Source organism: Novosphingobium barchaimii LL02, assembly GCF_001046635.1.
GTDB classification, from domain to species: domain Bacteria; phylum Pseudomonadota; class Alphaproteobacteria; order Sphingomonadales; family Sphingomonadaceae; genus Novosphingobium; species Novosphingobium barchaimii.
Genome location: NZ_KQ130457.1, coordinates 5,641 through 120,983 on the forward strand (window position 1 = coordinate 5,641; position 115,343 = coordinate 120,983).

Sequence of the window (115,343 nt, forward strand, 5' to 3'; positions counted from 1 at the left end):
TCCTGCCTGATGCCGCTGGGCAGGCCCTTCGATGGTTTTGTCGAGCAGACCAAGCGCGTGTCGCCAACCTGCCTCATCGCCTTCGACCGCAACCGCTATTCCGTTCCGGCATCCTTCGCGAACCGGCCGGTCAGCCTCCGGGTCTATCCGGATCGCCTGGTCATTGCTGCCGAAGGCCAGATCGTGTGCGAACATGCCCGGCTCATCGACCGCTCCCATCACAAGCCGGGACGCACAATCTATGACTGGCGGCATTATCTGGCGGTGGTCCAACGCAAGCCCGGCGCTTTGCGTAATGGTGCCCCCTTCCTCGAGATGCCCGAAGCCTTCCGGCAATTACAGGGCCATCTCCTTAAGCGCCCAGGTGGCGACAGGGAGATGGTCGAGATCCTGTCTCTCGTTCTGCATCACGACGAGCAGGCCGTCTTGCATGCAGTCGAGTTGGCTCTGGAAGCAGGCGTCGCCACCAAGACCCACGTTCTCAACGTGCTGCATCGCCTTATTGACGGCAAGGCGCCGCCGGCAGCGCCGATTGATGCGCCTCAGGCCTTGCGCCTGACGCAGGAGCCCAGGGCCAATGTCGATCGCTACGATACACTCAGGGAGATTCGCCATGCGTCATGACCCTGCCAGCGCCGCGGTCGTTGTCATGCTGCGCGGCCTCAAGATGTTTGGCATGGCCCAGGCCGCCGGCGACCTGATCGAACAGGGCGCGCCGGCCTTCGACGCTTCCGTGCCAATGCTGTCGCAGCTGCTGAAGGCCGAGATGGCCGAGCGGGAGGTCAGGTCCATATCTTATCAGATCAAGGCGGCCCGCTTCCCAGCTTACAAAGACCTGGCAGGCTACGACTTTGCCGCCAGCGAGATCAACGAGCCACTCGTGCGCCAACTCCACCAGGGCGACTTCATGGAAAACGCCGACAACGTCGTGTTGATTGGCGGACCCGGTACCGGCAAAAGCCATATCGCCACTGCCCTGGGCGTCCAGGCCGTCGAGCATCACCGCAAGAAGGTCCGCTTCTTCTCCACGGTCGATCTGGTCAACGCGCTTGAGCAGGAGAAGACGGCGAACCGTTCCGGCCAACTGGCCGAACGTTTGCTGCGTCTCGACCTCCTCATCCTCGATGAGCTGGGCTATCTGCCCTTCAGCCCATCAGGAGGGGCCATGCTCTTCCATCTACTCAGCAAGCTGTACGAGCGCACCAGCGTCGTCATTACTACCAACCTGAGCTTCAGCGAATGGTCCGGCGTGTTCGGCGACGCCAAGATGACCACCGCGTTACTCGATCGCCTCACCCATCACTGCCACATCCTGGAAACCGGGAACGACAGCTTCCGCTTCCGCGCCAGCACCGCTGCGCCCAAGGCCAGAAAGGAGAAGCCAGCATCTTGAACCTGCCCGTCAACGGCAGCACATAACTAATACCCACCCGGGTCAATTCTCGACGGTAATCCCGGGTCACATCTCAGTGGCAATCAACAGCCGGGGTGACGTTGCAGATCGTGAGGGACTGGGTGCTGCGGTTCAACGAAGCCGGCCCCGAAGGGCTGGCAACACGCAAGGCGCCGGGCCCGGCCTCAATCCTGAACGACGAGCAGCGAGCCCGTCTGGCGCAGCAGGTTGAGGCTGGACCGATCCCTGCGGCTCATGGTGTGGTGCGCGGGCGGCTTGTCGTGGATCTGGGACGAGTTCGGCTTGTCGGTCACGCGCTTCACGTTGGGGCGGGAGTTGCGGGCGATGGGCTATCGCAAGCTCACCGCTCGGCCCCGCCATCATGGCCAGAAGTCCGATGATATCGCCGATTTTAAAAAACATTCGCAGCCCGCCTGGCGAAAATCAGAAGGGCCTTTCCCAGAGGCACGCCGATAGAGCTTTGGTGGCAAGACGAGGCTCGGATCGGCCAGCAGACCAAGTTCACGCGTTGATGGGCAAGGCGGGAAACCCGGCGATCTGCGCCCAAGGACCAGCGCCGGGCTTCCGCCTGGATCTTTGGCGCGATCTGTCCTGCCGAGGGCAAGGGTGCCGGCATCGTCATGCCCCGTTGCAACAGCGAGGCCATGAGCATGCATCTCGAAGAGATCGCTTTTCACGTTGCGCCGGGAGCTCATGCCGTTCTGCTGCTCGATCAAGCCGGATGGCATGGCTCAGCGGAACTGGTCGTGCCCGACAACATCATCCTGTTGCTGCTCCCGCCCAGATGTCCCGAGTTGAATCCCGTCGAAAACGTCTGGCAGTTTATGCGTGACAACTGGCTGTCGAACCGCATCTTCTCATCCTACGACGACATCATCGATCACTGCTGCTTCGCCTGGAACAAGCTCGTCGATCTGCCTTGGCGCATCATGTCCATCGGTCTGCGCCAATGGGCGCATGGGTTCTGATCAATGCACAGTGGTATTAATCCACCGGACAGGGCGTTGGCGGTCGTTCGAGGCCGTCGAATACGCCAGGCTGGAATGGGACGATTGGTTTAACAACCGGCGGCTCTTGGAGCCCATCGGGAACATCCCGCCGGTCGAATCCGAGCAACGATATTACGATATGCTGGACGATATCCCAGTGGCAGCTTAATTTAACTAAAATGGCCTCCGGCAGTCCCGGGGCGGTTCAGATCCCGCGACGACGACGAACGACCCTGTCGCTAGATGACTACCGGCAAACTCGGGCGCGATGCCCGGGCCGCGTATGTCGTTGGACGAATATTTGTGCGGTAGTAGATCGGCCCGCAGACAGATCGCGAAGCCATCCGCGCTAAATTAGCGAAGATGTACCACCGACATCGCTTCGCGGCGCCAGTCGTCGCATTGTAACGCCAGTTCCTCCTCCACCGCAGACCAGTCGAACGCAGCAACCTTCGCGGCTTCTGAACCCGGGTCTTCATAGGCATCTGGAGAAGGGCAGGGCCCAGCGTTGAACACCACACAGGTCATGTCAGGGTAGCCACGCGGCGCGGTAAAAAAGCGCAAGGTCTCGAGACGGCGGCCAAGGTCACGCGGTTTCTCGCGGTAGATCGGATGCTCAGGTTCGGGGCAGCGTTCGCGCACCGATAGCACTACGTCTGCATAAGTGATGCTGCCCTTGCGGCGTACCACGTCCATCAAAACCGGATAGATTGCTCGTGCTAGGGTCTCGTCATCACGGGTGACGCGGCGTTGGCGCGGGATGGGTCCAAGGGGCAAAGTCGGCTCCGTTTAGTTTAATTACTGCCCGAACAGCTTGAGCATGAGCGCTGGCTGTTGATTGGCGATGGAGAGCCCCTGAAGCGCAAGCTGTTCGCGAATGCGCAGGGCTTCTGACTTGGCTGCTTCAGCGGATAGATCCGCATCCACAAGATTACCTAGTGCCTGGGTCGTCACGTCGCCCTGTTTCGATCCATTTTCCTGACGCATGTCCAGCCCGCGCGAATGAGCGCCGAAATAGGTCAGCGCGGCAAGTACCTTGCGGCTTGCTTCGTGAACCTTGGCCACAATGCCTTCCGGATTTTCCCAATCGAGCGGATCGAGATCCAGCGTACGCGCCGTGAGATCGCGCGACATGATCCTCTCGCTGCCGCCGCGGGTATCGGTGATGAAGTCATAGGCAACATTGGAGAAGGCTACCCGGTGCAAGCCATTGACCGACTTTGCGGTGTCTGCGGCAAAAGGCGAACCGATTTCGCGCATCGATACAGCGCCGATCGCCCAGGCACTGGCGGTATCGTGCTGCGCCCCATTGACGGTGATGGACAGGGGGCCCTTGACGGGGTCATAATCAAAACTCAACAAGTTGAGGCCGCTCCTTGGCAGGCCTTCCCCGACCGGTGCGCCCTGCGAAACAGCGGGCTGTCCAGTGGCTGCCAGGCGGACCCCGTCCTGCCAAATCTCCATAGTATCTGGCAATTCGTAAGCATCGAAGCTCAAGTCGATGCGAGCGGCTTGGCCGCCCGGATCGAGACTGAACTGCGCGCGCACGCCTTCCGGCAACGCGCTCTCGCCCAGCGGATCGTGCCGGGCAAAAGCCACCTCTTCCGGATCGGCGCTGTCCACCGGCGGATCGAACGGCGCATGGGTCTCGTAGACTATGGCGCTAGTCCAATGCTCGCTGGGCTTTGGAATGGCTTGCGCCGGATCTTGCAACTGCAGGCCTTCGATCGCGAGCCCTTTGTTGCCCTGAGGCACTCGGATCTGGATATCACGGCCGTTTGCGGGATCATAGTCGAAGCTAAGGATGAACGGTCCGTCCTGAGAAAGAGCAGGAGCTACCGCATTGCCGTCTGCGGCGTAGGCCTGGCCAGAGGCCGCAACGCGGACGCCATTCTGCCATATCTCCACTTCGCCGCTGCCGCTCGATCCCTCGAACAACGTCGAACCGGTGTCGATGAGCAGGTTAACCCGGCCGGGCGTATCTCCTGCCGCCACCGAATAGGAGCGCGCCGCATTATCGGTGACCGGCAAGTACCCTGGGTCATTCGCGCTGTATGAACCAATGAGATCGTTAAAGGTCTGCGGTGTGAGCGGCGAGGCCGGCAGCGACAGCCGGCGGGTGCCGTTCAGGATCGTCTCCAGGGTATCGGGCGGCATTGCCCCTGCCTGTTGGCTTGACCTCAGACTCGCCAGCAGTGGCCCCGGATTGACGCTGGAGGCGGGCAGACTGTAGCGCGTTTGCGTCACGGTCTCTGTGAAAGCCTTGCCCTTGAGGAGATTGGTGCCGGAAAACGCGGAGGAATCGACGATGCCGCCGATCTGCTCGATAAGCGCCTGCATGTCCTTGCGGATAGCTCGCGTTGACGCCCGATCGTTCGCGGCATCCTGCAGCATCAGGGATTTTTCCTGAAGACGGTTCACTAGGTCGCTGATGGTTTCGGCGCCGGAAATGGCGATGTCGGTGGTTGACTTCCAACGATCCAGCGTGTCCCCGACGGACTGCTGCATGAGGATATGGCCGCGTAGGTTCTGGGCTCTGATGTACTTCGCGCTGTCGTCCTTGGTACTCGCAACCTCGAGACCAGTGGCGATACGCTTCTGCCGTGTCGCCATGTCCGATCGAACGGAGCTCAGAACCTGAAGGGCGGCGGCTGCGCGTACGTTGGTGGGGATCGATGACATCTGAACCGCTGCTCCTCACTTTGCGCTTCATCTGCCCGCGATGGACCGGCGAAGGTCCGAAGACTTCCGCCGGTCAGTCAGCCCTACCCGTCAGGAACGGGCAAAGGCCTTCGGGTCGCGGGCAGAACATGTCTTTCGCCGGCTCGTCGGTCGATCCGGGAAATTCCCGGTATTTGCAGTTTCCTGTCAGGTTTCTTCACCCCGGCTCAAGGCGACGAGTTGGGCCAGGCCATTGGTCTTGGTTTTGGCAACGATGGCAGCGCGGTGATCTTCCACGGTGCGGGCTGAGATGGCGAGGTGTTCGGCAATCTCCTTGTTCGAATGGCCGCGAACGAGCAGATTGAACACTTCGCGTTCGCGGCGGGTGAACGATGCGGTGGCAGCCGCGATGCGCCGTTCCCGTTTCGACCATGCGAGCCCTTCTGAGACCGCGGCGATCAGGCGCGGCTCGTCGATGGGCTTTTCCAGGTAATCCAGCCCGCCGTGACGCCTCACCGCGTCGACGGCGTGCGCGGTGGTCGGCCATGCCGTCATGAACACAAGCGCCACTGCCGGATCGCGAACGCGTAGCACATCGGCGAAGGCGAAGCCGTCCATCTCTCCCATCTGGATGTCGCTGATCACGCAACCCAAAGCGCGGTCAGGCAGCATCGCGAGTATATCCTGGGGCGCGACGAAAGCGCGGGCGGCCACGCCGTTGCGCGTCAACAGCCGCGCGACAGTCGCGGCGAGATCGGCGTCATCGTCAAGCACTGCGACGAGGAGGTCAGACATGCAATCGATCATATGGTGGCTCCGGCCAGCAAGGGCAGGGTTAGGGCAAAGCGTATGCAGGCTGTCTCATCCTCGCGAACGAGCGTGCCGCCGTGCGCCTCGATGATGGTTCTGGCGATGACAAGCCCGACGCCCATGCCTGCGCTTGCGGATGCGACGGTGACGGGATTGGCGACCTCGATGCGCGCTTCGCCGCGCACAGCGTAGGCACGTACGGATACTGTTTCGCCGGGGCTGGCTGCGAACGCGTTACGCAGCAGGTTGACCAAGGCCTGTGTCAGTTCGATTTCCTGCGCCTGGACCACAAGGTCCGGGGCTACGGCTGCGCATTCCAGTCGGCCGCTGCTTCCCCGCACTTCGGCGGCAACGATTTGGCAGGCAGTTTGCATCAGCATCGCGACCGGAAGCGGCGAGGGCTCGTCCACATCCCTTCCACCAAAGCGGCGCAGGCGGCGGACCAGGTCGGACAATGCACGAGCCTTGCGGTCCACCAGCGCCGCGCTGTCAGCTATCTCGGGGTCAAGGTCCTGCGTGACGCTGCGTAAGTGTCCCGCCTCAATGGCGAGGGTGGACAGCGGCTGGCTGATCTCGTGGATGACGGCGACGGACATGGCGCGCAGCGTTTTGAGGCGCTCGGCCTGGAACAGCAGCCGGTTACGTTTGTCGATCGCGGCTCGGGAAGTTTTTTGCGCGTCGGAAAAGCTGCCAGCAAGCCAGGTCACGAGAACCACGGCCGCAATGCCCAGATGCAGTTCGAGGCGGGCTGCGTCATCGAGCGGGCCAGCGGAGTAAGGCAGGAAAACGAGGACTTGCGCCAGGATTGCGAGCCAAGCAGCAATGCGTCCATGGCGCAGGCCGATCCATGCTCCCGCCAGCAGTCCGGGCGCGGGCTGGGCGCCCAGCCCAGCCCGCCACAGCGCTATCGTCAGCAACAGGCAGCCACCGATGACTGTCGCATCCTCCAGGACTGGTCGCAGCGGCGGCATCGCGATGCGCATCCGGCGCGGCGCACCGGCCACTGCGGCGAGCCAGAGTAGCAACGGCGCCAAAACGAGGATGCCCAGCAGGTCACCGACCGCAAGCCCGGTCAGCGAGATCGCTATGTCCACGCCAATGCGATAGCGCCCGGCGTCAGAGGGAAGGAGGGCTTCGAACGGTACGACCATGAGGGCGTTGAGCGCCGGCGCCGCGACGGCGGCGAGGCCCAAGGTCATGGGGGGAAGCGCCAGCGTATCGGTGTGCTCGCGTGCGATATGGCGCACGGCGGCGATAGCGATCCCATATGTTATGCCGGGGCGCATGATGCCGGTCATAGCCTGGAGCGTATCCGGCGCTCCCAGATGGATGACACCTGTCGCAATGTCGGCGCAGAGTTCAGCGACTATGAGCCAAGGCGTTATACGGGGCCCGCAATTCCACAGCATGGCAAAGCGCAGGCCCGCCGGAGGATACCATAGGGAAAAGAACCCGGCCCCGCCCCACGGGCTGGCGGTCCAGTGCAGAAAAGCGAAGGAGAAGGCATAAGCGACGAGGAGCGGCACTTCGCGCTTCTTCGGCGCAGCGCCGGGCAGGAGCGAGCCAGTTCGGGGCGGAGTAGCGCGTGATATCATCGCAATGGCATGTGGCAAATGTTGCGCCATCGCGAAACCCGGAGGTTCTACGGCCGCGTATATAAAGAGGTGACCCAGCTCAGCGGCTCCTTCGCCCGGTCATTTGTTCATGAATGACATGCTGCGGCTCCCCTGTCGCATGGAGTTGAACCGCTGAACGCCGCGCTATCTCGGCCGGATCTAGCGACGGCTGTGCTTCAGAGATGCATGCCTTGATGGATGTTTCGTTCCCATTCAAGGCGATGAACGAAGGGCCGGAACCGGGCACCTGGTTTTGGCTCGGAAACGTCCATTTTCAGGGCGGACCGTGCCCGCAAATGCAAGGCTGACTTGGCTGGACGATCTCGACTGGGTGGTCGCTGGTAGCGAGAGCGGGAAGGGCGCTCGGCCTATGCTCGACCTATGCATCCGGACTGGGCGTGGAACCTTCGTGACCAGCGCGCAGAGACCGCTGTGCCGTACTTTTTCAAGCAGTGGAAGACATGGAAGCCGTTCGTGAGCGATGGTGCTGCCAAGCTCTATATCGACGCGAGTGGGCGTTATTCGGGCGAGAATCTCTATGACTTTCCCGACGGGCAGCAGCTTGCGGCTACCGGAAAAATCAGCCGGGCGGATGCTCTACGAAATAGAGCGCAACAGGATGCCGGAGGTACGATGGTGAACCCGGCAGTTGAAAGCCATACGGAAGGAAGCCGGCTTCATGCAAGCAAAGCTGGCCTAGGCGATCGACGTCATTCGCGAGTGCCTACTAATGTTGGAGAGGGGTCTCGCCCATATCCAGCGACGTACCGAACTCGCAATCCGCTACGTGATCCAGCAGCGCTAATCCGACTGAGCTTTCGCGAAAGGCATTTCTTCAGCTGGACCCAGCTTCTCTGCGCCGGAAAATATGCCATCCAGACGCTGGCATACCTCTTTTCTGAAGTCCGCTCGCAGCATGGGCCGCGGTGCCGTCAGGGCGATCTCGTCGGCGATTGAGTCCTTGATCCTGCCGACTGCCTCCTCGCCGATTACGCCGGCGGCTTGCAATTCCTTGCAGAGTTGCACGAGTCCTGTCGCTGTTGCCTGAGCGCGCAGGCCCACGTTCTTTAGATCATGGTGCAGCTTTTGCTGTTCTGCTCCGACCGTCATCTTGCTCTCCTTTCATTGCTGATAGAAGGCTAACGCATGAGGCGCGGGTATTGTTACCCTATTTCCTTTCTCTTTGGGCCATTTGCTTAGCGATTTTGCCCTCTCGGTTGAAGGGAAAAGGCTCGGTGCGGAGAGAAAGCGAATCATGGAAACCATCAAGCATTTGCGCCACGAAACCGAAGATGACGCGGCCGAGGCTATAAGGAGACCAGGGCAAAACGGGGGCTATGCGGCAGATTTCATATCGGGATACCAACGCTGGAAGCAACGCCGCAAATCGCCATTGAGGGTCTGGGTTCGGGTCTGGAGAAGCAGGTGGGCACCGACCTTGGTCCAACGCATTTGCTGCTTCTTGACCATGCGGCGTGACAGGACCTTATTGACAGCCGATCCCGTGAAACCGGAAGAGATGCGCTCACCGTTGCCCACTTGTCGCCATAATTGGTGATGAAATCGGCATTCCTACGGATATAGACGCTGAATTCGCCAAGTGCCTTCTCGAGCTTGGCGGTGGCTTCCTTATTGTCGGCGAGTTCAAGATCCCAGGTGAGCAGGTCGGCCGCTTCCGCACCGTCGACATGATTGCCATGCCATAACAGCCATTTGATCCGAGCCAGGTCGCGGTCGATGCGATCGGCGAGATCGGTTGTATCAATGCTGACAATCGATTTGGCCATCTGCCGCATGACGGTGATCCGCATGGTGATATGGAACCAATCGAGCCAGTGCTCAGCCTCGCCATGCAGGTGCAGCTGAAGATTGCGCACGGTATCGCCGCCATCGGAAACAAAGTGAATGCTCTGCCCTCTGGCAAGGCCTTGTGCATCAAGCACAGCGCCCAACCGTCGTCGTGGTCTTGTCTCGAGCGATTGAACCATGGCGAAGCATTTGGCATCGCCTTTGTCGGGAACGCTTTTGCCGACCATCACCTCGAACCAGCCCGCCTTGCGGTTGCTGCCCTCGCGTGCATGGACATAGCCCCCGTCCAAGCCGACCGTCATAGGCGCGCGCGGCCGGTCCTTGCCGTCTGGCATAGATGACTGGGTGTTGATCATGCCAATCTCGTCACCAAGGTCGGCTTCGAGGCAATTCGCCACCCGATGCAGTTGTCGCCGGACCGACCGCGGCGATAATCGATGCTCAAGCGGCAGAATATCCGCGAGCAGATCGCATGTCAGGCCATAGGACATGAGCGAGGCCCATTTGGTCTGGAGATAGACCAGCTCAGGCGTTCACCGTTCGGGAAACAGGGCGGCGATCGGGCTGAAACTGGATCGCTTCGCGCACGCACATCGGCAGTGGTAAAGGCGCTGCGATAGGTCGTCATCGACGATGAAACGGGGCAACAGATCCTGGAGATCGAGCTGCGTGGGAAGGGCGGGGTAAGCAGGTGGACAAGGCCCGGGCCAATGTGACTGCGGCCGAAAAGGCGACGCTGACACTTGCTACTCGCCAGGCCAATCAGAAGATCCCGCGTGAGGCGCTGGTGCTGGGCTGGCGGGCGAGTGGACCCCCGCTCTGGCAGGCACTGAGAACTGTGCAGCAAAGGATGGCCCGCGCGGATTGGGGGAGACGGGCAGGGCGGAAGTTGCCGCCGCACTGGCCGTTGCAGCTGCGGCGCGTATTTGTCGAAGCGCCAGGCGGTGTTCGGTGCCACAGTCCCGGAAGCGCGCGCGCGAGCACGCTGGCGGCAACGCGAGCGCAGCGGAGTGCCGCTAGCTGGCCCGTTCGCAGGCGCCGATCCGCGAGGGTGACTACGCGGCGATCATCCGCGAACGCCCGGACCCGGTGGTGGCGATGCGCCAGTGCGAGGACAAGGCAGGTTCCGCCTGCGAGATCGTCTGGCACGGCTGCTTCTGAGCCTGAGCGGGGCTGCCATTACGCCTGGGCATCTTCGATGCGCGCGCTTTGGCCCAGTTCGAGCCCCAGCCTTCTACCGCGCTCGAAGATGGTGAGGAACAGTTGCATGTTCCTGGCCTCGACATCCGTCCTGACCTCGAGTTGGGGGGCAGACTTTGCCCTGTCCCAGAAACGCTCGGTAACCGGCCCGTCCTTGCAGATATCCAGCGCCAGGCCGTGAAGTGCGCCATGCAGGTTGCTGGTCGAAGGGGCCGCATTGTCTGCACCTTGCTCCTGCATCATTGCAAGCCAGCCGATGTATTCGGACTGGAGGTCGGAGGCGGTTTCGAAGTGCAGCACGGCGGGCAAATCCTCGCGGCGATCCGAGAGGCGCTGCATCAGGCCGTCGAGAAGCCCGACGCCGAAGCCCGTCATGTCGAACTGCGATGGAGGGGCGCGGCCAATCAGGCCATCGTTCACCGCGCAGTTCATCGCAGTATGATCGGTAAAGCCAGAGTAGCCTGTCGGCGCGCCGGGGTAATATGGCAGGTCCCTGCGGGCATGCACGTCCAGTTCGAGTAGGCCGGACTGCTTGGGCGCGGCTGGCGCTTCCGCACCGTGCCCGCCAGACGTACCGCGCTTCCGGCGCCGTCCACCGACCCAGGACGCGGCGGCAATGACCCAAAGGACGAGCGCGACGAGCGCCAGCGGAATTGTCAGGAAGAACAGCCAACCCATCATGAAGCCGGTGTAGAGTAGGTTGCTGATGTCTGTGCCCAAGACGATGCATTGCTGGGCTGATGCCTCATTGACCCGGCACCCCAGCGCTGCGGTGGTTGCCGCACTGGCAAGGGCCGCCAGGATCGGGCCAAAGCCGATGACCGTCAGTACTGATGCGGCTGTGACGAGTATGCGAACACGGCGTCGTAGCCTGTCTTCTGCCAAGAGGGGTTTTTCAAGCATGAAGGCATCGTTGCGCGATAATTAATCGCTGTCAAATTATTTATTGAACATTGGGTATTTAATAATGGGCCGGCGGCGCTCAACTGGACCTTCAGCCGCACCAGGCGCGCGTAATGCGGTTGCTTGCCGGATCCGTTTCGATCGTCACGCGGTTGGGCTGATGATCCTCGGTCACGGCTTCGCCCGGTTTGGTTTGACGGATAACCTGGGCGCCCGTGGCGATCCGCGCCGCACCGTCAGAGATGGGCGTCGTGCCGACAAGATATTTGGTTGCATTGTCGCTGCAAAGAGTTTGCAGGGGATGAGCGATCGGCAGGAAATATTCGCTGCAGTCGGCGGGCACTGCAAGATAGCGGGCAGGGCGCTGCGTTTCGTACCGGCCGGTCAGCGCTTCGTAGCGGATTGGTCGCTGTATGCTGCAGATGGTGTCGGGCCTTTCGTCCATCTGAGCTGTATTCTGCGGCTCTTCTGGCAGGGTGTCGTCGTCCATCAGCATGGCCGGGCGCACCGCGGCCTTGCTTTCGAAAATCAGCGTTGGCCATCCCCCCTGCTGGTCGGTGTCGAGGCGCAGGAAGCCTTCATAAGTCCGCCGCCCATCACATCGGCCGTTCAGCATCTGCTTCTGCTGCTCTGACCGGCAGAGGGGGATCACCCGTTTCGCGGCGATGGGCAGGCTGACCAGCGCATTCACCCGCGCCTGATCCGTGCCAGGGTTATCGACGCGAAACAGGTGCAGCCGGTCTTCGCTGGCAACGCCGGTGCCGTATTTCACGCTGGCCCGCACCACGACACCGATCAGATAGGCATGGTGGTTTTCGGGTGTCACCGCGTTGAAGGCAACGTACATGGGCCATGGATGGACGGTGGCGCTGGCCGGCAATGGCAAGGGGACCGGGAGGTCGCGGCTCTGATGGCCACCTTGCGTGAAGTGCAGCGCCACTTCGGCTTCTCCGTGCCGCACGGAATAGAGGATGTCAGTACCGGGAATGCCGAACACGCCTGAAGGCTGCTTGTCTGGCAGGTCTTCCCCTTCGGTCAGATAGGCAAGCAGATGTCCGGCAAGGTCTTTCTGCGCGAAGCTGTTCGGCCCCGCGCTGGCCGGACCGGACAAAGTCAGGGCCAGAGCAAAGGCGGCGCAGGACAGGGCGGATCGCAACGACAACTCTACGCCTCGGCAAAGACGGGAAATCATTACGGCTCTCCATTGAGGCAGGATGACATCCGCGCCACGATAGGTTTCCATTTCGCGGCCTGAGCCTTGGGATAAGTAAGCCGGAAGCTGGCGAAGCGGATCGTGTCGACTGTCGCCCGCTGATAGAAGATCTGGTTGCCGATCGTGCCCGACACGGCCAGCCAGCTATCTTTCGCCACTTTATAGGTGACCTTCGCGCCATCGCTCTTCAGGTATTTCACTTGCTGGGCCAGCGCCTGCGCCGTCGCCGGTTGAACGAGGCCAGCGCCAAACGCCGACAGGAATGCGCCCTTGCCTGCCATGCGGGCGGTTGCTGAAATCATGCTGAGGTCCTTTCAATTCAGGGGGTCGGGCTGCCTGTCCTACTGGTCCAGATAATCCTGCTGCAACGAGGCCAGCGCAGCGTTGCGCGCGAGATAATGGGTGATCAGGCAATCCTCCCCGGCGAGGCCTACGGCGGTCCCATAAAAGCCGGATACATTGTCGACCAGGTCACAATCAGCGCTCATGAAGGCTTCCCACGCCTTCTGCGAGGCGCTCAGCGCCCGCGCGGCCTTTGCATAATCGGTGCCATCCGGCCCCTTGATGCTCAACGTGGCTTCGATCTTCTTCAGCAGGACACCCTGCCGGGCGACAAGCGCTTCGCGATGCTCAACATAGCAGCGGGCGTCGGCCAGGGTGGTGCCGCCGCGCGCGTTGATGCACCATGTCAGCCAGCCGGCATCATATGTTGCCGGTTGCTTGGATGGCGTTGCGGCAAGCGGGGCTGGAAGGATCGACGCGGCCAGCAGCATGGCCGCTGACGATAGAGGGAGCGCGTTCATGTCGCGGGTCGCAGTGCTGGGAACGGTATCATCACGGTCATGATTGCAACCTTTCTAAATTGCTGTTCTGAAGGGGTAACGGGAAAATATACAGCGCACAATTAAAAATTGATCATTGGTCACTATTTTTCACTGAGGGCTTGACGGCCGTTATTGAACGATGATCATAAAGCCGCCGAGGGATGGAAGGAACATTGATGATCGGGATCTTGTCGAGAACGGCCATCAGGCCGAAGATAGGCGGCGCGGCGCTGGCCTTGCTGTCGGCGACTGCGGCGCAGGGTAGCGGTCGTCTGCCACCCTTGCCGATCCCGTCGCAGAAGTTTGCGGACCTTGCCGCCTGTCGCGCCTATCTGGACCAGACCTATCGCGACGATCTTGCCAAGGCCGACCCGGAACCGGTTCCGATCGACGGCGGTACGCGGCAGACCCTGATCGAAAGCGAAGGGCCTGTCGGCACAGATACCGGCCATGTCGATTATGCCATCACGGAAGGATGGCAGATCCGCCATCCCGAACCCGACAAGGGCTATGTCCAAATATCCTATTCCTATCGCACGACAACCATGGCCTGCGACGGCGGCGTCCTGACCGGCACCTATGCCCAGGGCTATAATTCGCCCAGCTATGAGCATTCCACCGCGCCCGGCAATGAACGGTCCGAAGTAAAGCCCTGAAGGGAAATTTCGATCATGAACCACCAGCGTCCTGCCTGGCCCGTCCTCATCCTCGTCCTGGCGGCTTGCGCCTGCTCGTCCGACAAGAGGGATGTATCTGCCGATCATTCCGATGCCCCTGCCGCTGAGGTTGCCAACGCTGACGCGATGCCGCAGCCCAAAGGCGAGGAAAGCCTCCCGACGTCTGACCCTGCGCCGGACCCTGCTAGCGCACCGGACGAAGTGTCGCCGGCGCCTGACCTTGCCCGCTATGTCGGCAAGAATCCCTTCGACAAGGTCGACGGCGTGGCGTTCCTGGACCACCCCACTGTGCAATCGACGGTGAAGGCTGCGGTAAATGATGCCGCCATCCGCAAGTGGGTGCTCGCCGCCGGTGCCAATCCATGGCAGCCGATCTGGCGACATGGCGATGATCTGGTCACGGCCGGATGCCAGCAACACGGGTGTGAGCAGCGTTCATGGACGATCGTCATCACCCCTGCCACGAAAAGCGCGAAGGTCTGCTTCGAAAAGGATGGCGTAAGCCGCTGGTATTCGGCCGGACGTATTGAACCTTATGACAACTCGTGCCCATTCGATGAGGCCGACCTTGGTGATTGACGCACGATGCCTGTCGCCTGCCGCTGTGTTGTCAGGCTTGCTGCTGTTGTCGGCGGTGCCTGCGGCTGGTGCGCCGCGCGTCGAAATGCTTGCCGGGACCATGCAATGCGATTTCATGGCATGGGCATCGTTTGGCGCGAAGGCGCCCGTCGCGGTTAGGGCCGAACCGGCGCCTGACGCAAAGCTGCTGGGCTATCTGCCGGTGTGGTCCCCGGCGCACGAGGAACGCCCCAATGTCGAATTCGATGTCGTCGCGGCCCGTGCCGGCTGGCTGAAGATTGATCCTGTTGCCGATCCTGTCGAATTGGATGCTGATGGTAGGCCGCTTCCATTGCGGTCTGTCCCCCAGGGGGCAGGCTGGATTGCGGCGGAGGCAGCGCAGGTCGGTATCCAATCGGCAATCGGCTATGCCGGGCCGGATGCGGACAGCGCCGTCATCGTCGATCTGGGCGATGAATGGCTGACCGACATGGGAACGCTTGAAGCGATCCGGGGATGTGCAGGGCCGTGGCTGCTGATCGAATATAAGCTCGTTCGCAGCCGTAGCGCCACAGGCGCGCTTCTCGACCTGCCTGTAAAGACGCAGAAAAAGGGAGCGGCATGGTTCCGGGGAATATGCAGCAATCAGGTCACGGCATGCGACCAGCGATCGGTGGACCAGCGGAAATGAGGCGGTCTGGCGATGCCATCCGCACTGCGCTGGGAGGATGCGCGTTGCTGGTTGCGGCGGCGCAGCCTGCCGTGGTCCAGGCGGCTGGCCAGCCCGTCATCGTCACAACGCCTGCACAGACCGGTTCTGCCGGGAACCAGCCGCCGCGCGACCCGAACCAGATAGAGGGCATCAGGATAGAGGATAACGATGCCCTCATCACCGGCCCCATCAACCAGCGGCGCGTCTATATCCCGCTGGACAAGCCGGTCATGCCCGCTGGTTTCAGGACTGCGTGGGTTGCCAAGCTGGACAGTTGCGCTGCGGCGCGGGTGGCGCTCAGCCACCCTGCGGCGACACTGCCGGCCGACACGCTGCTGATTACCGATACGCAGATGATCGCGAGAAAAACCTGGAGCATTCTGCAGGTCTACGTCCCGCTGCCGGAGAGCTTCACGATGGCCATGCTCGATTCAGGGCGGCCGCTGGTGCTGCCTGCGTCAAAATATCGCGGCGCGGGCAAAGTGCTGGTCATCTATGCCGAATCCGACGGCCACCGCGGCTACATGGAACTGACCCAACTCGACAAGGGTGCAAAACTGGACATGTCTAACAATCGCTCCCGAGAAACCGGGCTGCGATGCGACAAGTGAAGGGATGATCCCATAAAACCGATTGTGCACGCCGCCATTTCTGCGTTGCTTGTGCTGGCGTCCGCACCGGCCCATGCCGCGCTGCCACCTTATTGGCAATGAGTCAGAGAGATCGAGGGCATCATCAACCACAGGGCCGTGGCGGATGCCCTGCGGGGCAATATGATTGACCGGATCGAGACTGTGGCAGTCGATCGCCTTCGGGTAAGTGCAGGCCCCTGCCATGCCGACGTGCACCTGAAGTCGCTTCCGCGAAAGAACCCCGTGCCACGCCTTTTCAAGGTAGTCCTGACTGACCAGGGCTGCACCGCTGCGGCAACGCCGGCGCCATGAAGAGCGCCGCCAGCCGCCTCGGAGCCCAAGAGATGAAGTCATGCACGTGATCGCACTTTTTCTTGCCGCCGCCGATCTGACTGAGGCCGCCGTCTTTATCCGCCAGCAACGGGTCGCGTTGCTTCGAACGATCAAGGCGCAAAGTCCGCAAGGTGTACGGGGCGGCCGGGAAAACGGATTGACCGAGGTCTTGCTGGATTTTCGTGATGAGGGTCAGGCGAAGCTGCTCTGGATCACCCCAGTTATGGGATCGCGCAGCGCCGTGAGGGCGGTTCGAAAGAAGACGCGAGTGATCAGCCGGTGCAGGGGGCTATCGCTGGCAGGTCAGGAATAGAGTGGAATGCGGGGCCGCCGGAATGTCGCCTTATCGGGTGAGAACCCGAGCTGATCGTCATTGTCAGGCGCACCGAACAGATATTCGCGTTGCCCGAGCGGGGGGAAATGCCACCATTCCCACAACCTTGTCGCGAGGCGGTCACCCCGGGTTGCGCGAGTAGGGCGAGCAGCATAGGGGCGACCAGCAAGAGGATCGCGGCAAAACGGAAACCGAGGTTCAACCTGTTCCTCCTAACATCGATTCATCGGCGATGCTGGTCAGCTGCCAGCGGGTGCCGACCGGGCGGAACAGATAGTGGATCTGATATCCTATGTCCTGCTTGGCCAGCATGACTTCGACCACGCCGCCGACCTTGGGCGTATTGCATGGCCAGCCCGTCGCGGGGCGGCATGGCGCGTGGCGGCATGACCGGGAACGACAGCTTCGCTTTGGCGACCTTGGTGAAGGCCATGCGCGGTTTCGGTTCGGCGGCGGGATCTATTCGCCCCGATTCTTTTGCCGGGGCAGCAACGACTGGGCGCCATCGGTAGCGCGACCAATCCTGCCCACATGTCGGTCTCTCCATTCGAATGGTAGCCATTTTCTGCCCAAACCATTGATTCTGGCCAAAGGCGCACCTTTTAATTGATCGACGATCAATTAAAATTCGACGCTGTACATTTTGAGGCAGTGCGGTATGGTGAACGTCTATGGGCCGCAGATCAGATCACAGCCGAAAAGAGCTGGAACACATGCTCATCGTCGAGGGCCACAAGCATATGGCGGACGTCGGATTCGCGCGGTTTTCGGCAAGGGAAGTCGCCAAGCGGATCGGGTATTCGATCGGTACGCTGTACAATGTGTTCGGCACTTACGATCAGCTTATCATTGCCATCAACACGCGCACTTTCGTGCTATGGACGGATTACATCCGCGAGGCGCTGAGCAAGAGCGGAGACGACCGTATCCGTGCTCTGGTGGAGGGGTATTTCGGCTTCGCCCGTGGCAATCGCAATGCGTGGATGGCGATCTATGATCACCACCTGCCGCCCGACGTGACAATGCCGCCCGAGCACGATCTGCTGCGCGGGCAGCTGACCGATGTCGTAGTGGAGGAAGTACGCGCCGTGCTCTCGCCCGAATGCCAGGTGGAGGCGCCGCGCTTGGCTCGCTCGCTGGTTGCCACGGTGCACGGCCATTGCATGTTTGACATCAATGGTTCGTTCGCGCTGATGGGTGAAAAGGAACCGATGGCCATGGCGCTCGCCCGCGTGCGCGAAAGCCTGACGGCGACACGCGGAAGCTGTTGAGAGGCTGAGTGGACGGCAGAATTGATCGCCGTCCAGAATTATATTGAACACCGATCAAAATTTTGCCATCGTTGGGCTTCCGATGATTCGTCCAAGACTTCGGGAGCGTTTTCAATGCGTGCCTATGTTACCGGATCGGGGCAGTTTCTTCCCGGAGAGCCGGTCTCCAACGCCGCGATGGTGGATTATATCGGCCGTCTTTCGCCGCAGGCGGAGCGGCTCGGCAGGCTGACGCTGCGCCGCAACGGCATCCGCAGCCGGCACTATGCCATGCGTTCCGACGGCACCACCGACTGGACGCTGGCCAAGCTGGGCGCGGCGGCGCTCGACGACCTGTTCGGGCGTTCCGGGCTCGACCGGCGCGAGGTGGGATACCTCGCCACCGCGACCACGCAGAATGACCTGATGGTGCCGGGGCTCGCCAGCGGATTGCACGCCGCTTCCGGCCTGCCGCCGCTGGAAATCGCCAGTCTGCAAAGCGTTTGCGCCAGCGCCATGATGGCGCTCAAGTCCGCCGCGTTGCAGGTCTCCGCCGGAGAACACGCCGCCGCACTGGCGGTGGGGGCGGAGTTTTCCAGCCGTTATTTCCGCCCCGGGCATTATCACGGCACCGCCGCGATGAATACTGATGGCACCCTGCCGGGCGATGCCGAGTTCCTGCGCTGGACGCTGAGTGACGGCGCCGCCGGGGTGCTGGTGGAGGACAGTCCGGCCCCGCACGGGCTGTCGCTGCGGATCGACTGGATCTCGCTGCGCTCTTTCGCCGACCGCTTCGCGCCGTGCATGACCGGCGGCGGGGTGGCGGACGGGCAGGGCGGGCTGATCCCGTGGAGCCATTTTCCCACCATTGCCGAGGCCGCGCAGGCTGGTGCCTTTCAGTTGCGGCAGGATGTCGAGGCGCTGCACCGCATGCTGCCGGTTTGGCTGGGCGAGCTGATGCGGCTGGTCGACGAAGGCCGGGTCGATCCCACGGGAGTGGACCATTTCCTGTGCCACTTCTCCGCTCGCAGCCTGCGGGACGAGATGGTGGCGCAGGCTCGAAAGGCCGGGTGTCTGATCCCCGAGGAGCGCTGGTTCACCAACCTGTATGAAAAGGGCAATGTCGGCGCGGCCTCGCTGTTCCTGCTGCTCGACGATCTGCTGCGCTCCGGCCAGCTGACAGCGGGCCAGAAGGTGCTGTGCGCCGTGCCCGAGAGCGGCCAATGCGTTATGGCCTATGCGATGATGACCGTCGTGGACGGAGAAGAAGCATGACCGAGGTACTGAAAGCCACGCATCTTGAGTCTGCGCATCGCGGCCTTGCCCGCGTGTGGATCGAGTTCGAGAGCGGGCTCGCCCAGGTCCCGGTGATCGCGCGCCTGCTTTCGGGGCGGCTGCGGATCGAGGACTACCGCAGCCTGCTGTTCAACTTGCGTCAGCAGGTGGTGGATGGTGGCCGCTGGATCAGCCGCGCGGCCTCCCATCTGGAGCACGAGGAACTGCGCTCGCTGTTCATCCGCCACGCCGCAGCCGAGCACCGCGACTATAGCATGCTTGAGGACAACTATGTCGCCGCCGGGGGTAAGCGCGAGGCGATCCGGGGCGGGGTCAAGAACATCGGGTCCGAAGCGTTGTCGGCCTTCATGTTCCACGCAGCATCGCAGGCGAACCCGGTGGGAATGCTCGGCGCGATGTTCGTGATCGAGGGGCTGGGCAACCGCATGGCCGGCCCGTGGGCCGAAGCGATCCGCGCGCAACTGGCGCTGGGGGAGGATGCCGTCAGCTTCCTTGCCTATCACGGCGAGAACGACGAGGATCACCTGGCGATGTTCGACCGCGCGCTGGCGATGGTGGTCACCGATGCGGTCACCGCGACGTCCGTGGTGCGCCATGCCCGGATCGTGGCGCGGCTCTACCGCCTGCAACTGGAAGAGCTGGACAATGTCTGAAACCCAAGGGTCCGGGATTCCAGGTCTGGACGACTGGGATCGCAGCGATCCCGATCCGTGGCTGGCGCTGTGGATGGACCGTTCGCTGCCGATCGCGCCTGCCGCCAAGGCCGCGCTGATCCGCGACCAGCGTTCGCGCAGCCGCCAGTTCCTGCTGCCGATCGTGCGCCCCTTCGCGCGGTTGTGGATCGTCATCGCGCAACTGGTTCATACCGTGACGCCGCGCTGGCCACATGCGCCGCGCTTCCTGCATGCCAGCATTGCCTTCGGGATGAAGCACTTCCTCACTCCCGATGCCAACAGGCTGATCCTGAGGCATTTTCATCTGGGCGCGCAGGTCCTGCGCTTTATCTCGGACAATGCGACACCGGGCTTTCACCCGCCGCTGGAGCCGATGACCCCGCGCCGGATCGACGACGTGCGAGCGAACCTGTTCCTCAATCACGACCTCAACATCTACAACTACCTGATCGGCCTGAATGCCGAACTGGACCGGCGCGACAAGGACATCGACAAGGTCGAGCGGATCGACTTTTCCGCTATCACCGAAGATGTCGAACTGGAGGAACTGCCGCGCGGTCGTTTCAACGTGATCGACCTGCAGACCGCCATCGAGTGCTATACCCCCGCCTATGCGATGTTCCTGACCGACCGCGACTTCTGGCGGGCCACCAATTCGCTGCAGCTGGACGAGACGATCGGCCTTTACGCCGCGCGCCTGACCGGAGAGGAAAAGCATCTCGCGATGATCGTCAACGGCCACCCGCTGGTGCCGCACTCCACCCTGCGCGCGGGATTTCGGCTTATGCTGCACGGCCTGTCCACCGAACTGCTGCACGGCTTCCTGGTGCACATGAAGCGGCGGCAATCGGCTTGATTGGATGAAATGCGTTTATCCCGCTGCGATATCCGCTGCTGGGTAGTCTTCGGCGTCCGAAGGGCATTTGCCCTGTTTCATGATGCTCGGCTGGCCGGGTTCGAACCATTGCGACGACTGGAAGTCGCCATCATAGCCAAGCCCATCATAGATGCAGACTTCCGGTTTTGATCCATCAGGGGCGAGGACGACCGACCAGTTGTAGTGGTCCTCGGCATGGTTGGCGCCGCCCCAGATGAGAATGCGGCCGCCTTTGACGGATACGATCGGCACGCCAAGGTAGCCTTTCTCGAACTTGACGACAGCGCGCTCCTTGGCGTCGGGCACAGCGGCGGCGATAGCAGCCTTCACTGCAGGACTGTCGAGAAAGCGGTGTCCGTCAACCACGTCGAATGGATATTTGCCTATATAACCTGTCAGGTCGACGCGGTCGCTTCGGGTGGGCCGCGCGGTAGGAGCAGCAGTGCTGGGCGCCGCTTGCTTCTCGCTCGCTCCTGCGGCTACCTTTTTGCCGCCAACCTGTTCACCACGTGAATCCGCAGCCTGTCCGCAAGCTGCAAGCCCCACGAGTATCAGAGCCGTCAAAGCAACAACTTTCATCGTATTTCCTTCCTATCAACGTCTGCTTCCGCGACTCGCCTTGCTGCTATTTTCTGGCTGGCAAAGAAGTGGCGGCACCGGTGCGGAAATAGCTGCCTCCCAGCGAGCCATTAAGACCGCAGTTGGGGCTACTTTTTCCCTCTGCGTCCGACACATCGAGCGTTACCCCGGACCGCGTGAAATCAAGCTGCCCGGCGGGATCATCGGTTGCTTCCTTCCAATGCGATGCGCCGATGGCACGCAGTTTCCCTTCCGCTTCGCAGACCCAGCGGCCCTGCGACGGTTCAGCCGCGTTCGCGTTGAAGGACAACTGCCCGTTGGCGCCACGGGACACCGTAATTTCGCCAGCCAGATTGCGCCAGACGCCTTCGACGCCTGCAGGCGTGGACCAGCTGATCGCGTTGAGGAAGTGCAGCCGATCGAGCAGGATCTTGGCGCGATCCTCTCCGTCGGCAAATCCGGCGTTGCGCGTGGCGATGAACCACTGCTGGTCCTGCTTCAGCTTTTCCGCCGATGCCTTGTCCAGCCCTTTACGCAGCGCTCCATAGCGCATGCCGATCTGGCCATCGAGCGATGACAGGGGTTTGCTGGCACAGATCGCCTTCTCGACGCCTGATGATGCCTTGCTGCAATCGAAAGACGGACCATTCCGCTCCGGGTCGGCTGCGGATACTGGGACGCTGGTCAACGCAACGAGGCCGGCAGAGAAAACGGCGAAGGCGCCAAAATGAACGTGAGGCATGGTCAGGTAATCCCTTTTTCGCGAACAGGTCTATTGTCGATGCGTGTAGGGAGAGAGGCCGCCAAGGCTGGCATTGCTGTGCGCTATCAAAGCTTCGCACAGGCAGGTTTGATCCTTGCAGGCGTCCCGCCGGGCAATGAAAGCTGCATCGCGCGGCGTATTGTCCGGATCAAATTCGGTCTTCGTTGCATTTTCATAGGCATAGGCAAATGCCAGGTCGTCCAGGCGTGACATCGTCCAAAGCTGGTCGTCATTCCCCCCGACTTCGCCGCACAGGATGCGCTGGGCCGGGATCGTCGGCGCGTCGCAGCTTATGTCCGACAATGTGTCGCCATACGATGTTTCGAGCCGAGAGATTTGGGCCGTCACCAAAGTCATGTTCACTGGACAGGTTTGGGCGAGCGCAGTGGATGAACAGGCCATCAGGCCCATGACCGACATGAATCGGACCATCCAGCGACCATCTAGAGACGACATAATCGGAGCACCTTCATATCGTAGTCACCCGGCTTTCAGCTTTGCTGGAAGTCCTCGCAATCCGATTTAGACAGAAAATTCTACGACGATCAATTAAAAATGAACAATGCCGATTTTTATGGAATGGCCCGCCCCAACTCTCCCGACATCGGTTACAATGCCGGTGCTTGAATAGAGGAGGAACGAGCCATGACTATTGTGATGATCGGAATCGATTTAGGCAAGAACAGCTGCAGCCTTGCCGGACTGGATGAGAGCGGCGCGGTGGTTTTGCGGCGTCGGATGCAGCCGGCGACGATTGTAAGTTTTGCGGCAAAGCAACCCCATTGTACGATCGCGATGGAGGCATGCTGCGGAGCGCACTATCTCGGCCGGCTGCTGTCGTCTCAGGGCCACACGGTCAAGCTGATGGCGCCGGAGTATGTGCGCCCCTACGTGAAAGCGCAGAAAAATGACGATCGAGACGCTGAAGCGATAGCGGAAGCGGCGACGCGTCCGACGATGCGCTTTGTCGACCTCAAGACGCAGGAGCAGCTTGATATTCAATCGCTGCACCGGGTGCGCTCCCGTCTCGTGGGCGCTCGCACAAGCCTGATCAACCAGCTCCGGGCTGTGCTGCTCGAACGGGGCATGACTGCGCCTCAAGGGCGACGCAAGTTCGAACAGGCTATTGAAGGGCTGCTCAACGATCCTGAGCGTTTGCCCGAAGGACGTGTGCGGCAGCTCGTGGTCGACATGCGCGAAGAATGGTTAGGTCTGGACGCCCGGATAGGCAATCTCGACACAGAGTTTGTTGCACTTGCTCGTGCCGACGAAACTGCGCGACGACTGACCTCGATCCCGGGGATTGGCGCGCTTAACGCGACGGCGCTACTGGCCGCGGCCGGAAACGCCGAAGGCTTCGACCACGCGAGAGATTTTGGCGCCTGGCTAGGTCTGGTGCCCAGGCAGCACACCACCGGTGGCAGACCCAGGTTGCTTGGTATCAGCAAGCGTGGGAACACGTATTTGCGGACGCTATTGATCCACGGCGCGAGAGCCGCGCTGCCCACTCTGGAGAAAACCGACTCAGCATTGGGGCAATGGTTACGTGATCTGCTCGCAAGGCGACATCGCAACGCGGTCGTTGTGGCGCTGGCCAACAAAATGGCTCGGATCGTCTGGGCGCTGATCAGGCACAAGGCCGTGTTTTCTCTTAAACCGGCGATAGTCGCTTGATGCAATCGATCACCGGCAGACGACCTGTTTGGTGATCCACGGAATGTCTGCGGGAGGAATTTTGAAGATGGCCTGACGGTTCACCGACGTCCCAACAGCCTGACCAAAAAAATGGCACTTGATGCCGTGACTTTTATGAGGCCAGGGACGTGCGGCTCTCCATCTTGGCAACGGCCCAGCCGTTATGCCGTATACGTTGATGCAGACCAGTCAGTTGCCAGTCGAATAAAAACTCTTGCGGACGGGGCGGGCCATACGTTTTTTGGGCGGCACTGTTCACCGTAGGGGTGCGGCAGGTGCGGCCATAAAAATACACTGATCAGAAAAATATTGAACGATGGTGAAATATGCCTCATCGTGCGTTCGCGGATGGGGGCATTTTCTCACCGAGGTCAGGCGATCATCGAAGGAGTCAAGGTAATGGATGTCTTGGTCATGACCGCCGTGCTGACCTCGCTGGCGCAGGCGGGAACGCCCGGTCAGGTTTGCCCTGCCGACCCAAAGGTCTGCACCACGCAGGTCCACGTGGTTGAACACATGATCGCCGACAGCCCCGAAGACAGGCAGTTGCAGGAGCAAATCGACAGGCAGGTCGACACCCTCGCGCGAGGGGGGGAGCCTGCCACGCAAAAGGCACTGAGGCAGGATCAGGCCCGGTTTCGGCGCGCGCTGCGCTCGCAACTTTCGTTCATGCCCGGCAATGATGTGAAAGATAGGATCGCCCTGCACCAGGCGCTTCAGGCCCGCCTGTTCGCGCTCGACCATGTTAACAGGGATACGGACCTGATGTCGGGCACGTGGATCTCCGCCGCAGGCAACCTGGAGATGCGGGCTATCGATGCGACACATGTCGAAATCAGCCTCAATCCGGCCGACACCGAATATCAACGCTGGAGTTGCGAGTTTTCGGGTGTCGGCATCCGGACGGGCGACACCATCAGCGCCGAGGTGAGTTCCGGCGAGCATGTCATCCTTACGAAGCGCGATAGCGTGATGTGGGTCCGCCATGAAAGCAGTGGCGCCGGAAAGGCATGCGGTGCGGGCGGCACGATGGCCGGTCCCTATTTCGCGACCAATCCCGTGATGCGCGTACCATCGCCGCCGCCAAGGTTCTGAATAAGAGGGGCGCAGCGCCGGGCTTTGCTGGTTCACGGCACGTCAGCCTCCTGAAGGACCTGCGCCGCGTCGCAACCCGCTACGACCACTGCCCCACAGTTTTCTTCTCCGCCGTTGCTCTCGCTGCCACCGTACTCTTCTGGCTGTAATCACTGAATCCTGAGCCTAGATTACGCGCTCCGCCTCAAGGTCCCAGGCTGCTCGGTCCGGTATACGCGCCCCTGCCGACCGGAGATGTGCCTCCGCCATGATCAGACGGTCGACTGCGCGGTCGAGCGCCGTCTCTGGAAGCGTGAAAGGCAGGCGGATAAAGCGTTCGAACGCGCCATTGACCCCAAAGCGCGGTCCCGGCGTGATGCGTAGTGACAGGCACCGCGCCATCGCTGCCAGAGCCGAGGCCTCGGGGCGCGGCATTTCCGCCCAAAGCATGAACCCGCCTGGCGGCACCGACACGCGCCAATGCGGCAGCGCGCTCTCAAGCCGCGCGATCAGTTGGTCGCGACGTGCACGGACATCGCTCCAGGTGGCCATGTCGTCCCGAGGACTGTTTTCGAGCAGTGCTGCGACAGCCAGTTGCTCCAAAACCGGCGTCGCCATGTCGAGCGTCTCGCGCAGGCGGCTTAGCGCGACAATCGTCTGCGGGGCGGCGCGGATCCAGCCAATCCGCAGACCGCCCCAGAAGCGCTTGCTGGCAGATCCGAGACTGATTACCATTTCGCCCTCCGGGTCGTACGCCGCCACGGATGGCGGTGCGGATACGTCGAGCGCGATGTTCGTCATCGTTTCGTCGACGACAAGCGGTGTATGGGTGTCGCGTGCCGCGCGGACCAGTTTGGCGCGCGTATCCGCGTCCATCAATCGGCCGGTTGGGTTATGAAAATCGGCGAGGATATAGGCGAACCGCGGGCTTGTCTGACGAAACGCGGCGTGGAATGCGTCGATATCCCAGCCTTGGATAGGAAGTCCGACCGGCACCGCGACGCAGCTGTGCCTCAGGATCGCGGCGATCGCATTGTGATAGGTCGGATGATCGACGACGATGCGATCGCCCGGACCGGCAAGCAGATGCAGCAGCAAGGACAGCCCGTGTTGCGCGCCACTGGTTACGAAGATTTGATCCGGCGTCGTCGGGCAACCGCGCGCGGCATAATCCGCAGCGATCGCAACGCGCAGCCGCCGGATGCCAAATACTTCATAACCGATACCGGACAGGAACGCCGGCATCTGGCCCAGCGCCTGTTCGTAGGCGTGCCAGATCGTCGGCGGCGCGGGCAGCGCCGCCTTGGTCCAGTCGATGATGTCGTGCCGGGCGTCGTCGGCATCGTCAAATTCACCGATGTCTGCTGTGCCGCTCCCGCCGCGCAGGGCGACGCCCGGCAAGCGGGTCACGCTGCCCGAACCTTGGCGGGTCACGAGATACCCTTCGTCGCGGAGCAGATCGAACGCCGCGCTGACAGTGGTGCGGCTCATCCCAAGCGCCTGGGCCAGATCGCGCTCTCCGCCGATCCGCACACCCAGGCCGATCCTGCCATCGGCGATCAACAGCCGAATGGCGCGCGCGAGTTGCCGGTAGGCGGCACCGCCCCCAGTGGCGCCGCGCCAAGCGCCGAGTTGGCGGGCAAGCGAGATGGGGCTGAGGGCGCTGATCGTCATAAGGCCAATATCTTTCGATTGGCCATCAAAAACAATGCCTCTTTCCCGTATTCGTCCTTTATGATGACACGCCGCCTTTTCCAACTTCTCTGGGGCCTGGCCCTTTACGGCATCTCAATGGCCTTGATGCTGCAAGCCAATCTCGGCCTCGACCCTTGGGACGTGCTGCATCAAGGGCTCGCGCCGCGCCTTGCTCTGAGCTTCGGCATGACCGTCAACGTGCTCGGGCTGATCGTGCTGCTGCTGTGGATACCGCTCCGTCAGCGCCCCGGCATCGGGACGGTGCTGAACATCATCGTCATCGGCACCGTGGTCGACCTGTCGCTGCCCCTTCTGCCCATGCCCGGCGGTTATGGAGCGCGCTTCGCTTTCCTGATCGCCGGGATCGCGCTCAACGGCATTGCCGGGGGGGCCTATATCGGCGCTGGGCTGGGCGCCGGGCCGCGCGACGGTCTGATGACCGGGATCGCAAGTCGCACCGGCTGGCCGATCAAGATTGTACGGACGGCGATCGAATTGAGCGTCCTCGCGGTGGGGTGGCTGATGGGCGGCACGATGGGCGTCGGCACGGTGCTCTACGCGCTAACGATCGGGTGGGTCGTGCATCATGCGCTGCCCTTCTTCACCCTGGACCGCAATGCGAATGGCCAGTGCCGCAACCTGAACCGATGGGGGTTCTTCAGGCGAGCCGAAAGCAGCAGCGAGGCACCGTAAATTCGCGGCGCGCAAACATCGGCTTCAGCCAGTCCGCATCGCGCTGCCGCCGAAACGATCGAGCACAATGCTGACAAATCATCCTGCACGCAGTAGGGTATCAACAGTAGGCAGCTTTTGTCATGATCGGACATTCACCGGGGCAGCGTTAACGCACCAGCCCTGGTCCAGACTGTGTGAAAACGCGATAGATGTGCTTTGATGGCTTGAAAGTCTGAAGGGGCATATGGGTCGCTTCATCGACGGTGCATAGCTAAACGGCACTTTTTCCGCCGTGTGTCTATGACTGGATCGCAGAGGATAATCCGGTTCGGCTGTGGATGCCTTTGTCGCTGCGCTCGAGCTTGGAGACCTTGGCTTTGCCGCTGTCGAGGCTGCTGGGGCGGGCCGCCGCCCCTATAGTCCCGTGGTTTTGTTCAAGCGTTGCATTTATGGTTACCTGAACCAGGCATAGTCGAGGCGCCGGCTGCCGGGGGTGATAAACGATTTTTGGTTTCACCACTTTTGTCACAGGGTGGATAATCACCCTGTGAACGGTGACCTTCCTGATGGATCGCGTAGGCATTGGGATCTTCTGGTCCAACGCGAGCAATAATTGATGATGCAATCCAAGGAGCCCGAACTGCGTAGGGCAATTGGCCCCGTCGGTGCATGGATTACCGTTGCCACCCTGTTTGCGGCGCAGATCGTGTCCACGGTTGACCGGGGGATGCTGGCATTGGTCATCGATCCGGTGCGGCAGGACCTTGCGATCAGCGAGATGCAGATCGCTCTGTTGCAGGGATTTGCCTTTTCGATCTTCTACGTCACGGTGGGCTTGCCTCTGGGGGCGTTCGCGGATGTGGTGAATCGGCGCCGGCTTCTCATTGCCGGCATCATGGTGTGGAGCGCCGCGACCATTGCGGGAGGGTTTGCGCAAGGGTTCGGTTCGATGTTCGCATCGCGCCTGTTCATCGGAGTAGGCGAAGCGGTGCTCGGGCCTTGCGCGGTGACGATGATCAGCGACCTGTTTCCGCCGCATCGACGCGGCAAGCCGATGGCGCTCTATGTCTTTGGCAGCATGATTGCCTATGGGCTTGGTTCGCTTGTCAGCGGCGTAATTCTCGACATGGCTCCCAAAGGGGCCTTCGCCGCGCTCCCGGTGATCGGTCTGCTTGCACCGTGGCGCATTGCCTTCACACTGGTGGGCGCCTTCGGTCTGCTCATTGTCGTGCTGCTGTTCCTGCTGCGCGAGCCTGCGCGCCGTGTAGAGCAGGCTTCTGCGGGAGAAGCGGAACTCAAGCTTTCCTTTGTTCAGGGGCTTGGGCTCCTGAAAGCCCGAAAGGCGACGTTCCTGCCGCTTTACGGCTCACTGGCGCTGTTTGCGATGGGTGGGTCGGTTGCCACCGGGTGGGGTGCCGTATTCCTGACCCGTGCCTTCGGGTATCAGGTGGGCATCGCCGGACAGGGACTTGGTACCAGCCAGATCGCCTGGTCGGTCATCGGCGCGGTCGTGGCCGGTATCTTGGTCGATCGGGTCGGCGCGCGGTCGGGCGCGGCGGGACGTATGCGGCTGGCCGGTTTACTTGCCTTGGCGGGCATTCCCTGCAGCCTTCCAGCGCTCGCCGGAAGCGGTTCAGTGGCGATGGCCATGCTGGGTGAGGTCATGCTGGTCAGCGCCATTTACGGGACGACGATGCTTTCCGTCATTTCCGAGATCGCGCCGACCAAGGTGCGGGGATTTGCGGTCGCGCTCTATGCATTTGTGATGACCGTCATTGGCGGCTCGCTTGGCCCCCTGGCGGTGGCATGGCTGACTGAATCCGTTTTTGCTTCGCCCTTGGCGGTCGGGCGCTCGATGGCAGTGGTCGGAGTTAGCGCTTTCATCGTTGCAGCACTGCTCGCCTTTCGCGCGGCTGCATCCATTTCTTCTGATGAACGGAACTGATGATGCCCAATATTCTGCGCGGCTATACCGCCAGCCGCTTCGGCCAACTCCACTACCGCGTTGCCGCGTGTGAAACGCCTGATCCCCTGCCGCCGCTGTTATGCCTGCACCAGACGCCGAGCAACAGCGGCGATTGGCTGCCGGTGATGGAACCGCTGGCCGCCCGGCGCACAGTGATCGCAGTAGATACACCCGGCTACGGCATGAGCGATGCGCCGCCGGAACCTGCAAGCATAGAGGATTTCGCCGAGATCATGGCGCGGTTCATGGCCGACATGGCTGGGCAAGGCCTGATCGCGCCAGGCCGGTTCGATGTCATGGGCTTTCACACCGGATCGCTTATCGCGACGCAGTTGGCGCGCAGCCTGCCCGACACCGTGCGCCGCGCCGTCGTCTTCGGGTTAGCCGCGTATCCCGCCGAACAGCGCGAGGCCAAGCTGGCCAATCTGCTTGGTGCATTCCCTCCGCCGGGACCTGACTTGCAGCATGTCGAGAAGCTCTGGGCGATCATCGGGCATCTCAGCGACCCGCGCATATCCTACGAGGAGCGCCACGTCAGCATGGCCGAATGCCTGCGGCTCGGCGCGCGGATGCCCTGGGGTTACATTTCGGTTTACCGCTACGACTTCCTTGGGGCCATGGCGCAGGTCTCTCAGCCGGTGCTGGTGATGAATCCGCAGGACGACTTGTGGGCGCCAACCCTCGCGAATGCTCACCGTTTCCCCGACGGAAGGCGCGTGGACATCGAAGGTGTCAGTCACGGGGTTCTCAAACTGGAAACGTCGCGCGTGGTGGCCGAAATCGACGCGTTCCTGAACGGACCTGCTGCAATAGACACTTGAGCAGGGGCACGAACCTGACACATTGCGCCCTACCTTTCGTCAAGGAGCAGAACACCCTGTGAATCTTGTGCAGCTAAAGCGGGTGATTGCAATCTACGAAAGCGGGAGCCTTCGTAAGGCATCCAAAGCGGTGGGCATCACCCAGCCGGCGCTTACGCTCAGCATCCGGCACCTGGAAGAGGAGTTCAACACCAGCCTTTTCGAGCGGGGACCGAACGGAGTGCGGCCGACCGAGATGTGTGAGAAACTGGTCCAGCGCGCCCGGCTCATGCTGATGGAGGAGCAACGGATCATCAGCGATCTGGTGGAGGCGAACCGCGTGCCGAAAGTAGTGGTGGGCGTCCACCCGATCTTCATGAACGACATGATGAGCCGCGCCATGCGCCAGTTCGTGGATCAGAGCGGCCAAGTCGATATGTGGGTGCGTGAAGGCTACACCACGCAGCTGCTCGATCTGCTTTCGGCGGGGGAACTGGACTTCGCATTTTGCGGCCTGCCCGAAGGCTACGCCAGCGAGACGCTGGATTTCGAACCGCTGTTCAAGCGCGAATATGCTGTCGTCGCCACGCCCGAACACCCGGTTTTCAGCATGACGCAGGCCGAGATCGCGCGCGGGACCGACTTTGTATGGGCCCACGTCAGGGCCTATGAAAAGGTCGACCCGCTCGACAACGACGATGTCGCGAATAACCTGCAGCAGTTCGGATATTCACGCCAGAACAAGTCGGTAAAAGCATCGTCGGCCGCCTTCGTGAAGGCTATGATCCTTCATTCCGGCATGATCGGCATGGTGGCCTGCGAAGCGGTCGCCGAGGAACTGGCGAGCGGTGCGCTGCGGCGCTTGGCGGGCTCGGAGATCCCGGCGCCCGCCTTCGGCTTCATCACGCTCAAGGACCGCTACGAGACGCGCACCGTACGCCAGCTCAAGGCGACCATCCGGCAATGGTGCGCCCGCAAGCAGGATTGACCGCCGGGTTCAAGCTTCGTCGAGAAACGCCTTCAATACGCGCGCCGTGGCCGGCGGATTGTCCTGCATCACGAACGCGCCGGAATTCTCCACTACCGCGGCCTTGCCGTGCTTGAGTGCGGCCTCCGCTGCGGGGCGGAATTTGGGGTAAGCCTTGTCGTACTGGCCGTAGACCAGCAGCGTGGGGGCATCGATGCGGTTCATGGTGCCCGCGATCTCGGTAATGGCGACGCCGCGTTCCGAGGGCTGGATCCACTTGCCGGCGGCCTTGCGGCTGAGGATACCCTCTGCGTTGATCGGGCCCGTGTTGATGATTCCGAATATCTGAGTCAGCAGTTCCGGCGGGGTGGGAACCGGATCTCCGTTCTTGTCGAACAGCGCGCCCTGCTTGTCATCCACTGCGGCCTTGATCTCCGCCAGTGAACGGCGATGCCCGAGCGCGCAGGATACCAGCGCCAGCTTGTTGATCCGTTCCGGCCAGAAAGCGGCCAGCGGTACGGCGAGGCACCCGCCCAGAGAAGTGCCGATCAGGTCCACCTTGTCGAACCCCAGTTCATCAAAGGCGCCCACCAGCAGCGCTGCCGTCTCGCCCAGCGACTGGATGTAGGGGGCTGGGCCGTCCCAATGCGAACCACCGTGGCCAGGCAGGTCGAAGGCGTAGACCTGACGGCTTTGTGCCAATAGCGGCGCCACGAAGCGCCAGTCCGACAGCCAACCTCCCAGCTTGTGTAGGAGAACTACCGGCGGCTTGCCCGCGACCGGTTCGCCGATCACCGCATAATGGAGCACGCCGCCCGCGCGGCGCAAGTCGGCCTGACGGGTCCATGGTCCCTTCGGCGGCATGGGTGGGGTGTTTGCATTGGCGCCCGATTTCTGAGCTGCGATGGCGGGAAGGGCGCTGATCGCGCCTGCAAGTCCTATAGCGCTGGCGATGTCACGACGGCTGAACATGGTGCTTTTCCTTTTCTGGACTGGCCTGAGCGATCAGGCCCACATGCGGGGTTCGCACCCCAGCGCGGGATTGGTCACGAATGCATTTGCCGGGCGCGGCAGGCCGAGGTTTTCGCGCAAAGTATCCCCTTCGTATTCGTTGCGGAACAGCCCCCGCTTCTGAAGGATGGGGATGACCTGGTCTACGAAATCCTCGAGCACGCCGGGCTGATAATTGGGGGAGAGTGAAAAGCCGTCTGCGCCGCCCGCACGGAACCAGTTTTCGCACAGGTCCGCGACCTGTTCGGGTGTGCCGGTGTAAGAAAAACTCGCACGTGATACGACGACGCGGCGGGCGAGCAGGCCGATGGGCAGGTCTTCCTCGCGGGCCATGCGCATGATCGATTGCTGCACCCATTTGCCGCCGTTGGTTTCCGGCAGGTCCGGCAGCCTGTCGTTGACCGAGAGGTGCGAAAGGTCGACGCCGAGTTGCAGGCTGAGCGTCCGAAGGGCAAGCGCTTCGGGCACGAGGTCCAGCAGTTCCTGATCGGCGCGGCGGGCTTCCGCCTCGCTGGCCCGAACCATCAGCTGGACGGAGGGAATGATCTTCACATGGTCGGGATTACGGCCGAACGCGGCGGCCCGGGCACGCATGTCGTCGCGGAATTCCTTCGCCACCTCCAGCGAGTTGGCGGCAGTGAAGATCATGTCGGCGGTGCGGGCGGCAAGGGCGCGCCCCGGCCCCGATCCGCCTGCCTGAACGATGATCGGATGACCCTGCGGCGGCCGCGCCACGTTGAGCGGGCCCGCGACGGTGAAATGCTCGCCCCGGTGGTCGAGTTCGTGGACCTTGGCGGGATCGAAATAGCGCGCCGCCTCGCGGTCGCGCAGGATCGCCCCGTCTTCCCAGCTATCCCACAGGTTCTTGCAAACGTCGACGAATTCTTCTGCCCGGGCATAGCGTGCATCGTGGTCCATATTGAGGTCGCGCCCGAAATTGCGCGCCTCTCCATCGCTGGCCGAGGTGACGACATTCCAGCCCGCGCGGCCCTTTGAGATATGGTCCAGCGAGGCATAGCGGCGGGCGATCGCGTAAGGCTCGTTATAGGTGGTGGAAGCCGTGGCGATCAGGCCGATGTGTTTGGTTACTACCGCCAGCGCGGCAAGCAGCGTCGTTGGCTCCAGCTTGCCGGCATAGTCGGTCGCAGCGAAGGCATCCTTTCCCGAGATATGCGGGAAGCCTTGGGAATCGCCCGAGAAATAGCAGTGCATCTTTCCGCGTTCAGCGGTCTGGGCAAGGTGGGCGAAGTGCGCGAAGTCGTGCTGGTCGACGGCCGGCCCGCCGGGCCAGCGCCACCCGCCGGGATGTGCGCCGCTGTTATGGATGAAGGTGGCGAGGATCATCTGGTCGGGGGCGGGCATGGCAATGGCTCCGGAAGAAATCACAGGTGGCTGGCGGCGATGACGCGGGCCAGTTCGTTGTCCGCCCCGGCGGTGCGGTAGGCACGCGCGGCAGCCGCGAAACAGGCCGCCGCCAGCACGAGGCAGGGCAGGACGACGCAGACGAAGGAATCCGCAATGCGCGAGGGGTCGCCCAGTACCTTCTCCGAGACGAAGGCAATGGCGAAAGGCCCGCCCGCGCCTGCCGGCAAAGCTGCGACGACGCTGAGGAAGGCATAGGAAAAGCCGCGCATGTCGTTGGGGACGATTTCCTGCACGGTCGCATTCATGGCGACGTTGAGCATCGGCGTGGTCAGGCTGATCGTAGCCAGTGCGGCGATGGCGAGGCCAACTCCCGGTGCATAGCCAGCGAAGGCGGTGGGCAGCGCGATCAGCGGCAGCATGGCCATCAGGCCGATCCGCCCGGATTTACGGCTGTCGGCAGCAAAACCGCCGAGAACGTAGCCCGATATGCCGGCGATCAGCATGCCCAGGCCCAGCAGGTTGGCGATCTGGGGAAGGGTCAGGCCATAAGTACGCATCAGCAGCGGCGCAGTCCACGACGTGACACCCACGAACGCGAGATAATAGAGGCAGAAACCGCCGAATAGCGGGATGACGAGCCGGCGCTGGCGCACCAGGTAGGCCAGCTTCTCGCCGACCCGCGCAGGTGCCTTGCGCTGCGGGGAAAGCCCACGGCGCGCCGGCTCGCGAATGGTGAGGAAGGCCAGGCCGACGATCGGACCGAAGACGCCGCACATCAGGAAAGCGCTGCGCCAGGGGATTACAAGGCCATAGCCGGGCAGGGAGATGTGCAGGTTCGCTGCCAGGATCGCTCCGGGGATCACCGATGACAATGCCGTGCCGATGGTCGCACCGATCAGGTACGCACTGAGCGCACGGCCGCGCCGGTCCGGCGGAAACATGTCGGCGATCAAGGACATCGCGGCAGGCGCCACCGCCGCTTCGCCGAGGCCGACGAGAGCGCGGAACACGAAGAATGTCGCGAAGTTGGGCGCCAAGCCGCCAAGCGCCGTCGACAGGCTCCATACGATGATGGCGCCGCCCAGCACGCGCTTGCGCACATGCCGGTCGACCAGTGAGCCGAGCCACAGACCGCATACACCGCTCAGAAGTGAGTAGGCGAGGCCCATGAGCAGGCCCATCTGGATGTCGTCGATGCCAAGATCGCCCTTGATTGGCTCTGCCAGCACCCCGACGATGGCCTTGTCTACGCTGTAGAAGATGGCGGCAAGGAACAGCAGGAGCATGGGCCAGAGCGTCTGGCGCACGGGCGGGAAGGGGAGGGCGGCGGGCTCAGTCGACACGGACGGTACGCCCGTCGATGCAGGCCATCAGGCGGCCGTCGGCGTCGTTGAGGATTTCGGCCGTGTCGCCGTCGAGATAAATGATGTCCTCGAAGTGAAACTTGCCGATCTCCGGCCCGATCCAGGGCAGATCGCAGCTCAGAACCATGCGGTCGACCAGTTCGAAGGTATGCATGCCGCCGCCGGGATGGGGATGGTCGGTATGTTCAAGCCCGACCGAATGCAGGCCGCAGGCGCGGAACTCCGGGTTGCCATGCGCCTGGATCGAGGCGACGACGGCTTTCTCCACGTCGGTCGACAGCGCGCCTGCACGAAAATGCGAAAGCGATGCCTGCCAGCCCAGACGGGTGGCATTGTAACGCTTGAGCTGTTCGGGCGAAGGTTCGCCGATCACGGCGGTGCGGCCGATGTCGCTGGTGTAGTGCGCGAACTCTGCGGTGGCGTCGAACGTCACCATGTCGCCCTGCTGCAGCTTCGCATTCTTGGGCAGGCGCCCGAAACCGGGGCGGTAGGGGGTGATCAAGAGAAACACCGGACGTCCGCCAGCCAGAGCAGCGGCGGACCAGAATACCCGTTCGGCCTCGGCGCAGGTGGCGCCGGCGGCCAGTGCCTCGGCTGAAAGCTGGAGCGACAGTTCGGTCTTGCGGGCGGCGGTGCGCATGTTGGCCATCTCGGCCGGGGTCTTGACCATGCGAATGTCGCGCAGGAGATCGCGTGCGGGAACCACCTCTATCGTATCGCCCAGCAGAGCGCTGACGTCGAGGCCGAGGCCCCGGTCTTCGAAGGCGACGCGGGCCCTGTCAAGGCCGAGTTCGCGCAAGTACTGGGCGACCGCTTCCTGATGGTTCTGGGGCAGGCCCTCGGCGGTGAGCGCGCCCTGTACCCCGCCGGCACCGATGCCGGGCTTGCGGGCATAGCCGCGCACCGCCATCCACGTTCCCTGACCCTGCTGCGGCTGGCCCATGTCGACCTCGACGGTCAACACCGCCGCATCGAGCGCATGGTCGCGCGGCAGGATGGCCATCGCAAGGTCGCCGAAGCCCCAACTGGCGTCGGTGGCCCAACTGGACAGGTAATAGGTGTTGATTGGTGTCGAGGCGACGACGACGGCGATGTCATCGCGGTCCATCAGGGCGTCGGCGCGGTCTCGGTTGAGGAGCATGTTTTCTTGTCCGATCGGGGGCATCAGGCGGCAGAAGCAAAGCGGCGGCTAGATATAAGGCCTGGAGGCAGCGTGGCTGTGGGCGCCGCCGCGTGCCCCGTGCCCCGTGCGCCCTGCGGCAAGTTCCAAGGTTGCGCGCGGTGGGGACGAGAGCCTCCACCGCGCGCCGGTGCTCATCAGAACTTCACGGTCGACCGCACGCCGAACGTGCGCAGGTCGCGCAGTGCCACCGCAACGCCGGAGAACGGCGAGAGGTAGGAGTTGGTGCGCTCCAGCAAGGTGAAGTCGATCGCTGCCGGGTAGGCCTTGTTGTTGAACAGGTTGGTTACGAACCCTTCGAAAGTGAAGCGGTCGTTTCCAAAGCCTGCGCGCAAGTTCACTTGCGTCATGTCCGGCGTCTTGGTCAGGTTGGAGGCGTTGGTGTAGACCCCCGACTTGTACGTGAAGTCGGCACGGCCGAAGACTTCCATGTCACCGCGCAGCGGCACCGTGTAGTTGGCCGAAACCGAACCCGAATAGCGTGACGCCAGCGGATTGTGATTGCCGGTAAAGTCGGTGATGCCGGTGAGGGCAGTCACTGTCGGCGCGCTGAGCCTGCGGATGTCGCTTTCGTTGTAGGAGCCATTGGCCGAAAGCGTCAGGCGGTCGGTGGCCGCGAAAGAGAAGTCGCCTTCAAGGCCGTACATCTTGACCTTGCCGGTGTTGAGCTGGGCCTGGATGTTGTAGACCACGCTGGTTGCCGGATCGACCAGAGTTATGACGTTCGCGTTGAGCTGGTCGTTCCAGATGCCGTAGTATGCGGCAACGGCGTAGCGCAGGCGATTATTGAATGCGCGGCCCTTCGCCCCGATCTCGAAGTTGTCGAGCTTTTCCGGCTCCACCGCGATGCGCAGACCTGCATCGGCGGCCAGAACCTGCGCCGCTGGACTGAGGTTCGAAAGGAATACGGTGTTGAAAGCCGCCGGATTAACGCCCTTCGAATAGGATGCGTAGACCATCGTATCCGGCGTGATCTGGTAGTTCACGATTACGCGCGGAGTGAAGTTCTTGTAGGTTTGCTGGGCGAGAACCGAGCCTTCCTCGTAGAAGCCGGGCGTTGCAAAGGCGGCCGAGGCGATCGTTTGTCCACCCGGACGCGCATAGGCGTACATCTTGTCGATCTGGTAGCGACCGTCGACGTTGATGCTGATATCCGGCGTGATCTTGTAGCCCAGACCGAAGAACGCGCCGAAGGTGCGATTGCGGGTCTTGCCCGAAACGACGCTGAACTGGCTGGTACCCAGCGCGCCGTTGTTGCCGCCGCCGCCGCCCTGGAATGTCGCGTTCAGGTAGCTCCCGCCCAGGGTTGCAGTGAACGGGCCGCCATCGTCATAGCTGGCGCGCAGTTCCTGTGAGAAGTCCTTGCTGATCGCCTCGACAAGGTAGGGGTAGTCGAAGTAGCTCGGCGCTCCGGGAGCGGTGCCAACGGCGTTATTAGAGTTCGGCGCCGTGGTGTTGTAGTAAAGGTCGAGGTCCGAAAGCTGGCTGCGGCGCTCGTTGTTGTAGCCGGTGAGCGAGGACAACGTCACGCCGCTGCCGATTTCCCAATCGACATTGAAGTGCAGGTGGTAAAAGCGGCTGCGCAGGCCATAACCCTGTACGCCGTCTTCGGGATCGATAAGGCGTCCGCGCGGATTGGCGAGGAAGTCCTGAATGAAGGGCGTGTTGACCGTGTTCATCGACGGCGCTCCGGCGGGCAGGCCGGGCAAGGTTCCGCAGAAATAGCGGTTATTGCCGAAAGCGCAGTTCGAAGAATCCGGAACGATTACCGCACCGTTCGAGGGATTTGTGACAGCGTGTGCCGCGAGCAGACCGGTAGCATTCGGACCATCGTTGTTCTTCGAAATCATCGCGAAGGCCTTGGCCTTCAGGTTCGAAGCAGGCGTGAACGTCATTGCCAGTGTTGCGGCGCGGGTGCGCTGGTCGCCCAAGGTCTGTCCGGGGACACCCTGGTTCTTCCAGGAGCCGCTCTTGGCTGTCTCCTGCACGGTAGCGCGGAAGCCGACGAGGCCTTCGATCAGCGGTGCGCCGATGGATGCCTGGACGTCATGGTTGTCGCGCGTGCCTATCATGCCCGAGAAGCTGGCTTCAAGCTGGTCCGGGGTGGCCTTGGTCACGACGTTGACCGCACCGGCAAAGGTCTGGCGGCCGAAATAGGCGCTCTGCGGACCCTTTAGGACTTCGATACGCTCGGGATCGGAAATCGTCTGGATCGCGGTGGCGGTGGAAACCGGGACGCCGTCGATGAACATCGACGCGGTCTGGACCGATGCGCTTGAAGGGGTGAAGCCGCGAATGATGACCTGCTGAAACGAACGATCGTTGCGGCCTGACGAACTTGATACGATCTTCATGCTTGGGGTGAAGGAGGCAAGGTCGGTGATCGACTGTACGCCGCGCTTCTGCATGTCCTGGCCGGAGAGGGCAGTGACCGAGATCGGTGTCTTGAGGATGTCCTCGCCGCGCTTGCGGGCGGTCACGACGATATCACCCGGTGCACTGGCGGCTGAACTGGTGCTCTGTTCCTGAGCATATGCCGCCGAAGACAGTCCAGTTATCGCGAACGATGCACAAGACATTAGAAGGGCGCCGCGACGCGCCGAAATGTTGGTCATTATTGCTTCCCCATTTCGATCCCTGACCATTAATTTGGTCTGAGTGTGAGATCGTTCTTCCTGCGATAATTCGTGTTTTATTTTTTTGAGAATTTTTATTTTTCGAAGCGTAGTGTCATCAATTCGCCGTTCGATGGTTGCACCGTATCATCGGTTTTCTCCGCTTCGGAAATCAGAAGCCCTTATCACCCCCAATAATTCCTGATTGGCGCATGCCGCGCAGCCGTGCTGCTTGGGAAGACTGTGCGGGTAGCACCGGGACAGCCCGGCCTTTCACCCCCGACCACGTTGACCGACTATAATCATTCCTAAGCGAGGCGCGACACGACGTCATGAAATTGCTTGCTTTTCTCATGCAGACCGGCGGTCACATCGCAGGCTGGCGTCACGCGCGTGCTGCCGACAACGCCCTTTGTGATGCCGAGTATTTTCAGGCTCTTGGCCGTACTGCGGAGAAAGGCCTGTTCGACGGCGTCTTTCTTGCCGACTATGTCGGGTATCACCCGGTCAAGGGCGCGGCGGTGTTTGCCGGTCTGGAAACCCCGAAACTCGACCCGTTGGTGGTGTTGGCAACGATCGCCGCGGCAACCCGCAACATAGGCCTGATTGGCACTGCCTCGACCACGTACAGCCATCCTTATGACGTGGCGCGTCGCTTCGCCTCACTCGACCATGTGAGCGGCGGGCGCGCAGGCTGGAACATCGTTACCTCCACAATGGAAAACGAGGCACACAACTACGGCTTCGAGGCCCACCTTGCCCATGCCGACCGCTATGCCCGCGCGGATGAATTCGTGGCGGTTGCGCGCAAGCTCTGGGATAGCTGGCAGGCCGGTGCCGTCGTTGCCGACAAGGTGAGCGGCGCCTATACCGATCCGGCCCGCATCAGCGCTGTGGATCATCAAGGCGAGCACTTTCGCGTCGCTGGGCCACTGACGGTCCCGCGCACGCCGCAGGGGCATCCGGTGCTGGTCCAGGCCGGGGCTTCGGCCACCGGCCAGCAGTTCGCGGCGGCCAATGCGGAGGTGATCTTCACGTCGCACCCGACGATCTTCACGGCCCAGGCCTTCCGCGCAGACATGCACACGCAACTGGCGCAATTCTCGCGTAGTCCCGAAAGCCTCAAGATCATGCCCGCGGTGACTCCGGTGATCGGACGTACCCGTTCCGAAGCGGAAGATCTGAAGCGTGAACTGGACGACCTGATTCCCGCGCGAATCGCGATCTCGAAGCTGGAGGGCTTGCTCGGCAATGTGGACCTGTCGGGGGCCGATCCTGATGGGCCGCTGCCCGCCTTGCCTGCCGAAGCGCTGGCGGGCGAGAACTCGACCCGGGACCGCGTTCTCGAACTTTCGGAGCGCGAGATGCTGCCTATCGCGGAACTGGCGCGTCGTGTCGCAGCGGGGCGTACCGGACACACGATCGTCGGAACTGCCGAAGATATCGCTGAAACTCTCATCGAATGGGAGAACTGCGGCGCGGCGGACGGGTTCGTGATTTCCGCCCCGTTCTTACCCGGTGGTCTGGAGGACTTCGTCGATATGGTTGTGCCCATTCTGCAGGAACGTGGACATTTTCGGCGCGAGTATGAAGGTACTACGCTGCGCGAGAACCTGGGGCTTGCGGTGCCGCCCAACGGTTTCGATGCTGATCCCACATCGCGCCGACGCCCAGAAATCTGGTGAACCCGGCTCCTTACGAGTACGGCCCTTCCCAACGAAAAGCCGTCAATTCTCACCTGAACGAAATACGGATTTTTCCATGAACACGCTTGCTCCCTTGATGAACCGCAGCGAGGCAGAGCGGGTGCTCGGTGCCTGCGGAGTGTCCGCGCTGGTTCTGTCCGATCCCGTGAACATCTATCATGCGACTGGTTTCTGGCCGCAGATGGTAACTATGGGTCAGTCTGGCGCAGCATTTGCCGTGGTTCCGGCGGCGATTGGCGAGCCGGTCGTCCTCATTACCAGCCAGTTCATTCACTATCTTCATGATGTGGATGACGTGCCTCGCGAAGATCCTGTTCGCATCCTGCTTTACACGGCGCCTGACGGGCTTGAGGGCGCCGCTCCGCCAATCTTCCTGGGTGAAGCGCTCGGCGGAAGACCCGATCCGATGGATGCTGTCAGCCGCACGTCGACGTTAAGTGTTCTGTCTCGCCGCCCTGCCTATCCGACCGCTGCTACCGCGCTAAAAGCTGCCGCGGATCCCTTTGCCGGGAACATTGCCGTCGACACGCTTAATGCGGCAGCCGCGCTCGGACTTGATGGCCAGTTACGGCCCGCCGAGCCGCTGCTGCGCCAGATCAGGATGATCAAGTCCCCGGCCGAGATCGCCCTGATGCGCCGCGCCGCGTCCAACAACGCCGACGCAGCGAAAGAGGCAATCCTTTCGATGCGCGCGGGCAAGACCTATGAGGACCTGCGCCTTGCGTTCTTCGAGGGTACCGGGCGCCGGGGCGGTATCCCGCTTTTTATGTCGACGGACAGCATGGCGATGCGCCGTAGGGACGGCATCCTGCACGAAGGGCGCAGTTTCCAGATCGATGCGGTCAGCAGCTATGCCGGATATCACGGTGACTTCGGGCGAACCGTCTTCGTCGGCGAGCCGGACCCCATCATCATCCGCATGGTCGAGGCGGCGACATGCGCCAACGAGGCGATATCGCGGGCCCTTCGGCCGGGACTGCGGTATTCGGATGTCCGCCATATCGGCCATGAAGCCGTGAAGCAGGCGGGCTATGATGTGGCAACCGCCTGCGGCACGCATAGCGTAGGCTTGTACCATACGGACGAGGCGTTCCAGGCGGGAAGTCTCAACTTCGCAAAGGACGATCATGTCATCCGCAAGGATATGGTTGTCAGCGTGGATTGCCCGGTGCTCCACCTCGATGCGAGCGGGAACGTCCATTTGGAGGATTTATGGCTGATTACGGAAGATGGCTGCGAACCCCTCAATGAACGGGGCGAGGCCTTTTTTCAGATATAAGGCGGGTGCGGCAGTCGTGGGCCCCTAGCGCCGTTCGCATAGGGGCGACAGCACCCGCGCTAATTGGAGAGCTGTACCGAATATATCCTTGTCATTGGCGCCCGCACGAAGATTTCTCGCCTGTGGAAATCGCATCTACGGCGAATATATGCTGACTCTCCAGCCGGGATTACCGTGCAGCATGCGGGCAAGGGCCATCGCTCATAGGCTCACCACGGCGTAGCCGAGCGGAATGGCGGCGATGATGCGCAGGGCCATGTCCCCGCGCTGCCGACATCCCGGCAGCTGCGCCGTGGCGGCCGTGCTCACTGGTAGGAGAACCGCAGCGTTGCGAACACAGTGCGGGGGCTGCCGTAGAAGTTACCCCGCCCCGTGGAAGAGATACGTGCGTAATACGAGCGGTCGAACAGGTTATTGACGTTGACCGACAACCATAGCTGTTCGTTCAGCTTTTAGCCGGCCCTGAGGTCCGCGACGACATAACCGCCCTGCCGGACGATGGTGGAACGGGTGACCAGCGAGCCATCGATGTTGAATACCGCTGCATTGCCCCCGGAAGTGGAACTGAGCCAGGTCACGCCGCCGCCGATGCTGAAGCCTGCCAAGGCGCCATCGGTCGGCGCGTAATTGGTGAACATCTTGATCGAATGCTTCGGGATCACCGGCACTACCGAGATGCCAATGCCGGGTAATTCTGCTGCGCCCCGGCACGCATGCGGTCGTCTGGCGGCGTGACCTGCTCGGGCTTGCGGCATTTCGGAACCTGGGGCGGGTAGGGGAACCTGCGGAACATCTACTTTCGGGAGATGTAAGGACCAAGGGCGGGCCCGGCGTCATAGCCGGGCTCGCATGGCCGGGTTATGGTCAAAATTCGACCGTTGCCGAGGTCTTGAAGACGCGGGGCATCCCTTGGACAAGATAGCCGCCGAGTGAAGAAGCCCAGTACCGCTTGTTCGCGACGTTATCGACGTTGAAACGAAACGTGACCGGCTTGTTCGCGACGGCGACCACATAGCGCGCGCCAAGGTCGAAGCGCGTCCATTCCGGCAGTTCGAGCGTATTGGCGAGGTTCACCATCTGCCTGCCCGTCTGCATCACGCGTCCCGTCAGGGTCACGCCGGGCAAGAAGGCCAAGTCCCATTCGACATTGGCGTTCGCGGTGTATTCGGGCACGCCGATGGCGTTGTTGCCGTCAAACGTGCCGCCCGTTGTCCGGCGCTGCTTGGCGTCCGTAACCGAAAGGCCGGCGATCACGCGCAGGCCGTCGACCGGCTCGCCGTCGAGGCTCAGTTCCACGCCCTTGTTGCGCTGCTGGCCGTTGAGCGTGAAGCGCGGGAAGGTGTCGGTCGTCTCGTTCAGGGTCTGCGGCCGATCTGTCTGGAACAGCGCGAGCGAGGCGTTGAAGCGTCCCATGGCGAGCTTGCCGCCCACTTCGTACTGCACGGTCTTGAAAGGTGCGAACACTTCGCCTGCATTGATCGTTCCGGCGCCTGCGATCGGGCCCTGGACCAGACCTTCGATGCGGTTGGCATAAAGCGAAACGGTCTCGGCAGGGCGTATCACGAGGCCGACCACCGGGGTCGTCGCGCTTTCCTTATATTCCACCGACAGGCTGCCGGCGGGCATGGGAGCAGGCACCGTCACGGCGTTCGCCCGATACGTGCGGACATGGATCTGCTGGCGGCGCAGGCCTACGGTAAGCTCCACCTTGTGATCGAATGCGCCGATCGTGTCGGATACGAAAAAGCTGGTGAGGCGAGTACGGTTCACCGGGAACGGATCGGCACGGTTGCCACCCTGCAGACCGCCGTTGAAATTGGGCACTGCCAGGTCGGCCGGATCGTAAAGGCTGGTGTTGGGCGCGGTGACCGAAGGCGAAAAGCCATAGGCGTTGCGGTTCACATAGCGGCTGTGTGATGCGCCGAGGTTGAATTCGTGCGTGATCGGGCCTGTCGCGAACTTGCCCCGCACGCCAGCCTGCGCGGCTTCGTTGTTATCATTGCGCGGGATAGTCGAGCCAGTGACGCGGGCCGCGCCGGTGGCGTTATCAACGACCGTGAAGCTCTGGTACTGCCCCCGCTCCGCAGTGTCACGCGCACCGGCGGCGCTGTAGAACAGGATATCGTCGGAGATGTCGTACTCGAATTTGACGATGCCGAATACATCGCGGATCGTTGTGAAGTTCCAGTCCTGGCCATAATTGCTGTCGGCATCCGGCACATCGGGGATGGCGGTGACGGTGGCTGCCAACTGCACCATCGGGCGCATATGGCGCACTTTCACGCGCTGAAAGGCAAGATCCAGGGACAGCCTGGCGCGGTCGCTGCGCCAGTCGAAGGCCGCGCCGGTCACCACCGAACTGCGAAACTCGTCGTTGATCGCGGTATCGCCGGCTCGTCCGGCACCGTTGATGCGCACGCCGAACTGGCTTGCGTCCCCGAACCGGCGGCTGAAATCGAATGCGCCACCAAAGTGGGCGTCCGACTGGTAATTGACGGTCAGCCGGTTGATCGGCTGGTCCTTGGCGCGCTTGGGTTGAAGATTGACGGTGCCTCCCAGCGCAGTGCCACCCGGCGCCGCGCCGAACAGGAATGCGCTGGCGCCGTTGAGGATCTGCACCTGATCATAAAGTTCGGGCGAGACGAGCTGGCGGGGGGTTACACCGTAAAGCCCGTCGATCGCTATATCTTCGCCATAGAGGGGAAAGCCGCGGATAATGAACTGCTCGGAAGCATTGCCGAAGCCGAGCGAAGTGCGGACGGACGGGTCATTTTCAAGGACCTGCCCAAGCGTAAGCGGCTGCTGATTCAGAATCAGCGCCTCGCTATAGCCCTTGATCGCGAAGGGAACTTGCAGAGCATCTTTCGCGCCGAGTGCACCCAGGCTTCCTCGGCGCAGGACCTGCGTCTCGTTTTCGCGCTGGGCCGTGACGACGATGTCGGCTTCCTGAGCGAGTACGGACGGACCCGAAGCGCTTGCGCCGGCGACAACAGCGAGGGTTGCGAACTTTAAGATACTGCGACTGCTTAGCATTCTCAATTAACCCCTGTATTTGCCGCTAGGATGCCGCGAATTCCGCTTCCACCATCTGGCGTGTGGCAGCTGCCACTATTCGAAATTTCAGCAAACCTCCAGCTCTTCTGATTAGAGAGGGCCAACTCGTATTCTTGCCGATGCTGCCTCGGTCGCGGCAATGCGGGGTGGTGGGTCAACGGGCGGCGCAACTCATGCTGAAAACGCTCGTCGGGGTTTGGTGGTCGACTGCACCGGAGTCGTCGGCGACTTCCCCGAAAAGCAAGAGCTTTGCTGGGTCATATCGCTTTCGGCATACTCCGAACGCCATGCTTTCTTTTCCAGCCCATCGGCTGATTTTATTGAATAATCTTCCATGAATGCAACATATGTTGCCTGACGAGTGCTGAAGGCTCCTGACGTGCCAGTTCTTCGGCAGTTGCCAGTGCCATCGCGCGATAGGGTGCCAGCATGTCGGGATAGCCCGCCTCGATCGCAGTGAGGTGAGCGCAGACTGTGCCGGTATCCCCGCGCAGCACCGGACCCGACAGAGCGCCGATCCCACGTTCGAGCGCATTGTCCAGTGCAGCGCGTACCAGCGGCGCCAGGAAATCTCGCGGGTTCTCCGCTCCGGCGGCCCGCAAGGCGCCTGATGCTCCTGCGATCAGTGTGACAAGGTGATTGGCCGCGTGGCATAGCGCGGCGTGATAAAGTGTGCGCTGCGTTTCGGCCACCTCGACCGATACACCGCCAAGCATGCGGATAAGCCCATGGGCACGCGCTGCCGCTTTGGAATCCGAGCCGGTAACGGCAAAATGTGCCCCTGCCATGCGCACCACCTCAAGATGCGGATCGCCGGTGAAGGTCATGGCCGGATGTATCGCTGCCGTCAGCGCGCCGTTACTGTGCAGGGCGGAGAGGATCGCCGTGCCGCTGCTGCCGCTGACGTGGAAGACGAGAGGCGCGTGATCCAACCGCCCGGCCTGAGCCAGTGTCTCAGCCACGGCCGTGATGGCATCGTCCGACACCGCGATGACGGTGACATCGCAGGCCTGCACAAGCGCAGCGAGGCTGTTGGCCGCCACGCCATGCCCGATCTGCGCGATGGCTTCCTCCATTGCCGTGCGCGTGCGGCCCCAAAGCATCGGCGGCTTTGCGCTATGTTTGCCAAGAGCTAGCGCCATGGCGCGGGCAACTTTGCCTGTGCCGATGATGCCGATCTGCCGGATGAGGGAGGGGGCCGTCATGTGAACCATTTACCGCCTGAATCGCGTTCGCACTATCCCCGGGTCAATCAGGCCCGACATCAATCAAGGGTGGCGTCAATCGCCCAGCTCCGCCGCGATGCCCATCAAGGCGATGCGGGCTACGCTGGCCAGTCGTTTCTCGTCCCAGCCTTCGCGCGCGGCAGCGGACATGCCGGACATCACGGCGACCACCATGTCCGTCACACTATCCGCCGCATCGGGATGAGACTGCATTAGGAAGGCGTGAATGGCGGCGCGCGGGCGTTGGGCCGCGGTGCGCGCCAACTGGCAGATATCGGCATCGGTGGATGCGCGCGCGGCTTCCAGCACGAGGCAACCACGCCGTTCGGGATCGGCAGCATAGGCGCGCGCCGAATCCGTAAGCAGGTGCGCCACCGCATCGATGACGGGACGGCCGGGCACGAACAGGTCCGCGATCGGGGTGGCGGCCGCACTATAGCGCTGGAGGACGCGCTCGAAAAAGGCGGCCTTGCTGCCGAAGGCGGCATAGAAGCTGGGAGGCTTGATGCCCAGCGCGCTGGTCAGCGCGGCAAGGCCGACGCCTTCGTAACCCTTTTCGTGGAACAGCGCCTCGCCTGTCGCCAGGGCCTGTTCGGTATCGAAGCTGCGCGGCCTGCCCCTTCCTGATTTTAAATTAGCAGTCACTACAAAATACCTCTTGAAGCCCCTCGCGGGGCGATATATGTAGCGAACGCTCAATATTTATCAAGGAATGTGACATGGCAGATATCATGGGAAAGAAGGCATTGGTGATTGGCGGCAGCCGCGGCATCGGCGCCGCTATCGTAACGAGACTGGCTGCCGACGGCGCGCAAGTCGATTTCACTTATGCAGGCTCCCGGGAATCCGCCGAGGCCTTGGCGCAGAAGACCGGGGCCACGGCCATCCGTTCCGATGCCGCCGACCGCGACGGCCTTATAAAGACCGTGCGCGACGCCGGACCTGTCGATATCCTGGTGTTCAACGCCGGTCTGCTGGTAGCCGGCGATCCGTTGGAACTGGCAGCGGATAATGTCGATCGCATGATCGACGTCAACGTGCGCGCGCCTTACCATGCCGCCGTCGAAGCGGCGCGCGCCATGCCCGACGGCGGGCGCATCGTGTTCGTCGGCTCCGTCAACGGCGACAGCATGCCATTCCCCGGCCTTGCCGCCTATGCGATGACCAAGTCGGCCTTGCAGGGCATGACGCGCGGCCTCGCGCGTGATTTCGGCCCTCGCGAGATCACCGTCAACGTCGTGCAGCCGGGACCCACCGACACGGAAATGAATCCCGCCGATGGCCCGATGGCCGAGCTGATGCACAGCGTCATGGCGATCAAGCGCCATGGGAACGCGATGGAAGTGGCGAGCCTCGTCTCCTACCTTGTGAGCGCGGATGCGCGCGGCATAACCGGCGCCATGCATACCATCGACGGCGGCTTCGGCGCCTGACCGGCCGACACGAGACACATAACGGCCAGATCGGGGAAGCGGCGCTGAAGGCCGCGTTAGCCTCACCTGAGGAAGCCGATGGCCTTCCCGTTCTCGAACGGATTTTGAGCAGGAGTATTGGCATGGATATCGGATTTGTCGGCCTTGGCCGGATGGGGCTGGCGATGGCCTCGAACCTGGGGCGTGCCGGGCACCGTATTCTCGCTTGGAACCGTTCGCCCGTGGCGGGGGATGCGGTGGTGAACGGGACCATCGCGGCAAGCCCTGAGGAGGTGCTCGGCGCAGACGTGGTCTTTACCATGCTGTCGGACGATGCGGCGATCCGGGAGGTCGTGCTGGACGGCGACCTTCTATCCCATGCCCGTGAGGGACTGGTGCATGTGGTCACCGCGACGATCTCGGTGGATTTCGCGGGTGAGCTTGCGGATATCCATGCCGCGCGTGGCATCGGCTATGTCTCGGCCCCGGTGTTCGGTCGGCCCGACGTGGCCGAAGCGGCGCAGCTCAACATCATGGCCGCCGGCCCCGCCGAGGCGATCGCCAGGGTAACCCCGCTGTTCGACGTGATCGGGCGGCGCGTCTTCGTGATGGGAGAGGATCCCCGCACCGCCAATGCCTCCAAGGTCGCGGGCAACATGATGATCGCCATGGCCATGGAGGCCATGGCCGAAGCGGCGGCGATCACCGAGGCGCACGGCGTGGAGCGCGGCGCTTTCCTGGACCTGATGACCCAGACCCTGTTCGGCTGCCGGGTCTATGAAAATTATGGCGGCAAGATCGTTGCGGGCGATTACGAGCCGGGCTTCCGCCTGGCTCTCGGCCTAAAGGACCTGCGGCTGGCGAGCGAGGCCGGCGAAGCGTTCGGCAAGGCGCTGCCCATGCTCGGCGCGGTGCGCGGGCAGATGCAGGCCGCCGCCGATGCCGGGCGCGGCGAGCAGGACTGGTCTGCCATAGCGGCGCATCTGCTAGGCAGTTGAGCGGCGCGTTCAGGAGGCGGGGGTGGCCGTATCCCCGCCCAGCGCCTGATAGACCTGCACTTGCGCGGTCAGCTGGTTGTAGCGGTTCTGGAGCAGGCTGCTGCGCGCGCTGCGCAGGCGTTCCTGCGCGTCGAGCCACAGGCGCAGGGTGATGAGGCCGTTGCGGTACTGGCGTTCGTACAAGGACTCGGCGTCTTTGGCGGCGGCGTAATTGGCATCTAGGAACCGGGCCTGGGCGATGTACTGGTCGCGCGCGGAAAGGCTGATCTGGGTATCGCGCAGGGCGTCGTAGAAGGTCTGGCGGAAGTCCTGGACGGCGATGTCGTAGTCCGCGCGGGCGACCCCGGTGGCGAGGCGGACCTTGACCGGGTTCAGTTCCGGCAGCGATAGCGCCGCGCCGAGGCTGGCGGCTGGGTTGCTGAAGAACGTGAGCAGCGAGGAACTGGCCGTCCCCAGCGCGCCGGTCAGGCTGAAGCCGGGGTAATAGCTTACCGTGGTGGCATCGCTGGTCGCCAGCGTCCCGCGCAGGCGCAGTTCGGCCGCCGAAAGGTCGGGGCGACGCGCCAGCAGCGAGGCAGGGACGCCCGCGTTGATGGCGGGCAGGGCGTTCTGGGGCAAGGCACGCAGTTCCTCGCCGTCGTAACCTTGACGGTCGAGCAGGGCGGCGAGGGCTTTCAGCGCCTCAACGCGGGCCTGTACCAGCTGCGTCTGCGCGGCTTCCTGCGATGCGACCGATTGCTGCGCATCGCGCAGTTCCACGCGGGAAACGGCGCCGGCGTCATACTGGCGCTGCACCAGTTCCAGCGCGCGCTTCACATAGGCGATGCTCTGTTCGCCCAGCGCGATCTGTTCATTGGCATATCCCAGTTGCCACCATGCCTGTACGGCGGTGCCGATAAGCGAAAGTCGCGTTCCGGCTAGATCCTGCGCGGTGGCCTGTGCTTCCCAGCGCGCTGCGTCTGCCTGTGCGTCGAGCTTGCCGAAAAGGTCGATCTCCCATGAGGCGCCCAGAGAGCCGTTGCTCCCTTTTGTCCAAGATGTGCCGCCCTCCAGCGGCTTCGAGGCATTGGAGGATAGCCCCGCGTTGAAGCTGGGGAGCAGCGCCTGCCGCGCCAGATCGGAGGACAGCCGCGCGCGCTTCAGGCGGAGGCCGGCGGCGGCGAGGTCGGCATTGGTCGCCAGCACCTGCTGCACCAGCGAGGTGAGGGCAGGGTCGCCGAACTCGTTCCACCACGGGCCGCCTGCGGGGGCGGGATCGCCCACGGGAGCTGCGTCCCATCCGGCGGCGACCGGGACCGAAGGCACGGCGTAATGCGAGCGGGTGACGCCCGCGCAGCCGGCGGCCAAGGGAAGCACTGCCAGGACGAAGAGCAGCCGCGGGGAAGGGAGGAGCCTATGCACGCTTAGTCTCTCGAAAGGGCGTCGACCGGGTCGAGCCGGGCCGCGCGCCGGGCGGGCAGGAAGCCGAAGACGATGCCGATCATCGTGGAGCACACGAAGGCGGCAACGATCGAAGTGGTCGAGTAGGACAGGGTTATCGGCGCGCTCGCAAGGTAGAACAAGACGCCCACCCCAAGCGACAGCAGCACGCCGATCACGCCGCCGATCAGGCACACCAATATCGCCTCGATCAGGAACTGCTGGAGAATGTCGGACTGACGCGCGCCCACCGCCATGCGCACGCCGATCTCGGCGGTACGTTCAGTGACCGAGACGAGCATGATGTTCATCACGCCGATGCCGCCCACGATCAGCGAAATCACCGCGATCGCGGCCACGAGCAGCGTCATGGTCTGAGTGGCGCTGGTGATCGTGGCGCGGATGTCGTCGGAATTGCTGATGAAGAAGTCAACCGTGCCGTGGCGCTGGGTCAGAAGCTGCGTCACCGCTGCCTCCGCTGCTGAGGTTGAGGTATTGTCGGCGATGCGCACGGTGATGTTTGATACGTAGGACTGACCCAGCATCCGGCTCATCACCGTGGTGTAAGGCACATAGGCGGTCAGGCTGTCGCTGCCGCCGAAGCCCTGCTGCTGGGTGCCGACGACGCCGACGATGCGCACGGGGACCTTGCTCAGCAGGACGACTTTGCCCAGCGGGTCCTCGCCGTCCGGGAACAGGGTTTTCACGGTGTTCTCGTCGACCACGGCGTCCTGCTCAAGGCGGCGCACGCTTTGCTGATCGAACAGGCTGCCTGACACTAGTTTCAACCCGCGCACGCGGAAGTAGTCGGCGCCCACGCCGCTGACGCTCGCGGTGGCGGCCACGTTACGGTAGCGGGCGGTGACGCTGGAGGAGACGCTGGGGGTCACGCTGTCGATGTATGAAAGCTGCGACAGCGCATCGGCATCGGTGTCCTTGAGTGTCTGAATCTTGCCCGATCGCATGTCGCCGAAGCTCTTGCCGGGAAAGACGGTAAGGGTGCTGGTGCCCAGCCCGGAGATGTCCGAAAGAATTTGCTCCTGCGAGCCCTTGCCCAGCGCCACCACGGACACGACCGAGGCGATGCCGATGATGATGCCCAGCATCGTCAGGAACGTGCGCAGCTTGTGCGCCGACATCGCCAGTACCGCCATGCGGAAGGCTTCGCGAAACCGGTCGGCAAGCTGCTGGAAGTTGCTGGTGCCCTGTACCGGCGGGGGCAGAGTCGGCGCGATTTTCGGCTCGCCCTTGCGGCGGTCGTCGATGATCTCGCCGTCGTGGATCTCGATGATCCGGTCGGCGTGCTCGGCAACGTGCATGTCGTGGGTGACGATGATGACTGTGTGGCCCTCGGCGTGGAGTTCGCCCAGGATCGCCATGACTTCCACGCCGCTGGCGCTGTCCAGCGCGCCGGTCGGCTCGTCGGCGAAGATCACCTCGCCGCCGTTCATCAAGGCGCGCGCGATCGAGACGCGCTGCTGCTGGCCGCCCGAAAGCTGACCGGGACGATGGTTGGTACGCTCACCCAGGCCCAGGCGGGCGAGCAGTTGCCCGGCCCGGTCAGCCCGCTCGCCGCGCGGCTTGCCGGCATAGACCGCTGGAACCTCGACGTTGCCGAGCGCGGAAAGGTCGGTGAGCAGGTGGTAGCGCTGGAAGATGAAGCCGAAATGCTCGCGGCGCAGGGCCGCCAGTTCATCCGGCTCCAGCTTGCCGGTGTCTCGACCGCTGACGCGGTACGACCCCGAGGTCGGCCGGTCCAGGCAGCCCAGAATGTTCATCAGCGTCGACTTGCCCGAACCGGACTGGCCGACAATGGCCACCATCTCGCCCGCCAGGATCGTCAGGTCGATGTCCTTGAGCGCAGCGAAGACGCCGTCGCCCGAAGGATATTCGCGCCGGACTTTCGACAGCGACAGGAGCGGCGTGGGGGTCATCGCCGCCTCAGAATCCCGGCGGGCCCATGCGACGGCGGCCGCTGGATGCCGTATCGCCCGATGCCTCTCCGATGACCACGTTCTCGCCTTCCCTGAGGCCGGAGACGACCTCCACGTTGACGTTGTTATTTAGGCCGATCCTGATCTGGCGGTTCTCGATCGTGCCTTCCTCGGTCTTCACGCGCACCGTGTAGCTGCCGTCCTTGCCCTTGGCGCCGAGGGCGGTCGCCGGGATCGACAAGGCATTGGCGCGGCGATCCAGCACGATGGAAACCTTCGCGGTCATCAGCGCACGCAGGCGGCCGTCGGTATTGGGCACTTCGAACAGGGCGTTGTAGTAGATCGCCGTGGAGGTGCTGCTGGTGGAGGAACTGCTGGAACTGGAGCTGACTTCGTCGACGATGGACTCCGGCGCCGGTTCGATCAGGCGCAACTTGGCTTCATAGCGCTTGTCCGGGTCGCCCAGGATGGTGAAGTAGACCGGCAGGCCGGGCTTCACGTTGATGACGTCGGCCTCGGACACTTCGGCCTTGATCGTCATAACATCGAGCTTGGCGAGGACGACGATGGTCGGCGCGGACTGGTTGGCGTTGACCGTCTGGCCCTGCTTGCTGACCACCGCGACGATCACGCCGTCCATCGGCGCGGTGATCTTGGTATAGCCCAGCTGCACCTGCGCGGTATCTACACTCACCCCGGCCGCCCGGATCTGCGCCCGCAGCGCATCGTAGCTGGCCTGCGCGGATTGCAGGGTTGCGCGGGCCGCCTCGAAGTCCTGCTGCGAGGTCGCCTCGCCCGATCCCAGCGCCTGCTGGCGGCGGAAGGCGAGCTGGGCCTGTGCCAGCGTCGCCTTTGCGCCGGCGAGCTGGGCCTGCGTGTTGGCGAGGTCGGCCCTGGCGGTCTCCAGGCTGTTGGTCTGGGTGCGCGGATCGATCAGGCCTATCAGGTCGCCCTGATGGACCACGTCGCCCACAGCGACGTTGAGCTGGTCCAGCCGGCCGCCGACCTGCGCGCCCACACTGACCAGTTCCTTGGGCTCAAGCGTCCCTGTCGCCTCGACAGTATGCTCGATCGCGCCGCGCACGACCTTGGCGGTCGCGACGTCCGGCTCGGCCGGTGCAGACAGGAACAGCTTCCAGACCAGCAGGAGGATACATGCGCCAAGAATGGCGCCGCCGATCACGATGCGACGAGTGGTGAACATGGGCTCCGGTATGGCTTGTGGCTGGAAGGTTGTGGGTAAAGACTTCGACAGGGATTTGTAAAGTTTTCGTAAAGGTGGTCAGGCCGCGGCTGACAAGCGTGCGCTGCTGGGCCATCAGAGCGGGGTGGACGAGGATTCCAAACGCATCCTGTTGATCGACGACGATCACGAACTTGGCGCCATGCTGGGCGAATATCTCGAAAGCGAAGGCTTCCGCGTCGAGATCGTCTCTGATGGCGTACGGGGGCTGGCGCGCGCGCTTTCGGGCGAGCACGACGCGGTAGTGCTGGATATAATGCTGCCCGGCCTCAATGGCATCGACCTGCTGCGCGCGTTGCGGGAAAGCAATCAGTTGCCCGTCATCATGCTCTCCGCGCGCGGCGACGAGGTGGACAAGGTGATCGGGCTGGAACTGGGCGCGGACGATTACGTCGCCAAGCCCTGCTACCCCCGCGAGCTTGTCGCCCGACTACGCGCCAACTTGCGCCGGCAGCAGCCGGTCATCGTCCCTCAGCCGGCGACGATCTTGCTCGGCGGGCTGGAAGTGCAGGTCGCCGCGCGCAAGGCGCAGTGGCAAGGCGCCGGGGTGGAACTGACGGCGTCCGAATTCAACATCCTGCTCATCCTCGCCCGCGCCGGCGAGGCCGTGGCGACCAAGGATGAGATTTCGCTACGGGGCCTGGGCCGGGCGCGCCAGACGTATGATCGCAGCGTCGACGTCCACGTGAGCAACCTGCGTCAGAAGCTGGAAGCGGTCTCGCACGGGGCGGCAAGCGTCGAGACGGTGCGCGGGGTTGGCTACCGGCTGGGGGTTCGTTGATGGGCCTGCGGATCGGGCGGTTGCTGGCTGGTCGGCGGTTGTTCTGGAAAATCCTTCTGGCGTTCCTGGTCACCTTCGTGGTGATGACCCAGGTGGTCTGGCTGCTGTTCGCCCTGCGCGGCGACCGCGAACCGCCCGAATTCCTGATGACCCGTCATATCGGCCCGCCCGTGCTGGAGGCAGCGGTGCAGGCGGTGGGCGGCGGCGGGCCGGCGCGCTACCGGGCAATGTTGGCGAACCTGCCTGAGGATTCGCGTCATCGGCTGGAGCTTGTGGCGGAAGGCACGCGCCCGGCCCGGCTCGGCGAGGGGTACGGGGTGCTGGAGCGCCGGGTGCGCGATCCGACGGGCGCGCGTTACCTGCTGCGCTTTCGCTACCACCGCGACGATTCGCCGGGGCTGCTCAACATCCCGCCTGAGCTGGTGTTGACGGGTGTGCTGGCAGGTCTGGTTTTCAGCGGGCTTCTGGCCTGGTATCTGCTAGCCCCGATCAACCACCTGCGGCGCGGGTTCGAACGCCTTGCCCGCGGCGAACTGGCAACGCGGGTGTCGCCGGCGATCGGCGCGCGGCGTGATGAAGTGGCGGACCTTGCCCATGAATTCGACCGCACGGCTCGGCTGATCGAACAACTGGTGCAGGGCCGTGACCGGCTGCTCCACGACGTTTCGCATGAACTGCGCTCACCACTGGCGCGCCTGCAACTGGCGATCGCACTTGCGCGGCAGACCCCGGCGCGGACCGAAAGCGCGATGGACCGCATGGAGCGCGAGGTCGAGCGTCTGGACGGGCTGGTTGGCGAACTGCTCACTCTGGCCCGAGCCGAAAACGAGCAGGACCCCGGTGACGACTATTTCGACCTTGTCGGCGTAGCGGCCAGCGTCATTGCCGATGCGTGCTATGAAGCGCAGCCCGCTGGCATCGAGATCACTTTCGATGCGCCCGGGGAAGAGGATGAGGAGCGCCCGCCAGTACGCGGCAGTTCAGAACTGATGCGCCGGGCTATCGAGAACGTGGTGCGCAACGCACTGCGCTTTTCGCCGCCAAAGGGGCGAATCGAAGTGGGCTGTGTCTATCTGGCAGGGGAAGCGTCATTTCGCCTGTCGGTTGTCGACGAAGGACCGGGGGTGCCGCCAGATCTGATCGACACGCTGTTCGAGCCGTTTGTGCGGGGAAAGGCAGATGGCCAGGGCCTTGGCCTTGGCCTCGCCATTGCATCGCGCGCGGTCGCCGCGCACAAGGGCCGCATAGTCGCGGCCAATCTGCCTGGGCAGGGGCTCAAGGTCGAGTTCGAAATCCCGGCCAAGGCGTTATGACAGCGCGCCTGTTTCGATAGGCGCGCTTCAGGCGATCAGTTAACCCGGCGCCTATGCTTGCCGCCGTACTTCTTGCCGCAGAAGTCGTCGAGTTCGCGCATTTCGCTGGCAGCGGCAGCAGCGATGGCCTGGCCGCAGGGAAGGCTGGTTTCGGATGCCGCGATACGGGCTTCCACGCGATCACGCAGTTCTTCCATATCCGCGCGCGAGAGCACGTTCTTTTCACGAAGGTAGCAGATCAGGCTCTGCAGAATGATCATTGCCTTGTCGCCGGTATCAACGTCACTATTCTCGATCATCGGTTTAGCATCCTATAAAAGCGACCGTATTGCTCGGTCTTCAATGGCATCAGGATGATACGAACCGGCAAGAATGTCCAGAGCCCGCAAATACGCACGATTATGCCGTTTTGAGCCATTTTCCAGACTCGAATCGTGTTGCGGCGATAGTGCGGCCCATGCGCGCAACCCGTCGATGGATTCGCGGCGCAGGGCGGAATTTTCAGCGGCCCAGCGCGGCAATCTCCTGTCGCAGCAGCGAACGGACATAGCGGCGCAGCGTTTCATGTTCGCGGTAGGGATACAGTTCCATCCGTGCGACCATCCCCCACGAGATCGAAAGTATGAAATCCATCATCGTCGCACGCTGCTGCTTGGTTGTGCCGGGCGCGAGCGAAACCAGCGCGGCCTCGAGGCTGGTGTTAAGGCGTTCGTCGACCTTTCGATTGATATCCGCGATGATCGGGTTGCGGCCGACCTCGGCAAGCAGATCGCACATCAGCCGGCGGTCTTCCTTCGAGGGCTCCTCGATGGCGACGCGTTCGATCCAGTCGCGGATCGCCTTGCTGTCTCCGGCAGCCACTGCGGCCTCCAGAACCTCTTCCTGGAGCCAGCCTGAAAGGTCGGCCTCGCAGATGGCGGCGATGATCGCCTCCTTGTTCGCGAAATCCCTGTAAATCTGGCCCACGGCGATCCCGGAAGCGTTGGCGATCTGTGCCACGCCGGTTTGATGGAACCCTTTCTCGACAAAAAGGTTACGCGCTGTGAGGAGGAGGTGTTGTCGGCGGGCCGCCGACCGTGCGGCGCGCGGTCGATCGATAGTACCGTCGTTTGTCATTCCTTCTCCCGACTTGCAATAGATGCTGCGACGCAATAAAGAGCGCCCGAATCATGAGTGAGCACTCACTCACGCTTTAACTCTCTTGGCGGATAGACTCCATGAAAAAGATCACCCCGGCCCTGGTGCTGCTTCTGTCCGCTTGTGGAGGGGGAGGCGAACAGGCCGCGCCCGCAGGTCCGCCCGAGGTCGGCGTGGTGACCGTGCGCGAGGAAGCGGTGGTCATCAGCACCGAACTTCCCGGCCGTACCAGCGCTTACGAGACTTCGGACGTGCGCCCGCAGGTCAACGGGTTGATCCTCCAGCGCCTGTTCACCGAAGGCGACCAGGTCAGCGCCGGGCAGGCGCTTTATCGCATTGATCCCGCGCCTTACGAAGCACAGGTGGCAAGCGCCCGTGCGGCGCTGGGCCGCGCGCGCGCAGCGATCGCTTCCACTGCTGCCCTTTCGCGGCGTTATAACGAACTGGTCAAGATCAACGCGATTTCCCGCCAGGACGCCGAGAACGCCGCCGTCTCCGCCCAGCAGGCCCAAGCCGACGTCGCCGCCCAGCAGGCCGCGCTGCGTACCGCCCAGATCGATCTGGGCCGCACCACCGTTCGCGCGCCGATTTCGGGCCGCATCGGCCGTTCGACCTTCACGACCGGCGCTCTCGTGTCGGCTTCGCAGGCCGATGCACTGACCACTATTCAGAAGATCGACCCGATCTTCGTCGACATCCAGCAGTCCAGCGCGGACGTTCTCAGGCTGCGCCAGCAGTTGCTCTCGGGTGAAATCTCGCGCGAGGGCGGCGCCGCGCGCGTTCGCCTGAAGCTGGAGGACGGCAGCGCCTACCCGCAGGAAGGTGTGCTCAAGTTCACCGACGTCAGCGTCGATCCCACCACCGGCAGCCAGGTCGTGCGGGCGCAGTTCCCCAATACCGGCGGCCTGCTGCTTCCCGGCATGTATGTGCGCGCCGAACTGGTCGAAGGCACCCGTAGCAAGGGCATCCTGATCCCGCAGGTTGCCGTTACGCGCGACGAGAGGGGCGCCCCGACGGTGCTCGTCGTCGGCGCGCAGGGCAAGGTCGAGGGTCGCAAGATCACCGCACCGCGCACGGTCGGCACCAACTGGCTGGTTACCGGCGGCCTGAAGGCCGGCGAAAAGGTCATCGTCGAAGGCGCTCAGAACGCGCGTCCCGGCGCGGCGGTAAAGGCCGTTCCGGCGCAGCAGGCAAAGCCCGGCGGCAACGCGCCGGCGGGCCAGCAGCCGAAGCAGGGGCAGTAACCCACCATGTCCCGTTATTTCATCGACCGGCCCATCTTCGCATGGGTCATCGCGATCGTGCTGATGATGTTCGGCGCGATTGCGATCCGCAGCTTGCCGATCTCACAGTTTCCCGAGATCGCGCCGCCCACGGTCACGATCAGCGCCACTTATCCGGGCGCCGATGCCGAAACGCTTGAGCGCACGACGACGCAGATCATCGAGCAGCAACTCAAGGGTATCGACAACCTACGCTACTTCTCGGCTTCGTCCTCCTCGGCCGGCAACGCGACGATTACCCTGACCTTCGAGCAGGGCACCGACCCCGACATCGCGCAGGTTCAGGTGCAGAACAAGCTGCAGGCGGCGACTTCGCTGCTGCCGCAGGAAGTTCAACGCCAGGGCCTGCAGGTGCAGAAGTCCGCAGCGAGCTTCCTGCTCGTCACCGCGCTTTATTCCGAGGACGGCAGCCACAACGCCAACGATCTCTCGGACTATATCGTCAGCCAGGTACAGGACCCCGTCAGCCGCATCAATGGCGTGGGCGAACTGCAGATCTTCGGCACCCAGTATGCGATGCGCATCTGGGTCGATCCGCTCAAGCTGCGCAGCTACAACCTGACGATCGCCGATATCAGCACCGCTGTCTCGGCCCAGAACGCACAGATTTCGGCAGGCCAGCTCGGCCAGCTTCCTTCGTCGAAGGAGCAGCAGCTCAACGTCACCGTGTCGGTTCAGTCGCGCCTGCAGACTCCTGAGGAATTCGGGAACATCCGCCTGCGCACCGGTCAGGGCGGCGCGGTCGTGCGCCTGCGCGATGTGGCGCGCGTCGAACTTGGCGCTGAAATCTACGGTTTCGATACGCAATTCAACGGCAAGAATTCGTCCGGTTTCGGTGTGAAGCTGGCCTCGGGCGCCAATGCCCTCGACACCGTGGATGCGGTGAAGGCCGAAGTGCAGAAGATCGCCAAGAACTTCCCTTCGGACGTCAAGGTCGCCTTCCCTTACGATTCCACTCCCTTCGTCCGCCTCTCGGTCGAGCAGGTGGTGCACACGCTGATCGAAGCAGTCGTGCTCGTGTTCCTTGTCATGTTCCTGTTCCTGCAGAACTGGCGCGCGACGATCATTCCAACAATTGCGGTTCCCGTGGTGCTGCTCGGCACATTCGGCGTGATGTCGATGCTGGGCTATTCTATCAACACATTGACCTTATTCGGCATGGTGCTGGCGATCGGTCTGCTGGTCGACGATGCCATCGTCGTGGTCGAGAACGTCGAACGCCTGATCCAGACGGAGCATCTGTCTCCCAAGGAAGCGGCGCGAAAATCCATGGACGAGATCAGCGGCGCACTGATCGGTATCGGCATGGTCCTTTCGGCAGTGTTCCTGCCGATGGCGTTCTTCGGCGGCTCCACCGGCGTCATCTATCGCCAGTTTTCGATCACCATCGTGTCGTCGATGGCGCTGTCGGTGATGGTCGCGTTGATCCTCACTCCGGCGCTGTGCGCCACAATCCTCAAGCCCCATGATCCCAAGCAGGGGCAGGGCAACGGTCTGCTTGCCCGCTTCTTCCGCTGGTTCAACGACAAGTTCGACCGGGGAACGCAGAAGTACGAAAAGGGCGTCACCCGCACCGCGCGCAGCTGGAAGCGTTCGGGCCTGATCTACCTGGTTATCGTGGGCATCATGGGCCTGGTCTTCTCGCGCCTGCCCGGCGGCTTCCTGCCGGATGAGGATCAGGGTATGATGATCGCGCTTGTCCAGGGCCCTCCGGGAGGCACGCTGCCCCGGACCCAGAAGGGGCTGGACGCGGTGCGCGACCACTTCCTCAAGGATGAGAAAGCCAACGTAGAATCCGTATTCACCATCAACGGCTTCTCCTTCAACGGCCAGGGCCAGAGTGCCGGCATGGCGTTCATCAAGCTCAAGGACTGGGCTGACCGCGGCGGAGCGGAAAATCGCGCCGCGGCGATCGCGGGCCGGTCCATGGGCACTTTCTCGAAGTACCGGGACGCGATGATCTTCGCACTGGTCCCGCCTGCCGTGCAGGAACTGGGCAATGCCACCGGTTTCGACCTGTGGCTGGTCGACGAGACCAACATGGGGCACGAAAAGCTGATTGCCGCGCGCAACCAGATGCTGGGAATGGCCGGCGGTGACAAGCGCGTCTCTCAGGTCCGCCCGGTCAGCCTCGAGGATGCGCCGCAGCTCGACATCAAGATCGATCAGGACAAGGCGAGCGCGCTCGGCCTCGATCTCAGTGCGATCAACTCGGAAATCTCAGCGGCCTGGGGCAGCGCCTATATCAACGACTTCCTCGATCGTGGCCGTACCAAGCGCGTCTACCTTCAGGCTGACGAACCCTATCGCCAGACGCCCGAGGACCTCGAGAACTTCTATGTCCGGGGAACGAGCGGCGAGATGGCTCCCTTCGGCGCTTTCTCCTCGTTCTCCTGGAAGAACGCTCCGGTCATCCTGACGCGCTATAATGGCCGTCCTGCAGTTGAGCTGCAGGGTGCGCCGGGCCAAGGCCTGAGCACCGGCGGCGCGATGGCGGCGATCACCGAGATGCAGGCGAAACTGCCGCCGGGCACCGGTCTGGAATGGACAGGCCTGTCCTATGAAGAGCGGCTTTCCGGCGGTCAGGCGCCCATGCTCTACGCGTTGTCGCTGTTCATCGTGTTCCTGTGCCTTGCCGCACTGTACGAAAGCTGGTCGGTGCCGATCTCGGTGCTGCTGGTCGTGCCGCTGGGCGTCATCGGTGCGGTCACCGCTGCGTGGCTGACGGGTCTCAACAACGACATCTACCTGCAGGTGGGCCTGATCACGACGATCGGTGTCTCGGCCAAGAACGCGATCCTTATCGTCGAGTTCGCGGAGGAGCGCGTGCAGGCGGGCATGAACGCCTTCGATGCGGCGATGGAGGCAGCCAGGCTGCGTCTGCGCCCGATCCTAATGACCTCGCTGGCCTTCATCTTCGGCGTGTTGCCGCTGGCGATCTCCACCGGCGCGGGCGCCGGCGGCCAGAACGCCATCGGACGCGCCGTGGTGGGCGGCATGCTTTCCGCCACGGTCTTCGCGATCTTCTTCGTGCCGATGTTCTTCGTGGTCATCTGCCGCCTGTTCAAGCACGGGCAGACCGATCGGCAGAAGCCCGCAGCCGAAGACACGCACCGCACTTCCGACGACGGCGTCGGGCCGCAGGGATTCTGAACATGACCAAGTCGCTCATCGCCCTGCTCACCGGCACCGCGCTGCTCGCCGGGTGCAACCTTGCACCCAAGTACGAGCGGCCCGTGGGCGCAATCCCGGCCGCCTTGCCTCAAGGCGGGGTTTACCCTGCCGCGGCCACCGATGCGGTCGACGTGTCGCGGATCGGCTGGCGGGACTTCTTCCTCGATCCGCGCCTGCGGCAAGTGATCGAGACGGGTCTCGCCAACAACCGTGACCTGCGGATCGCGGCCGCCAACGTACTTCAGGCCCGCGCCCAGCTGCGGGTCCAGCGCGCTGACTTGCTGCCGACGGTCAATGCCACCGGCACCGGGACCTTTACCAACAACCTCCAGGGTGCCGGCGGCGCCGGGACCGGGACGGGCACCGGTTCTTCGCAGGACATCGAGATCTACCAGGCCACCATCGGCCTCACGTCTTTCGAGCTGGATCTGTTCGGCCGGGTGCGCAATCTTTCGCGCGCAGCGCAGGAGCAGGTCTTCGCCAGCGAAGAAGCCCAGCGCTCCACCCGCATCAGCCTGATCGCCGAGATCGCCACCGCCTGGCTGACGATGGCTTCGGATCAGGAACAGCTGCGCCTTTCGCGTGAAACCCTGCGCACGTTCGAGGACACCCTGCGCCTCACGCGGGAGCAGTTTCGCATTGGCGTCGGTTCGGAACTGGAAGTGCGCCAGGCCGACACCAGCTATCAGGGCGCGGTCAGCGATATCGCCGCGCTGGAGGCCACCGTTGCGCTCGACCAGAACGCGCTGAACCTCCTTGTCGGCACCACCGTGGCGCAGGAGCAGCTTCCCGCAGGGCTCGGCGCCGAGCCGGCGACCCGAGATGCGCTGCCGGGCGACGTCAATTCCGACGTGCTGCTACGCCGTCCCGACGTGCTTCAGGCCGAACATCTGCTTATTGCCGAGAACGCCAATATCGGCGCCGCGCGCGCCGCGTTTTTCCCTACTATCTCTCTGACCGGCGCGCTCGGCACGCTGGGCCTGGGGCTGTCCGACCTGTTCAAGGATGGCAGCTATACGTACACGGCCAGCCCCAGCGTTGGCTTGCCGCTGTTCGACTTCGGCCGCCGCACCGGCAACTTGAACTACGCCAAGGCGTCGCAGCAGGCCGCCGTCGCAACGTACGAGAAGACGATCCAGACGGCGTTCCGCGAAGTCGCCGATGCGCTTGCCCAGCGGGGCAAGATCGGCGACCAGGTGCGGGCACAGTCAAGCCGTGCTGAATCGGCGAAGGTGGCGGCAAAGCTGTCCGATGCCCGGTTCCGCGCCGGGGTGGATTCGTTCCTGACGACGCTCGATGCCCAGCGCACCGCTTATGCGGCCGAGCAGCAGCTGGTCACCACCCGTTTTGCTCAGGGCGGCAATCTTGTGGAGCTGTATCGCGCGCTCGGCGGCGGTCTCGAAGAGAGCCGGGCCGTGGGCGCGGTGGGAACCGTTCCCGCCAACTGATCCGTGCAATTCGGCATTCCAGCGCCCGCGCCAGCCGTGACGAACGGCAGGTGCGGGCGTTCTTGCATCCTGTGTGCGCGCTTCGGCGCGGGCCTTTTGGAAAATGATTGCTAAGCGCCCGTCGAAGGGTGGCTGACCTGCTTCCAGTGCGGCTTCAGCAGATGCGGCTGAGAGCCTTTCCGTTCAGACTGTAGGGATCGCGCGGCAGTCGATCAGGCGGCCTGACCGGCGAGCCGCGCCGCCTGTTGCACCGGGATCGGGATGGTGAACGTGAACTTTTCGCCGTCCCAGCCGCGTTCGACCAGCAGTGCGTTTTCGGCTGCGACCAGCCGGTAGCTGCCTTGCGCGAACAGGCGCGGGGAGGCGCGGCGCCTGGCGAGCAGTTCGCGGGTCAGCGCGAGCTTGCGCGCGGATAGACCGGTGTTGCCGCCGTCCAGAGCCATCAGCCCCTCCCAGTCGACGGGACGGCGGTTGTCCGGGTCGGTGAGGGCGATGGCAAGACCTTCGGTGCCCTGATAGATGTCGGGCACGCCGGGCGCGGTCAGCTGCAGAGCGGCCTGGGCAAGAACGACTGTCTCCACCGCGGCCTGGAACGATGCGGCAAGCTCCTGCGGCATCAGCCCGCCGTCAGCCATGTCGTTCAGCAGCGTGCGGGCCAGGGCGGTGACGGCGGTTTCCGCGGCTTCGTCGGGGGCTTCGTGACGGGACAGTTCCTTGGCCTCACGCATGGCCTTGGCGATGTGGGCGGCAAGCCGCTCGTCCGCATCGGGCTGGCCGCGCAGGATTAGCGCGGTTTGCAGGGCGTAGATGCCCCAGCCTTCCGGCAGACCAAGGTTCAATGCGGTTTCGCGGGCCTCGGCGTAAAGGTCCTGTGCCGCTTGCGGGAAGTGGCTGAGTGCGATCAGCACCGCGCGCGCATCGGCGGAACGCTTGGTATCGTGGGTGGAAAGCGCATCGAGCGCGAGCGGTGTTTCGGCCGCGCGCATCGCCATGAGTTCTTCGAACCCGTCACAATCGACCGGGCCCAGGTCCGGCTCCGAACCGACTTCGCAAAAGGGCAGGAAGGCGATGCTGCGGAAGAACACCGTGTCCTCTTCGGACTTGGCGGTGAGGGCACCGGTCAGTTGTTCGAAGCGCGCGGCGAAAGTACGGGCGAGCAGGTCGTCGGGCGCGCGCAGCAGGTCCAGCAGCCGGGCTGTGTCTTGTTGCGGGCCGGCTGCGGCGACGGCCTCGGCGATTTGCGGGGAGAGGGGGCACAGATCGGCAGCGTAGGAACGGTAGACCGGCCAGGCGGTCGCCAGCCGGGCGACCGCGTCCATCAGCGCGGGCCTGGCATCCTCGGGGGCGGACAGCGCGGCCATGGCGGCATCCGTGACGCGCTCCAGTTCGGGCGTGAAAACCTGTTCCAGCAGTTCCCAGCGCACTTTGCGCACTTCTTGCGCGGTGGAGGGGGGCACCGCCCCGTCCGCAGCCTCGCGCATGGCGGCAAGGCCGGCGGGATCGGTCAGCAGGCGGGTGACAGGACTCATGAATTCATAGCCGCTCATGCCCTCGATCGGCCAGTTCGCAGGGATTTGCTCGCCGGGTTTGACGATTTTTTCGATCCACACCGGGGTGTCGCCCACGGCCTCGCGCAGGCGGTGGAGATAGCCGCCGGGGCGGGCGAGGCCGTCTATGTGGTCGACGCGCAGGCCCTGCACCTTTCCGGCCGCGACTGCATCGATGATCCAGCGGTGGGTGAGGGCGAAGACGTCCGCGTCTTCCTGGCGCACGCCGATGAGGTCGGTGATGTTGAAGAAGCGGCGGTGAACGATGCGGTCGGCGCTCGCGCGCCAGTCGCCCAGCGACCAGTGCTGCTCGGCCAGCAGGGCATCGAGCGCGGCGTCGTCCAGTGCGGTGCCAGCGTGCGCCAGTCGCTGGGCGAGCGGCGTCACGCGCAGCGGATATTCTCGGTCGTAAATGCGCAGCTGCGGATCGTCGCCGCTGCCTGCAAGCGCGATCTGGTCTGCCGCGCGCACCTCGGCCAGGGTCCCGTCCAGGACCGGGAAGTGGATGGGGCCTTTTTCCCAGTCGATGTCGAACACGGCGGCGAAGCGGCTGTTTGCACCATGGCGCATCACATCGGCGAGGAACGGGTTTTCGGGCGTGAAGGCCATGTGGTTGGGGACGATATCGATCACTATGCCGATGCCGACCCGCTGTGCGGCCTCGCTTAGCGCTGCAAAGGCTTCCTCGCCGCCCAACACGGGGTCGATGCGGGTCGGGTCGATCACGTCGTAGCCGTGAGTGGAGCCGCTGGCGGCGTGGAACGGCGGGGCGAGATAAAGGTGGCTCACCCCCAGCTGTACCAGCCACGGCAGCAGCGTTCGGGCGCGGTCCAGATCGACGCCGCAGCGCAGCTGGAGGCGATAAGTAGCGACGGGTACGGCTGGCGGCATCAAGGTTACTCCCGTCTCACAAGGCCGTCACGGCGGCAGAGAACGCAAAGGGGCTGGACGGATCGGACAGTTGCAGGATCGGCGCAGGGTGCGGCTCGAAATCGGGACCTTCCCCGATCCCGAGCCGAGCCCGCAGGAGAAGAGCGGTGGACCCGAATGTCCAGCGCGCCTCGATCTGCGGCCCGCTGCGATGCACGGCGGCCACCGGGTTCGGGTTTTGCCCCAGCAGCGGGGTGAGATGGTCGGCGCGCAGGGTCAGCAGGCCGTGGACGAACTGTTCGTGTTCCCACTGCTCGGGACGGTCCGGTTCGCCGATCTTCGAGGCGAGGAAGGTTTCGCGCGCGATGGGATCGGGAACGTCGCCGCCGAAGCTGGCGAACCCGGCGAATTCCTCCGCCCGGCCCTTCCGCACGGCCTCGGCAAGATCGCCCGAAAAGTCGGCGAAAAACTGGAAGGGGGCCGGGGTCAGGAACTCGTCGCCCATGAACAGCATGGGCACGAAAGGCGAAAGCAGCGTTAGCGCGGTGACCACGCGCAGGGCGTGATTGTCCGGCGCCAGTTGATGCAGGCGCTCGCCCCGGGCCCGGTTGCCGACCTGATCGTGGTTGCCCAGGAAGTTGACGAAAGCCGTGCGCGGCAGGTGCGCGCTGGGCTCTCCGCGCGGCTCGCTGTTCCGGCCGCTTTGCCCCTGCTCGACATAGCCATCGGCGAGGGCTTTCGCGATGTCGCCGACCGGGTCCACCGCGAAGGGGGCGTAATAGCTTTCGTCCTCGCCGGTCAGAAGGCAGTGGACGGCATGGTGCCAATCGTCGTTCCACGTCGCGTCGAAGGGCGCTTCCGGCGTGAAGTAGCGTGCAAGGTTACGCTCGTCCTCGGTGACGAGGTGGATGGGGCGGTCAGCGACATGGCTGCGGATGCGTTCGCCCAGTTCGTCGAGGAAGTGCTTGGCCGAGTGGTCCTCGATGGCGTGAACGGCGTCGAGGCGTAGACCGTCGAAGCGGTATTCGTCCAGCCAGTGCAGGGCGTTGGCGATGAAGAATTCGCGCACGGCGGGGGTTTCGAAGGCAATTCCCTGACCCCACGGCGAGGTGCGGTCTTCATGGAAAAACGCGGGGTTCCAAGCCGCGAGGTAGTTCCCGGACGGACCGAAGTGGTTGTACACTACGTCCAGAAGCACGCCCATGCCCTGACCGTGCGCCGCGTCTACCAGTGCACGCAGATCGTCGGGTGTGCCGTAGGCGGGGTGCGGTGCGTAAGGCAGCACGCCGTCGTAGCCCCAGCCGTGCGCTCCGTCGAATTGGGCGACGGGCATCAGCTCGATCATGGTCACGCCAAGATCGCGCAGGCGCGGCAGGTGGGCGATGGCGGCGGCGAAGGAGCCCTCCGCAGTGAAGGTGCCGATGTGCAGTTCGTAGACGACCGCCTCGTGCCACGGCAGGCCGGGCCATTCGTGCTCCCACGCGAAGCGCGACGGATCGACGAGGCGCGAGGGACCGTGGACATCGCCGGTCTGGGCGCGGGCGGCCGGATCGGGATAGGCGGCGCCGTCCACGATCCAGCGATAGGCGCTGTCCGCCTGCGCATCGGTATCGAGCCGCCACCAGCCATCGCCGGCAGGCCGGGCTGCCAGGACGGACGCGCCCAATTCCACCGCGACATGGCCGGCATCCGGTGCCCAGAGGCCGAAGCGCCAGTGACGGTCGTCGATCGGGGCCGCGCCCCAGGCATTCGTCATATGCCGTGCCCGCTCAGACGGGACGGAACAGGCAGAGGCTGGCGGGCGAAATAGCCGCCGTCTCGCCGGGGATGGCTTCGGACGTGAAGGGATCGTCGCGGGCGGTATCCAGCACGCGGACCCAGCGATCGGCGCCGTTCCCGCTTGGCAGTACGAAGTCCAGTTCGTCGCCCGCGTTGAGCACCGCGAACAATGGCCGTCCGCCGTCGAGGAAGACTTCGCGCGCGGAGTAATCGATCATCATGCCCAGCACACGCAGGCCCTCCTGGTTCCACAGCTCCTGGTCCATCGGGCGGCCGTCGGGCTGGAACCATGCGATCTCGACGCGCTCGTTATCGCTGGCGTCGCCTTGTAGGAAGTTCTCCTGGGACAATACCGGGAACTGGTGGCGCAGCGCGATCATGTCCGTGCAGAATTTCAGGAATTCGTCGTCGCGGTTGTCCCAGTCTACCCATCCCAGTTCGTTGTCCTGGCAGTAGACGTTGTTGTTACCCTGCTGACTGTTGCCGATCTCGTCGCCGGATAGCAGCATCGGCACGCCTTGGCTGACCAGCAGCGTGGCCATCATAGCGCGGCGGCGGCGGGCGCGGGCGGCGATGATGGCTTCGTCATCGGTGGGGCCCTCGGCGCCCATATCGTCGGAAATGTTGTTGTCGTGCCCGTCGGCGCCGCCTTCGCCGTTCGCCTCGTTGTGCTTGTCGTTGTAGGCGACGGTATCCATCAGCGTGAAACCGTCATGCGCGGCGAGGAAGTTGATAGAGCTGGTCGCGCCCCGGTCGGAATGGTTGAACTGGACGGGCGAGCCGATCAGGTGCTGGGCGATGTCGCCCACCTGGCCCTCGTCGCCGCGCCAGAAGCTGCGGGTGGTATCGCGAAACTTGTCGTTCCATTCGCGGAACGGGTGGGGGAAGCCGCCCACCTGATAGCCGCCAAGGCCCACGTCCCATGGCTCTGCGATCAGCTTCACGCCGGCAAGGATCGGGTCTTGCCGGATCGCGTCGAAGAAGCCGCCTTCGCGGTCGAAGCCCGCTGCCTCGCGGCCCAGGGTGGAGGCAAGGTCGAAGCGGAAGCCGTCGACGTGCATCACCTGCACCCAGTAGCGCAGGGAATCGAGGACCATGCGCATGACCATCGGATGGGCCACCTGCAGCGTGTTGCCCGTGCCGGTAGTGTCGAAGCTGTAACGCGGGTTTTCGGGGCTCAGCAGGTAGTAGCTGGCGTTGTCGAGGCCGCGAAAACACAGGGTAGGCCCTTTTTCGGAGCCTTCGGCGGTGTGGTTGTAAACCACATCCATGATGACCTCGATCCCGGCCTTGTGGAACCGCTTCACCATGTCCTTGAACTGCTTGATCGCGCGGGGCGCCACGTCGCCGGAACGCAGAAAGCGCGGTTCGGGGGCGAAGAAGCCCAGCGTCTGGTAGCCCCAGTAGTTCGACAGGCCTTTGTCCAGCAGCATCCTGTCGTCGAGGAAGAACTGGCAGGGGAGCAGTTCGATCGCGGTGACGCCCAACTTGCGCAAGTGGTGGAGGATCGGCTCGCTCGCCATGCCCTCATAAGTGCCGCGCAGGGCTTCGGGGACGTCGGGATGCTGCATGGTCAGGCCGCGTACATGAGCCTCGTAGACCACGGTTTCGGTCCAGGGGCGGGCCAGGGTCTGATCGCCTTCCCAGTCAAAATCGGGGTCCTGCACCACGCTCTTGACCATGAACGGCGCGGAATCGCGGTGGTCGAACGTGGTATCGTCGCCGGTGGTCAGGTCATAGCTCCACAGCGCATCGTCCCAGCGTACCGCGCCCGATACCTCGCGGGCGTAGGGATCGAGCAGCAGCTTGTTGGGGTTGAAGCGATGGCCGCGCTCGGGCTCGTAAGGGCCGTTTGCGCGAAAGCCGTAAAGCTGACCGGGCTTTATGCCGGGAACATAGCCGGTGAACACCGACCCCTCGCGCGAGGGCAGTTCCATGCGTGAGACTTCCTGTGTGCCGTCATCGCTGAAAAGGCACAGTTCCATAGCTTCGGCATTTTCGGAAAAGACCGCGAAATGCGTGCCCTGGCCGGTATATTCGGCGCCCAGTTCGTGGATCAGACGCTCCGGCTTGGCGAAGGAAAACTCGGCGGACCCCTGCGACATTGCGACACTCCAAATGGTACGGGTGCAGGAAAAGGCCATGGCATACAGACCACGCCGGCTATGCCCGGAAACCTGCAATTCCCGTGATGCTGCGACTGCTAACTCGCACACTGGCCGGGCGTTCCCACCGGATGAGGGCAAGTATGCGCTAGAATCGAAGATTGGCCCGGCCAGCCAGGCTTTGATGTCGATGCTAGCGTATAACCATGCGCCGGGAAGCGGCGTATCCAGGGCCGTCGACGGGTTGCCGAAGCTGAGTCGGCAATGAGCATCGCCGGAGGAACCGGCTAGATCGGCCGTCCCTGCATAAGGTAGGCGCAGCTTGGCTGGGAGCAGCGGTGGCAGGGTCGGCCTATGGGTTTCATCCCCAGAAAACCCGACGACGGAAAGCCATCATCCGTATAATTCCGGATGCAACTCTAGCCGAACTGGCGCATTTTGTTTCTATCCAGAGAAGGGGACGGCACATGGCAAGCGAATGCATCGCCTATCGCGATTCCAAGGGTGGGCTCCATAGCAGCGCCGAAAGGGCTACGCTGGAGGACCTCGCCGGTGTCCTCGGGCGGGTCGGCGACGAGGGCGGCATGACCGGCGGCGTCGCCCGCATGATCTTCGACAAGCGCGACGAGATCGAGCGGGTGTTCGCCGAGCACGATGCTCTTATGGCTTCGGCGCCCAAACACGAGGACATCGGGCCGGGAGTACAGACGATCCGCGCCGTTACCTAACGCGCGGATCGAAGGCTCTCAGGCGTATTTGTAAGGACCGCCCCGGGCCAGCGCGGCTTGGTAGGCAGGTCGCGCATGGATCGTTTCGAGCCACGCGATGACGGCGGGCCGCGAGCTGTCCAGTCCGCCGCGATCGCGCGCTGCTTCAAGCGGGAAGCTCATCATGATGTCGGCTGCGGTAAAAGTATCTCCCGCGAACCAGGGCCGGGCGGAAAGCTCGCTTTCGACGAAATCGAGGTGGACGTCGATCATGGGTTGCAGCCGCTTCTGCGCGATTTTGCCGACAAGTGGGATCATGCCCAGCACCAGCTTGATCAGCAGCGGCGGCATCAGCGAACCTTCCGCATAATGCAGGAAATAACGATAATGGAGCGCCGCCTGCCTTTCATCCGGAGAGCCCAGGATGCCGCCGGCCTTCGCTACCAAATATTCGATGATCGCTCCGGTTTCGGCCACCGTGCATGGCTGTCCCGCGCCATCCTCGTCGACGATGACGGGTGATTTGCCAAGGGGATGCACCGCGCGCAGTTCGGGCGGCGCAAGCATCGTTTCCTTGTTCCGTTCATACCGGGTAACCTTGTAAGGCATCCCCAGCTCTTCGAGCATCCACAGGATGCGCTGCGACCGCGAATTTTCGAGATGATGGACGGTGAGCAACAGTTAATCCCTTCCCATGAGGCATGTGTCGACAAGGGACGAAATCGCGGAATGTTGCGTCGGGCCTCGATTTTCCGCCGCTAGGCCCTTGGGCACCCGGGGACGCGCCGCGATGGCCAATACAATTTCTTACCATTTGCGGCTACTTTGTGCGCCCTTGCCATCATAGCCCGAAGGCCATGAGGAATACGGTCCCCCTTCGGTCAGGCCCCGGCCTGCTATGCATCCTGCTCGCGTCGACGGCGATGCCGGGGGAAGCACTGGCGCAAAAGACCGCCGCCGCGCCGGCTTCGGCAAAAAGCGCTCCGGCCGTCGTAGCGTCCGCCGAGGACGAGATCATCGTCACGGGGCAGGCCGTACCAGGCGCGGTGATCGGCGATGTGCCGCCGGAAAACCAGCTCGGACAAGCTGAGATCGCGTCCTACGGCGTCGATTCGGTCAGCGACCTGCTGGCCGAGATCGCTGACCAGACCAGCAGTATTGCTGGGCGCGATGCGTCCAGCGGGCCGGTCGTGCTGGTAAACGGCAAGCGCGTATCGGGCGTCAACGAGGTGGGCGACCTGCCGGTTGAATCGGTCCTGCGCGTGGATATCCTGCCCGAGGAAGTCGCCATCAAGTACGGCTACGATGCGCAGGCCAAAGTGGTGAACATCATTCTCAAGCGCCGCTTCAAGTCGCGCGTCGCCAACCTTGGCGGCGGCATGGCGGCGCAGGGCGGGGGCGGGCAGGGTTCCGGCGCCTTCACCTACACACAAATCCGCGACAACGACCGGCTGAACCTGATCGGCAGGGTCGATACCCAGGCCGCCATCCGCGAAAGCGACCGGGGCATCGCCGCCGATCCAGACAGCGGCGTGACCCCGGCGGGCGGCATTGCCGACGAAACCGCCTATCGCACGCTTCAGGCATCGACGCGCGACTATGCGCTGGCGGCCAGCCTGGCGCACGAACTGAGCGCCACTTCCAACGCTTCGTTCAACCTGAAGGGTACATATGCGACCAGCCGTGGACTCGACGGGCTGGCCACGGGCGACCTGACGATCCCGGCGGATAGCCCCTATTCGGACGGCACCGGAACGACACTGAGCCGCTATCTTTCGACCGATCCGCTGCGCAAAGCGACGAACTCGGGCGCCGTCTCGGCCGGGGGCACACTGAACGTCGACCTGTCCACGCGCTGGAAGCTGTCGGTCATCGGCAGCTATGCGCATTCGCAGTCGGAAACCCGGTCGGACAACGGGTACGATACCAGTGCGCTGCAGGCTGCGCTGGACGGCGGGAACACGGCAGTCGATCCCTATGGCACGCTGTCTGCCGCCTTGCTGGGCGATATGGTCACCAACCGCGCCAATTCAAACAGCGACACTGGCAGCGCCAGCATGTTGCTGTTCGGCAAACTGCTGAAGCTACCTGCGGGCGACCTTGGCGTGAGTTTGAAGCTAGGCGGCGATTTCACCGCGCAGTCTTCGACCACGGTGCGGGACGGGCTGACCAGCAGCGGCGACGCAAACCGTACCAACGGCAGCGCCAGGCTGAGCGTCGACGTACCGCTGACCAGCCGCAGCAAGGGCGTTCTGGGCGCGGTCGGTACGATCAGCCTGAACCTCAACGGCGGGATCACGCAAGTTTCCGACTATGGCACGCTGGGCACTTTCGGCTTCGGGGTGAACTGGGCGCCGGTCACCGGGGTCAGCGTGATCGCATCGCTCAATCAGGACCGCAGCGCGCCCACCGTGGCGCAGCTCGGCAATCCGGTGACCATCAGCAGCAACCAGCGGGTCTATGATTACGTCACCGGCCAGACGGTGCTGGTCACCAGCGTGACGGGCGGCAACGCCGGGCTCAAGGCCGACGACCGCCATGTCTTCAGGCTGGGCGTCAACGCCAAGATTATGAGCGAGCCGAAGCTCAACTTCACCGCCAGCTATGTCGACAGCCGCAACCGCAACGCGGTGATGAGTTTGGGCGGCGTGACCGCGGCGGTCGAGGACGCGTTCCCCGACCGCTTCATGCGCGATGCCGAAGGCACGCTGGTGGAAGTCGATGCCCGTCCGGTGAATATCTATCGCCAGCGCACCGAACAGGTGCGCTGGGGCTTCAATTTCTCGGCCCAGCTGCGCAAGGCCAAGCGGCCCGAGCGGCGGCCTTGGCCGCGCGGGGGAGAGCGAGGCGCGGGACCCGGCCGCTGGGGACCACGGGCGGACCAGGCCCAGCCGGGCGACCAGACAAGAGAGCCGGCCCAGGCTGTGGATCCGCAGGCAGAGCGCCAGGATGGCCCGCCGGGCGAAGGCACCGAGATCACCGTCAACGGCAACCGCGAGGAGCGCGGCCCCGAAGGTGCGTTCCCCGGTGGCCCGCCGCCGGACGGTTTTGGCCCGCCTCCCGGCGACGGTCCGCCGGCCGACGGCTTTGGCCCTCCTCCGGGCGGCGGCCCCGAAGGAATGGGCGGGCGCCGTGGGCCGGGTGGTGGCCCTGGCGGCGGAGGCCCTCGCGGGGGAGGCGGACGCGGGTTCTCGGGCGGCAGCGACAACGGCGCGCGGCTTCTGGCCTCGGTCTATCACACCTGGGTTCTGCGCCAGGAAGTGCAACTGACAGAGGGCAGCGACACGATCGACCTGCTTCACGGCGGGACGATCAGCGGCAGCAGCACCCCGCAGCACAAAGTCACCGCGACCCTGGGCGTGACCGACAACGGTCTTGGCGCAAGGCTTGAGGGCAACTGGCAAGCCGCGACCACCGTTTCGGGAGATAGCATGTCTTCGGCGGCCGGCGACCTGCACTTCGGCGCGCTCGCTACGCTCGACCTCAGGATATTCGCCAACCTTCAGAATCGCTTTCGCGGGAAGGCATGGGCGCGCGGCACGCGTATCACGCTGTCGGCGCAGAACCTGTTCGATACCCGCCAACGGGTGACCGACGCCACCGGGACCACGCCTTATGCCTATCAGCGCGACTATCTCGACCCGCTGGGGCGCACTCTGCTGCTGTCGGTGCGGCGCATCTTCTGACGCGAGCGCACCAGCAGCGTGAGGGCGCGGACCACGGTGACCGCATACGGACGGGCTTGGCGGAGACGGTTACCTTGGGCATTTCCGCCAGGGTATTCTTCTCCAACTCGCCGTCGCCCACGCGCGACCATACGCCGTAGGGCATGATCTCACAGACCACGGTCGGCTGCGCGTAGCTTTCGACCAGCGCTACCTGGCCGGGCACGGGGCCGTCGCTTGGATACGCGCGCTCCCAGGCTGTCCCTCATGGCCGTGAGTGATTTTTGTGCGGGCTGCGTATAGGTGGGGAGTGGAGGTAATGAAGATGCGCGATATCGACGAACTGCTGGCGGACCTGGGCGGTGACGGTGCCGACCCGCGGCTGGCGAACATAGACGCCGCCGTGCTGGCAGGCATGGGCCAGCGGCGCGCGCAGGGTGCGGCGCGCCGCACGTTGGTGCTGACCAGCGTGATGGCGCTGGGCATCGGTTTCGTCGCCAGTTTCTCCGCACCGCAAAGCGCGCGCGCGGTGCCGTCCTTCGCGCTCAACGCCGTGCCTTCCAGCGCGCCGTCATCCCTGCTGATGGGCGGGCGCTGAGACGGTGGCGCGTCCTTCGTACCTCATCGTTCTCTTCGCGTTTCTGGCTGCGATCGCCGGGGTATTCATCGGTCGCCTGCTGTTCACGCCCGAACCGCCGATTGAGAACCGCTTCCACACCCTGATCCATCATGAGCTGAAACTGGACGCCGCACAGACGGCGCGGATCGAGGCGCTGGAACGCAGCTTCGCGGCGCGGCAGACCGGCTACGAGCAGGAGATGCGCGACGACAACCGCCGTCTCGCTGCGGCGATTCAGGCGGAGAAGGGCTACGGTCCGCATGTCGCCGATGCGGTGGACCGTTCGCACCATGCTATGGGTATGCTGCAGAAGGAAACGCTGCGGCATCTGTTCGCGATGCGTGCCGTCCTGCGCCCCGATCAGGCGCAGCGTTTCGACAAGGCGATGGTGGACGCGCTGACCGCACCGCAGCAGTGAGCCCGCTGTCGCCCGCCGCCGTACCCGGTGCCGATGACGACGGCACGCTGGCTGCGCTTGCCCTGTCCGGCCGCGAGGATGCATACCGGGCGCTGATGGCGCGTCACCGCGATGCCGTCTATCAACTGGTGCGCGCGCAGATCGACGACGGCGATGCTGCGCTGGACGTTACGCAGGAAAGCTTCATCGCGGCCTTTGCGCATCTGGATCGCTACGATCCGGCGCGCCCGTTCCGCTTCTGGATCATGCGCATAGCCATCAACAAGGCGCGCGACTGGCGGAGGAGGCGCAAGGTGCGCAGCTTCTTCTCCCGCGCCCGTCCGATGGATGAAGGGCTGCAGGTATCGGACATCGCGCCGGGTCAGGAACAGCAGGTCGCCGCTCGGCAGGAACTGGCGCGTACGCGCTGCGCGATCGCTGCTCTGCCTGAAAACCTGCGCTCGGTGCTGTTGCTGCGCACCATTGAGGGCATGAGCCAGACCGACGTAGCCGCTCTGCTGGGCCTCAGCGCGAAGGCGGTAGAGACACGCCTTTACCGCGCCCGCATGAAATTGACCGAGAGTTTGAGGGTATAGCCACCATCTAAACTCGACCGCCGGACGATCATGCGCGGTGCAAGGTGCGATGCTTTTGGGGGAGCGTATCCGCCATGATATCGGGCATATCCACGTCGCATTGGCGGGCGCGAAGGGTAAGCGGTGACGGCTAACGGCACAATGCCGGGGCCGTTGATCCGCCTGAAGGAAGGCCAGCACGAGCGCCTTTGCGCTGCCAATGGCCAGCACGAGGATACCTCGATCCACGACCAGACCTTTGCACAGCGGATGGACTCCACCGACATTTGCGATGTCACCGGTTCCACGTACGATTTCCTTATCGACGGCCCAGACACGGCCGGCAACTGGACCGTCCTGTTCGCGCCGGGTGAGCGGGTGCGGCTGCCTATCATCAACGTCTAGTCGACGACCAACTTCAACTTCTGCCTGCCGGGCCTCGCCATGACGGTGCAAATCGGCATGGCCTTGACCGCGCATCCTGCGTTGAAGGCAGCAAGGGCTAGCGGGAACGGAGGGGTGTGACAGGTTCTTCAAGGCAGCGGGCATCGGCTCTTCTTTCACGTAAAAAATTGTCACGCGTCGGTGAGGGATAGCCCCGTGAGCCGCGTATCCTGACGATGACGCCAAATTACAGCTTCCATAGCGCCCTGCTTCGACGCAGGCGTTTCCTTGCCCTTGGCGGCGCTTTCGCTGGCAGTCTTGGCATGTCGGGTCTGTTCCCGGGTTGGGCGCGGAGCGGGACGTCGGGCATCGTTCATGCCGGCACCGATTCCGGCGTTCTGTCAGGCAATTCCATCGCACTTCAGATTGGCGAAAGCCATTTTGCGACCGGCGGCCGATCGGGCCATGCCGTAACCGTCAACGGTACGTTGCCCGCGCCGCTGCTGCGCCTGCGCGAAGGCGAAACGGTGAGTATCGCCGTCACCAATCGCCTGAAGGAGCAGAGCTCCATCCACTGGCACGGATTGCTGGTGCCGTTCCAGATGGACGGCGTACCGGGAGTCAGCTTCCCCGGCATCGATCCGGGTGAGACGTTCGTCTATGAGTTCCCGCTCACCCATGCGGGCACCTTCTGGTACCACTCGCACTCTGGAATGCAGGAGGCGGAAGGACTGTTCGGGCCGATCGTGATCGATCCTGCCGGTGCCGATCCGATCGCCTGTGACCGCGAGCATGTGCTCGTCCTTTCGGACTGGAGTCCGATCCATCCGCACGAGCAGATGCGCCGACTGAAGATGATGGGCGGTTACTTCAACCGCCAGCGCCAAACTCTTTCGGGGTTGCTTGCGGGTAAGGACCAGTCGCTGGCCGACCGCCTCGCCTGGGGGGCGATGCGTATGGACGCGACCGACATCTCGGACGTAACCGGATCAACCTACAGCTTCCTCGTCAACGGCCATGGCAATACCGAAAATTGGACCGGGCTTTTTGCGCCGGGCGAGAAAGTGCGCCTGCGCGTTATCAACGCCTCGTCGATGACCAATTTCAACTTCCGCATCCCCGGCTTGCCGCTGACGGTAGTGGCGGCAGACGGCAATCCCGTGCAGCCGGTCGAAACCGATGAAGTGCAGATCGCAATTGCCGAGACCTACGACTTCATCGTCCAGCCAGGCACCGCAGAAAGCTACGGCGTGATCGCAGAGGCCATCGACCGCTCCGGGCTCGTCCGCGCGACACTGGCGCAGCGGCCGGGCCTTGTGGGTGAAACGCCGAAGCTGCGTGAACGCCCGGTCCTCACCATGCGCGACATGGGTATGGATATGGACGGCATGGATATGGGAGAGGACAGCGGCCACTCGATGTCGATGCGCGATCCGTCGGTCGCGCCGAGCGTGAAGATGGGGCCAGGCGTCGCCACGCTTTCGCCGATGCCGGTAGATCGTCTGGGCGACCGCCCGACCGGGTTAGAAAGCGTAGATCACCGCGTGCTGACTTATGCCGATCTGCGCTCGCGCAATCCCAATCCGGATACTCGCGTGCCGAGCCGCCAGATCGACGTGCACCTGACGGCCGCGATGGAGCGGTATATGTGGTCCATGGACGGCGAGGCGATGTCGGAGAACCCGACGCCGATCTCCTTCCGTTTGGGTGAGCGCGTGCGCGTCAACCTCATCAACGACACGATGATGCCACACCCGATCCACATCCATGGCCACTTCTTCGAACTGGTCAGTGGCGAGCCGGGAAGCCGCGCGCGCAAGCATACCGTCAACGTACTGCCGGGCGGAAAAGCTTCGTTCGATCTCACAGCCGATGGCGAGGGTGACTGGGCGTTCCACTGCCACATGCTTCTGCATATGCATGCTGGCATGATGCGGGTCGTGACGGTCCGAAAGGAAAGAGAAGCCTGATGGCTCGGCTCTTACCGATCCTCACCTCGCTGCTGTTGGCTGGCTCTCCGCTTGTCGTACAGGCGCAGGAGACCGACACCACATTGCCGCATAGTGGCGGCCATGACGGTATGGATCATGGCAACATGGACCATTCACAGGTGGACATGCCTGGCATGGGTATGAGCGGGCAGGACATGAAGGGCATGGATCACTCCGCCCATGCCATGCCGGAAAGCACAGTCAGCGACGAGCCAGGCGATGCCCCGCCGCCGGCGCCGCCGACCGATTTTCCTGCCGAACGCTTTTTCGAGCCCGACCGCATGGCAGCCTCGCGCGCGGCGATGATAGAGGAGATGACCTTCAGGACATTCGCGCTTCAGGTCGACCAACTGGAATTGCGCACCGGCAAGGGCGGCGATGGCTTCGGCTGGGACGGGCGGGCGTGGTATGGAGGCGATATCGACCGGATCGTTCTGGCCAGCGAAGGCGAGGGCACGTTCGCCGAGCGCGCCGAACGTATCGAACTCGGTGCCTACTGGCGTCATGCGCTGGACCCATGGTTCAACCTGCAACTCGGCATGCGGCAGGATTTTCGTCCCGATCCGCAACGTACGTACGCGTTAGTCGGGATCGAGGGGTTGGCGCCGTACTGGTTCGATGTGCAAGGTCAGCTACTCGTCTCGAACAAGGGCGATGTCCATGCTCGCGGCAAGGCGAGCTATACACAGCGCATCACCCAGTCGCTTGTGGTTGAGCCCGAGGCCGAGGTGGATTTCGCGTTTCAGGACGTACCGGCGCTGAACGTCGGTGCCGGCTTCGAGCGCCTCGAAATGGGCGCGAGGCTTCGCTACGACCACAATCGTTCGCTGGCGCCTTACGTTGGCGTCAATTGGGAGCGTAGGTTGGGAGGAACCGCTCGGATTGCGCAGGTTGCGGGTGAGGATGTGTCCGGGGTCTCGGTGGTTTTCGGCGTGCGTGCCATGTTTTGATTTTTGCCTTTCAGGATGTCGATCATTTTGCGGACATCGGTCGTCGACGATGAGGCCCGCGCTCGCGTACTACAGTCCGGGAAAACCAACGTCAGAAGGGCCGTGTCTGAATTGGTGAAAGCCGGTCTGCTTCGACGTCACTATCAGGGGTATAGGGTCGATCACCATCATCGCGGTGCGCACCCAGGCAGTCTACACGCTCGCCGAAGCGGCGCGGTCTCACGCGCGCAGTGCCTCCGCCGGCCGAAACGAGGGTACGCCCAGTGCAGGGCGAACTGCTTTTCCAGTAGCCTTTCAGGCCGATGTGTCTGGGCTGTTTATCATGGCCTCGGCTGACGTTCGGTATTCCGGGGCGAACCCGATCAATTCGGCACGAACGACGGCAACAGCCGTAGCTCCACCATTCGCTGCAACCAATGAACCAGGCTGTCTAGGCTGTCACGGCACGGTGCAAAGCCGGCCTGGCGTATCTTGATCGTGCTCAGCAGGAAAGGCGCGGCCTTGTCAGCGATCCGTGCGCTGCACAGCAGGTCAAGGTAGTGGTGCGATTTACCTAGCAGCGCCGCGAGGTTGGGAACGCGCAAGCCGTGGCGGGCCACGATCCGGTCCCAGCCGATCAGTACCTCGGGCTCTGCGAACAGATCCGCGAGCCGACGTGGCTCGACGCCGCCGTCTGAATGGCCGAGCCGTGCGGCAAGATCGGGCCAAGCATGCTGGAGGACAAAGCCGTCGCCATTGGTCACGTTGAAAGTCTGTCCGTGCGCGGCAGGGCTGTCGGTCGACCATGCGAACGCTTCTGCCAATAGCTCGGTGTCGACCAGCTCCCACAGCGTGGGCGCGGCCGCAGGGCAGGCAAAGGGTCGGCCGAGTTCGCGCGCGATGGCGGCATATGCGCCGATCGCCGCGACCGGATTCATCGCAGCGCCAGGAGCGCTGCCGAGCAAAACTTGCGGCCGAAAAACGGTAAGCGCGAAACCAGCCCGCGTCGCGCGGGCGCGAGCAAGGTCCTCGTGCAGCCAATAGAAGTTGGGGTGATCGTCGCGGGGTCGGTCCTCGCGCGCCGGAGTGGTGACTGGGTGGCGGTGCCCGCCATACGCTTTCGCTCCCTGCAGCAAACTCAAATGGCGCAAATGGCCGCAATCGGCGACTGGATCGAGAACATTGGTGAGCATCGTGCCGTTGAGCGCGATCAATTTCTCGTCGCGCCAGCCCGAGACCAGGTCATCCGATTCCAGCACTGCGGCGTAGATCATGTGGCTGACGGGGGGCAGGGTACTGATGGCGACAGTGCATGCGGCCGCGTCGGTCAAGTCGGCGGCCACATGATCGAAGCGAACATCGTCGGCGACGACGGGTCGGCGGCGGGATAATGCTGTCACGCGCCATCCCTGCAATCTTGCGAAATGTTCGACCGCGCCTGTGCCGATCACGCCACTGGCTCCAACGATAAGCATGTGGTTCGTCATGTGTCATTTCCGGAGCCCCGGCTCGGGCGAGAACGAGTAGGAATAGTCCAGGCTCTCGACATCGCAACGCGCGCCGGGACAGCAGTTCCAGTACCGCGTACCGCCGACATCCGGCGCAGCGTCGAAACCGAAGGCGCTGAGCCCGAGCTGGCGCGTGCGGCGTGGCTTGCTGCTCCGACATGCGCTGCGTTGTTGCTCACAAGACCATCTCCTTAACTGGCGCGGCTCGTTCTTCTGCGGCTGTGCGTAATGATCGATCGCCCGTGATGGACGTTGAACTAGGCAAGTGCCACGAAGTCGAGGAAGCTGTCGGCCAGGACTTCGATCATCATCGGATCGGCCGCTATCCCACAGGTACGTGCCGCATGATTGCTCTGATCGAGGATCGTGTAGATCAGCAGCCAGGCCCGTACCGCCCGGCGCTGATCCGACGCGGTGCCCTGGCCCGCAGCGAATGCCGGGATGCTGTTGCCAAGGGTTGAAACCAGCTCGAAGATATAGGGGCGGACCTGTTGAGCAAAATCCGCTTCCTCGACGTTCGCCTGGACCAGCACGCGAAGGATGCCGCCCAACTGCCGGTTGAGAGCAAAGAACTCGGCAAGCCATTGCAGCACGGTGGCGCGATTGCGAAATTCGCGCGCACCGATCGCCAGCATATACGGAGCGGAGATTTCTGCTGCGCGCTCGAACAGCTCGAGCGCAATTGCCCCCTTCGACGTGAAGCGCCGGTAAAACGTGACCCGGCTTACTCCGGCGCGGTTGGCGATGTCCTCGATGGAAACGGCGGCATAGCCTTTGCTGCAAAACAGGTCGGTCGCGGCGAAAAGCAGACTGTCACGGCTGCTCTGCTTGCGCTGATCGTTATAGGCAACGAGGCCCGCCAATTTCGGATCGATGGTGGTTGAGTCGCTTCGAGAACCGTCGATTCGCATCAAGTCGCTCCAGGCGGCCGTATTTCGATCCAATCAGATGAAACAATGTGTAACATCTGTATCAACTGGCGTAAACCGCCTTGTGGGTAGGGGTGGTCGCCGTTCCAGCGGGATCGCATCCGGCTCGTTCGAGCGGACATGGAGAAAGTGCATGCCCAGACCGTCGATCGTGGTGCGAAACTGGCCCAGCGCATTTAGCCGTGCCTCGCACCGTCGCCAGTCGTAGGAATCTCGCCAGTAAGCGCACAATGCCTGCGCATCGGCGAGCGGCATTCCCTCGCTACGATCGACAACGGTTTCGCGTTCGGGCCAGCGCGTGTTGGCAAGACGTGATCGCAAGTCCGCCAGTTCAGCTTCCGGGATGGCAAGCTGGAAAGGCTCGATGGTGTCGCTCGACTGCTCTCTCCCAAGCGCATATTGCCCCGTGGTTCGACGGGTGTTACGAGGTGTGTCACGCGCTGGCCACGGCACGTCAACAGCGGCCGTCACGGCGCACGCGGGCTGAGACGCCTACCTTCGCAAGCTGGCGAAGTCTGACAATCAAGAAACGAAAAGGGGAGAGAGAATGAGCCGACACCTGGTTGACCCCGAGCTTGCCGTCGGCTTCGACAATCCACTGACCCAGGATTTGAGCAATGAGACACTTCCCGGCTATCGCACTAAGCTCGAGGCGATGGTGGCCGCGATACCCAAGCCGGTGAGCGTGGAACTGCATGTCTGGCCCGGAGCGTTCCACGCCTTCGGCGTGTTCGACGCCCATGTCGCGCGCAAGGCCCGGCGGGTTGCGCGTACCGCCATCAAGGGCGCGCTCCATGGTGGCGTGAGCGCATGAGCAGGATCGTGCGCATCGGCGCGGCCACGGCGTTCTTCAACGACAGCCGCATGGGCATCGCCCAGTTGCTCGCGAAGGCAGGCAAGCTCGACTACATCATCTTCGATTTTTTGGCGGAGTCAGTGATGGGCGGCCTTGGCCGCGGATTGGCGACGGGAACCGGGCAGGGCTACGCCGCCGATTTCGTCGACGGCTATATCCTGCCACACTTGCCGACCCTGCTGGAGCGCGGCACCCGGATCGTCGCCAACGCAGGCGGCCTCAATCCTGCGGCTTGTGCGGACGCGATCCGCGCCGGTGCGGCCCGGGCCGGGCTTTCGGTGCGCGTCGGCGTGGTCGAAGGCGACAATCTTACGGCGCGCGTCGACAAGATCGTCACCGGCGAGATCGCCGACATGTTCGATGGCTCGTGCGTGCACGAGAAGGTGGCCGAGGCGGATCGGGTCAACAGCCTTGTTGCCTATACCGGTGCATTCCCGATCGCGGCGGCGCTTGCTGCGGGCGCGCAGATCGTCGTCACCGGACGTGCGGTCGACAGTGCGCTGGCGTTAGGGGCACTGATCCACGAATTCGGCTGGGGGCCGGAGGATTTCGACCTGCTCGCCGCCGGTACGCTCGCCGGACACTTGCTGGAATGCTCGGCGCAGGTTACCGGCGGGACCTTCACCGACTGGCGCGACGTGCCGGACTGGGCCGGTATCGGCATGCCGGTGGGAGAGTGCCAAGCGGATGGCGGACTGGTCATCACCAAGCCCGACGGCACCGGCGGGTTGGTCACGGTCGGCACCGTCTCTGAGCAACTGCTCTACGAGGTCAGCGACCCGCAGCGCTATTACGTCGCCGATGTCATCTGTGATTTTAGCGCTGTGCAAGCGCGGCAAGTCGGTCCCGACCGCGTAGAAGTGAGCGGCGCACGCGGGCTGGGGCGAACCGATACCTACAAGGCCAGTCTGACGTACGACCAAGGCTGGCGCGCTAGTGCGACGATCCCGATCCTCGGGCTTGAGGCAGGTGCAAAGGCACGTCGCACGGGAGAAGAGCTGTTCGCCCGTGCCGGAGCGATGCTGCGCGACAGCCAGCTTCCGCCGTTCGATCGCACGCGCTGCGATGTTTTTGGCGGGGAGGGGGAGGGCGCGACCGTCGCGATCTGCCGCCTCATCGCCGATCATCCAGACCAGGCCGGCGCGCAACTGCTGGTGCGCGAACAGGGTTCGGCCATCAGCCACATGTCGGTGGGTACGACCTTGGGCCTCGCCGCCGGTATGCGTCCGATACAGCGGATCACCGGTTTCCTGCTTCCCAAGAGCCTTGTCACGCAGGCCGTGTCAGTGGACGGCAGATCGGTGGCGTTTGAAGTTGCGACCGACGCGCGCGGCGAACCCGACGCGGCGCCCGTACCTGCGGATCCACGCCTGCCTGACGACGCCGATCCACAATTCACGGTTCCGCTGATCCGGCTGGCCTGGGCGCGCAGTGGTGACAAGGGCAACCTGTTCAATGTCGCAGTCATCGCCCGCTCGCCTGAGTTCCTGCCGTATATCGCCGCGTTTCTCACTGCCGAACGGACGGGCGATCATTATGGCCGCGTGCTTGGCCACCAGCGGCGCTTGCCGGTCGAGCGATTCAGCGTGCCGGGACTGTGTGCCCTCAACTTCGTGGTGATGGGCTCTATGGACGGGGGCGTGCTCGCCTCGACTTGGATCGATCCGGTCGCCAAGGGCATGGCGCAGCTGTTGCTGGATATTCCGGTCCCGGTGAGCCCGGATTTAAGCCAGCGTCTGGGGAGCTAAGGGTCACGCGTTGCGCGAGGCGCGCTTGCTTCGGGTCGCAATTTCGCGCGCATGTGTATGGATGCTAGGGAGCGCGCTGTGCTCGAGCACCAGGCCGAAGCTCCAGAAACCGCTCCGGCGGCCGAGTGATGCGAACAGCACGGCGGCATCGTACCGCCGCGCTGTTCGCATCAGGCGTTCAAACCGCCGTTGATGCTGATGATCTGCCCCGTGATGCGTGCGGCGCCTGGGCCGCACAGGAACAGCGCCATCGGCGCGATGTCCGCCGGGGTCGGTAGGCCCAGTCCCGCCCGATCGAACGCCGCGCCGGCTCGGGCAGCGTGCATCTTGAACACTGGGGTATCGGCGACGAAGCTGGGTGAAATGCAGTGGACGCGCACGCCCTTGCGCGAGGTTTCCATCGCTAGATTGCGCACGAACGCCATTATCCCACCAAACGCAGCGCCGACAACCGACTGGCGCGGTGCCGCGAAACGCCCTGCGTCCGACGCAAAGGCGATTATGGTACCACCACGCTCGGATAGATGGGGCAAGGCAGCAAGGCTCAGCCGCTGAAAAGTCCCCAACACCAGCGCGACGTGGCTCGCCAGTGCCGACGGATCTGCCTTGGCCAGAAAGCCGGTTGCGCCGGGCGCGCCCGTGATGCCGCAGTGAATCACGGCGTCGAGCCTGGCGGTCCGATCAACGACGCCCGCTATCATCGCTTCGATGGCGCCATCGTCTCGAAAGTCGGCGGGGGCGGGGATCAGCTGAGCTTGGGGTACTCTTGCCGCAAGTCGCGCGATGGCAGACGCGGCACTTCGCGCACTCGAGCCGTGAACCGCCACGATCGCCCCGGCTTCAGCGGCTTGCGCTGCGATCTCGAAACCAATGGCGCCGCTTGCTCCGGTGACCAAGATGACGTCACCTGGATTGATGTTCGCCATGCCGTTCCTTTGCTACTAATGTGAGCGCGCTGAACGCATCGGGCGCCAGCAACGCCCTTGTTTAGCTGCAGCGTGACGACTTCACCAAACCCTGCACGAGCACCAGCCTCTATACAGCGTAAGACGAGGCCATCGGCTCGATTGTGATGCGAACGGTCTAGCACAAATCCGAATCAAGGATCCCAGCCATCTTTTCGCAGTGTCCCTAATCGGCGGCGCTTCGCAGACGTTCCTGCGGGTGTCAACCCCATCGCGATATCTGGGCAACTTGACGGTCCGCGAGGTTCGCCAATGAGATCGAGATCTTCGCGGCTAAGGATGAAGTAGTGAGCGATCCACCATTCGCTGATGGGCGGGTCGTAATACGAAACGAACGCTCGTGATTACGGGCCGCGACGTAATGGTCGGGGGACAGTTCCGGGAGCGGGCGAAACAGGTCGTCGAATGGAGCGGCTGGATGCATTTCGACAGGACCCTGCTAAACACCAGCCTTCGCTCGGCAAAACTGGCCTGCCTTGATAAGAAGGACGATGCATTTTCGTTTGCAACTGGTGTTTTAAGGTGCCCACGGCGTGATTGTCGAGACCGATCAACCCGCCCGCCTTGAGCGTGTTGGATTTGGGCCCGCGACAGCTGGATTGACGCCGGACGAGGCTAAATCACAGCTCGCCGCGGTCGGTCCCGCGACAACTGCATCGGGTGGCGAATTGCCTCGAAGCCGATCTTGGTGACGAGATTGGCACGATCAACACCCAGTCATCTATGCCGGACGGCAAGGACCGGCCGCCCGCGCCTATATGAATCGGTGACCTAGACTTCGCTGTGTACTGTGCTGTGTACTGAGCTCCCGCCTCGCAGCTCCAGGGATGGAGGCTGCTGCGCCTCGGGGTCGACACCGCGGCGGCGATCCAGCGACCGCATGATCGGCGTCACTGTCAAACCGTGAAGGAGGATCGAGAACAGCACGACGAGCCCGACAATGCCCCACAGCCTCTCGGCTTGCGGCACAGACATGTGGTTGATGCCGAAGGCGAGATAATAGATCGAACCGACGCCGCGGATGCCAAAGAAGGCAAGCGTCATCTTTTCGTGGGCATCGGCCGGATATCCCAGAAGCCCCAGCCATCCCGTGAGGGGGCGAATGACCAGCAAGATCGCCGCCGCAATGACGGCGTCGGCCCAGCCAACATTGACGAGAAGACCGCTGACCAATGCGCCTCCGAAAAGGATGAGCAGGACCATCATCGCTATCCGTTCGATCTGCTCGGTGATCGCATGCATGTCGCTTTGGAAGTCGTGATCGCGGTGAACATGCCGGAACGTCAGCGCCGTTACGAAAACCGACAGGAAGCCATAGACGTGGATCATCTCCGTCAGTCCATAGGAGACGAAAGTCGCAGATAGGGCGATCAGGCCATCACCCGTCTTGGCGAGTTTGGTCTCGGCGGGAATGCGGAATGTCAGCCATCCGAACAGGCGTCCCACCAGCCAACCTCCCAAGATGCCGCCGCCGACCTCCCACAGCAGGCGGTAGCCGATCCATTCTCCGAGCCATGGCTGGCCGGCGGGCAGCGCGGCGGCTAGCAGGATGGCGAGATGGACAAACGGAAAGGCTGCGCCATCGTTGAGCCCGGCCTCCGATGTGAGGCCAAAGCGGACCTCGTCTTCGTCACCGGTTTTGGGCGGACCCACCTGGACGTCAGCGGCCAGAACCGGGTCGGTCGGCGCGAGACTTGCCGCTAGCAGCAGGGCGACAGTCCAGGGCAAGTCCAACGCGAATGTTGCCATGACCGTGATTAACAGAATGCCGAGCGGCATCGTGATCCCGAGCAGCCGCCAGGTAACTGCCCAGCGCCGCCAACCAAACACCCGGTCAATTTTCAGGCCGGCGCCCATCAGGGCGATGATGACGACAAATTCGGCAAAACGCTCGGTGATGTGCGGGTGAAGCATCGGGAGAGGCCGCAGCGAGACCGCCGGGAGCAGGAAGAGGGCCGCTCCGATACCGATGCAGACGATTGGCAGAGACAGGGGCAGCTGTTTCAACGCGAGCGGCAGCCAGGCGACAAGGGCGATGAGCACACCGATGCCGGTCATGATGACGATGTACGGCTCAGGCGATATGAATGAAGGCATGTCAGGCGAACGTGTCAGACCGAAGAAAGACGCATTTTGAAACCCGCACCTGAGCGGTGGCTGGTTCTCAAGATCGATGCTGGCGAGGATGTCGGGCCGTGGTCCGCGACCGGGCCCTCTTTGACCTCGCTATCGACAGCAAACTTCGCGGATGCGATCTGGTGAAAATCAGGATCAGTGATATCGTTTGTGATCGGAAAATTCGAACACGGGTCACGGTCGTACAGCAAAAGACCGGCAGACCAGTTCAGTTTGAACTGATGACTGATGCTCGCGCCAGCCTGCTCAAATGGCTGGAACTGAGAGGTGGATCCTTGGAGGATTTTGCATTTCCTAGCCGTACCGATCACGCGGCCCACATAAGCACCAGGCAATATGCTTGCCTTGTTGACGAATGGGTCACGGGGATCGGACTTTCCGGCGAAGATGATGGCACCCACTTTCTGCGCCGAACCAAGGCGTCGATCATCTGCAAGGCGACTGGAAATCTCCGCGCCGTCCAGATTTTGCTTGGGCACACAACGATCGAAAACGCGGTCAGATACCTGGGCGTGGACATAGAGGATGCTTTGACGCTCGCGGAGGGCACTGAAGTCTGAGATTATCTCGCTCCTTGCCGTTGCAAGGAGTCAGACCCTACAGGACGGCGGGACCTCTGCGCCCGTTGAGGGCCTTCAGCGGATGTTTTGCCATTCTCGGACGCCGCCTGTTCGGTTTCCCTTGCCGATCACATTCCACGACGGTCGAAATGGGACAAATTGTAAGCTCCATCTAGTCGCCGCGATAACCGAGTGGAGGAAGAAGGCAAAGCAAGTGCTGCGATGCCGCCGTCAAGCTCTTAGCAATGCCTTTCGCGACAGCGCGCTCATATGAGCGTTAGGATGCTTCTGGCTTGAAGCGTAGCTCTGGCAGGACTTTGTGTTGAACGGTCGATCAAGATTGCCCCCGAAGCTAACCTGACCGCCAAAAGGGCTTGTTAACCAAGTCGCTTTACGTCGATTTCAGTTCGGCACGCGATTGTCGATTTCAGCAGGAGGGTAATATGCTCACGTCTGGAATGAAACATTGCGCGTTGGCAGGAGTGTTGCTGCTTGTTCCCGCAGCTTCCGCCTCCGCTTACGACGGCGCTTCGATTGCCGTGACCGGCCGCGTACCCACGGTCTGTCAGGTCAGCATCTCCGCACCGCCGGCGCATGCCATCCAAACGGGTGCCAACGATCTTGGCATGATGCGCGAGCTGTGCAACAGCCTCGCCGGCTACAAGATTACGCTGAACCATCCGGCCGGACTGGTGGACGCCTGGGTGGATGTCGGCGGCGTCCGCGTACCGCTCTCACCGACCCAGACGCACACCGTCATTGTCGATAATCGCACACCCGCTTACCGGGAGCGCCAGCTGCGTCTGGTCCTGAATCAGGCGCCGGCCGTGGATATGGATTTCAGTCTCGAAGCCGAGCCCAAGGGCGCCGTGTTTTAAGCTGCGAGGGCCTCAGGGTCGGACCGACGAGCATCCTTCGCCGCCTGCAAGCCCAAGCCGCGGTGAGAACGTGAGCGTGACAACGTCGGCATATTGACCTGCCGGGAGACGATGCAGATCGTTGCCGGCAAGCTCCACTTGCACGCCATGGTTCCGGCCTCCAGGAGCTGGCGTCTGGCTGCAGGCGATCATTGACCGGTCGGTCACCGGAAAACCCGACACCTTCAGCGCGTAGGGAAGGGCGACGTCATCTCCGGCAAAGCGCTTCATGACGCCGCGCTCCTTGTCCACCCGGATCTCGTAAGGCACTGTCGACTGGGCGGTTACGGTAAGACCGCGGATGACATTGCCACTGGAGCCGTCCACATCGCCGAAATCGATGCGGCCGCGCTGCGTTCCCATCGATCCGACGAACGTCGCTATGCGTTCCGGCACGGTAAGGTCGACCGCGACCTGGCTGCCAAGCTGCATGCCGCGATCTAGTTCCTCACGGCCGGCAAGGCACACGAAGCGCAGTTCCAGCGGCTGATAATAGTTCCCGGCGACGATTCCCTGACCCGCCGGCACCTGGATGCGGAAGCTCTCGTTAACGTTGTCACCGCTGGCGCCGGCGCCGAACTGAACTACCGCTCCATTGGTCGGATTGGGCTGCTCCGCGCCGGAGACCAGGACCATGCGTCCGGCATCCCGCATCCAGCGGATATCGTAGCGTACCGAATCCCTCCGCCCCAGGGCCGCGCCGCGATTGATCGCGCCGGGATTGGCAAGCACGAGGCGCACGCCTGTGACGCGCGGGTCCAGGCGCCGGACGTGGATGGTGAAGTTCCGCTCGATCTCGGCGGGGTTGAACGGGTCGTAGTCGAGGGTGAGTTCGCTCGCGGAGGCGCGGAAATCGGCGCAATTGGCCTTGGCTGCCTGGGGCAAGGCCAGGGCAAGGACAGCGCAGATCAGGAGCGTGGCGGCGATCTTCATGGGGTTCCCTCGGGCTTCAATGCACCGCCGCGCTGCAATGCGGCTTCGGTTGTCGTCACGTCGATCATGTAGAAGAGCTTGCCATCGTTCATGGGCATTTCGATGCGCCATTTGCCTGAACGCAGCCCTTGCACGGCGAATTGGCCGCTGCGGTTGGTGAACATTTGCACCGGCTTGCGATCAGGCGCCGCGATCTCGAAAGCGTTGCCGCCCACCAGTTCGAGCGGCTCGCCGCTCGGCATCAGCAATTGGCCGGTATAAGTGACGAAGTAATCCGAGCCGATCTCTACCAGATGGCCCGAGCGATAGGGCGGCCTGAACTGGACGATGCCCGATCCGATGTCATAGCCGGCGGGCGCCTCGGGCACGTCATAGGTCATCAGGCGGGGAGAATAGGACGTCAATTGCGACATGACCGCGCCGCCGAACGTGCCGGACTTGGCGACGTACTCGTCCTTGCGGGGATCGATGTAGACGGACTTGCCTTCCAGTGAGGCATGGGGCTTCACGATCGCGAAACTGTCGTAGATCGGTCGGGACAAGGCGACACTGCCGCCGGCATAGGCTACCGAGAAGGCCGTGCGCAGCGAAGTGCGCTGATCGATGATCGCGCCGCTGTTCGAGAACGATGTGTTGTGGGCCGCGCCGAGTTCCGCACGATTGAGGAGCACGTTGGCGGCGGCATTGACGCCTACCGAATCCTCGACCCGGTCGATGTTTGCCGAGGCATTGTAGGATCCGACACCTGTGCCGCTGGAGCGCTGGTAACTGAGGCGGGCGCGCTCGCGCTGGGTATCGAGATCGGCGGTGACGCTCGAACTCCGGTCGAAGCGGTAGATCAGCGAAACCCGGGCGCCCGGCCCGGACCTGCGCTCGCTGCTTTGGTAGGATGCTTCCGCTGTCAGCAGCAATCGCTGGTTGGGCCGCCACCCGTATGTGGCGCGCGCGGTGGACTGGTCCGTCCGATCGCCGCGGGCCACCGAATAGAACCCGTCGAGGCTGAAATAGTGGTCGGCGCCCAGCGACTGGGAGTACGTTGCCCCTAGATCAAGAGCGTAGGGGTTGCTGGCGGAGAGGCTGTCCGGCAGCGCGAAGTTCCTGCTGGTAGCCTGGATGGAAGCGGTCAGCGAGCGGGCATTGCCGCCCGTGCCAACGCGTGAAAGCTCGTAGCCGACATTGACGGCATAGCCGCTGCCGACATCCTTGTTGTGCGAGCCGGCGAGGTTGAAGGCCAGGGTGCCGAGGGGCGAGGCCCAGACCACCTCGGCACCGCCCACGCCGCCCCGGCGCTGAAGCTGGAAGTTGCCGCCGACGGTCAATTCCTCGTTCAGGCCGTGGCGATAGAAGCCGGAGAGGATCGGATCGTCGCTGTAGTGGCGGCCGCTGGTACGGAACGGCGCTTTCACACCGCCATAGAGCCCGAACTCGCTGAGGCCGGCGGCAAGCAGGGTCCGGTCGAAATTGATGGAAAACGAGATCACGTTCTCGCGGCCGCTATCGTCCCGGACAATCAGCCGCACATCATTGGACCCTTGCGCGAAGGGAAAGTCGCCGATGTCGTAAGTGCCCGGATTGAGACGGGTTACCTGCACCGATTGGCCGTTTACGACCGTCTCGACCGTGGAGGCACGGGTCAGGGTGAACGACCTTTGACCGCGCGGCTGGATGTTGCGCTGCGGATCGAGGTCCGCATAGACCCGCGAAAGCGAGAGGCCCGCCATCGGGCTGGACCCGGAAAAACCGCGTGATACAGGTTCCAGATCGCCTACGGTATATCGGGCGGTGCCTCGCGCGTCGTCGTAGACGATGCGGGTGCCTTCGCGCCGGAAGCTGTCCTGGATGCTGCCTTCGTTCTCGAGCACGAAACCGCTGACCCGCACCGCGCTATCGAAGACGATGTTCGGCGTCTGGAACCCGGTCCGGCTGCCCTTGTGCACGTAGTCGCTGTTGACGAAGGCCGTGAGGTAGGCAGAGACATCTTCGGCGGGTTGGATCGGCGCTGCCAGGGGGTCGTAGCCCATGACGCGGATCGATTGTCGCACGCGAAGGGCAGGGTCCAGCGTCATCAGCAGGCCGAGGCTGGCCTGGTCATAAGCGAGGCCAATCCCGACGGCTTGCAAGTCGCCGGTAGAGATTGCAGCCTTGCTCTCAATTCCGACGGCGACCCTCGTCCACGCCTCGGTCGAGAGAATGCCGCGCAGCAGGGCAAGCAGTTCCTTGGTGTCGACCAGAATACGGTCATCGGCGGCTAGCGTGTAGGAAATCTCGCCCAGGACGAAGCCGTTGTCGGACAGCGGCCCCCCCATGGGGATGTCGCGCCCGGTTCGGTTGAGGCGCTGCAAGGGAAGTGCGGGGCGTTCGCCCGGCGTTGTCGCCTTTTCGGCCAGCGAGGGCACACCCGTGTGCGCATAGGCAGCGAGTGAACCGAACAGCGTCAGTCCCGGCGCAAGGCCCGTGAGGCCCAAGAGGTAGAGGCAGCGGCGGTTTGCCACGACGTCATTTGCTTCCGGCCGGATTTAACTCGACCGAGAGGGTGCCGCCGGCATCCGGAAGTTCGACGTTGATCGGGAAAATTCGCCTGGCTTTCGAAGGCACCAGCCCGAGACCCATGCTCTCGCGGATCTCCTCGGGTTCGAATGTCTTGCGATACGCCTCGGAACCGTCCTCGCGCCGCTCGATCAGGGTCATGCGGTTGGTGGCGACGTAGCCGTAATTGGTGCCGTCGTTGGCGATCGTGATGACCGGCTGCGGTTTCCCAGCGGCATCCGTGCCGACCTTGGCCTCCACGATCTTGAGCGAAGGCGCATCGCCGTTCGTTCCGACGCTGACGAGGACCTTGAAGCGATGTAGGACCTGAATCGCGTTCTGGCTTTCCGGCATGGCAACCGGAAGCTGGGCGATGGTCACATAGAAGTGGCGGCTTTCGCCTTCCAACGGCTGACCGATCCACTGGACGCGGAACGCCTGGGACTGATTGCCAGCTAGGGTGGCCTGGCTGGGGAATACGAGGACATCCTCGCTTTCGACGTCTTCAGCCTCGCGAAGTTCTCCATTCACGACATTGACTGGGTGAATCGTCACTTCGACAGGCACGGTATCGGGGAAGGTGTTCTGCAGAGTGATGATGGCCGAAGCCCGTCGACCTGCCGTCTGCAGGTCGACCACGACAGGCTGCACGTTCAGAGCGAGGCTGGGACCGGTGGTCGCCATCAGCGCGAGGAACGACAGCAGCGGGCGCAGTGCGCGCCGGGCAAGAGGCGTGGTCATGAGGAGGTCTCGGGAAGCAGGGGCAGGGGAAGCCGGAGGCGGACGCAGGCGCCCGCCTCCGAGCGAGATCAGGCAGCCGGGGTCAGCTCGATCGAGACGTAACCCGAGTAGTTGCCAGCAGCCAGCCGACGATCGGTTAGCGACGACCAGTTGGTGGCGGTGCGGCTGGAGCCGTTCGAGGTGGCAACAGCGGCACCTTGGCTGGCAGCCTTGACGAACTCGACGCGGGTAGCGGCCGAGCTGAGGCTGTCGTGGCCGCCGAAGCGCTGAGCCACGGTCGAGCCACCGTCGGTCGAGGTCGAGTCGAGTGCAAGGCCGTTGATCGAGGTGTCGAGGTTGTAACGGATGAACTGAGCGAAATCGCCCTGGGCCAGGCCAGCGCCGGAAGCGCCGTCAAGGGCGAGCACGGCGCGGGCCACGCGGACGTTGCTGCCGCCGTTGTTGCAGAAAGCAACGACGCGCGCGTCGGTCAGCTTCTGGGCGATTTCTTCGGTAACGGTCGAACGGACCTTTGCATTGGCATCGGTCAGATCGCCTAGGGTGATCGACGAAGCCTGCGACGAGATGCCGCACTTGCTGTCGACCTGTGCATTGATGTCGATGCGCGTATCGGCAGCCTGGGCCGAACCGGCGGCGACTGCGAAAACGGCTGCCGCGCTGGCGGCGAGGATCGAACGCTTCATATTCAACTCCTTGAGTATCTTGACGCTGGAACGCGTCGGAGAATAGAAGACCGCTTTCGCGGGTCTTGCGACTTGCACCGGCTACCGGGACAGGCGGCCGATGGTTGAGCGGCGCGTTGACCCAACGCGCCGCCCTCCGTGCGGGTGGACTGCAATTATGCGCGTGGTCCAACCACCAGAATGAGAGTGTCCTTGTAACGCCCCGCCGCGAGACGGGGCTGGGCTAGAGCTTGCGCTGGCCAATCGATCGAGATCACGGCATTGCGACCGACACTGATGCCGGCGCCGGACTTAAGGCCGCGTCCGGGAACGAAGCTTGCAAAGGCGCACCGCCCGCCGTCCGCAATCTCGTCGGATGCACAGGGCGCACTGCGAACGGCACCCTTGTCGGTTTCGAGCATGACCGAAACCCGGTAGTGCTTGCTGAAGGAGAAGCCCGAGCCGTCGTCGTTCGCATCGACGTTCGTCAATGCGCCGCGCTGCGACGTTACGCCCAGGGCATAGGGGGTGTTGCAGTCGAGCCCGACCGCGAGAGAGAAGTTGGCGGCGCTTTCAAGATCGCGCGGCGCGGTGATGCTGGTCGGGCCGTTAGCGGCGAACCCACATCGTTCCTTGATGCGGGCGACGACATCGATCGCGACGGATTCCGTTGCGGCCTGCGCCGGGCCGATGATGAGCAGCGCGACAAGCAGCGCGCTGCCGGCCTTGATGGCGGCAGGCGACAGCCGCCATGAACGATCAAACATCATCAAGCCCCCGCTTAACGTGTGACCGGCATGATCAGCCCCTGCCGGTTACATCTTTACGCCCAGCACCGGGCGCCGTCGGGGGCTTAGAAAGACGAAGCAGGGCAAGCAATTGCTAAATGTTAGTTAACAACAACTCTGTTCATTTTGGGACAGTTTGTAAATGGAATATGAAGCGACATATTCCGAATATGCGCCGGATTCTATTTGCCATGACCCAATCGATTGTCACCTCTGAAGGCGAACATTCGCTGAAGGTAATGGGAAGGACCGGCTTTGGTTGACTGCCGCGGGATAGCAGACCGTCAGCACCCGAGGAGCGGAAATCGGCGCCTGAATAGCAACAAAGGGTCGGATCCTCGCATTCCATAATGCAGGCATTTATGCTGAGATCGCCAATCTAAAAGGATTATCCTGATGCTCGACGGCCCCCGCCTCGCCACGCTCTCCGGCACAGCCCCCACCGGACTGGTGGTCCTGCTTCATGGATACGGCTCCAATGGCGAAGATCTGATCTCGCTGGCGCGCATGATCCAGCCCGCCTTGCCCGATGCGGCCTTTGTGGCGCCCAACGCCCCTTTGCGGATCCCCCACATGGCCGCCGCTTACCAGTGGTGGCCGATCGAGACCTTTTCGATGGCGGAACGTACGGCGGGCGCGGCGGCTGCGGCGCCGGCTCTCGATGCTTTCCTCACTGCAGAGCTCGAAGCGGCCGGGCTGACCGGCGACCGCCTGCTGCTCGTCGGGTTCAGTCAGGGGACGATGATGGCACTCCACGTCGGGTTGCGCCGGACAGAGACGGTCGCCGGGATCGTCGGAATCTCGGGCATGCTGATCGCGCCGGATCAACTGGAAGCGGATATCCGCAGCCGCCCGCCGGTCCTGCTGATCCACGGTACGGAAGACGAGGTCGTGCCGTTCCGCTCCATGGATCTGGCTAACGCCGCGCTCACGGCAGCCGGCGTGCCGGTCGAGATGCACGTCTCGCCGGGGCTGGGCCACAGCGTCGGGCAGGATGGCCTTGAGGCAGCTGCGGCGTTCGCCCGGACCGTCATCGGTTGAATACGGCGCTTGCGCACTCTGACCGCAGCGGATTTCAGGCGCCCGCCACGACGTCGATCTCGTTGAGAACGTCCGGCGACAACCGCAGGTTCTCGGCCGCCAGATTCTCGGTCAGATGCGCAACGCTCGAGGTACCTGGGATCAGCAGCAGGTTGGGCGAACGCGCCAGCAGCCACGCCAGCGCAACCTGCAACGGGCTGGCTTCGAGCTGCGCCGCGATCCGGGAAAGCCCATCCGACTGGATCGGACTGAAGCCGCCCAGCGGGAAAAACGGGACATAGGCGATCCCCTGGCCGGCCAGGTATTCCACCAGCGCATCATCAGCACGGTGGACGAGATTGTACTGGTTCTGGACGCAGACCACCGGCGCAATCTTCTGCGCTTCGGCCACCTGCGCTGGGGTGACGTTGCTGAGGCCAAGATGCCGGATCAGTCCTTGCTCCCGCAATTGCGCAAGCGTGGAGAGCTGTGCTTCGAGCGATCCTTCACTCGGCGCGTGGACATCGCCCATCAGCCTCAGGTTGACGACTTCGAGCCGCTCCAGTCCCAGATTGCGCAGGTTGTCATGCACCGCCTGCGTCAGTTCGGCGGGGCTCTGCGCCGGGAGCCACGAGGCATCGTCACCACGTATCGCACCCACCTTGGTCACGATGACCAGATCATCGGTATAGGGATGCAGCGCTTCGCGGATGATCTGGTTGGTGACGTGCGGTCCGTAGAAGTCGCTCGTGTCGATATGGTTGACTCCGGCCTCTACTGCGGCGCGCAGGACCGCAATCGCGGCGGCGCGATCGCGCGGCGGGCCGAATACGCCGGGGCCTGCAAGCTGCATGGCGCCATAGCCCATCCGGTTGACGGTACGGTCGCCGAGTTCGAAGGTCTTCGCTGTGGCAAGATCGGTCATGCGCAAGTCTCCTGTGAAGGTGCGACCAGGCATATGAACCGGTTGCCAACGATCGATAAGCCGTGCAGTTCAGCACAGGCTGTACGAGAATATGCACAATGGCGACTGAACTCGACGATCTATCGGCTTTCGTAGCCGTGGCCCGCGCAGGCGGTTTTCGCGAGGCCGCGCGGGTATCGGGCGTTTCCGCATCCGGTCTCAGCGAAGCGCTTCGACGGCTGGAGGCGCGGCTGGGCGTGCGCCTGCTGCACCGCACGACGCGCAGCATCTCGACCACCGAAGCGGGCACCCGGTTGTTCGAGCGCCTCTCCCCCGCCCTTAACGAGATCGATGCCGCACTCGACGCCGTCCATGCCGAGACCGACCAGCCGGCCGGCACCCTGCGCCTCAACGTCCCGGCGAATGTCGCCAGAACTGTCCTTCCCGGCATCCTGCCGCCATTCCTGAAAGCGCATCCCCAGATCCGGGTGGAGTGACCGTGGAAGACAGCTTCGTCGATATTCTCGCCTCCGGGGCCGACGCCGGCATCCGCTACGAGGAACGGCTGGAGCAGGACATGATCGCGTTACCGATCGGACCACGGTCGCAGCGGATAATCACGGCGGCGGCTCCGGCCTATCTCGATGTCCATGGCCGCCCCGCGCATCCCCGCGACCTTCTTCACCACGCATGCCTGCGCCTGCGCTTCTCCAGCGGTGCGCTGGCTATCTGGGAATTCGAGCGCGGCGACGACGTGATCCGTATCGACCCGCCCGGCCCTCTCCTTATCCAGCCCGGCTCGGCTTGCGACCTGCTGGTCGAGGCCGCGATAGCGGGGCTCGGTGTCGTACGGCTCTTCGAGGACTGGGTTGCCCCGGCCATGCAGTCAGGGGCCTTGGAACGGATACTCGACGAATGGGACGAGCCGTTCTCGGGGCCGATGCTGTATTATTCCGGCCGCCGCCAGCTTCCGCCTCCCCTCAGGGCCTTCATCGACTTCACCAGGAAGGAGCCATCTGAATGAGCTCGACTGGTCGGCAACTACCCGAACCGGACAGGCAGCACCTAAGGCTGAAAAATTGGCTGCTGAACAATCGCAATGGGTCGGCCTCTTCTGAAGCGTTCTACCTATGGCCGTTACGTCCACAGGAGATGTGTCATGGGATTATCAGAGTTTGATCCCGCCGCTCGCGAGCGGGTATCTTGGAACGCTGGGCGTAAAGTTGGAGCAAAGCGAGCGCTCAATCACCGTCAGATATGGGCGATCCGTTTCTTTCTCGATCAACATGGGAGGGTCCGCGACCGGGCCCTCTTTGACCTCGCTATGGACAGCAAACTTCGCGGATGCGATCTGGTGAAAATCAGGATCAGTGATATCGTTTGTGATCGGAAAATTCGAACACGGGTCACGGTCGTACAGCAAAAGACCGGCAGACCAGTTCAGTTTGAACTGATGACTGATGCTCGCGCCAGCCTGCTCAAATGGCTGGAACTGAGAGGTGGATCCTTGGAGGATTTTGCATTTCCTAGCCGTACCGATCACGCGGCCCACATAAGCATCAGGCAATATGCTTGCCTTGTTGACGAATGGGTCACGGGGATCGGACTTCCCGGCGAAGATGATGGCACCCACTCTCTGCGCCGAACCAAGGCGTCGATCATCTACAAGGCGACTGGAAATCTCCGCGCTGTCCAGATTTTGCTTGGGCACACGAAGATCGAAAGCACGGTCAGATACCTCGGCGTGGACGTGCAGGACGCTTTGACTCTCGCAGAGGGTACTGAAATCTGAGATTGACGTGGGTCCTTGCCGTTGCAAGGCCCTACGTCTCACAGCGTGGGAAGTCTTTCGGCGGCTTCTTCATGCGCCGACCAGATCTCTGAGCAACATCTCCACCCGGTCCCAACGATAGTGCAGCGGCGCGCAGATCGGATGGTGATCATTGTCCCAGTCCGCGCGCTGATCGACGCTGAATTGGGTGAGCGACAGCCGCGCGCGACGGTCTTCCGGCTGATCTCGGCGTTCCGATAGACCTCCTCAATCCGCATAGGATCGCTGTGCCCGGCACGGATCCACGAGAGAGTATCGCGCAGGGCGATTGATACGACGGGGGAGAACTCGCTCTTGTCGTGCATGTCCTCGAGAAAGGCCGTCCAGTCGAGCCGGCTGGCCTGGGTCCGCCACCGCTCGAGCACCTGCGGCAGCGCGTCGCACTGCGTGGCGGTCCGCTTGCTGCCGTCGACGGTCTCACACAGTGTCTCGACCTGTGCGGCATAGACCGCACGGCCAATTGCCGCCAAAGCGGCTGCGTGCCCCGAGCGTTCTAGAGCCGGTCGCTCGGTCTCGGCGAGGTCACGGATCTGGGAGCTCCACGCGGCGCGGCTCAACGACACGTCGTGCCCTACCAGAAGCGAGAATATCGAGCGCGCGCCCGGGTTCTTTGGCGAGGTGAGGCTGCGCAACCGCTTCGCCAGGAACTTTTCTCCTTCGCGGTAAGATCGAACCTAAGCGTCCCTTCGCCAGTCTTGTTTCAGTCCTCGGGCGGTTCGGGACACACGAAGGGCCAAGACGTGCCATTCAGTGGCGTCCCCTCGTCATCCTTAAACGGGCCGCCGGGCGTTCCGGTAACGATGCGCTCGACCTGATAGCGGCTGAGCGGCCCGGTCCCTCCTGCTCGCGCAACAAGCCCCCAGCGTTGCAGCGCCCCTCCAAATACCTGGCTTGGACGCTGATCGACCGGCGACGGATAGTTCCCGCTTCCGATTACGCCGGCCGTTTCGTTGATCAGCCGTCCCGTCAGCAGATACTCGCGACGCTTCATGTTGTCCTGGGTCCGCCTGCCCTTGGCGGGCTTGGCCTGCTTATCGCGGTAGAGCCACGGCACGAACAGGGCGTAGCGCAGCCGGGTGTGCAGGAGCCGCCGGTCTCCGACGCTGCCATTCATCGATCACCACGACTTCCCAAAACCGGCCGCTAATGGAATGCGCAACCGTCCCGTTTCTCCGTCTCCGGTACGACATTTCGGGAAAGCACAATCGGGAACAGGTTTCGAGACAGGCCGCCTGCCATCCGGGTGCCTGCCGCGCCGTCACCGGCCGTCCCGTTGGAGGTTCCCAATCGGGAATGACGCAGCTCCACTGTTATCAGCCCGCCCGCGAACAAGTTTGAAAAGCTCGACGACGCTGGTGGGGGCGTCAGCGCCGAAGAACACTTCTAGGTTCCGAGAGGATAGGTGTGCGACGGGGCTGCTTCGGGCGAACAGCGCCGCTTCATATGTGGCGAGGCCGGCGCTGGGGCGGTCGGGATTTGCCGCGATCCATCGGGCAAGTTCGGCGCCGTCCAGCATGGCTAGATTGGCCCCCCTCTCCGGCGAATGGTGACATAAGATGCGCCGCATCCCCGACCAGCGTCACACCTGGACGTGCTGACCATCGCAGATCGGCGGGAAGCGTATAGATCGGTCGGGGCGTCGGTTCGGCAATGCTGTCCGTGATGCACCGAACAAGATGGCTTGCCCAACCCGCGAACTGTTTAGCGACCACTCCCAGACCGGCACGGACCTCCGTGAAGTCGATGGCGCCGATCCACTCCTCCTCCCGGTTCAGAGCAACATAGCCCGACATGCTGTCATCTGCGTTCCGATGCGCCAGGATGCCCTGTCCAGGTGCCACCGCCATTAGCGTCCCGGTGCCGATCGCCGCAAAAGTTGCCGCATGCTGGTCGTCCGCAGCAAGCCCGATCTCAAGGAAGCATGTGCCTGAATAGACGGGCCTCACATCGGTCAGGAGCGGCCTGACCTTCGACCATGCTCCATCAGCGCCGACGACCAGGTCGGCCGTGGCGACGGGGCCATCGCCGAAGTCGATCGCATGCCGGCCCTCGCCCAGCGGAATGATAGCGGCGACCTTGCGCCCCCAGTGGATCGAGCTGTCGGGGAGCGAGCCTATGAGCATCGCGCGCAGCGCCCCCCGGTCGACCTCCGGCCTCGATAACGACGGCTCGCCGGCATAGTCGAACAGGATGGTCCCATTCCTGTCCATAACGCGCTTAGCGTCCTCGCCCGGCCGGACGAGCTCCAGAAAGTCGTTGTACAGCCCGGCGGCTGCGATCGCGCGTTGGCCGGTCTCGGCGTGGATGTCGAGCAGCCCGCTTTGTCTCCTTGCATTCGGCGAGGCTTTGTTCGACCCGCGCTTGCGGAACGTCGCTGGCCTCACGATCGGCACGATCGAGGGCTGCAAGCTAGCGCTCGATGCTGGCCTCAACCTGCTCGATCCGCTTGGCCACCTTATGTTCTGTGTAGTTGCGATCCCGGTTTTTTACCGCTTTGAACTTGCTGCCGTCGATCGCGACGGTCGCCTGTCCGAACAGGCTCAACTGTCGGCACAGAGCCACAAACTGGCCGCACACCGCCCGGATTGCCGCACCATTATCCCGTCGAAAGTTGGCAATGATCTTAAAGTCCGGTGCCAACCGACCGGTCAGCCACATCAACTCGGCATTGCGCTGCGCTTCACGCTCCAGGCGCCGGCTCGACTGGATCCGGTTCAGATAGCCGTAAAGATAGATCTTGAGCATCGTCGAAGGATGATATGCCGGCCGCCCGGTATGCGCTGGTGTCGCGCCGGCAAATCCAATTGCCACCAGATCCAGCTCGTCGATGAACGCCTCAACGACCCGAACCGGGTTATCTTCAGCTACATAATCATCGAGCGATGCCGGCAGCAAAAAATCCATTTATCGCTGTGATCATGCCGCCAGCACGGGCCGAGCCTGTCCCGACGGCATCAGCCAGATCGCCATTGCCCCGGTAATCACCATCGGGATCGTGGCGATCAGGAATATATTGTATGTACCGTAAGCAGAATAGAGTGAGGATGACAGCAGCGGACCGAGGCTGGCACTGATGGCAAAAGCCGCGGTCGCCACAGCATAGACCGAAGCGAACATGGTTTCGGGAAAACGCCGGGCCGCGGTATAGGCGAGGATGTCGTTCTCGGCGCCGCCAGCGATCCCCAGCAACGCGGCTGCGGCAATCGCGACGGTCAATGATCCGTCTATTTGCAGGAGCATCAGCGTGGCCGGGATCGGCAGCAGGAACACGACGACGCCCAGCGTTCTGGCGGACATCCGGTCCAGCAAGATTCCTACCAGAACCCGTCCGACCAGCGAGCTTAGCCCGAAGACCGAAACGACACCTGCTGACGCAGCCAGGCCGATGCCGGATAGCGTCAGCATCGGGATCAGCATGATGAAGAGCCCATAGGAGGCGCAGGCGTAGATCCCGCCAGCCAACGCCAGGCAGCAGAACGTCCGTGACAGCAGATTTTCGCGCAGAACGCGCGCCGGCATGCTAGTTCGCACTACAACCGTGACGGTTTGCCGCGTTCGGTTCAGCACCGCGAAAACCAGCACCAGCATCGGGATCGCCCAGGTCGCGCCCAGTGCAAGATAGGCCCACCTCCAACCTAATGCCTGGACATATGTGGTTGCCAGCAAGGGCATGACTGCGGTCGACAGGCCGATGCCGGCCAGCGCGATAGCGAGCGCCAGCCCGCGCGAGGCGCGAAATTCCTCGACCACCGGCTTGAGCCACACGGGTATGCAGATGCACGCCAGCCCAATCGCGTTGATCGCGCACAGCCCCCACCATTGCCACACCGAACCCGTTGCAGTGCCGAACAGCCCCAGGGTCAGCGCATAAGGCCCGATGCCGATCAGCAGCAACCGGCGTGCGCCGATCCGGTCGGCAATGCGCCCGGCGATAGGAATTGCTATCAAGCCTACCAGAATCTGGACCATGAACGATGCGGTAAAGGCGATCTGGCTCAACCCCAGATCGCTGGTGACCGGTTTCAGAAACACACCGATGGTAGTTGGCATTAGCGTCGATCCCGCGATCCCCAGCATGGCGATCAACGGGACGGGCCAACTCGTCTTCCATTCCTCGGCGGGGCTGCAGTCCGTCATATCTGTGTTCCATTCAGGCAAGGCAAGGTTGTGCGGTGCGGCAGGCACCATTCAGCATGGCTGCCGGCGTTGAAACTCAGTTGAACAATGTCCCGCCATCGACGTTGATCGTCTGCCCTACGACATATTCAGCGCCTTCGCCTGCCAGAAACAGCGCCGCGCCCACCATATCGCCCGGATCGGCAAGGCGGCCCTTGGCGACCTGCTGGACGATCCCGTCGTTGAATTCCTCGGCGGCGATGGCAGCGGACCCGGCCACCGCCATCGCCTGTATTTCGCGCCACATGGCTGTCTGCACGAAGCCTGGAGCGATGGCATTTACACAGATGTTGTGCGGCGCCAGTGCTTGGCCGGCTGATTGGGTGATGCTGATCACGGCAGCTTTGCTCGCCGAATACTGGACCGACGTGCCGATCCCTTGTCGCCCCGCGATCGACGCCAGATTGATGATTCGCCCAGACCGGCCGGCGGCGATCATTGCGCGCGCGCTGGCTTGCAGCATGAAGAACAGCCCGGTAACGTTGATGTCGAACACCGACTGGAAGCTGTCGGGCGTGACGTCGAGCAGAGGTTGCGCCTGCAGAATGCCGGCACCGTTGACGAGGATATCCAGCCCGCCGTCGAACGATGTTGCCATGCTGACCGCGGCATCCCGGTCGGCTTGGCTCGTAATATCGCAGCGCAAAGCCTCGGCCTGCCCGCCTGCCGACCGGATCGCGGCGGCGGTCGCCTCTGCCGCCTCGCCGTTGCGGTCGGCGCAGACGATCCTCGCGCCCTGTTCGGCATAGGCATGGGCGATTTCGCGGCTGATTCCGCTGGCAGCGCCGGTGACAAGTGCGATTTTGCCGGTGAGCGTCATGCGGCATTCCCAGGGGCTGCAGCGCTGTGCTGGCCGACATGGGCGGCTACACGGGCATTGATCGTGTCCGCCGCTTCAAGGTGCGGCATGTGGCCCGCCGTGGCGATGTCGAGTGTTTCGAACCCGGCCGCCGCCGTATCCGCATCGCTCCAGATTGCTTCGTCCGCCGTGACCACTTCATCCTGGCCGCCACGGATCAGGAGCGCGCTGGCTCCGATCCCGCGCCACCAGGCGGTTGCGCTTGAATCTGCGCGATCGACGTGGAAATTGGCGGCATCTATCGCGGCAAGCGCGGGCATGACCCCGTCGAGCCGTTTGTAGCGAAGCAAGGCTTCGGCCATGTCGCGTGTGGCCAGCGTCTTGTCGGCAAACAGCATCGCGGTGGCGCTCATCAATTCGGAGCGGCGCCGGGCACCCAGGAAGCCTTCGATATAGGCCTGGGAAACGCGACCAAGGTCAGCTGGCGCGAGAGCGGTGAACGAGCGGACCCGTCCCGGATCGGCCTGCGCGACATGGCGCGCGACGATTGCGCCAAAGCTGTGGGCGACCAGATGAACCGGGCCTGGTGCGATGGCATCGAGCAAATTGCCCAAGACGGTCGCCAGCCAACTGGCTGAACCATCGCCGACAGCCTTGCCCGATGCGCCGTGTCCCGGAAGGTCCAGTGCGATGACGCGATGTTGCCGGGACCAGGCCGGCTGATTGAACATCCAGCTTTCGAGGTCACCGCCAAAGCCATGGATCAGGACGATGGTTTCATCGCCCGACCCGGTGTCGAGATAGCGGATGCGCGTGGTTCCGCCATGGTTGCTGGCCACGTCGATGGTCGATGGTTCGGCTGCTGCAATCGAGGTGATGCCGCTTTGTGTGCCGATATCGGGCCGTTCGGCAACAAGGCGGTCGATGTCCGCATCGGATGCATCTGCGGGGCCGATCACTGCCAGCGGGGTGCCGCACTTAGCAGTGGTGCCGGGCGCAACCAGCACCCGCCGGACGACGCCTGACGCCGATGCCTCGATCGTGTTGGTGATCTTGGTCGTTTCCACATCGATCAGGTCTTCTCCTGCAGCGACCGTCTCACCCTGTTGCCGGTGCCAGGCGACCAGCGTGCCTTCTTCCATCGACAGGCCCCATTTGGGCATGGTGACAAGATGCAAACCGGTCATCGCATGATCTCGCGCACGACTTCGGCTACGCGCGCGGGCGAGGGGATATAGGCCGCCTCTAGACTGGGCGCGAACGGCACCGGGGTATGGGGCGCGGTGACCGTACGGATCGGCGCCTTGAGGCTGTGAAACGCATGTTCAGCCACCAGTGCAGCGATATCGACCGCAAGTCCGCAGCGCGGGTTGCCTTCGTCCACCACCACCAGCCGACCTGTCCGGCGGACCGATTCCAGAATGCTTTCCTCATCGAGCGGCGAGGTGGTGCGCGGATCGATCAGCTCGACCGAAATGCCCTCCCGCTCCAGAACGTCCGCAGCCTGCGCCGCGATATGGACCATCCTGGAAAATGCGACGATGGTCACGTCATCGCCTTCACGCACGAAATTCGCCTCGCCAAAACGGATGGCATAAGGTTCGGACGGCACCTCGTCGGCCAAATCATAGAGCATCTTGTGTTCGAAGAAGATCACCGGATCGTCGTCGCGGATCGCCTGGATCAGCAGGCCTTTAGCGTCATAGGCGTTGGACGGCATCACCACCTTCAGGCCGGGAACATGGGTGAAGATCGAATGCGGGCTTTGAGAATGCTGCGCCGCTGCGCTGTAGCCGGCCCCGATCATCGAGCGGATGACAAGGGGCGTGCGGGCATGGCCACCGAACATATAGCGGAACTTGGCAGCCTGATTATAAATCTGGTCGAAGCAGACGCCAAAGAAATCCGCAAACATCAGCTCGGCGACCGGGCGCAGGCCCGTTACCGCCGCACCGGCTGCCATGCCCATGATCGCGCTTTCAGAAATCGGCGTATCAATCACGCGCGACCGGCCAAACCTTGGCAGCAGACCCTTGGTGACGCCAAGGACGCCGCCAAATGCATCTTCGACACCGCTGCTGCCGCCTTCGCCGCCTGCAACGTCTTCACCGATGATGACGATATCGGGGTCGCGCCCCATTTCCTGCACCAGTGCTTCGTTGATGGCTTCGCGGACTGTTTTGCGGGGCATGATTTTCACCGATACGAGATGTAGACGTCGGCCAGAAGATCGGCTTCGTCGGGGATGGGGGCGGCGCGGGCAAAGGCGACCGCTTCGTCGATTTCGGCGGCGACATCGCGGTCGAGGGCATCGAATTGTTCGGCATCGAACACACCGGCGTCGATCAGGCGCCGCCGGATCAGCGTCAAAGGATCGGCATCGCGGCGCAGCACGTCGACTTCGCCATTGGCGCGGTAATGTTGCGGATCGCCGACGAAATGGCCGGTAAAGCGCGGGCAGCGCGTTTCGACGGTGGATGGGCCACCGCCGGCCCTGGCAAGTGCCACTGCTTCACCAACGGCATCGTGAACGGCAAAAAAATCTGTGCCATCTACCGCGACCGCCGGCATGCCGAACGCTGCGGCGCGTGCGGCCAGATCATCGGTGCCGCAAGCATAGGAGGCCGCCGTTCCTTCACCGAAACCATTGTTCTCGATAATGAAAATTGCCGGTAGCTTGAGCACGACGGCCATGTTCATGGCCTCGAACACGGTGCCCTGGTTGGACCCGCCGTCGCCAGTAAATGCCACCGCGACCTTGCCGTTGCGGCGCGTCTTGGCGGTCAGCGCCGCGCCCAGCACCAGTGGCGGGCTGCCCCCGACAATCGCATTGGCGCCCAGCATGCCCTTTGACAGGTCAGCAATGTGCATCGAGCCCCCCTTGCCGCGGCACAGGCCATCGCGCTTGCCATAAAGTTCGGCCATCATGGCCTTGAGATCTGCACCCTTTGCGATGCAATGGCCGTGGCCGCGGTGCGTCGATCCGATATAATCGTCATCGTCGAGGTGCATGCAGGTTCCAACCGCAGAGGCTTCCTGCCCCAGATAGCTGTGGATGAAGCCCGGAATTTCGCCCGAGGAAAATTCAGTGACAATGCGCTCTTCGAAATTGCGGATGCGCTGCATGCGCATATAGGCGTCGAGCATGGTGAGGCGGGGAAGCTGCATTGGGTTCTACCTTTGCAAAGGACAGAGGGCGGGAGTGGCTCGGGTAGGGAAGCGCCGTGTTGCGGGATGATGCCGTGACCGGATGCTGCGCCATTTTTATCAGTTTTCGTAGCGCAACCGGACGCCGAAGGTGCGCGGCTGGTTGAACACGCCGACATCGCCAAAGAATGTCGTGCCGCCATAGTTGATGTAGTAGCGCTCCTTGGTCAGGTTAGTGGCGAACACCGTCACCGTCAGATGATCGCCCGGCGCGGTCCACCCGATCTGGGCATTGACGAGGGTGTAGGGATCGTTGCGATACCGCTGCACCCGCGCCTGCGCGCCGGCAAGGCTGCCGAATACGGACGGGTTGGATTGCGGGCTGGCGCCCGAATAGCTGACGTTTCCCGAAAGCCGCAGCGTCCCGTCGGCCAGCGGGGTTTCATAGGATGCGCCGGCATTGCCCGAAAAATCGGGCGCGCGGGTCATCTGCAGTCCTGACCAGTCCTGCACATCCTCGACATTGAGGTTGGTGACAGGATCGACCCCGACGCCAGTGATGTTGGGGAACTCCTTGTAGCGCGCATGCAGGAACGATGCACCGGCCATCAGCGTCAGGCCGTTTACTGGCTGGACGCTGCCCTGCAGGTCGACGCCATAGATTTCTGCCGACGGGGCGTTGCTGACAAAGCTGATGAGGCTGTTGGTCACTGGATTGGCGCGTGTCACGCCAACCTGGAGATCGGTGTAATCGTAGTAGAATGCCGCGGCATCGAAGCGAAACGTGGATGTCGCGGTCTTGAAGCCGACTTCATAAGCCGTGATCTTTTCGGGCCGGAACGGAACTAGCAGAGCCGGTGTTGCTGCAGGGGTGGGTTGGAACCCGCCTGTACGGAAACCTTGCGAAAACGCAGCATAGACGTTGGTGCGCGGGGACAGTTCATAGCGTAACGTGGCGCGCGGCGTGAAGTCGGAGAACGTGGCAGACGACGATGCAGGTTCCACGAGGTTGATGGTCTGGCTGGCGTCAAGCTGGCGATAGCTGATGCCCTTGCGTTCCCGGGTATAGCGGCCGCCAAGCGTGAGGATCAGCTTGTCGGTCAGATCGTATGTGGCATCGAAATAGGCTGCCCATGCTTTCGCGGTCAATCGGGCATAGGTGAAGCTTGCCAGAGAGCCGTTGAGAAAGGTCTTTGCGCCGTCGTTGCGATCGACATCGTTGTAGTACGATCCGCCCACGACCAGGTTCAGCCGGCCGATGCTATCAATGGTGACGTCCGTGGTGTGCTGAAACGTATACTTGTTGTTCGGACCGTCGATGTTCAGGATCGGCAGGTACGTGCCATCGAAATCATATACCGTGCGGGCCGCGAGCTTTTGATAACCGGTATAGGACGCGATATTGCCGAACCCTGTCCTGTAAACGAGCTTGAGCGTACCTTCATGGACCCGTGCCTCGTTCGAGGTGTCTACGTTGCTGGATGCCCGATAGGGCGCCCGGCCGGCAAACGGTTCGGCTGGCAGGAACGCAGGGGCATAGCCCTGGTTGGGAAACAGCAAAGTCGTGGGATCGTTAACCAGCACATAGTTGTAACCTGCGGTTGCGGTGAGATCGGGCGTTGCATCCCATTCCACCTTTGCGCGCACAGACTGGCTGCGAATGTTGGCGGCATCGTCGACTGTGCCACCCGAACCTGCCGGATCTACCTGACGGTAATAACCGTCGCTGCGCCGGAACGTCCCGGCAACGCCGACGCGCAAGGTGTCTGAAATCGGCCCTGAGATAAAGCCGTTGACCGCGACATCGTCAAACCTTGCGTAGCTTGCTTCGGCATTGACCGTGAATTCGGCGGTGGGCCCGCGCGTATTGATGAGGATCGCGCCACCGGTGGCATTGCGGCCATACAGCGTGCCCTGCGGGCCCTTGAAGATCTGGATATCTTGCAGGTTGGCCAGCGCGACATTTACGCCGACCGGAGCGGGCGAATAAAAACCGTCGATGTAAACCGCGACGTTGTTTTCCCAGCCCGGCCCGGCGGTCAGCGTGGTGACGCCGCGGATCGAAGGTTGCGTATAGGCACCGGCATAGCTGATCTGCACACCCGGTGCGATCTGGTCCAGATCGTGGATATCGGTCACGCCGGCGGCAGCCAGGGTTTCCTGTGTCGCAGCGGTGATCGAAGCTGGAACATCCTCCAGCCGTTCAGCCCGGCGCTGCGCGGTCACGATGATATCGCTGGTGTTGCCGTCTGCGCCCGACACGGTCTGAGCCTGCGTGCTGGTGGCACAAAGGCCAAGTCCAAGGGCAAGGCCCAGTGCGGTGTGGCAGGACGAATGCAGTTTTCCGTATGCTCGCATCAAAAATCCCCTCGTTATGTTTATGGTTGTTTTGGTAAGAGCGTATTGGCGGTCATCAGGCGGGTTGAAGCATCCCCCGTCTTAAAGCGCTCGGTATTTGGTCTTGATTTCTGGCGGCCAATATTGTCCGCAGCGTTGCATGAACGCGTTGCACACCATTTCTCCGGATGAACCGGTTCTGCCACCTCGCCGGGGACGCGGGCGACCGCGCATGGATGCCGTCGTCCAGCGCGATCGCATTCTTAGCGCAGCGACGACCATCTTCATCGCCAAAGGATTTGCCGATGGCAGCGTCAGCGCGATCGGCAAAGTGGCCGGGGTGACAAAACGAACGATCTACGAATTGATCGGCGACAAGGAGGCTGTGTTCCAAGCCGTGTGCGACGCGATTTGCGCGCGCACCGGCCTGTCGCATTTTCGACCGCCATCGCCCGCGATGCCGGTGCGCGAAATCCTGCTGGATATGGCACGCACGATCGCCCACGCGGCACTGGCCCCCGAAAGCGTTGCCTTCAACCGAATGCTGGCGGCCGAATTGCTGCGGTTCCCTAATATCGTGCTGCCGGTGATGGAAAAATCTCGGCGCGACATTCACGGTGCGACCGCCAGCGTCTTTGCCGATCTGATGGCGCAGCAACGCATCATGTGCAGCACTGCCTCGATCGCGGCTGACACTTTTTACGATACAATCGTTGGTGCCAAGGCGCTGCGGGCCGTGCTGGGTTTTTCCGAACCTGTGCCCGATGCAGCCGAACTCGAACGGCGCGTCGACATGATTTTGCGCGGGTTTTTGAACCACCGGGGCTGATGGTGTGATCCGTGCGCAGGAATGCTGCACGGCACGGCAATCCTGCATCCTGTACTCTCCCCCTCTGACCAAGCCCTCTCGCGGGGCCATGGTCGGTGCGCCTGTTTAGACACTCATAGGTTTCTTTATTATTCGCAGTTGATTGTCAATGCCGACCCCGCGCGGGTCGAAAAACTAACGCGCAGCAGGCTGCACCCAGTCGCTATGGTTTTCCTGCACGGTTTTCAGCGCCTTTTTCCAGAATGCGGCGGTTGACCGTTCGCGGTAATCGAACCGCGCGCTGTTGCGCACTTCGATCAGTTCAACGCCCTGCGCGCCCGGCCGATACGTGTATGGCACGCCGGCGGGGATGAAAAATCCGTCGCCCGGACCAAGCTCTTCCGTGCCGAGTTTCACGCCGCCAGCGATGATGTAATAGACGCAATCGGCATCGTGCGAATGAAGCGGCAGGGGAAAGTGCTTTTTGAACCATACGCGCACGAGACTAAGGCCGAATCCGGAAAAGATCACTTGCGAAGCCGTGCCATCGGGCAGACCGGCATCGACACAGGCCATCATTTCTTCGATGCCCTTGGTGGGTGGCACCATGGTCATGATGTCGGCCTCGGCAAGCTTGGCCATGTTATCGGCACGAAAAATATGGAACTTCTTGTCCTGAATCATGGTGCCGTTTCCTATATCGGCTTGGCCGCTTAAAGGCTGCTTGAGGCTAGCTTACAAAATTCTGAAACCTATTGGTATCTAAATTATTTGCCAGCCAGGATGGACTGTTCTCCTCACGAGGGATTGAGGAGAAAAGGTTGGTGTTGAGTTGTCATGAGAATTAACCTGGGAATGATTAATCCTTATCGTGCCAGCACCGCCAATGGGTAGTTGGCCTAATTCCAGCTTTCGTCGCTGGCATAATCTCCTCGTCAGGTATGGCAGGTTTCAGCGCACTCGGTCGTTCCGAAAAATGAATGCGAACGGCAGCTTGTCCCACTTTAAGGCGATGAATGAAGGGCCGGAATCGGGCATCCGATTTCGAGGTGGGAACGACGACTATCAGGGCGTTCTAATTGAGATATGGAACCGATGGTCAATGCTTTGCTCAATCGCGGTGCCATGCGTGGCAATGGAAGAGTTGGAAGTCACTATCCGGCTGACCGCAAGCGGCGTCCGGTCCCGCGCGGATGGCGCGCCTCGCTTGTAACGTAGGCACATATCGCCGATAGCGCCGCCGATGACATCCAAACCCGTCCCCGCCGCCATGCATCCTCGCGAATTCGTCGCCTTTATCGCTGCAGTCATGGCCGTAAACGCATTGGGCGTCGACCTGATGCTGCCTGCTCTGGCGGACATAGGCCGTGAGCTTGCTATAAGCGATGCCAATCATCGGCAGTGGATCATCACCGTCTACATGGTAGGCTTCGGGGCAGGGCAGTTGGTCTATGGTCCTCTCGCGGACCGGTTTGGCCGGAAACCTATCCTCGTCGGCACCCTGATCGGCTTCGTTGCCGCGAGTGTGTTTGCGGCGAGTTCGGCTACGTTCCCGGCGCTGCTCGGTGCGCGCTTGCTGCAGGGTCTGATGTCGGCGTCGACCCGCGTACTCGCGGTCGCCATTGTCCGCGATGGCGCATCCGGACGGAAGATGGCCCGCACCATGTCTGTCGCACAAATGATCTTCTTCGTCGTGCCGATCCTGGCGCCGACGCTGGGCCAGGCGCTGCTTGCGTTTGGGCCATGGCGGTTCATCTTCTACGCGCTTGGCGCTTTCGCAGCCGTCGTGCTCGCATGGACGCTGGTGCGCCTGCCAGAAACCCTGCCCGTTGCACGCCGGGTGCCGATCTCCCTGATTGCCTTGCGGCAAAGTTACTGGCTGACGCTCACGAACCGATTCTCCATCGGCTACGCGCTGGCCGCGTCTCTCACGTTCGGCGGGATCATCGCCTTCGTCTCATCCTCACAGCAGATTTTCGTCGATGAGTTCGGCGCGGGGGCCCAGTTCACCTGGCTGTTCGCGATCTGCGCCGGCGCGATGGGACTGGCAGCGTTCGCCAACAGCCGGCTTGTGGAAAAGCTTGGAACGCGGATGATCTCGCAGTCGGCCTTGCTCGCGTTGATCGGGCTCTCGATCGTGCATGTGCTGGTCATCTATGCTGGCTTGGAGACGCTGACGAGCTTCACCATCCTCCAGGCGCTCAGCATGACCTCGATCGGGCTTTGCGGCTCCAACTTTGGGTCCATGGCCATGGAGCCGGTCGGGCACATCGCGGGCACAGCTTCATCGGTGCAGGGTTTCATCACCAGCATCGGCGCAGTGCTGGTGGGTTCGGCCATCGGGCAGGCTTATGCGGGCACGACGCTGCCGCTGGCGGTGGGCTATCTGTGCATCGGCATGGCCGTGCTCGCCATTGTCTACGTGATCGAAGGCGGTCTGCTATTCCACGCCCGCGAGACGCAAGCGAAGAGTTAAGCAGTCGGAGGCCGCGGCGACCACAACCTGCAAGCGATGGATGAAGGGCCGGAATCGGGGATCTGAACTTGGCTCAGCAACGACCGGAATGAGGGCGTTCGTTGCCTGTCCGGAATTTCGCATCTGAGGGGTGGAAACGGACATTTTACCGAAAAGCGTCTGGCAGTTCCGACAGCCACGGGAGCGAGCCAAAAGCGTCGTCCTTCGCAGCTTGCTCTGTGTCGAACAAACCGGAGCGATACCTGCGCGACCAATAACCGTCAACGCCCCCACCGCAGTCATGCAAATCCACGTAGGCTTCTTCTGAGTGAACGAAGAACCCATAAGAACGGCGAACTAAGGCCCATCGCCTCATTCCGTCCGCGCTCGTGGCCGTTTCAAGAGTAACATCACTCAAAGACATCGACTGCGGATGGATCGATTTCTCTACGTCCGCAAGGGGGCGGTAGCAGCGCGCAGCCTTCGTTTTTGCCAGAGGTACGGCTTCGCATCATCCGGATTGTGCGACGCCACTGAGTTCATCATAGCTATCGCATGGACGCGGATTACCTCCTTATAGCATCAGGTCTGCTGGCAGGGGCGATGAATGCATTGGCGGGGGGCGGATCCTTCGTTTCCTTGCCGGCGCTGATGGCGGCAGGGGTTCCGCCCGTGATCGCAAATGCCTCCAGCAGTCTGGCGCTATATCCGGGTGGTGCGGTCAGCGCGTGGGTCTACCGTGAAGCGCTGGCACCGGTCGCTGGCGTCCGTTTGGTCTTGATGGCGGCAGTGTCGGTCGCTGGGGGGCTGGCGGGAGGTCTGCTGCTCCTGTCGACGCCGCAGGCGCTCTTTTTGCGGGCGCTTCCGTGGCTGCTGCTGGTCGCAACCCTGGCGCTCGCCTTCGGGAAGCGGGCTACGTCGGCATTTCATGGCTGGGACGGAGCCGGTAGGGGACTGATCCTGTCGGGGCAGTTCATCCTCGGGATCTACGGTGGCTACTTCGGCGGGGCGGTTGGGATCATGATGATGGCCTTCTGGACCATCGCCACGAAGGCGGACATCAAACGGCTTCAAAGTCTGCGGGCGATGCTGGTCACGGCGGCGAATACGTCTGCGATTTTGTTATTCGCTGCCACAAGAGCGGTCGACTGGTGGGCCGTGCTGCTGCTCGCACCGTCTGCACTGATCGGAGGTTACGTTGGCGCGTTGCTAGGCATCCGGTTACCGTCCGCCTTGGTTCGGGCGATCACTCTGGCTCTTGCAGGCCTGGTGACCGCCGTGTTCTTTATAAAAGCGTATGGGTGAGGGCGCTACGATGCCGTAAGTTCGAAAGTCGCGATGCGAATGGAGAAGCTGCCGTCGTCTTGAATGGCAAAAGCTTCTCGGACTTCCTCGGAGGCTTCCGTCTGCAACAAACGAATGGCGGCGACGAGATCGTCAGGTGCGCGCATGCGTTTAACCCAGGAAGCGAATTCCATTGGCAAGGTATGAATGAAGACACGCGTCAGGTCGAACCCTGCGCGACCAAGCGCCGCCGACCATTCCGTGATCCGATAGTCGCGGACATGGCTGCGATCGCGCAGGACTTCGACTGCCTGCAGATGCGTATCGAGCATGGGACTATCTGGCGAAACTACGTCTATGAAGATCGCTGGCGATCCCTTTTTCAGGACGCGTCGTGCCTCGCGCAGCCCGGCATCGAGATCCTGCCAGTGATGCGCGCTCATCCGGCAGACCACCGCGTCGAATTCACCATCCGCAAAGGGCAGCGCTTCTGCCGCCGCCTGCGCGGTTTCGATGTTGGCGATGCCACGGCGGCCTGCCTCTGCCGTCACGGCATCAAGCATCGGTTGGGACAGGTCAGAGGCGACAACTTTTTCTGCGTGGGGCGCGATGGTGTACGAGACATGCCCGCCGCCGCAACCGAGGTCGAGCACGGTGGCTCCCGCCCACGCCTGCGCAATATCGGCCAACCGTTCCAAATCCGGTCCGCTGGAATGGGTAGCGCTTGAGACATAGGCTTCCGCCTGTCCGCCGAATTGCTGGTTCACGATAGCATTGTGACCGCGTTGCATGGTGTTTGTGATTCCTATTGGGTGTGAATTGCATGTCACATGTGAGCGGTCAGGCCGAACGCGGCAATGCGGGATATGCGATGGAAGCCTTCGGTGGTAACGAAGGCTGCATGCGTTTCGATCTCACCGACCTGCGCCTTTTTATCGCCGTGGTAGAGGCCGGCAGCATTTCCAAAGGGGCAAATGCCGCCCATATGGCATTGGCTTCTGCAAGTGCGCGGGTGAGCGGGATGGAAGCCGTCCTCGGCACCTCTCTACTGGAACGCGGGCGACGCGGTGTCCTGCCGACGCCGGCAGGCCGCGCTCTTCTGGGACACGCGCGTATTGTGACCGCGCAGATCGAGCGCATGCGCGGTGACCTTGGGGCCTTTGCATCGGGCCTCAAAGGGCACGTTCGCCTGTTGTCGAACACGGCGGCACTGGTCGAGTTGCTTCCCGCCGCCGTTCGCGTGTTCCTTACGGCACACCCGGACGTAGATGTCGATATCGAGGAACGCACGAGCACTGACATAGTCGGAGCGGTCGCAGAAGGGCGTGCTGAATTCGGATTGATCGCGGATTCGGCGGAATCGGCGGACCTGGAGACGGTCACCGTCGCCGAGGATCGCCTCGTCGTCTTACTGCCTTCGCAGCATCCGCTGGCTGATAGACCATCGACCCGCTTTTCCGAACTGCTCGATCAACCATTCGTCGGCCTCAGCGCCGGCGCCCTGCATTCACACTTGGCAGATCAGGCAGCGAAGCTTGGACGGAGGATCGGCTATCGGGTCCGCCTGCGCAGCTTCGAAAGTGTCGCCCGCCTTGTAGAGGCAGGTATCGGCATCGGCATTCTGCCGTTGGCAGCCGCTGAACGCGTTCGTTCCGATGCGTTGAGTATAGTGCCTTTGGCTGACCACTGGGCACGGCGTCATCTGGTGCTTTGTGCGACCGACTTCTCACAACTCAGTCGTCATGCAGCTGCGCTGGTCGACGAAATTGTTCGACAGGGTCAGGCACTCTCTGAAAACCGCGAGCAGTCCAGAACGCGCCCAAGGCAACATGAATGAACGAGCGATATGGGGGCGGCTGTTTTCATGCAAGAACGTCCACAATGAGGGCCGAAATCCGTGCGAGGACGGGGCGGTAGTGGCAGGTCGCGACCCGATCGAGGCGTTTAGTGATCTTCCCTGAACGCTCCTGACGGAAGGTGCCGATCTGGCCGCTCAAACTGACGGTCGTCATGCGTCCTCATTTCAGCCATTCCGCGAGGCCCGTCAGCTTTCTTTAGATGAACGCTTTAGAGACCGTTTGAAAATTCGCAGAAGAGCGCATTTTGAATGCGCCACCAGCGGCAGAATGGGCAAAGCCCATTCTCAAACGGTCTCTTAGAGGCGCCACGCCGTCCCGTCTATCTGTGAACCCGGTTCCAAGGTTCTGCGATCCGCGCCCGGCTACTCGTAATCCCTGATTGCCATTATTCCTTTTTCCATCGTCGGGCGCAGGGCTCGGCTTGGAAGAAAGGCTCACGCAATGGCACTCAAAGATATCCTGCCAGGGCAATTCGGTTTTGGCGCCGCGCCTCTTGGCAACATGTTTCGCGACATTCCCGAGGCGGAAGCGCGTGCGACCGTGGAAGCGGCCTGGAACGATGGCATTCGATACTACGACAACGCCCCGTTCTATGGGGCGGGTCTGGCTGAAATTCGCATGGGAGATGTGCTGGCGGAAAAACCGCGCTCGGACTTCGTGATCAGCACCAAGGTCGGCCGTGTCATCCTTGACGAAATCGAGGATGTCAAAGGACGCGACCTCGGTGAGAAAAGCGACGTCTTCAAATATGGCCGCCCCAACAAGATCGTGAACGATTATTCCGAAGACGCCACCTACCGCTCGATCGAGGACAGCCTCAAGCGGCTGAAGACCGATCATGTCGATATCGCCTGGGTTCATGACATCGCCCAGGATTTCTACGGTGACGAATGGTTGGCCATGTTCGAGCATGCACGCCGGGGGGCGTTCAAGGCGCTGGACCGGATGCGCGACGAAGGCGTGATCAAGGCCTGGGGCCTGGGGGTCAACCGCGTCGAGCCGATCGAATTGCTGCTCAATCTTCAAGGGCCGCGCCCCGACGGCTTCCTGCTCGCGGGCCGCTACACACTCCTCGATCATGACCGGGCGCTTCAGCGCGTCATGCCGCAAGTGACGGAGCAGGGTCTCGGGATAGTCGTCGGTGGCCCATACAGTTCAGGTGCACTGGTGGGCGGACCGAACTTCGAATATGCGCCCTCCACGCCGGAAATTCTCTCGAAAGTGGCCGCGATCAAGGCCATAGCCGACCGGCACGGTATTTCGATGAAGGCTGCCGGGCTCCAGTTCGCGCTTGCCAATCCGGCGGTGGCGGCAGTGATCCCTGGCGCCAGCCGCCCTGAACGCATCACCGAAGATCGCGCGGCGCTCGACGAAGTCGTACCGGCGGATTTCTGGCGCGAATTACGCAAGAACGGCCTGGTCAATCCGGCGGCGCCGCTTCCGACCGCGGACTGACCACTTTTCCTCATTCGTCCTGCCACACCGGCGGCAGCGCTGCTGCAGCCGGATGGCGCCCCGCGCCCTGTTCGCGGCGCTTCAACTTTCCACAGAAGGAGAATGAACATGCCTAATTCGCGTAACACTAAAGCAGCTAATCTCGGCAGGCGGGACGTGCTTCGCGCGACCGGGGCTGCCCTCGCGGTCGGCGCTACCGCGGGTCTTGGCGGTCAGGCCGTGGCGCAGAACGGTGGCGGCATGTCCGCGACCGCACGCAACAGCGCGCCGCTCGGTCTGCGGCTTCAGGGCGTCCAGCATTTCGGCCTGACCGTGCAGAACATGGAACGGGCCTATGAATTCTATACCGAGGTGCTGGGTGGGACCGAGGTTTTCCGCCACGGAGACTTCCAGGGCGATCCGGTCCAGAACACGCTGCTCGCGGATCAGGAGATCCGGGCCAACGAACTGCATGTCAGTCCAACAACGATCGGCGTTCCGAACCTGCGCAATG

At 62.9% G+C, this 115,343-nt stretch carries 102 protein-coding genes and 8 pseudogenes (1 of these 110 running past the window's edge); 52 read left to right on the top strand and 58 right to left on the bottom strand.

All coding sequences use genetic code 11. The annotated features are described in order from the left end of the window. The 4 genes and pseudogenes from V474_RS18965 to V474_RS25090 all read left to right on the top strand — a co-directional run. Positions 1–624, top strand: a 624-nt coding sequence (locus V474_RS18965; protein WP_407938354.1) for a Mu transposase domain-containing protein, incomplete at its 5' end; no start/stop codon positions are given. Continuing rightward, complete coding sequence (gene istB / locus V474_RS18970) at positions 614–1,393, top strand: IS21-like element helper ATPase IstB (RefSeq protein ID WP_059151300.1); 780 nt, start codon at positions 614–616, stop codon at positions 1,391–1,393. The genes V474_RS18965 and istB, both read left to right, overlap by 11 nt. Before the next feature lie 71 nt (positions 1,394–1,464). Further along, a pseudogene (locus V474_RS26665) lies at positions 1,465–2,382 on the top strand (IS630 family transposase); the annotation flags it as partial. A gap of 16 nt (positions 2,383–2,398) precedes the next feature. After that, a pseudogene (locus V474_RS25090) lies at positions 2,399–2,572 on the top strand (IS3 family transposase); the annotation flags it as partial. 185 nt (positions 2,573–2,757) lie between these two features. Here V474_RS25090 and V474_RS18980 read toward each other — a convergent pair. The 4 genes from V474_RS18980 to V474_RS18995 form a co-directional block, all read right to left on the bottom strand. After that, positions 2,758–3,180 carry a hypothetical protein gene (locus V474_RS18980; protein ID WP_148649466.1) on the bottom strand — a complete coding sequence of 141 codons (423 nt, stop codon included), beginning with the start codon at positions 3,178–3,180 and terminating at the stop codon, positions 2,758–2,760. A 21-nt stretch (positions 3,181–3,201) separates the two neighbouring features. Continuing rightward, a complete protein-coding gene (locus V474_RS18985; protein WP_059152988.1) occupies positions 3,202–5,085 on the bottom strand; it encodes a flagellin N-terminal helical domain-containing protein in 1,884 nt (627 codons plus the stop codon). A gap of 186 nt (positions 5,086–5,271) precedes the next feature. Continuing rightward, positions 5,272–5,859, bottom strand: a complete 588-nt coding sequence (locus V474_RS18990; RefSeq protein WP_059153258.1) for a response regulator transcription factor — start codon at positions 5,857–5,859, stop codon at positions 5,272–5,274. 8 nt (positions 5,860–5,867) lie between these two features. Further along, complete coding sequence (locus tag V474_RS18995) at positions 5,868–7,469, bottom strand: sensor histidine kinase (protein ID WP_236711334.1); 1,602 nt, start codon at positions 7,467–7,469, stop codon at positions 5,868–5,870. A gap of 402 nt (positions 7,470–7,871) precedes the next feature. Between V474_RS18995 and V474_RS26985 the strand changes: the two are divergent. After that, a pseudogene (locus tag V474_RS26985) lies at positions 7,872–7,970 on the top strand (DUF5131 family protein); the annotation flags it as partial. A 321-nt stretch (positions 7,971–8,291) separates the two neighbouring features. Here the strand turns inward: V474_RS26985 and V474_RS19000 are convergent. From V474_RS19000 to V474_RS19025, 7 genes and pseudogenes are all read right to left on the bottom strand, one after another. Then, a complete protein-coding gene (locus tag V474_RS19000) occupies positions 8,292–8,600 on the bottom strand; it encodes a hypothetical protein (protein WP_059152989.1) in 309 nt (102 codons plus the stop codon). Between the two features lie 225 nt (positions 8,601–8,825). Next, positions 8,826–9,085: pseudogene (locus V474_RS27020) on the bottom strand (ISKra4 family transposase); the annotation flags it as partial. Positions 9,086–10,354: 1,269 nt separating this feature from the next. Continuing rightward, the gene (locus V474_RS26290; RefSeq protein WP_169795097.1) at positions 10,355–10,492 is read right to left on the bottom strand and encodes a hypothetical protein; all 138 of its coding nucleotides are present in this window, start codon (positions 10,490–10,492) and stop codon (positions 10,355–10,357) included. Next, the gene (locus tag V474_RS26415) at positions 10,479–11,402 is read right to left on the bottom strand and encodes a hypothetical protein (RefSeq protein ID WP_201786068.1); all 924 of its coding nucleotides are present in this window, start codon (positions 11,400–11,402) and stop codon (positions 10,479–10,481) included. The genes V474_RS26290 and V474_RS26415 overlap by 14 nt, the downstream gene beginning before the upstream one ends. 91 nt (positions 11,403–11,493) lie before the next feature. Next, positions 11,494–12,645 carry an I78 family peptidase inhibitor gene (locus V474_RS19015; protein ID WP_148649468.1) on the bottom strand — a complete coding sequence of 384 codons (1,152 nt, stop codon included), beginning with the start codon at positions 12,643–12,645 and terminating at the stop codon, positions 11,494–11,496. Beyond that, positions 12,594–12,896, bottom strand: coding sequence for a hypothetical protein (locus tag V474_RS19020; RefSeq protein WP_148649469.1), 303 nt, complete (start codon positions 12,894–12,896; stop codon positions 12,594–12,596). The genes V474_RS19015 and V474_RS19020 overlap by 52 nt, the downstream gene beginning before the upstream one ends. 60 nt (positions 12,897–12,956) lie before the next feature. Further along, on the bottom strand, positions 12,957–13,418 hold the full coding sequence (locus V474_RS19025) for a lysozyme inhibitor LprI family protein (RefSeq protein WP_082699879.1): 462 nt from the start codon (positions 13,416–13,418) through the stop codon (positions 12,957–12,959). A gap of 197 nt (positions 13,419–13,615) precedes the next feature. Between V474_RS19025 and V474_RS19030 the strand changes: the two genes are divergently transcribed. The 5 genes from V474_RS19030 (at position 13,616) to V474_RS19050 (ending at position 16,664) form a co-directional block, all read left to right on the top strand. Next, a complete protein-coding gene (locus V474_RS19030) occupies positions 13,616–14,095 on the top strand; it encodes a hypothetical protein (protein WP_059152995.1) in 480 nt (159 codons plus the stop codon). Between the two features lie 15 nt (positions 14,096–14,110). Next, on the top strand, positions 14,111–14,695 hold the full coding sequence (locus V474_RS19035; RefSeq protein ID WP_059152996.1) for a hypothetical protein: 585 nt from the start codon (positions 14,111–14,113) through the stop codon (positions 14,693–14,695). Next, positions 14,688–15,365, top strand: a complete 678-nt coding sequence (locus V474_RS19040; protein WP_201786069.1) for a hypothetical protein — start codon at positions 14,688–14,690, stop codon at positions 15,363–15,365. The genes V474_RS19035 and V474_RS19040 overlap by 8 nt, the downstream gene beginning before the upstream one ends. Next, entirely contained in the window at positions 15,362–15,997 is a 636-nt protein-coding gene (locus V474_RS19045) for a hypothetical protein (protein WP_059152997.1), read from the top strand. Before V474_RS19040 ends, V474_RS19045 begins: the two co-directional genes overlap by 4 nt. Before the next feature lie 373 nt (positions 15,998–16,370). Next, positions 16,371–16,664: a hypothetical protein gene (locus V474_RS19050; protein ID WP_059152998.1), complete on the top strand. Its 294-nt coding sequence runs from the start codon at positions 16,371–16,373 to the stop codon at positions 16,662–16,664. 219 nt (positions 16,665–16,883) lie between these two features. Here V474_RS19050 and V474_RS26855 read toward each other — a convergent pair whose 3' ends face one another. Further along, positions 16,884–17,009: a hypothetical protein gene (locus V474_RS26855; protein WP_269085151.1), complete on the bottom strand. Its 126-nt coding sequence runs from the start codon at positions 17,007–17,009 to the stop codon at positions 16,884–16,886. Between the two features lie 416 nt (positions 17,010–17,425). Here V474_RS26855 and V474_RS19055 point away from each other — a divergent pair, with 416 nt between their 5' ends. The 4 genes from V474_RS19055 to V474_RS19070 all read left to right on the top strand — a co-directional run bounded on the left by V474_RS19055 (position 17,426) and on the right by V474_RS19070 (position 20,761). After that, on the top strand, positions 17,426–17,956 hold the full coding sequence (locus V474_RS19055; protein ID WP_236711335.1) for a TetR/AcrR family transcriptional regulator: 531 nt from the start codon (positions 17,426–17,428) through the stop codon (positions 17,954–17,956). 114 nt (positions 17,957–18,070) lie between these two features. Beyond that, positions 18,071–19,210 carry a 3-oxoacyl-[acyl-carrier-protein] synthase III C-terminal domain-containing protein gene (locus V474_RS19060; protein WP_059153000.1) on the top strand — a complete coding sequence of 380 codons (1,140 nt, stop codon included), beginning with the start codon at positions 18,071–18,073 and terminating at the stop codon, positions 19,208–19,210. Beyond that, positions 19,207–19,884, top strand: coding sequence for an iron-containing redox enzyme family protein (locus V474_RS19065; protein ID WP_059153001.1), 678 nt, complete (start codon positions 19,207–19,209; stop codon positions 19,882–19,884). The genes V474_RS19060 and V474_RS19065 overlap by 4 nt, the downstream gene beginning before the upstream one ends. Then, positions 19,877–20,761: a DUF6999 family protein gene (locus V474_RS19070; protein WP_059153002.1), complete on the top strand. Its 885-nt coding sequence runs from the start codon at positions 19,877–19,879 to the stop codon at positions 20,759–20,761. Before V474_RS19065 ends, V474_RS19070 begins: the two co-directional genes overlap by 8 nt. A gap of 15 nt (positions 20,762–20,776) precedes the next feature. On the opposite strand, the gene V474_RS19075 is transcribed toward V474_RS19070, so the two are convergent. Genes V474_RS19075 through V474_RS19085 form a run of 3 tightly spaced genes read right to left on the bottom strand, consistent with a single transcriptional unit; the run spans position 20,777 to position 22,544 of the window. Next, complete coding sequence (locus V474_RS19075; RefSeq protein WP_059153003.1) at positions 20,777–21,361, bottom strand: hypothetical protein; 585 nt, start codon at positions 21,359–21,361, stop codon at positions 20,777–20,779. 46 nt (positions 21,362–21,407) lie between these two features. Then, the gene (locus V474_RS19080; protein ID WP_059153004.1) at positions 21,408–22,103 is read right to left on the bottom strand and encodes a lysozyme inhibitor LprI family protein; all 696 of its coding nucleotides are present in this window, start codon (positions 22,101–22,103) and stop codon (positions 21,408–21,410) included. Positions 22,104–22,133: 30 nt separating this feature from the next. After that, complete coding sequence (locus tag V474_RS19085) at positions 22,134–22,544, bottom strand: hypothetical protein (RefSeq protein ID WP_148649471.1); 411 nt, start codon at positions 22,542–22,544, stop codon at positions 22,134–22,136. A gap of 225 nt (positions 22,545–22,769) precedes the next feature. On the opposite strand from V474_RS19085, the gene V474_RS19090 reads away from it, so the two are divergent. The 3 genes and pseudogenes from V474_RS19090 to V474_RS25735 all read left to right on the top strand — a co-directional run. Further along, positions 22,770–23,798: an IS110 family RNA-guided transposase gene (locus tag V474_RS19090; RefSeq protein WP_059153006.1), complete on the top strand. Its 1,029-nt coding sequence runs from the start codon at positions 22,770–22,772 to the stop codon at positions 23,796–23,798. A gap of 330 nt (positions 23,799–24,128) precedes the next feature. Next, the gene (locus tag V474_RS19095; RefSeq protein WP_236711337.1) at positions 24,129–24,914 is read left to right on the top strand and encodes a hypothetical protein; all 786 of its coding nucleotides are present in this window, start codon (positions 24,129–24,131) and stop codon (positions 24,912–24,914) included. A 50-nt stretch (positions 24,915–24,964) separates the two neighbouring features. Beyond that, positions 24,965–25,063 (top strand): annotated as a pseudogene (locus V474_RS25735) (IS5 family transposase); the annotation flags it as partial. Positions 25,064–25,079: 16 nt separating this feature from the next. Here V474_RS25735 and yczR read toward each other — a convergent pair. Beyond that, entirely contained in the window at positions 25,080–26,567 is a 1,488-nt protein-coding gene (yczR, locus tag V474_RS19100) for a MocR-like transcription factor YczR (RefSeq protein WP_059153008.1), read from the bottom strand. Between yczR and yczE the strand changes: the two genes are divergently transcribed. The 4 genes from yczE to V474_RS19120 all read left to right on the top strand — a co-directional run bounded on the left by yczE (position 26,478) and on the right by V474_RS19120 (position 31,017). Then, complete coding sequence (gene yczE, locus V474_RS19105) at positions 26,478–27,281, top strand: membrane protein YczE (protein ID WP_456237693.1); 804 nt, start codon at positions 26,478–26,480, stop codon at positions 27,279–27,281. The two genes, yczR and yczE, sit on opposite strands and share 90 nt — an antisense overlap. Positions 27,282–27,990: 709 nt before the next feature. Then, positions 27,991–29,208: an MFS transporter gene (locus V474_RS19110; RefSeq protein ID WP_236711362.1), complete on the top strand. Its 1,218-nt coding sequence runs from the start codon at positions 27,991–27,993 to the stop codon at positions 29,206–29,208. Continuing rightward, positions 29,208–30,050 carry an alpha/beta fold hydrolase gene (locus V474_RS19115; RefSeq protein ID WP_236711339.1) on the top strand — a complete coding sequence of 281 codons (843 nt, stop codon included), beginning with the start codon at positions 29,208–29,210 and terminating at the stop codon, positions 30,048–30,050. Before V474_RS19110 ends, V474_RS19115 begins: the two co-directional genes overlap by 1 nt. A gap of 82 nt (positions 30,051–30,132) precedes the next feature. After that, complete coding sequence (locus tag V474_RS19120) at positions 30,133–31,017, top strand: LysR family transcriptional regulator (protein WP_269085156.1); 885 nt, start codon at positions 30,133–30,135, stop codon at positions 31,015–31,017. 9 nt (positions 31,018–31,026) lie between these two features. Here V474_RS19120 and V474_RS19125 read toward each other — a convergent pair whose 3' ends face one another. The 5 genes from V474_RS19125 to V474_RS19145 all read right to left on the bottom strand — a co-directional run bounded on the left by V474_RS19125 (position 31,027) and on the right by V474_RS19145 (position 38,396). Continuing rightward, positions 31,027–31,968 carry an alpha/beta fold hydrolase gene (locus tag V474_RS19125; RefSeq protein ID WP_059153011.1) on the bottom strand — a complete coding sequence of 314 codons (942 nt, stop codon included), beginning with the start codon at positions 31,966–31,968 and terminating at the stop codon, positions 31,027–31,029. Positions 31,969–32,001: 33 nt separating this feature from the next. Then, positions 32,002–33,369 (bottom strand): LLM class flavin-dependent oxidoreductase, encoded by a 1,368-nt coding sequence (locus V474_RS19130; protein ID WP_059153012.1) that lies wholly within the window; start codon positions 33,367–33,369, stop codon positions 32,002–32,004. Between the two features lie 20 nt (positions 33,370–33,389). Continuing rightward, positions 33,390–34,715 carry an MFS transporter gene (locus V474_RS19135; protein ID WP_059153013.1) on the bottom strand — a complete coding sequence of 442 codons (1,326 nt, stop codon included), beginning with the start codon at positions 34,713–34,715 and terminating at the stop codon, positions 33,390–33,392. Next, complete coding sequence (locus tag V474_RS19140; protein ID WP_059153014.1) at positions 34,705–35,877, bottom strand: M24 family metallopeptidase; 1,173 nt, start codon at positions 35,875–35,877, stop codon at positions 34,705–34,707. Before V474_RS19140 ends, V474_RS19135 begins: the two co-directional genes overlap by 11 nt. 176 nt (positions 35,878–36,053) lie before the next feature. Next, positions 36,054–38,396, bottom strand: a complete 2,343-nt coding sequence (locus V474_RS19145) for a TonB-dependent receptor (RefSeq protein WP_236711341.1) — start codon at positions 38,394–38,396, stop codon at positions 36,054–36,056. 467 nt (positions 38,397–38,863) lie between these two features. Here V474_RS19145 and V474_RS19150 point away from each other — a divergent pair, with 467 nt between their 5' ends. Together V474_RS19150 and V474_RS19155 are read left to right on the top strand one after the other, a co-directional pair. Beyond that, the gene (locus V474_RS19150; RefSeq protein ID WP_059153016.1) at positions 38,864–40,216 is read left to right on the top strand and encodes an LLM class flavin-dependent oxidoreductase; all 1,353 of its coding nucleotides are present in this window, start codon (positions 38,864–38,866) and stop codon (positions 40,214–40,216) included. Then, entirely contained in the window at positions 40,176–41,516 is a 1,341-nt protein-coding gene (locus V474_RS19155) for a M24 family metallopeptidase (RefSeq protein ID WP_169795098.1), read from the top strand. The genes V474_RS19150 and V474_RS19155 overlap by 41 nt, the downstream gene beginning before the upstream one ends. A gap of 452 nt (positions 41,517–41,968) precedes the next feature. On the opposite strand, the gene V474_RS26670 is transcribed toward V474_RS19155, so the two are convergent. From V474_RS26670 to V474_RS19175, 4 genes are all read right to left on the bottom strand, one after another. Next, positions 41,969–42,178 (bottom strand): hypothetical protein, encoded by a 210-nt coding sequence (locus V474_RS26670; protein ID WP_236711342.1) that lies wholly within the window; start codon positions 42,176–42,178, stop codon positions 41,969–41,971. Between the two features lie 202 nt (positions 42,179–42,380). Next, on the bottom strand, positions 42,381–44,549 hold the full coding sequence (locus V474_RS19165; RefSeq protein WP_059153019.1) for a TonB-dependent receptor: 2,169 nt from the start codon (positions 44,547–44,549) through the stop codon (positions 42,381–42,383). A gap of 338 nt (positions 44,550–44,887) precedes the next feature. Further along, positions 44,888–45,775, bottom strand: coding sequence for a Rossmann-like and DUF2520 domain-containing protein (locus tag V474_RS19170; RefSeq protein ID WP_059153020.1), 888 nt, complete (start codon positions 45,773–45,775; stop codon positions 44,888–44,890). A 75-nt stretch (positions 45,776–45,850) separates the two neighbouring features. Continuing rightward, positions 45,851–46,441 carry a TetR/AcrR family transcriptional regulator gene (locus tag V474_RS19175; RefSeq protein ID WP_059153021.1) on the bottom strand — a complete coding sequence of 197 codons (591 nt, stop codon included), beginning with the start codon at positions 46,439–46,441 and terminating at the stop codon, positions 45,851–45,853. 74 nt (positions 46,442–46,515) lie between these two features. Here V474_RS19175 and bdcA point away from each other — a divergent pair, with 74 nt between their 5' ends. Further along, positions 46,516–47,229 carry an SDR family oxidoreductase gene (gene bdcA / locus V474_RS19180; RefSeq protein ID WP_059153022.1) on the top strand — a complete coding sequence of 238 codons (714 nt, stop codon included), beginning with the start codon at positions 46,516–46,518 and terminating at the stop codon, positions 47,227–47,229. 122 nt (positions 47,230–47,351) lie between these two features. After that, entirely contained in the window at positions 47,352–48,206 is an 855-nt protein-coding gene (locus V474_RS19185; protein WP_059153023.1) for an NAD(P)-dependent oxidoreductase, read from the top strand. Positions 48,207–48,215: 9 nt separating this feature from the next. Here V474_RS19185 and V474_RS19190 read toward each other — a convergent pair whose 3' ends face one another. The 3 genes from V474_RS19190 to V474_RS19200 are packed head-to-tail and all read right to left on the bottom strand — an operon-like array spanning position 48,216 to position 52,763. Further along, complete coding sequence (locus tag V474_RS19190) at positions 48,216–49,607, bottom strand: efflux transporter outer membrane subunit (protein WP_059153024.1); 1,392 nt, start codon at positions 49,605–49,607, stop codon at positions 48,216–48,218. A 2-nt stretch (positions 49,608–49,609) separates the two neighbouring features. Then, complete coding sequence (locus tag V474_RS19195; protein WP_059153025.1) at positions 49,610–51,559, bottom strand: MacB family efflux pump subunit; 1,950 nt, start codon at positions 51,557–51,559, stop codon at positions 49,610–49,612. A 7-nt stretch (positions 51,560–51,566) separates the two neighbouring features. Further along, entirely contained in the window at positions 51,567–52,763 is a 1,197-nt protein-coding gene (locus V474_RS19200; protein WP_059153026.1) for an efflux RND transporter periplasmic adaptor subunit, read from the bottom strand. 124 nt (positions 52,764–52,887) lie between these two features. Between V474_RS19200 and V474_RS19205 the strand changes: the two genes are divergently transcribed. Continuing rightward, positions 52,888–53,583 carry a response regulator transcription factor gene (locus V474_RS19205; RefSeq protein WP_236711343.1) on the top strand — a complete coding sequence of 232 codons (696 nt, stop codon included), beginning with the start codon at positions 52,888–52,890 and terminating at the stop codon, positions 53,581–53,583. Further along, positions 53,583–54,896 carry a sensor histidine kinase gene (locus V474_RS19210; RefSeq protein WP_059153027.1) on the top strand — a complete coding sequence of 438 codons (1,314 nt, stop codon included), beginning with the start codon at positions 53,583–53,585 and terminating at the stop codon, positions 54,894–54,896. The genes V474_RS19205 and V474_RS19210 overlap by 1 nt, the downstream gene beginning before the upstream one ends. Positions 54,897–54,931: 35 nt before the next feature. On the opposite strand, the gene V474_RS19215 is transcribed toward V474_RS19210, so the two are convergent. Together V474_RS19215 and V474_RS19220 are read right to left on the bottom strand one after the other, a co-directional pair. After that, positions 54,932–55,195, bottom strand: a complete 264-nt coding sequence (locus V474_RS19215) for a hypothetical protein (protein WP_059153028.1) — start codon at positions 55,193–55,195, stop codon at positions 54,932–54,934. Positions 55,196–55,397: 202 nt separating this feature from the next. Then, positions 55,398–56,012 (bottom strand): TetR/AcrR family transcriptional regulator, encoded by a 615-nt coding sequence (locus tag V474_RS19220; RefSeq protein ID WP_059153029.1) that lies wholly within the window; start codon positions 56,010–56,012, stop codon positions 55,398–55,400. A 101-nt stretch (positions 56,013–56,113) separates the two neighbouring features. On the opposite strand from V474_RS19220, the gene V474_RS19225 reads away from it, so the two are divergent. The 3 genes from V474_RS19225 to V474_RS19235 are packed head-to-tail and all read left to right on the top strand — an operon-like array spanning position 56,114 to position 61,938. Further along, the gene (locus tag V474_RS19225; protein ID WP_059153030.1) at positions 56,114–57,277 is read left to right on the top strand and encodes an efflux RND transporter periplasmic adaptor subunit; all 1,164 of its coding nucleotides are present in this window, start codon (positions 56,114–56,116) and stop codon (positions 57,275–57,277) included. A 6-nt stretch (positions 57,278–57,283) separates the two neighbouring features. Further along, on the top strand, positions 57,284–60,469 hold the full coding sequence (locus tag V474_RS19230; protein WP_059153031.1) for an efflux RND transporter permease subunit: 3,186 nt from the start codon (positions 57,284–57,286) through the stop codon (positions 60,467–60,469). Positions 60,470–60,471: 2 nt separating this feature from the next. Next, entirely contained in the window at positions 60,472–61,938 is a 1,467-nt protein-coding gene (locus tag V474_RS19235) for an efflux transporter outer membrane subunit (RefSeq protein ID WP_201786070.1), read from the top strand. A gap of 212 nt (positions 61,939–62,150) precedes the next feature. Here the strand turns inward: V474_RS19235 and treY are convergent, their stop codons facing one another. From treY to glgX, 3 genes are read right to left on the bottom strand one after another with little or no spacing between them, the layout of a single operon-like run. Further along, positions 62,151–64,376 (bottom strand): malto-oligosyltrehalose synthase, encoded by a 2,226-nt coding sequence (gene treY / locus V474_RS19240; RefSeq protein WP_059153032.1) that lies wholly within the window; start codon positions 64,374–64,376, stop codon positions 62,151–62,153. A gap of 16 nt (positions 64,377–64,392) precedes the next feature. Further along, a complete protein-coding gene (gene treZ, locus V474_RS19245; protein WP_059153033.1) occupies positions 64,393–66,111 on the bottom strand; it encodes a malto-oligosyltrehalose trehalohydrolase in 1,719 nt (572 codons plus the stop codon). A 13-nt stretch (positions 66,112–66,124) separates the two neighbouring features. Then, positions 66,125–68,239 (bottom strand): glycogen debranching protein GlgX, encoded by a 2,115-nt coding sequence (gene glgX / locus V474_RS19250; protein WP_059153034.1) that lies wholly within the window; start codon positions 68,237–68,239, stop codon positions 66,125–66,127. Between the two features lie 467 nt (positions 68,240–68,706). On the opposite strand from glgX, the gene V474_RS19255 reads away from it, so the two are divergent. Beyond that, positions 68,707–68,967 carry a hypothetical protein gene (locus V474_RS19255; protein ID WP_059153035.1) on the top strand — a complete coding sequence of 87 codons (261 nt, stop codon included), beginning with the start codon at positions 68,707–68,709 and terminating at the stop codon, positions 68,965–68,967. Positions 68,968–68,985: 18 nt separating this feature from the next. Here V474_RS19255 and V474_RS19260 read toward each other — a convergent pair whose 3' ends face one another. Further along, entirely contained in the window at positions 68,986–69,627 is a 642-nt protein-coding gene (locus V474_RS19260; protein ID WP_059153036.1) for a glutathione S-transferase family protein, read from the bottom strand. A 176-nt stretch (positions 69,628–69,803) separates the two neighbouring features. On the opposite strand from V474_RS19260, the gene V474_RS19265 reads away from it, so the two are divergent. The 7 genes and pseudogenes from V474_RS19265 to V474_RS19295 all read left to right on the top strand — a co-directional run bounded on the left by V474_RS19265 (position 69,804) and on the right by V474_RS19295 (position 77,527). Next, the gene (locus V474_RS19265) at positions 69,804–72,632 is read left to right on the top strand and encodes a TonB-dependent receptor (protein WP_059153037.1); all 2,829 of its coding nucleotides are present in this window, start codon (positions 69,804–69,806) and stop codon (positions 72,630–72,632) included. A gap of 298 nt (positions 72,633–72,930) precedes the next feature. Continuing rightward, complete coding sequence (locus V474_RS19270) at positions 72,931–73,209, top strand: hypothetical protein (RefSeq protein ID WP_059153038.1); 279 nt, start codon at positions 72,931–72,933, stop codon at positions 73,207–73,209. Between the two features lie 4 nt (positions 73,210–73,213). Next, positions 73,214–73,648 (top strand): periplasmic heavy metal sensor, encoded by a 435-nt coding sequence (locus tag V474_RS19275; protein ID WP_059153039.1) that lies wholly within the window; start codon positions 73,214–73,216, stop codon positions 73,646–73,648. Beyond that, a complete protein-coding gene (locus tag V474_RS19280; RefSeq protein ID WP_236711345.1) occupies positions 73,645–74,223 on the top strand; it encodes an RNA polymerase sigma factor in 579 nt (192 codons plus the stop codon). The genes V474_RS19275 and V474_RS19280 overlap by 4 nt, the downstream gene beginning before the upstream one ends. Before the next feature lie 123 nt (positions 74,224–74,346). Continuing rightward, positions 74,347–74,604, top strand: a pseudogene (locus tag V474_RS19285) (multicopper oxidase domain-containing protein); the annotation flags it as partial. Between the two features lie 218 nt (positions 74,605–74,822). Further along, positions 74,823–76,556, top strand: a complete 1,734-nt coding sequence (locus tag V474_RS19290; RefSeq protein WP_059153041.1) for a copper resistance system multicopper oxidase — start codon at positions 74,823–74,825, stop codon at positions 76,554–76,556. Then, the gene (locus tag V474_RS19295; protein ID WP_148649472.1) at positions 76,556–77,527 is read left to right on the top strand and encodes a copper resistance protein B; all 972 of its coding nucleotides are present in this window, start codon (positions 76,556–76,558) and stop codon (positions 77,525–77,527) included. The genes V474_RS19290 and V474_RS19295 overlap by 1 nt, the downstream gene beginning before the upstream one ends. A gap of 362 nt (positions 77,528–77,889) precedes the next feature. Here the strand turns inward: V474_RS19295 and V474_RS19300 are convergent, their stop codons facing one another. The 3 genes from V474_RS19300 to V474_RS25110 form a co-directional block, all read right to left on the bottom strand. Continuing rightward, a complete protein-coding gene (locus V474_RS19300) occupies positions 77,890–78,993 on the bottom strand; it encodes an NAD-dependent epimerase/dehydratase family protein (protein WP_059153042.1) in 1,104 nt (367 codons plus the stop codon). A gap of 278 nt (positions 78,994–79,271) precedes the next feature. After that, the gene (locus V474_RS19305) at positions 79,272–79,925 is read right to left on the bottom strand and encodes a TetR/AcrR family transcriptional regulator (RefSeq protein WP_059153043.1); all 654 of its coding nucleotides are present in this window, start codon (positions 79,923–79,925) and stop codon (positions 79,272–79,274) included. Between the two features lie 33 nt (positions 79,926–79,958). Then, the gene (locus V474_RS25110; RefSeq protein WP_082699887.1) at positions 79,959–80,414 is read right to left on the bottom strand and encodes an epoxide hydrolase N-terminal domain-containing protein; all 456 of its coding nucleotides are present in this window, start codon (positions 80,412–80,414) and stop codon (positions 79,959–79,961) included. 76 nt (positions 80,415–80,490) lie between these two features. Between V474_RS25110 and V474_RS19310 the strand changes: the two genes are divergently transcribed. Beyond that, a complete protein-coding gene (locus tag V474_RS19310) occupies positions 80,491–80,757 on the top strand; it encodes a hypothetical protein (protein ID WP_059153044.1) in 267 nt (88 codons plus the stop codon). Further along, positions 80,754–82,547: an acyclic terpene utilization AtuA family protein gene (locus tag V474_RS19315; RefSeq protein ID WP_059153045.1), complete on the top strand. Its 1,794-nt coding sequence runs from the start codon at positions 80,754–80,756 to the stop codon at positions 82,545–82,547. Before V474_RS19310 ends, V474_RS19315 begins: the two co-directional genes overlap by 4 nt. Positions 82,548–82,717: 170 nt before the next feature. Here V474_RS19315 and V474_RS19320 read toward each other — a convergent pair whose 3' ends face one another. Further along, the gene (locus V474_RS19320; protein WP_059153046.1) at positions 82,718–83,473 is read right to left on the bottom strand and encodes an SDR family NAD(P)-dependent oxidoreductase; all 756 of its coding nucleotides are present in this window, start codon (positions 83,471–83,473) and stop codon (positions 82,718–82,720) included. An 810-nt stretch (positions 83,474–84,283) separates the two neighbouring features. After that, entirely contained in the window at positions 84,284–85,570 is a 1,287-nt protein-coding gene (locus V474_RS19325; RefSeq protein WP_407938356.1) for a cation:proton antiporter, read from the bottom strand. Between the two features lie 131 nt (positions 85,571–85,701). Between V474_RS19325 and V474_RS19330 the strand changes: the two are divergent. Next, positions 85,702–86,208, top strand: a pseudogene (locus V474_RS19330) (tyrosine-type recombinase/integrase); the annotation flags it as partial. Between the two features lie 374 nt (positions 86,209–86,582). After that, the gene (locus tag V474_RS19335) at positions 86,583–87,086 is read left to right on the top strand and encodes a hypothetical protein (RefSeq protein ID WP_148649474.1); all 504 of its coding nucleotides are present in this window, start codon (positions 86,583–86,585) and stop codon (positions 87,084–87,086) included. Between the two features lie 12 nt (positions 87,087–87,098). Here V474_RS19335 and V474_RS19340 read toward each other — a convergent pair whose 3' ends face one another. From V474_RS19340 to V474_RS19360, 5 genes are all read right to left on the bottom strand, one after another. Further along, the gene (locus V474_RS19340; protein ID WP_059153050.1) at positions 87,099–88,058 is read right to left on the bottom strand and encodes a hypothetical protein; all 960 of its coding nucleotides are present in this window, start codon (positions 88,056–88,058) and stop codon (positions 87,099–87,101) included. Next, entirely contained in the window at positions 88,055–90,550 is a 2,496-nt protein-coding gene (locus tag V474_RS19345) for a fimbria/pilus outer membrane usher protein (protein ID WP_148649475.1), read from the bottom strand. Before V474_RS19345 ends, V474_RS19340 begins: the two co-directional genes overlap by 4 nt. Before the next feature lie 4 nt (positions 90,551–90,554). Next, complete coding sequence (locus V474_RS19350) at positions 90,555–91,325, bottom strand: fimbrial biogenesis chaperone (protein WP_059153052.1); 771 nt, start codon at positions 91,323–91,325, stop codon at positions 90,555–90,557. 68 nt (positions 91,326–91,393) lie between these two features. Further along, positions 91,394–92,008: a hypothetical protein gene (locus V474_RS19355; RefSeq protein WP_059153053.1), complete on the bottom strand. Its 615-nt coding sequence runs from the start codon at positions 92,006–92,008 to the stop codon at positions 91,394–91,396. Positions 92,009–92,163: 155 nt separating this feature from the next. Next, positions 92,164–92,757, bottom strand: a complete 594-nt coding sequence (locus tag V474_RS19360; protein ID WP_059153054.1) for a hypothetical protein — start codon at positions 92,755–92,757, stop codon at positions 92,164–92,166. A gap of 414 nt (positions 92,758–93,171) precedes the next feature. Here V474_RS19360 and V474_RS19365 point away from each other — a divergent pair, with 414 nt between their 5' ends. Continuing rightward, positions 93,172–93,816 carry an alpha/beta hydrolase gene (locus V474_RS19365; RefSeq protein WP_059153055.1) on the top strand — a complete coding sequence of 215 codons (645 nt, stop codon included), beginning with the start codon at positions 93,172–93,174 and terminating at the stop codon, positions 93,814–93,816. A 34-nt stretch (positions 93,817–93,850) separates the two neighbouring features. Here the strand turns inward: V474_RS19365 and V474_RS19370 are convergent, their stop codons facing one another. After that, the gene (locus V474_RS19370) at positions 93,851–94,720 is read right to left on the bottom strand and encodes an aldo/keto reductase family oxidoreductase (RefSeq protein ID WP_059153056.1); all 870 of its coding nucleotides are present in this window, start codon (positions 94,718–94,720) and stop codon (positions 93,851–93,853) included. A gap of 98 nt (positions 94,721–94,818) precedes the next feature. Here V474_RS19370 and V474_RS26900 point away from each other — a divergent pair, with 98 nt between their 5' ends. The 3 genes from V474_RS26900 to V474_RS19380 all read left to right on the top strand — a co-directional run bounded on the left by V474_RS26900 (position 94,819) and on the right by V474_RS19380 (position 96,491). Beyond that, positions 94,819–95,196: a LysR family transcriptional regulator gene (locus V474_RS26900; RefSeq protein WP_330219651.1), complete on the top strand. Its 378-nt coding sequence runs from the start codon at positions 94,819–94,821 to the stop codon at positions 95,194–95,196. Between the two features lie 2 nt (positions 95,197–95,198). Further along, positions 95,199–95,723 (top strand): LysR substrate-binding domain-containing protein, encoded by a 525-nt coding sequence (locus tag V474_RS26905; protein WP_330219652.1) that lies wholly within the window; start codon positions 95,199–95,201, stop codon positions 95,721–95,723. Positions 95,724–95,858: 135 nt separating this feature from the next. Beyond that, entirely contained in the window at positions 95,859–96,491 is a 633-nt protein-coding gene (locus V474_RS19380; protein ID WP_059153057.1) for a tyrosine-type recombinase/integrase, read from the top strand. A 38-nt stretch (positions 96,492–96,529) separates the two neighbouring features. Here the strand turns inward: V474_RS19380 and V474_RS19385 are convergent, their stop codons facing one another. From V474_RS19385 to V474_RS19430, 10 genes and pseudogenes are all read right to left on the bottom strand, one after another. Further along, complete coding sequence (locus tag V474_RS19385) at positions 96,530–97,162, bottom strand: hypothetical protein (protein ID WP_059153058.1); 633 nt, start codon at positions 97,160–97,162, stop codon at positions 96,530–96,532. A gap of 68 nt (positions 97,163–97,230) precedes the next feature. Further along, positions 97,231–97,644 carry a hypothetical protein gene (locus V474_RS19390; RefSeq protein ID WP_059153059.1) on the bottom strand — a complete coding sequence of 138 codons (414 nt, stop codon included), beginning with the start codon at positions 97,642–97,644 and terminating at the stop codon, positions 97,231–97,233. 325 nt (positions 97,645–97,969) lie between these two features. After that, the gene (locus V474_RS19395; protein ID WP_082699888.1) at positions 97,970–98,740 is read right to left on the bottom strand and encodes an FAD-dependent oxidoreductase; all 771 of its coding nucleotides are present in this window, start codon (positions 98,738–98,740) and stop codon (positions 97,970–97,972) included. Positions 98,741–98,876: 136 nt separating this feature from the next. Beyond that, positions 98,877–99,434, bottom strand: a pseudogene (locus tag V474_RS19400) (transposase); the annotation flags it as partial. 12 nt (positions 99,435–99,446) lie between these two features. Next, on the bottom strand, positions 99,447–100,667 hold the full coding sequence (locus V474_RS19405) for an MFS transporter (RefSeq protein ID WP_059153061.1): 1,221 nt from the start codon (positions 100,665–100,667) through the stop codon (positions 99,447–99,449). Between the two features lie 76 nt (positions 100,668–100,743). Beyond that, on the bottom strand, positions 100,744–101,526 hold the full coding sequence (locus tag V474_RS19410) for an SDR family NAD(P)-dependent oxidoreductase (protein WP_059153062.1): 783 nt from the start codon (positions 101,524–101,526) through the stop codon (positions 100,744–100,746). Beyond that, the gene (locus V474_RS19415) at positions 101,523–102,692 is read right to left on the bottom strand and encodes an acetoin dehydrogenase dihydrolipoyllysine-residue acetyltransferase subunit (RefSeq protein WP_059153063.1); all 1,170 of its coding nucleotides are present in this window, start codon (positions 102,690–102,692) and stop codon (positions 101,523–101,525) included. The genes V474_RS19410 and V474_RS19415 overlap by 4 nt, the downstream gene beginning before the upstream one ends. Further along, on the bottom strand, positions 102,689–103,696 hold the full coding sequence (locus tag V474_RS19420) for an alpha-ketoacid dehydrogenase subunit beta (protein WP_059153064.1): 1,008 nt from the start codon (positions 103,694–103,696) through the stop codon (positions 102,689–102,691). Before V474_RS19420 ends, V474_RS19415 begins: the two co-directional genes overlap by 4 nt. A 5-nt stretch (positions 103,697–103,701) precedes the next feature. Continuing rightward, positions 103,702–104,673 (bottom strand): thiamine pyrophosphate-dependent dehydrogenase E1 component subunit alpha, encoded by a 972-nt coding sequence (locus V474_RS19425; protein ID WP_059153065.1) that lies wholly within the window; start codon positions 104,671–104,673, stop codon positions 103,702–103,704. Positions 104,674–104,772: 99 nt separating this feature from the next. Then, on the bottom strand, positions 104,773–107,010 hold the full coding sequence (locus tag V474_RS19430; RefSeq protein WP_059153066.1) for a TonB-dependent receptor: 2,238 nt from the start codon (positions 107,008–107,010) through the stop codon (positions 104,773–104,775). A gap of 211 nt (positions 107,011–107,221) precedes the next feature. Between V474_RS19430 and V474_RS19435 the strand changes: the two genes are divergently transcribed. Further along, entirely contained in the window at positions 107,222–107,818 is a 597-nt protein-coding gene (locus V474_RS19435; RefSeq protein ID WP_059153067.1) for a TetR/AcrR family transcriptional regulator, read from the top strand. Between the two features lie 174 nt (positions 107,819–107,992). Here the strand turns inward: V474_RS19435 and V474_RS19440 are convergent, their stop codons facing one another. Beyond that, positions 107,993–108,481, bottom strand: a complete 489-nt coding sequence (locus V474_RS19440) for a cupin domain-containing protein (protein ID WP_059153068.1) — start codon at positions 108,479–108,481, stop codon at positions 107,993–107,995. 559 nt (positions 108,482–109,040) lie between these two features. Between V474_RS19440 and V474_RS19445 the strand changes: the two genes are divergently transcribed. Together V474_RS19445 and V474_RS19450 are read left to right on the top strand one after the other, a co-directional pair. Next, a complete protein-coding gene (locus V474_RS19445) occupies positions 109,041–110,273 on the top strand; it encodes a multidrug effflux MFS transporter (protein WP_236711346.1) in 1,233 nt (410 codons plus the stop codon). Positions 110,274–110,807: 534 nt separating this feature from the next. After that, positions 110,808–111,557 (top strand): sulfite exporter TauE/SafE family protein, encoded by a 750-nt coding sequence (locus tag V474_RS19450; protein ID WP_059153069.1) that lies wholly within the window; start codon positions 110,808–110,810, stop codon positions 111,555–111,557. A 5-nt stretch (positions 111,558–111,562) separates the two neighbouring features. On the opposite strand, the gene V474_RS19455 is transcribed toward V474_RS19450, so the two are convergent. After that, positions 111,563–112,327, bottom strand: a complete 765-nt coding sequence (locus V474_RS19455; RefSeq protein ID WP_059153070.1) for a class I SAM-dependent methyltransferase — start codon at positions 112,325–112,327, stop codon at positions 111,563–111,565. A 41-nt stretch (positions 112,328–112,368) separates the two neighbouring features. Between V474_RS19455 and V474_RS19460 the strand changes: the two genes are divergently transcribed. Then, positions 112,369–113,373: a LysR family transcriptional regulator gene (locus tag V474_RS19460; protein ID WP_201786071.1), complete on the top strand. Its 1,005-nt coding sequence runs from the start codon at positions 112,369–112,371 to the stop codon at positions 113,371–113,373. 25 nt (positions 113,374–113,398) lie between these two features. Here the strand turns inward: V474_RS19460 and V474_RS26295 are convergent, their stop codons facing one another. Then, positions 113,399–113,548 carry a hypothetical protein gene (locus V474_RS26295; RefSeq protein ID WP_169795099.1) on the bottom strand — a complete coding sequence of 50 codons (150 nt, stop codon included), beginning with the start codon at positions 113,546–113,548 and terminating at the stop codon, positions 113,399–113,401. 288 nt (positions 113,549–113,836) lie between these two features. Here V474_RS26295 and V474_RS19465 point away from each other — a divergent pair, with 288 nt between their 5' ends. Both V474_RS19465 and V474_RS19470 read left to right on the top strand, forming a co-directional pair. After that, a complete protein-coding gene (locus tag V474_RS19465; RefSeq protein WP_059153071.1) occupies positions 113,837–114,850 on the top strand; it encodes an aldo/keto reductase in 1,014 nt (337 codons plus the stop codon). Positions 114,851–114,958: 108 nt separating this feature from the next. Then, positions 114,959–115,343: the beginning of a VOC family protein gene (locus V474_RS19470; protein WP_059153072.1), read on the top strand. It continues 467 nt past the right edge of the window; only the first 385 of its 852 coding nucleotides appear in the window; the start codon lies at positions 114,959–114,961; the stop codon falls past the right edge of the window.

Coding starts and splice junctions, on each gene's coding strand:
- istB (WP_059151300.1), top strand. CDS start 614: ATGCGTCATGACCCTGCCAGCGCCGCGGTCGTTGTCATGCTGCGCGGC.
- V474_RS18985 (WP_059152988.1), bottom strand. CDS start 5,085: ATGTCATCGATCCCCACCAACGTACGCGCAGCCGCCGCCCTTCAGGTT.
- V474_RS18990 (WP_059153258.1), bottom strand. CDS start 5,859: ATGTCTGACCTCCTCGTCGCAGTGCTTGACGATGACGCCGATCTCGCC.
- V474_RS18995 (WP_236711334.1), bottom strand. CDS start 7,469: ATGATATCACGCGCTACTCCGCCCCGAACTGGCTCGCTCCTGCCCGGC.
- V474_RS19000 (WP_059152989.1), bottom strand. CDS start 8,600: ATGACGGTCGGAGCAGAACAGCAAAAGCTGCACCATGATCTAAAGAAC.
- V474_RS26290 (WP_169795097.1), bottom strand. CDS start 10,492: ATGCCCAGGCGTAATGGCAGCCCCGCTCAGGCTCAGAAGCAGCCGTGC.
- V474_RS26415 (WP_201786068.1), bottom strand. CDS start 11,402: ATGCTTGAAAAACCCCTCTTGGCAGAAGACAGGCTACGACGCCGTGTT.
- V474_RS19015 (WP_148649468.1), bottom strand. CDS start 12,645: ATGGAAACCTATCGTGGCGCGGATGTCATCCTGCCTCAATGGAGAGCC.
- V474_RS19020 (WP_148649469.1), bottom strand. CDS start 12,896: ATGGCAGGCAAGGGCGCATTCCTGTCGGCGTTTGGCGCTGGCCTCGTT.
- V474_RS19025 (WP_082699879.1), bottom strand. CDS start 13,418: ATGAACGCGCTCCCTCTATCGTCAGCGGCCATGCTGCTGGCCGCGTCG.
- V474_RS19030 (WP_059152995.1), top strand. CDS start 13,616: ATGATCGGGATCTTGTCGAGAACGGCCATCAGGCCGAAGATAGGCGGC.
- V474_RS19035 (WP_059152996.1), top strand. CDS start 14,111: ATGAACCACCAGCGTCCTGCCTGGCCCGTCCTCATCCTCGTCCTGGCG.
- V474_RS19045 (WP_059152997.1), top strand. CDS start 15,362: ATGAGGCGGTCTGGCGATGCCATCCGCACTGCGCTGGGAGGATGCGCG.
- V474_RS19050 (WP_059152998.1), top strand. CDS start 16,371: ATGCACGTGATCGCACTTTTTCTTGCCGCCGCCGATCTGACTGAGGCC.
- V474_RS19055 (WP_236711335.1), top strand. CDS start 17,426: ATGGCGGACGTCGGATTCGCGCGGTTTTCGGCAAGGGAAGTCGCCAAG.
- V474_RS19060 (WP_059153000.1), top strand. CDS start 18,071: ATGCGTGCCTATGTTACCGGATCGGGGCAGTTTCTTCCCGGAGAGCCG.
- V474_RS19065 (WP_059153001.1), top strand. CDS start 19,207: ATGACCGAGGTACTGAAAGCCACGCATCTTGAGTCTGCGCATCGCGGC.
- V474_RS19070 (WP_059153002.1), top strand. CDS start 19,877: ATGTCTGAAACCCAAGGGTCCGGGATTCCAGGTCTGGACGACTGGGAT.
- V474_RS19075 (WP_059153003.1), bottom strand. CDS start 21,361: ATGAAAGTTGTTGCTTTGACGGCTCTGATACTCGTGGGGCTTGCAGCT.
- V474_RS19080 (WP_059153004.1), bottom strand. CDS start 22,103: ATGCCTCACGTTCATTTTGGCGCCTTCGCCGTTTTCTCTGCCGGCCTC.
- V474_RS19085 (WP_148649471.1), bottom strand. CDS start 22,544: ATGTCGGTCATGGGCCTGATGGCCTGTTCATCCACTGCGCTCGCCCAA.
- V474_RS19090 (WP_059153006.1), top strand. CDS start 22,770: ATGACTATTGTGATGATCGGAATCGATTTAGGCAAGAACAGCTGCAGC.
- yczR (WP_059153008.1), bottom strand. CDS start 26,567: ATGACGATCAGCGCCCTCAGCCCCATCTCGCTTGCCCGCCAACTCGGC.
- V474_RS19110 (WP_236711362.1), top strand. CDS start 27,991: ATGCTGGCATTGGTCATCGATCCGGTGCGGCAGGACCTTGCGATCAGC.
- V474_RS19115 (WP_236711339.1), top strand. CDS start 29,208: ATGATGCCCAATATTCTGCGCGGCTATACCGCCAGCCGCTTCGGCCAA.
- V474_RS19125 (WP_059153011.1), bottom strand. CDS start 31,968: ATGTTCAGCCGTCGTGACATCGCCAGCGCTATAGGACTTGCAGGCGCG.
- V474_RS19130 (WP_059153012.1), bottom strand. CDS start 33,369: ATGCCCGCCCCCGACCAGATGATCCTCGCCACCTTCATCCATAACAGC.
- V474_RS19140 (WP_059153014.1), bottom strand. CDS start 35,877: ATGCTCCTCAACCGAGACCGCGCCGACGCCCTGATGGACCGCGATGAC.
- V474_RS19150 (WP_059153016.1), top strand. CDS start 38,864: ATGAAATTGCTTGCTTTTCTCATGCAGACCGGCGGTCACATCGCAGGC.
- V474_RS19155 (WP_169795098.1), top strand. CDS start 40,176: ATGCTGATCCCACATCGCGCCGACGCCCAGAAATCTGGTGAACCCGGC.
- V474_RS19165 (WP_059153019.1), bottom strand. CDS start 44,549: ATGCTAAGCAGTCGCAGTATCTTAAAGTTCGCAACCCTCGCTGTTGTC.
- V474_RS19170 (WP_059153020.1), bottom strand. CDS start 45,775: ATGACGGCCCCCTCCCTCATCCGGCAGATCGGCATCATCGGCACAGGC.
- bdcA (WP_059153022.1), top strand. CDS start 46,516: ATGGCAGATATCATGGGAAAGAAGGCATTGGTGATTGGCGGCAGCCGC.
- V474_RS19185 (WP_059153023.1), top strand. CDS start 47,352: ATGGATATCGGATTTGTCGGCCTTGGCCGGATGGGGCTGGCGATGGCC.
- V474_RS19195 (WP_059153025.1), bottom strand. CDS start 51,559: ATGACCCCCACGCCGCTCCTGTCGCTGTCGAAAGTCCGGCGCGAATAT.
- V474_RS19200 (WP_059153026.1), bottom strand. CDS start 52,763: ATGTTCACCACTCGTCGCATCGTGATCGGCGGCGCCATTCTTGGCGCA.
- V474_RS19210 (WP_059153027.1), top strand. CDS start 53,583: ATGGGCCTGCGGATCGGGCGGTTGCTGGCTGGTCGGCGGTTGTTCTGG.
- V474_RS19215 (WP_059153028.1), bottom strand. CDS start 55,195: ATGATCGAGAATAGTGACGTTGATACCGGCGACAAGGCAATGATCATT.
- V474_RS19220 (WP_059153029.1), bottom strand. CDS start 56,012: ATGACAAACGACGGTACTATCGATCGACCGCGCGCCGCACGGTCGGCG.
- V474_RS19225 (WP_059153030.1), top strand. CDS start 56,114: ATGAAAAAGATCACCCCGGCCCTGGTGCTGCTTCTGTCCGCTTGTGGA.
- V474_RS19230 (WP_059153031.1), top strand. CDS start 57,284: ATGTCCCGTTATTTCATCGACCGGCCCATCTTCGCATGGGTCATCGCG.
- V474_RS19235 (WP_201786070.1), top strand. CDS start 60,472: ATGACCAAGTCGCTCATCGCCCTGCTCACCGGCACCGCGCTGCTCGCC.
- treY (WP_059153032.1), bottom strand. CDS start 64,376: ATGCCGCCAGCCGTACCCGTCGCTACTTATCGCCTCCAGCTGCGCTGC.
- treZ (WP_059153033.1), bottom strand. CDS start 66,111: ATGACGAATGCCTGGGGCGCGGCCCCGATCGACGACCGTCACTGGCGC.
- glgX (WP_059153034.1), bottom strand. CDS start 68,239: ATGTCGCAGGGGTCCGCCGAGTTTTCCTTCGCCAAGCCGGAGCGTCTG.
- V474_RS19255 (WP_059153035.1), top strand. CDS start 68,707: ATGGCAAGCGAATGCATCGCCTATCGCGATTCCAAGGGTGGGCTCCAT.
- V474_RS19265 (WP_059153037.1), top strand. CDS start 69,804: ATGAGGAATACGGTCCCCCTTCGGTCAGGCCCCGGCCTGCTATGCATC.
- V474_RS19270 (WP_059153038.1), top strand. CDS start 72,931: ATGAAGATGCGCGATATCGACGAACTGCTGGCGGACCTGGGCGGTGAC.
- V474_RS19290 (WP_059153041.1), top strand. CDS start 74,823: ATGACGCCAAATTACAGCTTCCATAGCGCCCTGCTTCGACGCAGGCGT.
- V474_RS19295 (WP_148649472.1), top strand. CDS start 76,556: ATGGCTCGGCTCTTACCGATCCTCACCTCGCTGCTGTTGGCTGGCTCT.
- V474_RS19300 (WP_059153042.1), bottom strand. CDS start 78,993: ATGACGAACCACATGCTTATCGTTGGAGCCAGTGGCGTGATCGGCACA.
- V474_RS19305 (WP_059153043.1), bottom strand. CDS start 79,925: ATGCGAATCGACGGTTCTCGAAGCGACTCAACCACCATCGATCCGAAA.
- V474_RS19310 (WP_059153044.1), top strand. CDS start 80,491: ATGAGCCGACACCTGGTTGACCCCGAGCTTGCCGTCGGCTTCGACAAT.
- V474_RS19315 (WP_059153045.1), top strand. CDS start 80,754: ATGAGCAGGATCGTGCGCATCGGCGCGGCCACGGCGTTCTTCAACGAC.
- V474_RS19320 (WP_059153046.1), bottom strand. CDS start 83,473: ATGGCGAACATCAATCCAGGTGACGTCATCTTGGTCACCGGAGCAAGC.
- V474_RS19325 (WP_407938356.1), bottom strand. CDS start 85,570: ATGACCGGCATCGGTGTGCTCATCGCCCTTGTCGCCTGGCTGCCGCTC.
- V474_RS19340 (WP_059153050.1), bottom strand. CDS start 88,058: ATGAAGATCGCCGCCACGCTCCTGATCTGCGCTGTCCTTGCCCTGGCC.
- V474_RS19350 (WP_059153052.1), bottom strand. CDS start 91,325: ATGACCACGCCTCTTGCCCGGCGCGCACTGCGCCCGCTGCTGTCGTTC.
- V474_RS19355 (WP_059153053.1), bottom strand. CDS start 92,008: ATGAAGCGTTCGATCCTCGCCGCCAGCGCGGCAGCCGTTTTCGCAGTC.
- V474_RS19360 (WP_059153054.1), bottom strand. CDS start 92,757: ATGATGTTTGATCGTTCATGGCGGCTGTCGCCTGCCGCCATCAAGGCC.
- V474_RS19365 (WP_059153055.1), top strand. CDS start 93,172: ATGCTCGACGGCCCCCGCCTCGCCACGCTCTCCGGCACAGCCCCCACC.
- V474_RS19370 (WP_059153056.1), bottom strand. CDS start 94,720: ATGACCGATCTTGCCACAGCGAAGACCTTCGAACTCGGCGACCGTACC.
- V474_RS26900 (WP_330219651.1), top strand. CDS start 94,819: ATGGCGACTGAACTCGACGATCTATCGGCTTTCGTAGCCGTGGCCCGC.
- V474_RS19380 (WP_059153057.1), top strand. CDS start 95,859: ATGGGATTATCAGAGTTTGATCCCGCCGCTCGCGAGCGGGTATCTTGG.
- V474_RS19390 (WP_059153059.1), bottom strand. CDS start 97,644: ATGAATGGCAGCGTCGGAGACCGGCGGCTCCTGCACACCCGGCTGCGC.
- V474_RS19395 (WP_082699888.1), bottom strand. CDS start 98,740: ATGGACAGGAATGGGACCATCCTGTTCGACTATGCCGGCGAGCCGTCG.
- V474_RS19405 (WP_059153061.1), bottom strand. CDS start 100,667: ATGACGGACTGCAGCCCCGCCGAGGAATGGAAGACGAGTTGGCCCGTC.
- V474_RS19410 (WP_059153062.1), bottom strand. CDS start 101,526: ATGACGCTCACCGGCAAAATCGCACTTGTCACCGGCGCTGCCAGCGGA.
- V474_RS19415 (WP_059153063.1), bottom strand. CDS start 102,692: ATGACCGGTTTGCATCTTGTCACCATGCCCAAATGGGGCCTGTCGATG.
- V474_RS19420 (WP_059153064.1), bottom strand. CDS start 103,696: ATGCCCCGCAAAACAGTCCGCGAAGCCATCAACGAAGCACTGGTGCAG.
- V474_RS19425 (WP_059153065.1), bottom strand. CDS start 104,673: ATGCAGCTTCCCCGCCTCACCATGCTCGACGCCTATATGCGCATGCAG.
- V474_RS19430 (WP_059153066.1), bottom strand. CDS start 107,010: ATGCGAGCATACGGAAAACTGCATTCGTCCTGCCACACCGCACTGGGC.
- V474_RS19435 (WP_059153067.1), top strand. CDS start 107,222: ATGGATGCCGTCGTCCAGCGCGATCGCATTCTTAGCGCAGCGACGACC.
- V474_RS19440 (WP_059153068.1), bottom strand. CDS start 108,481: ATGATTCAGGACAAGAAGTTCCATATTTTTCGTGCCGATAACATGGCC.
- V474_RS19445 (WP_236711346.1), top strand. CDS start 109,041: ATGACATCCAAACCCGTCCCCGCCGCCATGCATCCTCGCGAATTCGTC.
- V474_RS19450 (WP_059153069.1), top strand. CDS start 110,808: ATGGACGCGGATTACCTCCTTATAGCATCAGGTCTGCTGGCAGGGGCG.
- V474_RS19455 (WP_059153070.1), bottom strand. CDS start 112,327: ATGCAACGCGGTCACAATGCTATCGTGAACCAGCAATTCGGCGGACAG.
- V474_RS26295 (WP_169795099.1), bottom strand. CDS start 113,548: ATGACGACCGTCAGTTTGAGCGGCCAGATCGGCACCTTCCGTCAGGAG.
- V474_RS19465 (WP_059153071.1), top strand. CDS start 113,837: ATGGCACTCAAAGATATCCTGCCAGGGCAATTCGGTTTTGGCGCCGCG.